112 protein-coding genes, 6 tRNA genes and 2 pseudogenes are annotated in these 112,410 nt (G+C 65.9%); 80 read left to right on the top strand and 40 right to left on the bottom strand.

Annotated elements, in window-relative coordinates:
* Positions 1 to 84: 84 nt before the first annotated feature.
* The 21 genes from V3B46_RS14905 to V3B46_RS14805 all read left to right on the top strand — a co-directional run bounded on the left by V3B46_RS14905 (position 85) and on the right by V3B46_RS14805 (position 12,305).
* Positions 85 to 2,520: a DNA-directed RNA polymerase gene (locus V3B46_RS14905; protein WP_005412423.1), complete on the top strand. Its 2,436-nt coding sequence runs from the start codon at positions 85 to 87 to the stop codon at positions 2,518 to 2,520.
* 44 nt (positions 2,521 to 2,564) lie between these two features.
* Positions 2,565 to 2,708 (top strand): hypothetical protein, encoded by a 144-nt coding sequence (locus tag V3B46_RS14900; protein ID WP_005412422.1) that lies wholly within the window; start codon positions 2,565 to 2,567, stop codon positions 2,706 to 2,708.
* Positions 2,701 to 2,985, top strand: coding sequence for a hypothetical protein (locus V3B46_RS14895; RefSeq protein ID WP_005412421.1), 285 nt, complete (start codon positions 2,701 to 2,703; stop codon positions 2,983 to 2,985). The genes V3B46_RS14900 and V3B46_RS14895 overlap by 8 nt, the downstream gene beginning before the upstream one ends.
* Entirely contained in the window at positions 2,985 to 3,143 is a 159-nt protein-coding gene (locus tag V3B46_RS14890) for a hypothetical protein (RefSeq protein ID WP_154267700.1), read from the top strand. Before V3B46_RS14895 ends, V3B46_RS14890 begins: the two co-directional genes overlap by 1 nt.
* The gene (locus V3B46_RS14885; RefSeq protein WP_004154595.1) at positions 3,143 to 3,808 is read left to right on the top strand and encodes a hypothetical protein; all 666 of its coding nucleotides are present in this window, start codon (positions 3,143 to 3,145) and stop codon (positions 3,806 to 3,808) included. Before V3B46_RS14890 ends, V3B46_RS14885 begins: the two co-directional genes overlap by 1 nt.
* Entirely contained in the window at positions 3,792 to 4,229 is a 438-nt protein-coding gene (locus tag V3B46_RS14880; RefSeq protein WP_157178715.1) for a RusA family crossover junction endodeoxyribonuclease, read from the top strand. Before V3B46_RS14885 ends, V3B46_RS14880 begins: the two co-directional genes overlap by 17 nt.
* Positions 4,230 to 4,592, top strand: a complete 363-nt coding sequence (locus V3B46_RS14875) for an N-acetylmuramoyl-L-alanine amidase (RefSeq protein WP_004154593.1) — start codon at positions 4,230 to 4,232, stop codon at positions 4,590 to 4,592. It begins immediately after the preceding gene.
* A gap of 11 nt (positions 4,593 to 4,603) precedes the next feature.
* Positions 4,604 to 4,990 (top strand): helix-turn-helix domain-containing protein, encoded by a 387-nt coding sequence (locus tag V3B46_RS14870; RefSeq protein WP_004154592.1) that lies wholly within the window; start codon positions 4,604 to 4,606, stop codon positions 4,988 to 4,990.
* Complete coding sequence (locus V3B46_RS14865; RefSeq protein ID WP_004154591.1) at positions 4,987 to 5,166, top strand: hypothetical protein; 180 nt, start codon at positions 4,987 to 4,989, stop codon at positions 5,164 to 5,166. The genes V3B46_RS14870 and V3B46_RS14865 overlap by 4 nt, the downstream gene beginning before the upstream one ends.
* Before the next feature lie 151 nt (positions 5,167 to 5,317).
* On the top strand, positions 5,318 to 6,784 hold the full coding sequence (locus V3B46_RS14860) for a toprim domain-containing protein (protein WP_005412418.1): 1,467 nt from the start codon (positions 5,318 to 5,320) through the stop codon (positions 6,782 to 6,784).
* 165 nt (positions 6,785 to 6,949) lie between these two features.
* Complete coding sequence (locus V3B46_RS14855; protein ID WP_005412417.1) at positions 6,950 to 7,198, top strand: hypothetical protein; 249 nt, start codon at positions 6,950 to 6,952, stop codon at positions 7,196 to 7,198.
* A 10-nt stretch (positions 7,199 to 7,208) separates the two neighbouring features.
* Complete coding sequence (locus V3B46_RS14850; RefSeq protein ID WP_005412416.1) at positions 7,209 to 7,859, top strand: Gabija anti-defense Gad2 family protein; 651 nt, start codon at positions 7,209 to 7,211, stop codon at positions 7,857 to 7,859.
* 12 nt (positions 7,860 to 7,871) lie between these two features.
* Complete coding sequence (locus V3B46_RS14845; RefSeq protein WP_049417451.1) at positions 7,872 to 9,746, top strand: DNA polymerase; 1,875 nt, start codon at positions 7,872 to 7,874, stop codon at positions 9,744 to 9,746.
* On the top strand, positions 9,728 to 10,066 hold the full coding sequence (locus V3B46_RS14840; protein ID WP_050483582.1) for a hypothetical protein: 339 nt from the start codon (positions 9,728 to 9,730) through the stop codon (positions 10,064 to 10,066). Before V3B46_RS14845 ends, V3B46_RS14840 begins: the two co-directional genes overlap by 19 nt.
* Positions 10,063 to 10,428 carry a hypothetical protein gene (locus V3B46_RS14835; protein WP_005412414.1) on the top strand — a complete coding sequence of 122 codons (366 nt, stop codon included), beginning with the start codon at positions 10,063 to 10,065 and terminating at the stop codon, positions 10,426 to 10,428. The genes V3B46_RS14840 and V3B46_RS14835 overlap by 4 nt, the downstream gene beginning before the upstream one ends.
* A 28-nt stretch (positions 10,429 to 10,456) precedes the next feature.
* Positions 10,457 to 10,582 (top strand): hypothetical protein, encoded by a 126-nt coding sequence (locus V3B46_RS14830; protein WP_005412413.1) that lies wholly within the window; start codon positions 10,457 to 10,459, stop codon positions 10,580 to 10,582.
* Positions 10,579 to 10,827, top strand: a complete 249-nt coding sequence (locus V3B46_RS14825) for a hypothetical protein (protein WP_005412412.1) — start codon at positions 10,579 to 10,581, stop codon at positions 10,825 to 10,827. The genes V3B46_RS14830 and V3B46_RS14825 overlap by 4 nt, the downstream gene beginning before the upstream one ends.
* Positions 10,824 to 11,135 (top strand): hypothetical protein, encoded by a 312-nt coding sequence (locus tag V3B46_RS14820; protein ID WP_005412411.1) that lies wholly within the window; start codon positions 10,824 to 10,826, stop codon positions 11,133 to 11,135. The genes V3B46_RS14825 and V3B46_RS14820 overlap by 4 nt, the downstream gene beginning before the upstream one ends.
* A complete protein-coding gene (locus V3B46_RS14815; RefSeq protein WP_005412410.1) occupies positions 11,132 to 11,281 on the top strand; it encodes a hypothetical protein in 150 nt (49 codons plus the stop codon). The genes V3B46_RS14820 and V3B46_RS14815 overlap by 4 nt, the downstream gene beginning before the upstream one ends.
* Positions 11,278 to 12,111, top strand: a complete 834-nt coding sequence (locus tag V3B46_RS14810; protein WP_004154583.1) for a hypothetical protein — start codon at positions 11,278 to 11,280, stop codon at positions 12,109 to 12,111. The genes V3B46_RS14815 and V3B46_RS14810 overlap by 4 nt, the downstream gene beginning before the upstream one ends.
* Positions 12,099 to 12,305, top strand: coding sequence for a hypothetical protein (locus V3B46_RS14805; protein WP_005412408.1), 207 nt, complete (start codon positions 12,099 to 12,101; stop codon positions 12,303 to 12,305). Before V3B46_RS14810 ends, V3B46_RS14805 begins: the two co-directional genes overlap by 13 nt.
* A 25-nt stretch (positions 12,306 to 12,330) precedes the next feature.
* Here the strand turns inward: V3B46_RS14805 and V3B46_RS14800 are convergent, their stop codons facing one another.
* On the bottom strand, positions 12,331 to 12,639 hold the full coding sequence (locus V3B46_RS14800; RefSeq protein ID WP_032961816.1) for a hypothetical protein: 309 nt from the start codon (positions 12,637 to 12,639) through the stop codon (positions 12,331 to 12,333).
* 68 nt (positions 12,640 to 12,707) lie between these two features.
* Here V3B46_RS14800 and V3B46_RS14795 point away from each other — a divergent pair, with 68 nt between their 5' ends.
* From V3B46_RS14795 to V3B46_RS14685, 23 genes are all read left to right on the top strand, one after another.
* A complete protein-coding gene (locus V3B46_RS14795) occupies positions 12,708 to 13,244 on the top strand; it encodes a deoxynucleotide monophosphate kinase family protein (RefSeq protein WP_004154581.1) in 537 nt (178 codons plus the stop codon).
* A gap of 64 nt (positions 13,245 to 13,308) precedes the next feature.
* Entirely contained in the window at positions 13,309 to 13,488 is a 180-nt protein-coding gene (locus tag V3B46_RS14790; RefSeq protein WP_005412407.1) for a hypothetical protein, read from the top strand.
* A gap of 20 nt (positions 13,489 to 13,508) precedes the next feature.
* Positions 13,509 to 13,661 carry a hypothetical protein gene (locus tag V3B46_RS14785; RefSeq protein WP_005412406.1) on the top strand — a complete coding sequence of 51 codons (153 nt, stop codon included), beginning with the start codon at positions 13,509 to 13,511 and terminating at the stop codon, positions 13,659 to 13,661.
* Positions 13,654 to 15,210 carry a portal protein gene (locus tag V3B46_RS14780; RefSeq protein ID WP_005412405.1) on the top strand — a complete coding sequence of 519 codons (1,557 nt, stop codon included), beginning with the start codon at positions 13,654 to 13,656 and terminating at the stop codon, positions 15,208 to 15,210. The genes V3B46_RS14785 and V3B46_RS14780 overlap by 8 nt, the downstream gene beginning before the upstream one ends.
* Before the next feature lie 16 nt (positions 15,211 to 15,226).
* On the top strand, positions 15,227 to 15,370 hold the full coding sequence (locus V3B46_RS14775; RefSeq protein WP_004154577.1) for a hypothetical protein: 144 nt from the start codon (positions 15,227 to 15,229) through the stop codon (positions 15,368 to 15,370).
* Positions 15,370 to 16,155 (top strand): capsid assembly protein, encoded by a 786-nt coding sequence (locus tag V3B46_RS14770; protein ID WP_005412404.1) that lies wholly within the window; start codon positions 15,370 to 15,372, stop codon positions 16,153 to 16,155. The genes V3B46_RS14775 and V3B46_RS14770 overlap by 1 nt, the downstream gene beginning before the upstream one ends.
* A 26-nt stretch (positions 16,156 to 16,181) precedes the next feature.
* Positions 16,182 to 17,135, top strand: a complete 954-nt coding sequence (locus V3B46_RS14765) for a major capsid protein (RefSeq protein ID WP_005412403.1) — start codon at positions 16,182 to 16,184, stop codon at positions 17,133 to 17,135.
* 99 nt (positions 17,136 to 17,234) lie between these two features.
* On the top strand, positions 17,235 to 17,825 hold the full coding sequence (locus V3B46_RS14760; RefSeq protein WP_005412402.1) for a hypothetical protein: 591 nt from the start codon (positions 17,235 to 17,237) through the stop codon (positions 17,823 to 17,825).
* Positions 17,825 to 19,957 (top strand): phage nozzle protein, encoded by a 2,133-nt coding sequence (locus V3B46_RS14755; RefSeq protein WP_005412401.1) that lies wholly within the window; start codon positions 17,825 to 17,827, stop codon positions 19,955 to 19,957. The genes V3B46_RS14760 and V3B46_RS14755 overlap by 1 nt, the downstream gene beginning before the upstream one ends.
* Positions 19,954 to 20,427, top strand: a complete 474-nt coding sequence (locus V3B46_RS14750) for a hypothetical protein (RefSeq protein WP_005412400.1) — start codon at positions 19,954 to 19,956, stop codon at positions 20,425 to 20,427. The genes V3B46_RS14755 and V3B46_RS14750 overlap by 4 nt, the downstream gene beginning before the upstream one ends.
* Before the next feature lie 32 nt (positions 20,428 to 20,459).
* Positions 20,460 to 20,858 carry a virion core protein, T7 gp14 family gene (locus tag V3B46_RS14745; protein ID WP_032961812.1) on the top strand — a complete coding sequence of 133 codons (399 nt, stop codon included), beginning with the start codon at positions 20,460 to 20,462 and terminating at the stop codon, positions 20,856 to 20,858.
* 3 nt (positions 20,859 to 20,861) lie between these two features.
* Positions 20,862 to 23,036: a hypothetical protein gene (locus tag V3B46_RS14740; protein WP_032961810.1), complete on the top strand. Its 2,175-nt coding sequence runs from the start codon at positions 20,862 to 20,864 to the stop codon at positions 23,034 to 23,036.
* A gap of 78 nt (positions 23,037 to 23,114) precedes the next feature.
* Positions 23,115 to 26,207 (top strand): hypothetical protein, encoded by a 3,093-nt coding sequence (locus tag V3B46_RS14735; protein ID WP_329892241.1) that lies wholly within the window; start codon positions 23,115 to 23,117, stop codon positions 26,205 to 26,207.
* 39 nt (positions 26,208 to 26,246) lie between these two features.
* The gene (locus V3B46_RS14730) at positions 26,247 to 28,784 is read left to right on the top strand and encodes a phage tail fiber domain-containing protein (RefSeq protein ID WP_005412396.1); all 2,538 of its coding nucleotides are present in this window, start codon (positions 26,247 to 26,249) and stop codon (positions 28,782 to 28,784) included.
* Between the two features lie 25 nt (positions 28,785 to 28,809).
* A complete protein-coding gene (locus V3B46_RS14725) occupies positions 28,810 to 31,614 on the top strand; it encodes a tail fiber domain-containing protein (RefSeq protein WP_005412395.1) in 2,805 nt (934 codons plus the stop codon).
* Complete coding sequence (locus V3B46_RS14720; RefSeq protein ID WP_126411773.1) at positions 31,614 to 32,099, top strand: hypothetical protein; 486 nt, start codon at positions 31,614 to 31,616, stop codon at positions 32,097 to 32,099. Before V3B46_RS14725 ends, V3B46_RS14720 begins: the two co-directional genes overlap by 1 nt.
* A gap of 26 nt (positions 32,100 to 32,125) precedes the next feature.
* Positions 32,126 to 32,395: a phage holin family protein gene (locus tag V3B46_RS14715; RefSeq protein ID WP_005412393.1), complete on the top strand. Its 270-nt coding sequence runs from the start codon at positions 32,126 to 32,128 to the stop codon at positions 32,393 to 32,395.
* Positions 32,392 to 32,637: a hypothetical protein gene (locus V3B46_RS14710; RefSeq protein WP_032961803.1), complete on the top strand. Its 246-nt coding sequence runs from the start codon at positions 32,392 to 32,394 to the stop codon at positions 32,635 to 32,637. The genes V3B46_RS14715 and V3B46_RS14710 overlap by 4 nt, the downstream gene beginning before the upstream one ends.
* Positions 32,638 to 32,645: 8 nt before the next feature.
* Complete coding sequence (terL, locus tag V3B46_RS14705; protein WP_032961836.1) at positions 32,646 to 34,310, top strand: phage terminase large subunit; 1,665 nt, start codon at positions 32,646 to 32,648, stop codon at positions 34,308 to 34,310.
* An 8-nt stretch (positions 34,311 to 34,318) separates the two neighbouring features.
* Positions 34,319 to 34,510, top strand: coding sequence for an LPXTG cell wall anchor domain-containing protein (locus V3B46_RS14700; protein WP_005412390.1), 192 nt, complete (start codon positions 34,319 to 34,321; stop codon positions 34,508 to 34,510).
* Positions 34,507 to 35,004, top strand: coding sequence for a hypothetical protein (locus tag V3B46_RS14695; protein ID WP_065426719.1), 498 nt, complete (start codon positions 34,507 to 34,509; stop codon positions 35,002 to 35,004). Before V3B46_RS14700 ends, V3B46_RS14695 begins: the two co-directional genes overlap by 4 nt.
* A gap of 9 nt (positions 35,005 to 35,013) precedes the next feature.
* Positions 35,014 to 35,322: a hypothetical protein gene (locus V3B46_RS14690; RefSeq protein WP_005412388.1), complete on the top strand. Its 309-nt coding sequence runs from the start codon at positions 35,014 to 35,016 to the stop codon at positions 35,320 to 35,322.
* Positions 35,319 to 35,771, top strand: coding sequence for a hypothetical protein (locus tag V3B46_RS14685; RefSeq protein WP_005412387.1), 453 nt, complete (start codon positions 35,319 to 35,321; stop codon positions 35,769 to 35,771). The genes V3B46_RS14690 and V3B46_RS14685 overlap by 4 nt, the downstream gene beginning before the upstream one ends.
* Positions 35,772 to 35,792: 21 nt before the next feature.
* Here the strand turns inward: V3B46_RS14685 and V3B46_RS14680 are convergent, their stop codons facing one another.
* The 3 genes from V3B46_RS14680 to V3B46_RS14670 all read right to left on the bottom strand — a co-directional run bounded on the left by V3B46_RS14680 (position 35,793) and on the right by V3B46_RS14670 (position 37,046).
* Complete coding sequence (locus tag V3B46_RS14680) at positions 35,793 to 36,131, bottom strand: DNA-binding transcriptional response regulator (protein ID WP_157173538.1); 339 nt, start codon at positions 36,129 to 36,131, stop codon at positions 35,793 to 35,795.
* Positions 36,132 to 36,282: 151 nt separating this feature from the next.
* The gene (locus V3B46_RS14675; protein WP_032961798.1) at positions 36,283 to 36,615 is read right to left on the bottom strand and encodes a hypothetical protein; all 333 of its coding nucleotides are present in this window, start codon (positions 36,613 to 36,615) and stop codon (positions 36,283 to 36,285) included.
* Positions 36,616 to 36,830: 215 nt separating this feature from the next.
* Complete coding sequence (locus V3B46_RS14670) at positions 36,831 to 37,046, bottom strand: hypothetical protein (protein ID WP_005412386.1); 216 nt, start codon at positions 37,044 to 37,046, stop codon at positions 36,831 to 36,833.
* Between the two features lie 1,189 nt (positions 37,047 to 38,235).
* Between V3B46_RS14670 and V3B46_RS14665 the strand changes: the two genes are divergently transcribed.
* The 11 genes from V3B46_RS14665 (at position 38,236) to V3B46_RS14615 (ending at position 44,043) form a co-directional block, all read left to right on the top strand.
* A complete protein-coding gene (locus V3B46_RS14665) occupies positions 38,236 to 38,397 on the top strand; it encodes a hypothetical protein (RefSeq protein ID WP_154267699.1) in 162 nt (53 codons plus the stop codon).
* Between the two features lie 68 nt (positions 38,398 to 38,465).
* Positions 38,466 to 38,636, top strand: coding sequence for a hypothetical protein (locus V3B46_RS14660; protein ID WP_004154558.1), 171 nt, complete (start codon positions 38,466 to 38,468; stop codon positions 38,634 to 38,636).
* A gap of 64 nt (positions 38,637 to 38,700) precedes the next feature.
* Complete coding sequence (locus V3B46_RS14655) at positions 38,701 to 39,300, top strand: DNA polymerase III subunit beta family protein (RefSeq protein WP_005412385.1); 600 nt, start codon at positions 38,701 to 38,703, stop codon at positions 39,298 to 39,300.
* A 52-nt stretch (positions 39,301 to 39,352) separates the two neighbouring features.
* The gene (locus V3B46_RS14650) at positions 39,353 to 39,676 is read left to right on the top strand and encodes a hypothetical protein (protein WP_005412384.1); all 324 of its coding nucleotides are present in this window, start codon (positions 39,353 to 39,355) and stop codon (positions 39,674 to 39,676) included.
* Positions 39,676 to 40,116, top strand: a complete 441-nt coding sequence (locus V3B46_RS14645; protein WP_005412383.1) for a hypothetical protein — start codon at positions 39,676 to 39,678, stop codon at positions 40,114 to 40,116. Before V3B46_RS14650 ends, V3B46_RS14645 begins: the two co-directional genes overlap by 1 nt.
* Positions 40,113 to 40,295, top strand: coding sequence for a hypothetical protein (locus V3B46_RS14640; RefSeq protein WP_032961794.1), 183 nt, complete (start codon positions 40,113 to 40,115; stop codon positions 40,293 to 40,295). The genes V3B46_RS14645 and V3B46_RS14640 overlap by 4 nt, the downstream gene beginning before the upstream one ends.
* Positions 40,292 to 40,552, top strand: coding sequence for a hypothetical protein (locus V3B46_RS14635; protein WP_032961791.1), 261 nt, complete (start codon positions 40,292 to 40,294; stop codon positions 40,550 to 40,552). The genes V3B46_RS14640 and V3B46_RS14635 overlap by 4 nt, the downstream gene beginning before the upstream one ends.
* Positions 40,553 to 40,615: 63 nt before the next feature.
* On the top strand, positions 40,616 to 41,236 hold the full coding sequence (locus V3B46_RS14630) for an antirestriction protein ArdA (protein ID WP_329892240.1): 621 nt from the start codon (positions 40,616 to 40,618) through the stop codon (positions 41,234 to 41,236).
* Positions 41,237 to 41,477: 241 nt separating this feature from the next.
* On the top strand, positions 41,478 to 41,618 hold the full coding sequence (locus V3B46_RS14625; protein ID WP_005412379.1) for a hypothetical protein: 141 nt from the start codon (positions 41,478 to 41,480) through the stop codon (positions 41,616 to 41,618).
* A gap of 739 nt (positions 41,619 to 42,357) precedes the next feature.
* A complete protein-coding gene (locus tag V3B46_RS14620) occupies positions 42,358 to 42,732 on the top strand; it encodes a helix-turn-helix domain-containing protein (RefSeq protein WP_005412378.1) in 375 nt (124 codons plus the stop codon).
* A gap of 66 nt (positions 42,733 to 42,798) precedes the next feature.
* On the top strand, positions 42,799 to 44,043 hold the full coding sequence (locus V3B46_RS14615; RefSeq protein WP_049417433.1) for a tyrosine-type recombinase/integrase: 1,245 nt from the start codon (positions 42,799 to 42,801) through the stop codon (positions 44,041 to 44,043).
* A gap of 59 nt (positions 44,044 to 44,102) precedes the next feature.
* Here V3B46_RS14615 and V3B46_RS14610 read toward each other — a convergent pair.
* From V3B46_RS14610 to V3B46_RS14585, 6 genes are all read right to left on the bottom strand, one after another.
* A tRNA-Leu gene (locus V3B46_RS14610) sits at positions 44,103 to 44,189 on the bottom strand.
* 139 nt (positions 44,190 to 44,328) lie between these two features.
* Entirely contained in the window at positions 44,329 to 44,694 is a 366-nt protein-coding gene (locus tag V3B46_RS14605; RefSeq protein WP_329892239.1) for a hypothetical protein, read from the bottom strand.
* A gap of 245 nt (positions 44,695 to 44,939) precedes the next feature.
* A tRNA-Lys gene (locus tag V3B46_RS14600) sits at positions 44,940 to 45,015 on the bottom strand.
* A 199-nt stretch (positions 45,016 to 45,214) separates the two neighbouring features.
* Positions 45,215 to 45,290 (bottom strand) — tRNA-Lys (locus V3B46_RS14595).
* A gap of 79 nt (positions 45,291 to 45,369) precedes the next feature.
* Positions 45,370 to 45,446, bottom strand: a tRNA-His gene (locus V3B46_RS14590).
* Between the two features lie 168 nt (positions 45,447 to 45,614).
* Complete coding sequence (locus tag V3B46_RS14585) at positions 45,615 to 45,746, bottom strand: hypothetical protein (protein WP_329892238.1); 132 nt, start codon at positions 45,744 to 45,746, stop codon at positions 45,615 to 45,617.
* Between the two features lie 527 nt (positions 45,747 to 46,273).
* Between V3B46_RS14585 and V3B46_RS14580 the strand changes: the two genes are divergently transcribed.
* Both V3B46_RS14580 and V3B46_RS14575 read left to right on the top strand, forming a co-directional pair.
* On the top strand, positions 46,274 to 47,194 hold the full coding sequence (locus tag V3B46_RS14580; RefSeq protein WP_329892237.1) for a hypothetical protein: 921 nt from the start codon (positions 46,274 to 46,276) through the stop codon (positions 47,192 to 47,194).
* Between the two features lie 9 nt (positions 47,195 to 47,203).
* Positions 47,204 to 47,704, top strand: a complete 501-nt coding sequence (locus V3B46_RS14575) for a hypothetical protein (protein WP_329892236.1) — start codon at positions 47,204 to 47,206, stop codon at positions 47,702 to 47,704.
* 317 nt (positions 47,705 to 48,021) lie between these two features.
* On the opposite strand, the gene V3B46_RS14570 is transcribed toward V3B46_RS14575, so the two are convergent.
* Both V3B46_RS14570 and V3B46_RS14565 read right to left on the bottom strand, forming a co-directional pair.
* A tRNA-Arg gene (locus V3B46_RS14570) sits at positions 48,022 to 48,098 on the bottom strand.
* Between the two features lie 39 nt (positions 48,099 to 48,137).
* Positions 48,138 to 48,214: transfer RNA gene (locus tag V3B46_RS14565), tRNA-Pro, on the bottom strand.
* A 180-nt stretch (positions 48,215 to 48,394) separates the two neighbouring features.
* On the opposite strand from V3B46_RS14565, the gene V3B46_RS14560 reads away from it, so the two are divergent.
* Positions 48,395 to 49,153, top strand: coding sequence for a Bax inhibitor-1/YccA family protein (locus tag V3B46_RS14560; RefSeq protein WP_329892235.1), 759 nt, complete (start codon positions 48,395 to 48,397; stop codon positions 49,151 to 49,153).
* Positions 49,154 to 49,214: 61 nt separating this feature from the next.
* Here V3B46_RS14560 and V3B46_RS14555 read toward each other — a convergent pair whose 3' ends face one another.
* From V3B46_RS14555 to grxC, 7 genes are all read right to left on the bottom strand, one after another.
* Positions 49,215 to 49,964 carry a sulfite exporter TauE/SafE family protein gene (locus tag V3B46_RS14555; RefSeq protein WP_329892234.1) on the bottom strand — a complete coding sequence of 250 codons (750 nt, stop codon included), beginning with the start codon at positions 49,962 to 49,964 and terminating at the stop codon, positions 49,215 to 49,217.
* 25 nt (positions 49,965 to 49,989) lie between these two features.
* Positions 49,990 to 50,898, bottom strand: coding sequence for a LysR family transcriptional regulator (locus tag V3B46_RS14550; protein ID WP_329892233.1), 909 nt, complete (start codon positions 50,896 to 50,898; stop codon positions 49,990 to 49,992).
* Between the two features lie 53 nt (positions 50,899 to 50,951).
* Positions 50,952 to 51,695, bottom strand: coding sequence for a cysteine hydrolase family protein (locus V3B46_RS14545; protein ID WP_329892232.1), 744 nt, complete (start codon positions 51,693 to 51,695; stop codon positions 50,952 to 50,954).
* 164 nt (positions 51,696 to 51,859) lie between these two features.
* Positions 51,860 to 52,267: a hypothetical protein gene (locus V3B46_RS14540; RefSeq protein WP_329892231.1), complete on the bottom strand. Its 408-nt coding sequence runs from the start codon at positions 52,265 to 52,267 to the stop codon at positions 51,860 to 51,862.
* Positions 52,268 to 52,398: 131 nt separating this feature from the next.
* A complete protein-coding gene (locus tag V3B46_RS14535) occupies positions 52,399 to 53,403 on the bottom strand; it encodes an isocitrate dehydrogenase (protein WP_329892230.1) in 1,005 nt (334 codons plus the stop codon).
* Between the two features lie 360 nt (positions 53,404 to 53,763).
* Positions 53,764 to 54,156 carry a carboxymuconolactone decarboxylase family protein gene (locus V3B46_RS14530; protein ID WP_046986956.1) on the bottom strand — a complete coding sequence of 131 codons (393 nt, stop codon included), beginning with the start codon at positions 54,154 to 54,156 and terminating at the stop codon, positions 53,764 to 53,766.
* Positions 54,153 to 54,443: a glutaredoxin 3 gene (gene grxC, locus V3B46_RS14525; protein WP_004154541.1), complete on the bottom strand. Its 291-nt coding sequence runs from the start codon at positions 54,441 to 54,443 to the stop codon at positions 54,153 to 54,155. Before grxC ends, V3B46_RS14530 begins: the two co-directional genes overlap by 4 nt.
* Positions 54,444 to 54,585: 142 nt before the next feature.
* Here grxC and V3B46_RS14520 point away from each other — a divergent pair, with 142 nt between their 5' ends.
* The 10 genes and pseudogenes from V3B46_RS14520 (at position 54,586) to lpxH (ending at position 71,017) form a co-directional block, all read left to right on the top strand.
* Entirely contained in the window at positions 54,586 to 56,232 is a 1,647-nt protein-coding gene (locus tag V3B46_RS14520; protein ID WP_489686294.1) for a M48 family metalloprotease, read from the top strand.
* Positions 56,233 to 56,348: 116 nt separating this feature from the next.
* Positions 56,349 to 57,038 (top strand): phosphate regulon transcriptional regulator PhoB, encoded by a 690-nt coding sequence (phoB, locus tag V3B46_RS14515; RefSeq protein WP_005408258.1) that lies wholly within the window; start codon positions 56,349 to 56,351, stop codon positions 57,036 to 57,038.
* Positions 57,039 to 57,144: 106 nt separating this feature from the next.
* Positions 57,145 to 58,476 (top strand): phosphate regulon sensor histidine kinase PhoR, encoded by a 1,332-nt coding sequence (gene phoR / locus V3B46_RS14510; protein ID WP_032129078.1) that lies wholly within the window; start codon positions 57,145 to 57,147, stop codon positions 58,474 to 58,476.
* A gap of 4 nt (positions 58,477 to 58,480) precedes the next feature.
* Positions 58,481 to 60,568 (top strand): polyphosphate kinase 1, encoded by a 2,088-nt coding sequence (gene ppk1, locus V3B46_RS14505; protein ID WP_154262478.1) that lies wholly within the window; start codon positions 58,481 to 58,483, stop codon positions 60,566 to 60,568.
* Positions 60,569 to 61,010: 442 nt separating this feature from the next.
* Positions 61,011 to 62,537: an exopolyphosphatase gene (ppx, locus tag V3B46_RS14500; RefSeq protein WP_010483920.1), complete on the top strand. Its 1,527-nt coding sequence runs from the start codon at positions 61,011 to 61,013 to the stop codon at positions 62,535 to 62,537.
* A gap of 307 nt (positions 62,538 to 62,844) precedes the next feature.
* Complete coding sequence (locus tag V3B46_RS14495) at positions 62,845 to 65,814, top strand: TonB-dependent receptor domain-containing protein (protein ID WP_329892228.1); 2,970 nt, start codon at positions 62,845 to 62,847, stop codon at positions 65,812 to 65,814.
* Between the two features lie 244 nt (positions 65,815 to 66,058).
* Positions 66,059 to 68,392, top strand: a pseudogene (locus V3B46_RS14490) (TonB-dependent receptor domain-containing protein); the annotation flags it as partial.
* Positions 68,393 to 68,537: 145 nt separating this feature from the next.
* Entirely contained in the window at positions 68,538 to 69,683 is a 1,146-nt protein-coding gene (locus V3B46_RS14485; RefSeq protein WP_329892227.1) for a glycosyltransferase family 4 protein, read from the top strand.
* Positions 69,664 to 70,203 carry a phosphatase PAP2 family protein gene (locus tag V3B46_RS14480; protein WP_154262474.1) on the top strand — a complete coding sequence of 180 codons (540 nt, stop codon included), beginning with the start codon at positions 69,664 to 69,666 and terminating at the stop codon, positions 70,201 to 70,203. The genes V3B46_RS14485 and V3B46_RS14480 overlap by 20 nt, the downstream gene beginning before the upstream one ends.
* A 67-nt stretch (positions 70,204 to 70,270) precedes the next feature.
* A complete protein-coding gene (lpxH, locus tag V3B46_RS14475; RefSeq protein WP_154262472.1) occupies positions 70,271 to 71,017 on the top strand; it encodes a UDP-2,3-diacylglucosamine diphosphatase in 747 nt (248 codons plus the stop codon).
* A gap of 87 nt (positions 71,018 to 71,104) precedes the next feature.
* On the opposite strand, the gene V3B46_RS14470 is transcribed toward lpxH, so the two are convergent.
* On the bottom strand, positions 71,105 to 72,358 hold the full coding sequence (locus V3B46_RS14470) for a zinc-dependent metalloprotease (protein ID WP_329892226.1): 1,254 nt from the start codon (positions 72,356 to 72,358) through the stop codon (positions 71,105 to 71,107).
* A 225-nt stretch (positions 72,359 to 72,583) separates the two neighbouring features.
* Between V3B46_RS14470 and V3B46_RS14465 the strand changes: the two genes are divergently transcribed.
* Positions 72,584 to 74,041, top strand: coding sequence for a T6SS phospholipase effector Tle1-like catalytic domain-containing protein (locus tag V3B46_RS14465; protein ID WP_329892225.1), 1,458 nt, complete (start codon positions 72,584 to 72,586; stop codon positions 74,039 to 74,041).
* Positions 74,042 to 74,107: 66 nt separating this feature from the next.
* On the opposite strand, the gene V3B46_RS14460 is transcribed toward V3B46_RS14465, so the two are convergent.
* The 7 genes from V3B46_RS14460 to V3B46_RS14430 form a co-directional block, all read right to left on the bottom strand.
* A complete protein-coding gene (locus V3B46_RS14460; RefSeq protein ID WP_329892224.1) occupies positions 74,108 to 74,932 on the bottom strand; it encodes a ferritin-like domain-containing protein in 825 nt (274 codons plus the stop codon).
* A gap of 9 nt (positions 74,933 to 74,941) precedes the next feature.
* A complete protein-coding gene (purF, locus tag V3B46_RS14455) occupies positions 74,942 to 76,408 on the bottom strand; it encodes an amidophosphoribosyltransferase (protein ID WP_154262466.1) in 1,467 nt (488 codons plus the stop codon).
* A 30-nt stretch (positions 76,409 to 76,438) separates the two neighbouring features.
* A complete protein-coding gene (locus V3B46_RS14450; protein ID WP_329892223.1) occupies positions 76,439 to 77,218 on the bottom strand; it encodes a CvpA family protein in 780 nt (259 codons plus the stop codon).
* 46 nt (positions 77,219 to 77,264) lie between these two features.
* Positions 77,265 to 78,293, bottom strand: a complete 1,029-nt coding sequence (locus tag V3B46_RS14445; protein ID WP_329892222.1) for an SPOR domain-containing protein — start codon at positions 78,291 to 78,293, stop codon at positions 77,265 to 77,267.
* A gap of 81 nt (positions 78,294 to 78,374) precedes the next feature.
* On the bottom strand, positions 78,375 to 79,646 hold the full coding sequence (gene folC / locus V3B46_RS14440) for a bifunctional tetrahydrofolate synthase/dihydrofolate synthase (RefSeq protein ID WP_329892221.1): 1,272 nt from the start codon (positions 79,644 to 79,646) through the stop codon (positions 78,375 to 78,377).
* Positions 79,647 to 79,687: 41 nt separating this feature from the next.
* Entirely contained in the window at positions 79,688 to 80,332 is a 645-nt protein-coding gene (locus V3B46_RS14435; RefSeq protein ID WP_329892220.1) for a histidine phosphatase family protein, read from the bottom strand.
* Between the two features lie 200 nt (positions 80,333 to 80,532).
* Complete coding sequence (locus tag V3B46_RS14430) at positions 80,533 to 82,695, bottom strand: S46 family peptidase (RefSeq protein WP_329892219.1); 2,163 nt, start codon at positions 82,693 to 82,695, stop codon at positions 80,533 to 80,535.
* Between the two features lie 291 nt (positions 82,696 to 82,986).
* On the opposite strand from V3B46_RS14430, the gene tdh reads away from it, so the two are divergent.
* A complete protein-coding gene (gene tdh / locus V3B46_RS14425) occupies positions 82,987 to 84,009 on the top strand; it encodes an L-threonine 3-dehydrogenase (RefSeq protein ID WP_010483949.1) in 1,023 nt (340 codons plus the stop codon).
* A gap of 160 nt (positions 84,010 to 84,169) precedes the next feature.
* Here the strand turns inward: tdh and V3B46_RS14420 are convergent, their stop codons facing one another.
* Complete coding sequence (locus V3B46_RS14420) at positions 84,170 to 84,865, bottom strand: TorF family putative porin (protein ID WP_154262459.1); 696 nt, start codon at positions 84,863 to 84,865, stop codon at positions 84,170 to 84,172.
* 204 nt (positions 84,866 to 85,069) lie between these two features.
* Between V3B46_RS14420 and kbl the strand changes: the two genes are divergently transcribed.
* Entirely contained in the window at positions 85,070 to 86,278 is a 1,209-nt protein-coding gene (gene kbl / locus V3B46_RS14415) for a glycine C-acetyltransferase (protein ID WP_262229084.1), read from the top strand.
* A gap of 84 nt (positions 86,279 to 86,362) precedes the next feature.
* Here the strand turns inward: kbl and V3B46_RS14410 are convergent, their stop codons facing one another.
* The 4 genes from V3B46_RS14410 to V3B46_RS14395 form a co-directional block, all read right to left on the bottom strand.
* Positions 86,363 to 86,698 (bottom strand): hypothetical protein, encoded by a 336-nt coding sequence (locus V3B46_RS14410; protein WP_005412356.1) that lies wholly within the window; start codon positions 86,696 to 86,698, stop codon positions 86,363 to 86,365.
* Between the two features lie 85 nt (positions 86,699 to 86,783).
* Positions 86,784 to 87,593, bottom strand: a complete 810-nt coding sequence (locus V3B46_RS14405; RefSeq protein ID WP_329892218.1) for a pseudouridine synthase — start codon at positions 87,591 to 87,593, stop codon at positions 86,784 to 86,786.
* A 20-nt stretch (positions 87,594 to 87,613) separates the two neighbouring features.
* A complete protein-coding gene (locus tag V3B46_RS14400) occupies positions 87,614 to 88,120 on the bottom strand; it encodes a hypothetical protein (RefSeq protein WP_154262454.1) in 507 nt (168 codons plus the stop codon).
* 220 nt (positions 88,121 to 88,340) lie between these two features.
* Entirely contained in the window at positions 88,341 to 89,432 is a 1,092-nt protein-coding gene (locus V3B46_RS14395; RefSeq protein ID WP_010483958.1) for an OmpA family protein, read from the bottom strand.
* A gap of 357 nt (positions 89,433 to 89,789) precedes the next feature.
* On the opposite strand from V3B46_RS14395, the gene V3B46_RS14390 reads away from it, so the two are divergent.
* The 5 genes and pseudogenes from V3B46_RS14390 to V3B46_RS14370 all read left to right on the top strand — a co-directional run bounded on the left by V3B46_RS14390 (position 89,790) and on the right by V3B46_RS14370 (position 95,545).
* Positions 89,790 to 90,809: a zinc-binding alcohol dehydrogenase family protein gene (locus V3B46_RS14390; RefSeq protein ID WP_329892217.1), complete on the top strand. Its 1,020-nt coding sequence runs from the start codon at positions 89,790 to 89,792 to the stop codon at positions 90,807 to 90,809.
* A 284-nt stretch (positions 90,810 to 91,093) separates the two neighbouring features.
* Positions 91,094 to 91,702 (top strand): annotated as a pseudogene (gene yczE, locus V3B46_RS14385) (membrane protein YczE); the annotation flags it as partial.
* A 359-nt stretch (positions 91,703 to 92,061) separates the two neighbouring features.
* On the top strand, positions 92,062 to 94,092 hold the full coding sequence (locus tag V3B46_RS14380) for an NADPH-dependent 2,4-dienoyl-CoA reductase (protein ID WP_329892216.1): 2,031 nt from the start codon (positions 92,062 to 92,064) through the stop codon (positions 94,090 to 94,092).
* A 298-nt stretch (positions 94,093 to 94,390) separates the two neighbouring features.
* Positions 94,391 to 94,849 (top strand): cell wall hydrolase, encoded by a 459-nt coding sequence (locus V3B46_RS14375; RefSeq protein WP_004154513.1) that lies wholly within the window; start codon positions 94,391 to 94,393, stop codon positions 94,847 to 94,849.
* Positions 94,850 to 94,933: 84 nt separating this feature from the next.
* The gene (locus V3B46_RS14370) at positions 94,934 to 95,545 is read left to right on the top strand and encodes a glutathione S-transferase N-terminal domain-containing protein (RefSeq protein WP_049434020.1); all 612 of its coding nucleotides are present in this window, start codon (positions 94,934 to 94,936) and stop codon (positions 95,543 to 95,545) included.
* A gap of 67 nt (positions 95,546 to 95,612) precedes the next feature.
* Here the strand turns inward: V3B46_RS14370 and V3B46_RS14365 are convergent, their stop codons facing one another.
* The 6 genes from V3B46_RS14365 to V3B46_RS14340 form a co-directional block, all read right to left on the bottom strand.
* The gene (locus V3B46_RS14365) at positions 95,613 to 96,668 is read right to left on the bottom strand and encodes a suppressor of fused domain protein (protein WP_329892215.1); all 1,056 of its coding nucleotides are present in this window, start codon (positions 96,666 to 96,668) and stop codon (positions 95,613 to 95,615) included.
* 46 nt (positions 96,669 to 96,714) lie between these two features.
* Positions 96,715 to 97,218 (bottom strand): hypothetical protein, encoded by a 504-nt coding sequence (locus V3B46_RS14360; protein ID WP_329892214.1) that lies wholly within the window; start codon positions 97,216 to 97,218, stop codon positions 96,715 to 96,717.
* Between the two features lie 307 nt (positions 97,219 to 97,525).
* Positions 97,526 to 99,406, bottom strand: coding sequence for a propionate--CoA ligase (prpE, locus tag V3B46_RS14355; RefSeq protein WP_329892213.1), 1,881 nt, complete (start codon positions 99,404 to 99,406; stop codon positions 97,526 to 97,528).
* A gap of 724 nt (positions 99,407 to 100,130) precedes the next feature.
* Complete coding sequence (locus V3B46_RS14350) at positions 100,131 to 100,745, bottom strand: RluA family pseudouridine synthase (RefSeq protein ID WP_329892212.1); 615 nt, start codon at positions 100,743 to 100,745, stop codon at positions 100,131 to 100,133.
* 122 nt (positions 100,746 to 100,867) lie between these two features.
* On the bottom strand, positions 100,868 to 101,854 hold the full coding sequence (locus tag V3B46_RS14345) for a malate dehydrogenase (RefSeq protein ID WP_329892211.1): 987 nt from the start codon (positions 101,852 to 101,854) through the stop codon (positions 100,868 to 100,870).
* Positions 101,855 to 101,972: 118 nt separating this feature from the next.
* Positions 101,973 to 102,464 carry a peptidylprolyl isomerase gene (locus V3B46_RS14340; RefSeq protein WP_004153629.1) on the bottom strand — a complete coding sequence of 164 codons (492 nt, stop codon included), beginning with the start codon at positions 102,462 to 102,464 and terminating at the stop codon, positions 101,973 to 101,975.
* 272 nt (positions 102,465 to 102,736) lie between these two features.
* Here V3B46_RS14340 and typA point away from each other — a divergent pair, with 272 nt between their 5' ends.
* The 3 genes from typA to V3B46_RS14325 are packed head-to-tail and all read left to right on the top strand — an operon-like array spanning position 102,737 to position 106,727.
* Entirely contained in the window at positions 102,737 to 104,584 is a 1,848-nt protein-coding gene (gene typA / locus V3B46_RS14335; RefSeq protein ID WP_010483969.1) for a translational GTPase TypA, read from the top strand.
* 11 nt (positions 104,585 to 104,595) lie between these two features.
* Complete coding sequence (locus V3B46_RS14330; protein ID WP_049432763.1) at positions 104,596 to 105,063, top strand: DUF2127 domain-containing protein; 468 nt, start codon at positions 104,596 to 104,598, stop codon at positions 105,061 to 105,063.
* 41 nt (positions 105,064 to 105,104) lie between these two features.
* Positions 105,105 to 106,727, top strand: a complete 1,623-nt coding sequence (locus V3B46_RS14325) for an amidase (protein WP_154262439.1) — start codon at positions 105,105 to 105,107, stop codon at positions 106,725 to 106,727.
* Positions 106,728 to 106,783: 56 nt separating this feature from the next.
* On the opposite strand, the gene V3B46_RS14320 is transcribed toward V3B46_RS14325, so the two are convergent.
* Complete coding sequence (locus V3B46_RS14320; RefSeq protein WP_329892210.1) at positions 106,784 to 107,971, bottom strand: mechanosensitive ion channel family protein; 1,188 nt, start codon at positions 107,969 to 107,971, stop codon at positions 106,784 to 106,786.
* Positions 107,972 to 108,569: 598 nt separating this feature from the next.
* Positions 108,570 to 109,964, bottom strand: coding sequence for a class II 3-deoxy-7-phosphoheptulonate synthase (locus V3B46_RS14315; RefSeq protein WP_329892209.1), 1,395 nt, complete (start codon positions 109,962 to 109,964; stop codon positions 108,570 to 108,572).
* Positions 109,965 to 110,185: 221 nt separating this feature from the next.
* On the opposite strand from V3B46_RS14315, the gene V3B46_RS14310 reads away from it, so the two are divergent.
* Positions 110,186 to 112,312 carry a TonB-dependent receptor gene (locus V3B46_RS14310; protein WP_329892208.1) on the top strand — a complete coding sequence of 709 codons (2,127 nt, stop codon included), beginning with the start codon at positions 110,186 to 110,188 and terminating at the stop codon, positions 112,310 to 112,312.
* Positions 112,313 to 112,410: the final 98 nt, after the last annotated feature.

Here is a 112,410-nt window from a genome sequence, read left to right as displayed (position 1 = left end):
AACAACCGAACCACTCAGGACCGTACCGGGCAGCCCCCGGTGCGGTCCTCCCGTTTTGACTTTTGCATCCCCCGAGGGCAAACGATGACGACTTGGCAAGAGAACGACCTGCACGCCGCCCAGCTCGAACTGGAGAAGGAAAGCACCAGCCTGGGCATTGCCCGCTACGAGAAGATCAGGGAGCAGCGCCAGGAGGCCGAGACCGGCCCCGGCCGCAAGCTGGTCATGGAGAGCATCGACGCCACCGCCGCCGCGATCATGGCGTTCGTGGCCGAAGCCGACACCGGCAAGCCGGGCAAGCGCCACGCCGCCCTCAAATTCATCCGCCACCTGAACCCCCACGCCCTCGCCTATCTGACCAGCTTCACCTGCGTCAACGCGCTGGTCGCCGATCACCGCAAGGCGGTGTCCGTGGCGATCACCCTGGGCCACGAGGTCGCCAACGAGATCAACTTCTCCCTGCTCCGCGAGAAGCACCCCGGCCTGTACCGGGTCGTCCAGGAGCAGCTCAAGAAGTCCACCTCGGCCCGGCACTCCACCGCCGTCATGCGGCACGTCATCGCCGACGCCGAGTTCGCCCCCGAGGACGACAAGCGCCTCTACCTGTCCGACAAGGACGCGCTGCTGGTGGGCATGAAGCTCATCGAGCTGTTCGTCGAGGCGACCGGGCTGGTCGAGCTGGTCACCGTCGCCGAGCGCGGCAAGCGCCACCTGCTCATCGCCGGGAATCAGAAGGTGCTCGACTGGCTGACCAAGGCCCACGACAGCGCCGCCCTGTACCAGCCGGTGCTGATGCCGATGGTCGTCCCGCCCCGTCCGTGGACCACGCCCCGCGACGGCGGCTACCTGACCGACATCGGCGGCCGGGCTGACCTCGTGCGTACCCGCAACCGCGCCTACAAGCGCGAGCTGGCGCTGGTCGATATGCCCAACGTCTACCAGGCCCTCAACGCCATCCAGGCAACCGCCTGGAAGGTGAACGTGCCCGTCCTAGAGGTCATGCGCGAGCTGTGGAACGCAGGCGGCGGTGTCGCCGGGCTGCCGGAGCGTGAACTGATGGACCTGCCGAGCCGCCCTGCCCTGCTGGAGACCGACCCGGACTACTTCAAGGAGCACCACGCCGACGAGTTCAAGGAATGGAAGCGCGACCGCGCCAAGGTCTACGAGGCCAACGCGCGCAGCGTGTCCACCCGCCTCGCCGCCGCGCAGAAGATCGCCTTGGCGGAGAAGTTCGCCGAGTACCCCGCGATCTACTTCCCTCACAACCTCGACTTCCGCGGCCGGTGCTACCCCCTGCCCCCGACGCTGACCCCGCAGGGTGATGATGCGGCCAAGGGCCTGCTGACGTTCGCCCAAGGCGTGCCGCTCGGCGAGGACGGTGCCTACTGGCTCGCCATCCACGTCGCCAACTGCTTCGGCGTGGACAAGGTGTCGTTCGAGGAGCGCGTGGCCTGGGTGCGCGAGCACGAGGAGCAGATTCTCGACAGCGCCCTCGATCCGCTGGACGGCCAACGCTTCTGGATGGACGCCGACAGCCCGTTCTGCGCGCTGGCAGCGTGCTTCGAGTGGCTCGGCTACAGCCTCAACGGCCGCGATCACGTCTCCCACCTGCCCATCGCGCTCGACGGCTCCTGTAACGGCCTCCAGAACTTCTCGGCCATGCTCCGCGACTCCGTGGGCGGTGCAGCCACCAACCTGATCCCGCAGCCGAAGCCCGCCGACATCTATTCGCGCGTGAAAGACGTGGCCCAGGAGAAGCTGCGCGCCCGTGCCGAGAGCGGCGACCCGCTGGCGATCAAGCTGGACGGCCAGCTCACCCGCGACATCGTGAAGCAGCCGGTGATGACGCTGCCCTACGGCGTCACGAAGTCGGGCATGCGCGCCCAGGTGCTCTCCAAGTTCAAGAAGCTGGGCATGGAGGACGATTGGGAGACCGCCGAGTACCTGGCGACCCTGCTGTGGGAGTGCATCGGCGAGGTCGTGATCGCAGCCCGCGCGGCGATGGACTGGCTGCGTGACGCCTCCAAGGTCGCCTCGTCGGCCGACCTGCCGGTGAGCTGGACGACCCCCGCTGGCTTCCCGGTCCTCCAGGAGTACCGCGAGGAGGAAGGCGTCCGCATCCGGCCGCACGTCGGAGGCCGCGAGGTGAATTTAGTGGTCAACATCGGCGGTACTAAGCTCGACCGTCGCAGGCAGACCCTCGGGATCAGTCCGAACTTCGTCCACTCCTGCGACGCCAGCCACATGATGCTGACCACCTGCCTCGCGGCAGAGAACGGCATCGAGTCGTTCGCCATGATCCACGACTCCTACGGTACGCACGCGGGCCAGGCAGCAATCCTCGCCGCCGCACTCCGGCAGGCGTTCGTCGATCAATACAGCGGCGACGTACTGGCCGACTTCCGACAGCAACTCGTCGAGCAGCTCCCGCCAGAAGCGGCAGAGAAACTCCCACCCCTCCCGCCGCATGGCGACCTGGACCTCAGCCTGGTGCTGGAGTCGCGCTATTTCTTTGCCTAGTCCATCCCCCTTTGGCAATTGATACCCCAAGCGAGAACATCAACATGAGCATCAACTACCAGCACGCACTGAACACCTACGTTGCCCAGGACCACTTCGGTGTGGTCCTCGGCATCTACAACCCGGCCGAACACGGCACGGTCGAGGAGTTCAAGCACCGCATGACGGAGCTGCACGCAGGTGCGTGATCGCGTCATCGACGGACTGCACTCACGTTCTGCCGAGAGCGCCGCACGCGGCGCTTTCGTAGTGATCGACAGCGTGCAGTCCCTCGGCCACCCGGCCGATCAGGTGATCGGCTTGGCGTGCGCCTTCAAGAACTTCTGCGAAGTGCTCGGCCTCGATCCGATGGAAGTGCTGCGGGTCGTCTCGCGCATGGAGCAGGACTGCCGCTACCGGCAGGTCAACACCCTCAACGCCGTGCGCCGCTACGCGGAGCGCGAGCTGAAACCGCACTACCCGTGATGCGTGACCCGATCACCGACGCCTTCATCGACGAGGCGCTCATCGGCTTCGACATCGACGAAGCCTTCGGCATTTCCGCCGACACCCCGTTGACCGCCGCCGCTGACCTGTGGCGCGCGGGCATCTATCTCCCGACCAACTACGAGACCGACAACTGATGGCAACCAAGAAGCGCGAACGATTCGTCTCCCCCAAGGGCACCGCCGTGTGGCCGCGCCTGAACGAACCGGACACCAAGTTCAAGCCGGAAGGCGAATACACCGTGAGCCTGGCGTTCGACCCGAACGACAAGGACTTCAAGGCGCTGGCGAAGAAGCTGGAAACCCGGCGCGACGAGCTGTTCCAGGAGTTCCTGAGCGAGAACCCGAAGAAGAAGAAGGGTGCCGAAGTGGCCCCGGTGTTCACCGAAGAAACCGACGAGAACGGCGATGACACCGGCCGCGTGCTGGTGAAGTTCAAGATGAAGGCCAGCGGCGTCAGCAAGCGCACCGGCAAGAAGTTCACCATGCGCCCGGACATCTTCGACGCCCGCGGCAAGAAGATCGACAACCCGCCGCAGATCGGCGGCGGCAGCGAACTCAAGGTCTCCTACGAGATCGGCGGCTCGTTCGTCGAATCGGCCAAGAAGTTCTACCTGACCTGCTACATGGTCGCCGTCCAGGTGATCGAGCTGGTCGAGTTCGGCCAGCGCAACGCCAAGGACTACGGCTTCGGCGAGGAGGACGGCTACGAGGCCGCCGACAGCGCGCCGTTCAGCGACAGCGATGACGACTCGGACGACGACAGCGACTCCGACGACGAGGGCGATGACGGCGACTACTGATCCGCTGTCGGTCATCGTGAACACCGCGAGGGGGGCCAAGCATTTGGCCTCCCTCACGTTCCCGTTTGACCCGGTGCCCGCCTCGCGCCCGAAGGTTTCGCGCTGGGGCGTCTACTACGGCAAGACCTACAAGACCTGGAAGGAAGCCGCAGAGAAGCATCTGCCAGCCGGTGATCTGGACCTGTCGCCGACCGATCCGGTTTTAGTGGTCATCATCGCGGTATGCAAACGCGCCAAGACCTCGAAGGCCGCGTTTCCCAAGGGCGACGTGGACAACCTCGCCAAGGGGCCGATGGACGTTGTGACCAAAGCCACCGGCTATTGGGCCGACGACAAGCAAGTCATGTGGCTGCTCTCCGGTAAGCGCTGGGCGCAGCCGGACGAAGAACCACGCACCGAAGTCCACCTCTACAAACTCTAAGTGCGCCTCAAACCTCTGGAATCGGTAGAGGCGCTGTTCGTCCTCGCCAGCATGACCCGCCCCGAGCAGGTCACGACCGGCGAAGAACTCGCACGCCTGCACCGCTCGCAGGGCTACTCGAAGATCGCCGTCCACTTCGTCATCGAACGTGACGGCTCGATCTACGACGGTCGCCCGCTGAATCAGCCCGGCGCTCTCGCCGGTAAGCACAACCAATCCGCATACCAAGTCTGCCTCCTGGGCGGCGTCAACGACGCCATGCAGCCCGAGGACAACTTCACCGAAGCCCAACACGCCGCGCTGCGACGCCTGCTCGCCGCCTACGGCAAGCCCGTCGTGTGGGCACCTGACTTCCCTCGATAGGAGAACCCAACGTGAAACCGCTGCCCCCGCAAACCCAGGTCGTCCTGGATCACCTGCGTCGCCACTCGCACCTGACCTCGTGGCAGGCCGAAGGCGTCTACCGCATCCGCCGCCTCGCCTCGCGCGTCGATGAGCTGCGCGCTGCTGGCTTCGAGATCGAAACGCAGACCTGCGAGGACGCCTCGGGGCAGCGGTACACGCGCTATCGCCTGTCGCGCCGTCAGCGCCGCAGCAAGGCTCCGCTCCTGGAAGCGCGCCGCGCTCCGAAGCAGTACCGCGTCGATGCGCTGCTCCAGCTGTATCGCAACTACTGCACCGACGAGCTGGGCCTCGACGCCAACGATGCGACCGAAGAAGTCGCCGCATTCACCAAGTTCCTGCTGGAGAAGAACGCATGACCAACACCGCTACCACCGTCATTCCGTCCGCGATGCGCCTGGCTTTCGAGCGCGCATGGGCGCGCGCCGACAAGCCGTTCCGCGGCCTGGGCCGCACCGTCAAGGGTGCGCTGAATCGTCGCCTCGGCATTTCCTACCGCAAGCGCATGTGGTCCGTGGAGCGTGCAAAGCGCTGACTCCGAATACCTCCACAAAGAGCCGTGCCCGAACTGCGGCAGCAAGGACAACCTTGCGCGCTACAGCGACGGGCACGGCTACTGCTTCGGCTGCGGTCACTACGAGCCAGCCGAAGGCGAGGAGGTCTCTCAACCCACCAGCAGGAAAACCATGAGCGACTTTGCGAAGGGTGAACCGCAAGCCCTGGCGAAGCGCGGTATCACTGAGGAAGCATGCCGTAAGTACGGCTACTGGATCGGCAAGGACAAGCACGGCAAGACCGTGCAGATCGCCAACTACAAGCGCGATGGCGGCATCGTCGCGCAGAAGCTCCGCTACCCCGACAAGAAGTTCTCATTCATCGGCGACTCGAAGGCGTGCGGGCTGTTCGGCCAGCACCTCTACGAACCGGGGCGACGCCTCGTCATCACCGAAGGCGAGATCGACGCGCTCTCCGTGGCGCAGGCACTCGGCCTCCGCTGGCCGGTGGTGTCCGTTCCGAACGGAGCGCAAGGCGCGGCCAAGTCCATCAAGCGCGAGCTGGAGTGGGTCAACGGCTTCGACGAGGTTGTGCTCATGTTCGACATGGACGAACCGGGCCAAGCCGCCGCGCAGGAAGTGGCGCTGCTGCTGACTCCCGGCAAGGCCAAGATCGCACAGCTCCCGGCGAAAGACCCGAACGAGCTGCTCCAGCGTGGCGATGCCGAGGCGATCACCCGCGCCATCTACGAAGCGCAGACCAAGCGCCCCGATGGAGTGGTGACGTTCGGCTCCCTCAAGGAGAAGGCACTCAAGCCGGTCTCGATGGGCATGCCTTGGCACGACCCGCGCCTCACCGCGCTGACCTACGGCAAGCGGTACGGCGAGGTCTACACCTTCGGCGCGGGCACCGGCATCGGCAAGACCGACTGGCTGATGGAGGAAGCAGCCTTCATCGCGCAGGAAACCGGCGACCGCGTTGGCCTGTTCTTCCTGGAGCAGCAGCCGGTCGAGACGGCGAAGCGCATGGCAGGCAAGGTTGCTGGCCGCCGCTTCCACGTCCCCGATGGGAGCTGGACGCAGGAGGAGCTGGAAGCCGCGTTCGAGATTCTCGACAAGGGCCAGGTGTTCATCTACGACCACTTCGGCTCGTCCGAGTGGGACGTGATCGAAGCCAAGATGGCCCACATGGTCGTCGCCGAGGGCGTCAAGCACATCGTCCTCGACAACCTCACGTCGTTTGCGGCCGGTGCCGAGGACGAGCGGAAGATGCTGGAGGACACGATGGCGAAGATCGCGCAGTTCGCGCAGCGCCACCTCATCTGCATCTACCTGGTCTCGCACCTCGCCACGCCGGAAGGCAAGCCACACGAGGAAGGCGGGCGCGTGATGCTCCGCCACTTCAAGGGCAGCCGCGCGATTGGCTTCTGGACGCACTTCGCGTTCGGCCTGGAGCGCAACACGCAGGCCGAGAACGAGGCCGAGCGCAACTGCACGACCTTCCGCGTCCTAAAGGATCGCTTCACCGGCCAGTCGAACGGCCAGGTTCTCTACTACAGCTACGACCACGCATCCGGCCGCCTGCTCAATGCAGATGCTCCGGGCGAATACGGCGACTTCGCCGACGAGTCATCCGATGTATCCACCTCCGACTACTGACGGCCGCTCGGTCGTCGGCTTCATCCCAGCTGATGCGCCGCTCTCCTTCGCTGAGAGCCTCGTTCTCCCCTACCAACTCCCGCGCTCCGACCAAGCCTGCCGTGTCATGTACGGCAAGCCTGGGCGGCGCGTGGTCATCCACATCAAAGCCGAGGAACTACCCCAATGAAAGAGATCGTCGCCATCGCAATCGACCTGCTGACCGCTCCGTTCCGCAAGGACACCGTGACCGACGTGGTGAAGGTGCTGGAGGGCCAGGTGGACAAGCTGTTCAAGATCAGCGCCGACCGCATCGCCACCGCATCGACGCTGCGCGACAAGGCCGATGTCCTGCACTCGCAGGCCGACGAGCACGAGGAAGAAGCCGAGCGCGCCCTGCGCGTCGCCGAGCGCTTCACCAACCTGATCCGCTAAGGGACCAACCATGACTGCCGAGCAACACGCTCGGTCCCTGTTCGACGTGTTGCCGGCCGAAGTCCGCCACCTGGTGATCCTGGGTGGCGGAAGCCTGCGCGCGTTCTACGACGGGACCGAAATCAAGGACATCGACTGCTTCTTCGTGTCACTGGCGAGCTACACCTACGTGGCCGCGTACCTGAGCGGCCGTAACGACTGGACCAGCGAGGCCGCTCCGAACGGCATCCGCAACTTCCGCTCGCCCGAGGGTCACCTCGTGAGCCTGATCGGCTTCGAGTTCGGTACGCCGCACGAGCACTGCGCCCGGTTCGATCTGCGGTGCTGCGCCCACGTCGCCATCTACGAACCCAGCACCGACGAGGTGGTGGTCGTATCCCTCGAAGGCGCGGTTGCCGACGCATCGGAGAAGCTGCTGTTCGTGCTGAACAACAACGGCACCGAGCGCACCATCCGCCGCATCACGCACTACGTCGAGGATTACGGCTACACGCTGCATCCCGACCAGCCCGAGCAGGACGAACTGTTCGAGGACGACGACTTCCCCGGCCACGCGCCGCAGGGCGTCCACACGCCGCCGAAGGCCCCCGAGCCGGAGTACATCCTCCGCGCCCGCCGCCGCGTCCGCGCAATCCCCGTAACCAACCACGGCTACCCGTAAGGAGGACCGCCGTTGATCCTCGTATTCGACTGCGAGACCAATGGCCTCCTCGACGAACTTGACACGATCCACTGCATTTCCCTCCAAGAGGTAGATGAGACCGGCGCACCGCGCGGTCCCATCCTGTCCGCCAACGATCACGGCACGGGCGAAATGACAGTCCGTCAGGCCGTCGAGAGGCTCAAGAAGGCCAAGCGCGTTGTCGGCCACAACATCGCCGGATTCGACATTCCGGCTATCGCCAAGGTGTTCCCGGACTTCAAGGTCCAGGCGTACTTCGACACGTTGCTGATGTCCACGCTGGTCTACCCGGACCTCAAGGACCGCGACTTCAAGGCCCGCAAGAAGCAGGGAGCGAACCCGGTGTTGCCGGGCAAGCTGATCGGCCGCCACGCCCTCGAAGCGTGGGGCTACCGCCTCGGTCGCTGGAAAGGCGACTACGCGGCGCAGATGGCCGCACGCGGCCTCGATCCCTGGGCACAGTGGTCTCAGGAAATGGACGACTACTGCGACCAGGACGTTGCGGTCACGCAAGCGCTGTTCGCGTTGCTGATGAGCAAGGGCCTCCCTACCGAGGCCATCGAGCTGGAGCAGGCCGTCGCGCCGATCCTCTCGCGTCAGCAGCGCTACGGCTACCTGTTCGATCAGGAGAAGGCGCGTGAGCTGGAGTGCATCCTCGTGTCCCGGCGCACTGCGCTGGAGGCCGAGCTGCGCAAGGTCATTCCGCCGTGGAAGGTGGTGAAGCGCAAGTTCGTACCGAAGCGCGACGACAAGCGCCGCGGTTACGTCAAGGGCGTGGAGGTCACGACCTACAAGGACGTGGTGTTCAACCCGGCAAGCCGCCAGCACATTGCTGACCGCTTGACTGCAATGTACGGCTGGCAGCCCCAGGAGTTCACCGAGAAGGGCCAGCCGAAGATCGACGAAGAAGTCCTGGGCGCGCTCAAGTTCCCGATCATCCCGCTCCTGCTGGAGCACTTCATCGTCAACAAGCGCCTCGGCCAGCTCGCCGAAGGCGACGAGGCGTGGCTCAAGGCCATCAAGAAGGACGGCCGCATCCACGGCAGCGTGAATCAGAACGCAGCGGTGACCGGCCGCATGACGCACTCGAAGCCGAACATCGCTCAGGTGCCGAAGGTCCAGCACTCGAAGGAGAAGGGAATCCTCAAGGGCCAGGAAGGCGGCTACGGATTCGAGTGCCGCTCGTTGTTCTGCGTCCCAACAGGGAAGCTCCAGGTCGGCGCGGACGCCTCGGGATTGGAGCTGCGCTGCCTGGCGCACTTCATGGCAAAGCACGACGGCGGCGAGTACGCCAAGGTCATCCTCGAAGGCGACATCCACTCCGTCAACCAATCGGCGGCAGGACTGCCAACCCGCGACAACGCCAAGACCTTCATCTACGCCTTCCTCTATGGGGCAGGCGACGCGAAGCTCGGCTCCATCGTTGGCAAGGGTCGCCAGGCCGGGGCGAAGCTCCGCTCGAAGTTCCTGGCCGGGCTGCCTGCGCTGGAGAAGCTGGTACGCGGGGTCAAGAAGCGCGCGGCCGAGAAGGGATACCTGATCGGTCTCGACGGCCGGAAGCTGCACATCCGCAGCGACCACGCCGCGCTCAATACCCTGCTCCAGTCGGCCGGTGCGCTGGTGATGAAGAAAGCCCTGGTGATCCTCGACGCCGACCTGCAAGCCGCAGGGTTGGTGCCGGGCGTCCACTACGAGTTCCTCGCCAACGTCCATGACGAGTGGCAAATCGAAGTGGACGAGGACAAGGCCGAGTTCGTGGGCAAGACCGCCCAGGCTGCCATCCGCAAGGCTGGCGATTACTTCGGCTTCCGCTGTCCGCTCGATGGCGAGTTCAAGATCGGAAGGAATTGGGCCGAGACGCACTGACCCGCGGCAAGCGGGACATTGCACTCGCCCTGGTGCGCCAAGCGAAACGCCGGGCAGCTAGGAAGGGACTGCCGTTCGACCTCACGTCGGACGACATCGTGGTCCCCGACTTCTGCCCGGCACTGGGCATCCCGCTGTACCGCGCTGTCGGGCGCAAGGCCCAAGGCCCCAACTCACCCACGCTCGACCGCATCGAACCTGACCTCGGCTACGTCCGGGGCAACGTGCGCGTGATCTCCGCACGCGCGAATCAGATCAAGTCCGACGCGACTCCCTCGGAGCTTCTGCGAGTCGCCTGTTACGTCCAAGAGAACCGATGAACCCAACCAACATCCTGCGCGCCCTCGCGGCGCTGCTGGTCGTTGCCGCGCTCGCGGCAGGCGGCTTCGCAGCCTGGAAGTACACCGCAATGGCCCAGCGCGTGACGGAGCTGGAGGAGTCGGCAAAGGAACTGGCCGACCTCAAGCAGACCGTCGAGACCCTCAACCGCGAAGCCGTGCGCCGCTCTGCCTTCGATGCAGCGCTGCGGAACGCCCGCGCCACCACCAACCGCTCTGTGGAGATTGCAGCAAATGCTGACCCGGAAACTGGCGATTACCTGTCTCGCCGCATTCCTGACGAGCTGCGCCGCGCACACCTCGAAAGTCGTGCCGGAGCAGTTCCTCCAGCCGACCGTCATTGAGGGCACGCACTCCTCACTCGACGCCGTGATGGCTGACCCGACCACCACCACCTACGACCTCTACCGCTTCGGCGGCAACGCCGAGGACGGCCTCCAGCGTTGCAACGCCGACAAGGCGAGCGCCCTGGAAGTCCTCAAGGAATCGAACCGATGAACGAGAACCGGCTTCGCGTGCATTTCATTGGCGGCCCCGCTGACGGCGATGTCCGCGTGATCGATCCGTGTACCACCTACCGCGTGGCTGTGCTCGAACACCAGCCCGAGGTTCATGCCTACAACGCCAAGTGCCCGTGCTGCACCGAGCGCATGCTGCGCCCCGTGGAGTGGAGCACCGCGACCTACTTCATCCGCCGCGTTAGCGAGAAGTGCTGGGTCGCCGTACACGAGAGCATGGTATGAAGCGCGCTCTCCTGATCCTGGCGCTGTGTGCTGGCCTCGCTGCGTGCGATATGAAGCCCTGGCCGCCGAGTGCGGACTATGGCTCGTGCCTGAAAGGGCACAGCGAGAACTCCTACATCATCATGTGGCAGTCGATGTGTACGGGGAACTCCTGCACGCAGATTCCGTACACCATCCCGACCACCGACTTCGTGTGCGACGAGCACGAGTACCCGCTCGGCGACGGCCCGGAGTACCAGGCCGGAATGAAGCGCTACGCCGCCGAGCTACAGGCGTGGTATGAGCGCTACCCGGAGAAGCGGCCATGACTTCCTACGTCACCTATCGGCCACCGCAGGCGGCCGGTTCCTGGGTCATTGGCGGCAACTTCTTCGTGCAGGTCCGGGAGCGTCCGAACTGGCTGCACCGCTGGTTCGCGCTGGCGTTCCTGGGATGGCAGTGGGTGGACGCATGAACAAGCGCGGCCCCCTGCTACTGATCGACGCCGATGTGCTGCGCTACCAGCTCGCGTTCTCGAACACCGCGAACATCGACTGGAACGGCGACGGCAACAAGGTCGAAGCGATCCAGCCCGAGCGCGCGAAGGCGAAGCTGGAGGACTACATCGACGAGATCGTCGAGAAGTTCGGCGCGCGTGATTACCTGCTGGCCCTGTCCTGCAAGAAGCACAACTTCCGCAAGGACATCGACCCAACCTACAAGCTCAACCGTGCCAGCAAGGACAAGCCTGCCCTGTGGTACGTGCTCGACGAGTTCGTCTACGACGAGTTCGGCGACAAGATCGTGGAGATCGAGAACCTGGAAGGTGACGACGTGCTGGGGCTGCTGGCCTCGCACCCGAATCCGAAGCGCGCGCCAGGCAGCCGCATCGTCGTGTCCATCGACAAGGACATGCAGACGATCCCCGGCATCCGTCTCTACAACCCCAACCGTCCCGACGTGGGCGTCCGGCCGATCTCGGCTCACGACGCTGACCTGTTCTGGATGAAGCAGGTGCTCACGGGCGACCAGGTGGATAACTACCCCGGCTTCCCCGGCATCGGCCACAAGGGCGCGGACGAGCTGCTCATGCCCATCCACGAGGCGTACCGCGATGCGTCCGTCGAGGAGCACCTCGGCGCGCTGTGGAACACCGTCGTCACCACCTACACCACCCGCATCCCCCGCGGCGGCACCGAGCCGCTGTCGAAGCACGATGCGATCCGCCAAGCACGCCTCGCGCGAATCCTGCGCTACGGCGACTACAACCCCAAGACCAAGGAAGTGAAGCTGTGGAAACCCTGATCCTGTTCATCACCATCGTCGCCGTGCTGGCCGTGCTGTTCGCCTTCGTCGCCTACGGCGCTGCCTGGCTGTGGTGGCGCAGCCTCAACACCCTCGAACGCACCCTGTACCGCTCGGCTGGCAGCGTCAAGCTGTGGCCGGCCGCTGTCGGCGTTGCTGGCGCGGCTTGGCTGATCGCCCGGTGTTTCGCCTGACGACAACCAAGCCACCTGATCCTGCTTACCGCAACTCGTCCACGTAGAACTGCTTCCAGTGTGCAATCTCTGACGGATTCCGACTTACGGGTTCTCGGCTATTGAAAACCCAAAGCTGGATCGCCTTCGGCGTAGTCAACGTTTCATACGTGCAGCTGAACTCAGTGAGCTTATCTGTGATGAGCTGCTTGGCCGCATCGTAGCGCTCTCGCTGAATTCCTTGTGCTTGCCCTGATGCCACGAGCGCATCCATCGCCTCCTGTAGGCCATAGAGCTTCTGTGCAAGCTCAGAGATTTCCGCTCCGTTTGTGTTACTCGGCGTAGAACTCGCCATACCTGTCTCCTTCCATAACGAACACGAATTGTACCCGGCTAAGGCCGGGTTTCTCTTTTGGAGTCCCCATGAAGATCATCGGAATCACCGGCCGCGCCCGCAGCGGCAAAGACACCCTGGCCGAGTTCCTGGTCAGCGACCACGGCTTCGTGAAGCTGTCCTTCGCGGCCCCGATCCGCGCCTTCGTGGCGGACATCACCGGCCTGCCGGTGTCCGCGATGGAGGACGGCCCGCTCAAGGAGGAGCCGCTCGACTGGCTCAACGGGCAGACCCCGCGCCGCCTGATGCAGACCGTGGGCACCGAGTGGGGCCGTGAAATGATCGACCGCGACCTGTGGGTCAAGGTGGTCGCGCAGAAGATCCGTCAGGCCCGCCGCGACGGCGCTGCTGGCGTCGTGGTGTCGGACGTTCGCTTCGACAACGAGGCGCAGTTCATCCGTGAGTGGGGCGGCCAGGTGGTCCAGGTGCTCCGCGACAGCGCGGCCCCGGTCTCGGCGCATGCCTCCGAGGCAGGCGTCCACGGCGACCTGATCGACACCGTGATCGACAACAACGGCCCGATCCACCGCCTGCGGATGGTCGCGGAATCGCTGGCCCGACTCTAAGGGTTTAGTGGTCATCATCGGGGGAAACGACAGTTTCCCCACCTATTCATAACCCAGGAGTTCTATGCAAATCCCTCTGCACTCCTACGACCTGATCGACCTCCTGGACGAACTGCACCCCGAAGTGATCTACGACCCCGCCAAGCCGAAGGAGGAGTTCCTGCTCCGGCAGGGCGAGCGCCGCCTGATCCTCCGGCTAAAGGCGCTGCGGAAGGTCGAGCAGATGGAGCACCGCGCCCGCTAATCATGTGCAGCAAGCCCAACATGCCGGACCAGCAGGAGAAAGACCCGATCCTGCTGACCCGCCAGGACACCCAGCCGACCGGCCACGCGGCCGATCAGCGGCGTAAGTCCAAGGTCCGACTGGACCTGAACAACGCAACGCAGTACCAAGGACTGACCATTCCGAATGGCTGACGCCAAGCAGACCTCGGCCGAGAAGCAGACGGCCGCGAAGCGCTACGGCGATCTCAAGTCCAACCGCAAAGAAGCCGAGACGCGCGCCAAGCGCTGCGCCAAGGTTACCCTGCCCCGCCTGTGGGTGGACGAGGGCGCGAAATCGCGTACCCCCGGTTCCGCCTACATCGACACCGGCCCGAAGTGCGTCAACGCCCTGGCCTCGAAGATCGTGCTGGCCTGGCTCCCGCCGAACGCCTCGGTGTTCAAGCTCGCGCCTGACCAGGCAGTCGCCGAGAACATCGCCGAGCAGGCTGGCGTGGAGACCTCCGAACTGGAGGCCGCGCTGGTGGACGTGGAGCGGGTCATCGTCAACGACCTGGAGACCAGCGGCGTCCGCCCGGTCCTCAGCGAGGCGGCCAAGCACGCCATCGTCCTCGGCAATTTCCTGCTCTACGACCCCGACGAGGGCAAGCCTAAGCTGTATCCGCTGACCTCCTACGTGACCGACCGCGACGGCCTGGGCAACGTGCTGGAGATCATCACGCTCGACAAGATCGCCCCGGCCATGCTGCCGGACTCGATCCGCGCGGCGGTGATGCAGAAGCTCGCCCAGGAACGCGACGAAAAGACCAAGAACGACGACGTGAACCTCTACACCTGGGTGCGTCGCTCGGAAGATGGCAAGGAGTGGGAAGTGGTCCAGGAGGTCGAGGGCGTCGAAGTCCCCGAGACCGTGGGCACCTACCCCATCGACGCCTGCCCGTGGATTCCCCTGTGCGCGCCGCCGTCCCTCGTGGACGACTACGGCGAGGGCTTGGTCTACGACTACGTGGGCGCGTTCGAGTCGCTGGAGGCGCTGCGCAAGGCGATCCGTAAGGGTGCCGCCGCGCTGGCGAAGATCATCATGTTCCTCAAGCCGACCTCGACGATCCGCGAGCGCCAGCTCACCGAGGCCGAGTCCGGCGCGGTGCTGCGTGGCGAGGCCAGCGACGTGACCACGCTCCAGCTCCAGAAAGCCTACGACCTGAACTTCGTGCGTCAGGAGGCCGAAGGGCTGGCGAACTCGCTGGAGCTGATCTTCGGCGTGAAGTCCGCCGTGCAGCGCCCCGGCGAGCGCGTGACCGCCTACGAAATCCGGGTGCTCACCCAGGAACTCGACGACGCCCTCAGCGGCTTCATGGCGATGTCGGGCGAGCAGCTCTTGCTGCCGCTGATCCGCCGCCGCCTGCACAAGCTCCAGAAGCAGGGTCGCCTGCCCGAGCTGCCGCAGGAACTCATCAAGCCGCGCATCACCGTTGGCATCGCCGCCCTCGGCCGCGGCCACGACCTGAACAAGCTGATCGAGTTCGGTCAGGCAGTGGATGCGCTTGTCGGCGCAGAGGAGAAGGCGCGCCGCCTCAACAGTGGCGAGGCGATCTCCCGACTGGCCGCCGCTTCCGACATTTCCACCAAGGGCCTGATCCGCTCCGACGACGAGCTTGCTGCCGAGCAGCAGGACGCCTCGGCGCAGGAGGCGATGGTCCGTGCCGCTCCGAATATCGCCTCAGCGATGACCCAAACCCCGTAACCCCGAGAAGGACGCAATGTCGAACGAAACCACCGAGAAGCCCGCCAAGCCGACCAAGGAAGCCCCGAAGGCTCCGAGCGTCGAGCGTAAGGGCAAGGCCGAGATCACCCGCAAGACGAACGGCCTGGTCATCGTCAACTACAAGCCCGAGGACAAGTAATGTCGCAGCCGGGCAAGTCCGAAGTGACCGTCAGCCTTGACGGCATCAACGGCCAGCCGACCCCAGGTCAGCAGCCGCCGCAGAACTCCCAGGACACCCAGCAGCCCGCACCGGGCGCGCAGGGTGGCACCGATGGCGAGCGCCTGTTCGGCGGCAAGTACAAGACCGTGGAGGAGCTGGAAGCCGCCTACGCACAACTGAGCACGCCAGCCGACGACAAGGGTGGCAAGGGCGGCCCCGCGACCATCGACGACGCCACCGCGGATGACGCGCGTGACGCCTTGGCGCGGGCTGGCCTGAACCTGGACGACTTCGCCACCGAGTTCAACTCGAACGGCTCGCTGTCCGAGGAGAGCTACAAGAAGCTCCAGGACGCGGGCTATCCGAAGGAGCTGGTGGACGTGTACGTCGATGGCCTGCGCGCTCGCGTGCAGACCTACGAGAACGCCGTCTACTCGCCCGCAGGTGGCAAGGCCGGTTACGACGGCCTGGTCCAGTGGGCTAAGACCAACCTGAGCGCCGAGCAGAAGCGGGCGTTCAACGAAGCGGTGCAGTCCGGCGACGCCGGCCGCGCAGCGCTGGCAGTCCAGGGCCTCGTCGCCCTCCGTGGCGGCAACGGCCGCCTTCTGAATGGCAAGACCGCATCGAACGCCGATGCAGGCCCCAAGCCGTTCCAGTCGCAGGCGCAGGTCGTCGAAGCGATGCGCGATGTGCGCTACCACCGTGATCCGGCTTACCGCGCGGAAGTCTCCGCCCGCCTGGCCGTGTCGCCGCTGTTCAAGTAATCCACTCAACCTCAAGCAAGGACTAAATGTCGGACGCAATCCCCTCCCGCCTGGGTCAAGCCCAGGCCAACGGCGACGCCTGGGCGCTGTTCAAGCAGAACTACACTGCTGAAACCATCACCAGCTTCGTCGAGAACTACAAGCTGGACGGCCGCGTGTCGGTGCGCAACATCGAGAGCGGCAAGTCCGCCTCGTTCCCGAACGTCGGCACCATCGGCTCCGAGTACCATGTGCCGGGCACCGAGATCAAGGGCCTGGTGGTCGAGCACAACGAGACCATCATCACCCTCGATCCGATGCTGATCTCGCACGCCTTCATCGCCAACATCGACGAGGCGATGAACCACTACGACGTGCGTTCCGAGTACACCCGTCAGCAGGGTGCGGAGCTGGCGCTCAAGCGCATGCAGAACGAGCTGCGCTGCGCGATCCTGGCCGCTCGTACCACCGAAGGCAAGGTCGAAGGCCAGCCGGGTGGTGCCATCATCAAGGCCGCCACGATGGCCTCCGATCCGACCGTGCTGGCCGATGCGTTCCGCAACGCCCGCATGCTGTTCGACGAGAAGCTGCTGCCGGACAACCCGCAGGAGTTCACTGGCGCACTGGCCCCGGCTCAGTGGTATCTGCTGACCGAGAACAAGGACTTGATCGACCGCGACATCAACGCGGAATCGAACGGCTCCTACGGCCAGGCGATCATTTCCTCGGTCGCCCGCATCCCGCTGGTGAAGATCAACGCGATGCCGCGTGTCGATGAGTCGGCCCTGGCCTCGATCCCGGCCAAGTACCGCGGCAACTTCGCGGACACCGTGGGCGTGATCTTCCACCGCTCGGCGGTCGGCACCCTCAAGCTGCTGGACCTGTCCCTGGAGGACGTGTACCAGGGCGAGAAGCAGGGCACCCTGATGCTGGCGAAGTACGCGCTGGGTCACGGCATCCTGGCTCCGCGCGGTGCCATCGAGCTGTCGAAGGCCCCGTAAGCAATACCGCGCCGTTGGGCAAATCCCGCGGCGCTTCAATCTCTCTCCATCTACGGGGGACATCCACATGGGTGTCCCCCGTTTTTTTGCCCCGAATCCATGAACCTCGAACTCACTCCGACCACGGAACTCGAAGCCGTCAATGTGCTGCTCGGTGCTATCGGCGAAGCGCCGATCAGCGACCTCGAAGCGCTCGGCAACCTGTACGCCTCGCAGGCGCGCGACACCCTCCGCGCGGTGAGCCGCGAGGTCCAAACCGCTGGCTGGTGGTTCAACACCAGCGAGTCGTTCACCTTCACGCTCAACGCGGAAGGCAAGGTGCTGCCGCCGCAGTCGATCCTCAAGCTCGTCCCCGCACGCGGAAGCGAGCCGCTGGTGATCCGAGGCACGCGCCTCATCAACCCGCTCACCCTCGCCGACACGTTCTCGTCGGCCCCCACCGCCGACTTCGTGACCTGGTTCCTCGCCTACGAGGAGCTGCCCGAGTCGGCCCGCCGCTACATCGCCGTGCGCGCTGCGCGTCTGTTCCAGACGAGCGTGCTGGGTAGCGACCAGCTCTACGTGTTCACCGAGAAGCACGAGGAGGAGGCATACCTCATCTTCGCGCAGGAGCACGCCGACTTCACCTACGCCCGCGGCCACAACTTCCTCAGTGGCTCGACGGACGTGTCTGATATTTGGGACCGCTGATGCCGCTAATCACGGGGGACTATCCCTCGTTCCTGGGAGGCGAGTCGCAGCAGGACGATACCGTCCGCTCGCCGAACCAGCTCACCAAGGCGATCAACGCCTGGCTGCATGCCGCAATGGGCGCTGGCAAGCGCCCGCCCGCCGAGTTCGTTGCTGGCCTTGGCGTCACCCTCGATCACGACTGTGCCTTCCACTCCATCGTCCGCGATGAGAACGAGCGCTACATCGTCGCCGTGGGTCACCGCAGCATCCGCGTGTTCGACCACGAGACCGGCAAGGAATACACCGTCAACGCCACGGGCGACGCGCTCAACTACCTGGACACCCAGGGACAGCGTGCGTGGTCGTGCTTCGCGCTGGCGACGTTCTCCGACACCACCTTCATCGTCAACCGGCTGGTAGACGTGAAGCAGAGCGATGAGCTGTCGCCCGGTTCGCTGTACGGATCGGCGCAAACGATGTCCGACCTGCCGAAGCCCGGCGACAAAGGCTCGGCCGTTGTGCCGACCGGCGCGATCTACAACATCATCGGCTCGTCCGAATCGCAATTCGACGACTACTACGTCCAGAAGCAGTCCTCCTCGGTCTACCTGGAGGTCGCCCGGCCGGGCATCAAGCACCGCTTCGATGCCAAGACGATGCCGCACATCCTCAAGCGCATCCCCGATCCAGTGCATGCGGACGGCTTTTGGTTCTCCTTCGGTGGACCGGAGTGGACCGCGCGCCTCGCGGGTGACGAGCAAAGCAACCCGTTCCCGTCCATCGACGGCCAGCGCATCCGCGAGGTGTTCAAGCACCGGGACCGCCTAGGCTTCCTGGCCGGGGAGAACGTGCTGATGTCCGAGGTCTCCGATCCGTTCAACCTCTGGCGCACTTCGGTGACCCAGGTGCTCGACGCCGACCCCATCGACGTGAGCGTCAGCGGGTCTAACGGCGTCACCACGCTCTACCACGCAGTCCCGTTCCAGTCGGCCCTGTTCCTTGCCGCTGCGGGCGGCCAGTTCCTCCTGACCGCCGAGCCGTACCTGGCCGCCAAGAACGTCAAGAGCGATCCGGTCAACAGCTACAGCAGCTCGCCGTACATCCGGCCGAAGCTGATGGGCGAGTCGCTGTACTTCACCGAGGACAGCGGCGCATACGCCAGCGTGCGCGAATACTTCATCGACGACCTGTCGGTGACCGGCGACGCCGCCGACGTGACGGCGCATGTGCCCAAGCTGATGCCGGGCCGCATGCGAGCGATGGCGAGCGCAAGTGGTGCCGACTGCGTGTTCTTCGCTCCTGACGAGCCGACCGACGCGCAGCTCTACGTCTACTTCGTCCGCTGGATCGGCGACGAGAAGCAGCAGTCCGCATGGACGCGCTGGTCAATCTCCGGCGTCGGTCGCATCGTCCACATGCACGCCATCAACGACGTGCTGTACGCCGTCGCGGAAGCCCCAGGCGGCGGCTGCGAGCTGCTCAAGTTCCGCATGGTGCTCAACCAGCACGACACGGATGCCACGGGCGACTACAACTTCCTGCTCGACCGCATGCTGGTGGTGCAGCCCACCTATCAGCAGTTCGGCAACGAGACCTGGATCGACCTGCCCTACATCGTGCCCGATGGCATGACGGTCACCGTCCTCAAGACGGACGACTGGCAAGACCCCGGCGCGTACCTGGACATCACCAAGGCGCGCTGGGACAACGCCCGCACCCGCCTTGCGCTCCCCGGTAACCACACCGAGGGCCGCGTGGTCGTCGGCATGGACTACGAGCACCGCCTCACCCTGACCAAGCCCATCGTTCGCGGTGGGCAGAACCAGGCCGTGCTGGTGGGCCGCACGCAGGTGCGTGACATCGAGGTCGCCTACAAGGATGGCGCGTACTTCGAGCTGGAGGTCGAGCAGCACGGCAATGGCCGCGTCGAGACCTACGTGGCGTCGCACTCCGGTGCGTACACCGCGCGCGTCCTCAACGACTCGGTGTTCCGCACCAGCGCCCCGACGTTCCACTCCGGCTCTCGCCGGTTCCCCGTGCTGGGCGACGCCAACAGCGTCCGCATGCACCTCGTCAACCGCCTGCCGTTCCAGTGCTGGTTCCAGTCAGCACAGTGGCGCGGCATGTTCGTCTCCCGCAGCCGAGTATGACCCTGACCTATCGAAGCCCCACCGCCAGCGACATCCTCCACGTCGCCGAGAACATGCGGCAGGAGGACATCCTGGAGGTGGCGGCTTCGCATGGTCACACCCCGCTCCAGGCGCTCGCATTTGCAGTGACCGCGAGCGACCGCAGTTTCGCCGCGATGCACGACGGTTCCCCCGTGTGCATCTTCGGCTTCAGCCAGCACGCCGAGGGTATCGCCTCGGTTTGGCTGCTGGGCACCGACGCCCTGGTGGCTCCCACGTTCTGCCGCACGTTCCTCCGAGAAGCTCGGCGGATCAGCGACGAGTGGTCGGCCACCTTCGGCACCATCTTCAACTTCGTCGATGTCCACGCCGTCACCACGCGGCGATGGCTCGGCTGGCTTGGCTTCCGCGAGAGCGGCGTCGAGTCCGCCTACGGCTTCGCCAAGACACCCTTCGTCCGAGTAACCAAGACCCCATGTGCAACCCCGTAGCAGTCCAGGTCGGTATCGCCGCAGTCAGCGCGATGGCGACCATGTACGGCCAGGATCAGAACAACAAGGCCATCGAGGAAGCCGCGGAGCGTCAGCAGGAGCAGATCAACGACCAGGCCGCCGAGCGCACCCAACAGCGCATGGAGGAGGCCCGCGCACTGCGATCCGCGATGCGCGCCTCCGCAGCAGAAGCGGCAGTGTCCGGCAACTCGGTCGAGCTGCTGGCGAACGACATCATGGCCCAGGCTGGCCGTGACGTGGCCCTCATCGAGAAGAACCGCAGGAACGGAGTCGTCGAAAGCGGCTCCGAAGCACGCGCTCGTATCCGCACCGGCAATGCCGAGGCGCTGGGCGGCGTGATGCAGTCAGGCGCGAATGCCTACAGCAACATCCAAACCTACAAGCGCTATTCCATTCCCGGAGACGAGTAACCCGTGGCTCGCACGAAACCCCAAGAGATCATCCGCCGCGCGCAGGTGCCGCAGCGTCTCGCCGAGCGCCCCGTTCTGGCGGTGCAGGCTGACCAAGCGTCCTCCGCTGGTGCCGGTGTCCTCTCTCGCACCGCCGCTGCGGTGCTGACGCGCGTCTCGGATTCCGTCAACTCGCAGATGATCTCAAACAGCCGCGAGCAGTACAGCGCCGCGGCGACCCAACGTATGCAGGAGGACGCCGAGGGTACGCCCCGGCAGGCCGAGGACTTCGTTGCCCAGCAGTCGGAGTCATGGCGTCGCGGCTACCTCAAGGCAGACGGCATCATCCGCGTCCGCGACTGGCAGATCGAAGCGGCCAAAGAGATCGCCAAGGCCGAACCCGGCACCGACATCGAGCCGCTCATCAAGGAGCGGATGGCTGCGCTGACGCAGAACCCCGAGTTCCAAGACCCGCAGGTCCGCAAGGCCCTGATGCCGGTCGCCATGCGCGCCGCGCAGCAGGTCCGCCAGCAGTGGCAGGCCGACTCGATGCGGGAAATGCTGGTCCGGCAGAAGGAGTCGCTGACCGCGATCATCCGCGACGGCATCAAGGGCGGCACGTTCCTCACTTCCGAGGGCATGAACGGCCTGTACGCGATGCTGGACCAGGAGGAGTACGCCTATCTCAACAAGCGCGACGTGGACGAACTCTACGTCGAGGCCGCCAAGGAGGAGCTGGCCGCAGGCAACCGCGATCCTCAGTCGATCCTGGCGTTCCTGGAGCAGGACCGCGGCGACGGCCAGCCCGGCTTGATGAACACCGAGCACGGCGACGAGCTGCGCGCGGCGGCTGCCGCTGGTGCCCGCGTGATCGCACACCGCGAGGACGAGGCACGCAAGCAGGCGATGGCCGAGGCAGAGTGGACGCTCCAGGGCCTCGCGGATCGCGGCCAGCTCACCCACAAGACCATCGACACCTGGGCCAGTAAATTCGGCCTGAGCGGTGGCGACCTCCAGTCCTTCAAGCGATACTGGAACAACCAGCAGGAGCAGACGCTTCGCCGCTGGGAGCAGGAAGCGAAGGAGCGCGCCCGAGAGGAGCGCATCCGCAAGCTGGTAGCCGGGGGCAATCCCTACGAGATCAGCGACGCCGACCTCAAGAAGCAGGCCGGTAAGGAGTGGGAGGAAACCCCGCAGGCCGCACGCGGCCAGGTGCTCCAGAAGTGGGCACGGCAGGGCATCGTCATCCCCCAGCTCGAACGCATCCTCAAGCGCGCTGACCCGGCGTTCCAGGAGAACTTCCAGAACGCCGCGACGCTGTACGAACAGCTCCGCAAGGTCTCGCCCAAGTACGCCGATACGGTCGCTGGCGGCGAGGCTGCCGCAATGCTGGACCAGTACCTCTACGACACCCGGCGCAGCGGTCAGTCTCACCAGGAGGCCGCTCGCGTCCTGACGCAACCGAAGCGGGAAGTCGAGGAGGCCCGCTCGGTCATCAACGACACCTGGAAGTCCGGCATCAAGGACTACCTGGAGATCGACGGCAAGCCGCGTGACCCGCGTGAGCTGCACCGCATCCGCCAGGAAGCCGAGCGCATCGCCTCGCGTGGCGGAGTGTCCGGCGAAGCTGCCATCCGTGCAGCGGTCGGTCAGATCGACGCCCAGCGCACGACCGTCAACGGCCGCCGCGTGCCAAACATCGGCATGCCGCAGGGTGCCGAGCCAGCGGTAGACGAGCTGATCCAGACGGTCGCGCGCAAGCTCGGCCGCGACCCGGATGAGCTGTCGGCCCTGCCCAATCCCCGCAATCCGGGGCAGTGGCAGATCGTCGGCCCCGACAACTGGCTGATCCCTGACCCGGACACCGGCCGCGCCATCGGTTTCGACCCGCGTGCCATCGCGGCACAGCACCAGCGCTGGAAGGGAGACCTTGCGGAATCCCAGGCGCGTCGTCGGGTCGAGCAGCGCACCACCTGGGCGGACCAGTCCCGGAACATCCGCGACCTGCGCTCGCAGTCGGCGACCACGGAAGTCCCTGCGGCCATCGCCAAGCGCGACGCCAGCGCCGCCGAGGCTCCCGCCTTCGAGCTGCCCAAGTTCGACCTCACCAAGCCGCTGGTTCCCAACGCGGGCACCAAGCAAACCACCACCACCCCGGCAGTCCCCGAGGACTTCCTGGAGTACCTGACGAGGAAGTAAGACCGCATGTTTGAATCCCTACCCGGCGCAGACGAGAACATCGTCAAGCCGGCAACCCAGCAGCCCATCGTGCAAGCCGTGCGCGAGCGCAAGGAGCAGCGAGAGGCCGCGGAGCGCCGGAAGGATCAGACGACCGTATGGGACGGATGGGGCGCTGCCCAGGCAAAGGGCGGCATCGGCTTCATCGACCGCTTCATCACCGAGCTGGGCTACGAGCCGCAGCAGGGCTATCGCATTCCCGCAGACGCGCGCAAGCGCTGGGAGTCGATGGGCCTGCGCCCGGAGCAGTGGGAGCTGTTCGGCCGGGCCACGTCCGACGAGCACCTCTCCTATCTGGAATCCGTGGCCTTTATGAATCAGATGGCGGACGACGACCTGGCGCAGTTCGGCCTGGGCGGACAGATCGCCCTCGGCTTCACCGACCCGGTGGCAACCGGCCTCGATCTCGCCACGGGCGGCCTGGGGTACGCAGCCAAGGCCGGACGCCTCGCCAACGCGGTGCGTTCCGGTCTACAGGCTGCGGGCACCTCCGCGCTGATGTCGGCCGCAACCTCCACCTACGACCCCGAGCAGACGCTCGCGGATGGCGTGCAGAGCGCCGCCCTGTCGTTCGCGTTCGGTGGTGCCCTCGGCGCTCGCCGGGGTGCCCTGTTCGACGGCGAGGTGAAGCCTGACGTGGTGAAGCGGCTGGCCGGTGACGACTCGCTGTCCGCCGCCCGCGTGGCAGGCACCGCCGCCAACGACCTCACGCCAGGCGTCCTCCCGCTGCGCAACGAGAGCGCATTCGAGCAGGAGTTCACCGACAAGGCGCTGGTCAACGCGCACATCACGCCCCACTTCGCCACCGTCCGCCGCGACCTTGCTGCCCGCATGGGTAGCGCCAAGTCGCCGCTGGTGCGCGAGGCGGGCCGCCTGCTGTTCCGCGATGGCGTCGGCTACACCGATCGCTCCGTCGCGGTCCAGGAGTCCACCAGCGAGTTCGCCAAGCGCCACCTGGCCGTCATGGAGACGGAATGGCGGAGCGGAGTGAACGCCGCATGGGACGCCTACAAGCAACGGACAGGCACCCATTGGTGGAACTTCTCCGAGCGCGCAAAGTTCAACGAGGAGGTCGGCCGTGCCGTGCGCGGTGCGCCTGACGTATCACCGGAAGCCGCCAAGGCGGCCGGCAGCGTCGCCAAGGCGATGCGCGATGCGCTCAAGCTGGCGCAGGACAGCAACCTCGACGGCTTCGCCAACGTGGCGCAGAACGGCAGCTACCTGCCGCGCTACTGGAGTGGCAAGGGCTTCAAGCGCCTGTTCGGCGAGATGCAGCTTCACCAGGACGACGTGATCGAGCAGCTCATCAAGCCCGCCATGCGTCGCGCCTGGGAGGCCACCACCGACGAAGGCGACGAGATCGACGACGAGCTGCTCGGGGCGGTTGCACGCTCCTACCTCAAGCGCGCCCAAGCGAACTTCGAGGGCGACGGGATGGACCTGCTGGTCCGCCCGCTGGACAGCGATTCGGTCGAGGAGATCGGCAACATGCTGACCGAGGCGGGCGTCTCGCCCGTGCGGTCGCAAGAGCTACTGTCCAAGCTGGAGCGCAAGACCTACGAGTCGGGCAAGCTCGACCGCGCGAAGAAGCGCATCGACCTCGACGAGACCTACTCCACCACCATCCGCAACGAGGCTGGCGAGGACGTGCAGGTCTCGATGGCCGACCTGTTCGACAACGACGTGGACTCGGTGATGACCCGCTACATGCGCGAGATCACCGGCTGGTCGGCGCTGTCGTCGAAGGCTGGCATCAAGAACCGCGCACAGCTCGACCGCTTCGTGTCGAAGCTCAAGAGCGACGCCCGCAAGTCCGGCGACGACGTGAAGGACATCGAGCGCCTGATCGACATCGGCCTCAAGTCCACCTTCGGCCGCAGCACCGAACTCGATCCCGCCAGCCGAGGCGCACGCTACGCGCGGTTCCTGCGCAACTGGAACTTCGCCCGCGTGATGAACCAGGTCGGCTTCTCGCTGTTCGCCGAGCTTGGCCCGACCATCGCGCATGCCGGTCTCCGCAACTTCTGGAACTCCGTGGGTGCCGCCCGCGACTTCCTGGTGCGCGGCGCTGACGGCAAGCTGTCCTCGCAGGAGGCGCGCGTCATGGAGCGGCTGTTCGCACCCGGCACCGACTGGCTGCGCAACCCGCCGTTCCTGCGCCTGGACGAGGATGCGCTAGTGCCGCAGACGTTCAACGTCAAGCACGGCGAGAAGATCGACAACGCGATGAACATGGCGACGCACGTCACCTCGGTCGCATCCGGCATGGCCCCGATCAACACGATGCTCCAACGCATCGCCGGTCGCGCCACGCTGCTGCGGCTGCTGGACATGGCGAACGCCAAGAAGCTGTCGGACGCCGAAGTGGCCCGCCTGCGCACCTGGGGCCTCGACGAGAAGGCCCAGGCCGACGTGTTCGGCTACCTCAAAGGCAAGCGGCAGATCGAGCAGATCGACCCGGACAAGCTGCCGTTCCAGACGCGCGAGCGCATGGCGGCCTTCCTGTTCCGCGTGACGCGACACCAGGTTCTCGAAGGTGACGCCTCGGACAGCATCGAGCTGATGCACTCCACCACCGGCCGCATCGTCACGCAGTTCCGCAGCTTCATGGTCAACAGCTACACCCGCCACTTCCTGAACTCCGTCCACCACTACGACGACTGGCGCACCTACGCGATGGTCGTGCTGTCCACTTCGGCAGCAGGCATGGGCTGGGCGGCTCGCACGTACATCAACACTGCGGGCAACCCCGAACAGCGGAAGAAGCAGCTGACGCAGGAGAACTTCTACAAGAACGCTGTCGCGCAATCGAGCTGGTCGAACGTGATCCCCGCGGTCACCGACGCCGTGTGGGCGGACGCCTTGGGTAACGACCCGGTGTTCGCCAACAACCGCTCGACCGGCCTGGAGAACGGCGTGATGGGCATCCCGTCCATCGACCTGTTCAACAAGGTCTACGGCAGCACGCGGATGATCGGTTCGGCCATCCGCGACGATGAGGAGATCACCGAGAAGCAGATGCGCGACTTCTGGAAGATTTGGTGGTTCAACAACATGACGGGCGTCCGCAACACCGCGGATCAAGCCCTACAGCAGTTCCCTGACCGCAAGGACGGGACTGATCGACCGTAACCAGGAGGCCCTTCGGGGCCTCCACCTTTTTGAGGACGCATGATCGAACTATCGCGCGGCCTTTCCTTCGTGCTCTACACCTACGAGGGAGGCCCTACGCGGTTCACCGTGCCGTTCCCGTACATCGCCCGCGAACACATCCGGGCGTTCGTCGGTGAACCGGACGCGGCCCGCGCTGTCTCCGTGTCGTGGGTGGACGCCAGCACCATCGAGATTCCGTCGCAGGATGGCGTGCTCGACGCACCCTACACTGTGACCATCCGGCGATTCACGCCGATTGACGCCCTCCTGGTCAACTACAAGGAAGGCGCAAACCTCCCGGCGCGCGACTTGTCCAAGTCGTTCCGCCAACTGCTGTACGCACACCAGGAACTCGCCGAGTTCGGTGGTGGCAGCGGCCTCCCCGGTGGCGGCCCCGGTAACCCCGGTGGCGACCCGGACCTCAACGCAATCATCGAGCAGCTCCTCCGCTCGCCAGCACTGCAAGACCTGCTGACCCGCATCGACCTTATCGACGTGAACGCCGAGGCGATCCTGGAGGAAATCATGCGCTCGCACGAGTTCTTCGACGTGCAGCGCGACTATGGCGACAAGATCAGCACGGCCACCCACGAGATCGGACTGCTGACCGAAGGCAACAAGGTCATCGCGCAGCAGATCATCGACCTGTTCGCGCGGGTGGACTACGGCGAGCAAAGTAGCCAGGCACGATTCCTGGAGGTCAATCGCGCCATCGCTGACGAGCGCTCCGCGCGCGTCGAGGCGATCACCGAGCTGCAAGGCCAGGTGGTCGAGAACGGCAAGACGATCTCCGCAGCGCTCAACCAGCGCATCGACGAGGTGGAGAGCACCACCGAAGCGGCGCGTGCGGCCACCGAGCAGCGCCTCGGCGCAGAGATCGAGGACAGCGCGGCGCAGGTCCGCACCGCGGTCATGGCCGAGGTTGACGCAACCAAGGCCCGCGTGTCCGACGTTGAGACGGCAGTAGTCCGCCACGGCGAGAACATCGCTGGCCTGGCCGAGACCACCGAAGCCCTGACGGACGCCGAGGGTGCCAACACGGCATTCCGACAGCAGATGGCGGCCAGCTACGGCGCGAACGTGCCGCAGGGGATTGCCAATGAGATCGACGGCCAGGTGTCGGCGGTTTCGGCCGCCTTCGAGCAGCGCATCGACACCGAAGCGTCCGCGCGCGAAGCCCTGGCTTCCCAGGTATCCACGCTGGAGACCAGCACCGCGCCGACGATCTTCTCGGACGCGCAGCCCTCCCCGCCCGCTGGCGGCTTCAAGGTTCCGACCTTTTGGGTCAAGACCGTGCAGACCGGCGCGTACCTGACGCAGATTTGGGATGGCACCGGCTGGCGCAAGGCCGACCTGGATGTCACCTCTCCGACCGGCGCGCTGGTGCAGCAGCTCAACACCACCAAGATCACCGCCGAGCAGGCACAGGCCATCGCGGCCACGCAGGTCCAGGCGTTCAAGGACGGCGACTTCGCCACCATCCGGCAGGAGTTCAACGTGGTCGCCGGGCAGCACTCCGGCATGTACGGTCAGTGGCAGGCCAACTACTCGGTCAAGATCAACGCGGGCACCATCAACGGCGTCCCCGTGGTCGCCGGTATCGCCCTCTCCGCCAACCCGCAGACCGGCAGCGACTTCATCGTCACCGCGGATCGCTTCGCCTTCGTCCACCCGCAGTACACCTCGGGCGGCACCTTGGCGAGCATCAAGTATCCGTTCGTGATCGGCACTGTCGGCGGCCAGTCCACCGTGGGCATCCAGGGTGCGCTGGTGGTGGACGGGACGATCACTGCGGACAAGATCAGGGTGAACTCCCTGGCCGCGCTCACGGCAAACGCAGGCACGATCAACGGCGGCACGTTCAAGACCCACACCCTCGACGGCAACGGCAACATCGTCAACGCTGCCGAGTTCCGCGTGGAAATCTCCAACCTCGGCGACTGGCCCCTGTGGGTCGGCTCCGGCGCGAAGAACGCCAACAACGCGGTGTTCTACGTGGACCGCAACGGCGGCGCGTTCTTCCGAGGCCGCGTCAATGCTCCCAACATCGTTGGGCAGTTCCAGTCGGCGACCGGCGTGTGGTGGACCGGGGCAACGAGCCTCTGCTACCAGGCGGGCAACAACTTCATCCCGCTCGGCGATTGGGTGGCGATCCACGAGTTCTGGCTCGGCGCTCCGGTGCTGGCTGGCGAGGGTCATACGCCCTCCGTGTCGGTGACCGTCACCGCGAACACGCGCGTCTACGGGCTGCACGTCATCTTGGAGGAGCTGCGCGACTCTGTGTGGGTCGTCATCGCCTCGCACGAGCCGCCGATGTACCGCGCGTTGATTCAGCAGATGGGCGGCGACGGCAACACCTTCACTGCGTCCAACTTCTACACCTACGAGCAGTCGGTGACGCTCTCGGCGTCCGGCGCATGGACAGGCGGTGCCCGCGCATTCCGCGTGCGGTGCCGCGCATCCAGCCCGCCTCCGCAGGTCCACGGCTACGACGCCCCGGCCTACCCGAACTACCTCATCACGTCGATTGGCGGCTTCGCCTTCGGCATCCGATAACCCTCAGAGAGAACCCAAGCACCGCATGAGCACTACCCCCGGCTACGTCTCCAACGCCGAGCTGGCCTCGCGCCTCTCGACGCTGGTAGACCGCTGGAACCGGCGCGAGAATCAGATGATCGCGCTGCTGACTCAGGAGGAAGGCACCGTCGTCGTGACGGACGGCCTGGGCAACAACCACACCCTCCCCTCGTTCCCGCAGCTCCAGAAGGACGTGGCCGGGCTGACCGACGAGCTGACCGGCTCGGTCGTGCAGGTGCGCGACCTGGTGTCCGTGGCAACCGGCATGGCGAACGCCGCGCAGGCGTCCGCAGATGACGCCTCTGGCTTCGCCGACGCTGCCGAAGCATCCGCCGTGCGCGCTGCGGAATCCGCCGCGAGCATCGACGACGACGTGCAGGCCACCGCCGACGCGGCGACCTTCGCTGCTGCCAAGGCGGCCGAGGCTTCCGACAGCGCGACCGAGGCGGCAAGCTCCGCAGTGGACGCCGCCGCTTCGGCGACGGCCTCGGCCACCTCGGCGCTGGCTTCGGCTGGCTCCGCAAGCCAGGCGGGCACGTCGGCCACCGCAGCGGGTCAGGCGCGTTCCGACGCGCAAGCAGCGGCGACTGCTGCCGCCACGTCACGGGATCAGGCGCAGACCATCCTGGGCTATGCGACCGACGCGGCCGACCGCGCGGAAGCTGACGCCACCGCTGCCGCAGCATCGGCTGCCGCAGCCGCCGACAGCGCGACCGCCGCAGCGACCTCGGTCACTCAGGCGACCACCCAGGCCAACCGGGCGGAAGCCCAGGCGTCCGCCGCGGCGACCAAGGCTGGCGAGGCTGCTGGCTCGGCGACCACCGCAGCCGGTCATGCCTCCGCTGCGTCCGGCTCGGCGTCTGCCGCCTCGATCTCGGCGCAGACCGCATCGTCGGCCAAGGCCGCTGCCGAGGCTGCCCGCGACAAGGCTGGCCTGTACGCGAACGCGCCGCAGGGCACCGAGGTCTCGCCGGGCGAGTTCTCGGCGAAGCATTGGGCCGCCCAGGCGCAGGCTGCCGTCACTGGCTCGCTGGTCTACATGGGATCGTGGGATGCCGGCACTGGTGCGTTCCCGGCCAACCCGGTGAAGGGTCACTTCTACAAGGTGGTCGGCGAAGGCACTGTGGGCGACATCCACTGGCGAGTCGGCGACCAGGCGCTCTACGGCGCTACCTGGGAGAAGATCGACAACACCGATCAGGTCACCAGCGTCGCCGGTAAGCAGGGCGACGTGACCCTCGTGGCTGGCGACATCGGCGGCCTGGGCGCGCTGGCGACCCGCGACGACGTGGACTTCAACACCCACGTCACCGGGAAGCCGACGACCTACCCGCCGAGCACCCACACGCACACCAAGGCGCAGGTCGGCCTCGACAAGGTGGACAATACCGCCGACCTCGACAAGCCGATCAGCACCGCGACGCAGACGGCGCTCGACGGCAAGGCGGCGGCGACGCACACGCACACCATCGCCAACGTGACCGGCCTCCAGTCCGCGCTCGACGGCAAAGCGGCGGCGTCCCACTCGCACACCATCGCAAACGTAACCGGGCTGCAAGCGGCGCTCGACGGGAAGTCGGCAATCGGCCACACGCATACCGCCGCCGAGATCGCCAACGTCGTCAACGTGACCGACGATCAGTCCATCGGTGGCGTCAAGACGTTCGCCTCCGGGCAGATTCGTGTGCAGGGATTTGGCGGCGAGGCCACGTCCGGCGTCATGTACCTGGGGTCGCTGGATCGCTATGTGTACGTGCCGCCAGCTGCGAACTCGCTGGAGTTCCGATTCGGCGATGGCACGGGTGGCGTCGCGTCCCTCAACGCTGGCGGCACCGTCTGGACCTCGGCGAACTTCAACCCGGCAGGAAAGGCCGACGCCGGTCACACGCACACCATCGCAAACGTCAGCGGCCTCCAGTCCGCACTGGACGGCAAGGCGAGCCTGGGTGGCGCAACCTTCACCGGGCAGGTCACTCTGGCCTATGGCGCGCCGCTGCGGTTGACCGGCATGGGTGCAGCGGGAACCGCGTACATCCACGGAACGAACGGCGCTGGCGATGACGTTTGCTCGATCACCCGCGTGAACACGAACAGCTGGTACAACCTGTACTGGAACGGTGCTGCGAACATTGCGGGCCGCCTGACGGTCGGCGATCAGATTTACCTCAACGCTGGCTGGTTCCGCTCCCAGCAGTCCGGCACCGGCTGGTACTCGGAAGCGCACGGCGGCGGCATCTGGATGCAGGACAGCACCTGGGTTCGCACCTACGGCGGCAAGGGATTCCTTATCGCTGGCCCAGGCGGTAGCGGTGGCGACCTCCGTTTGGAGAGCTACTCGCCAACCATCACCTGTTACGACTCCGACAACGGGACCACGCACTGGCTCCATTGCAACGACAACAACCACGGCTTCCTCGCCAGCAACGCCTTCTCGTGGTGCGCCTACCGCGACGGCAGCAACAATTGGGTCGCCACGGGCAACATCGTCGCCTATGCGTCCGATGCGCGTCTAAAGAAGAACATCGTGGACGCCTCGGCCTCCAAGGTGGCCGACTTCTTCGACCGCTTCCGTGTACGCGAGTTCGATTGGGATGCCAAGGCAATCGCCGAGCTGAATCCCACGTTCCACCCGAGCGCGGATCACGAGGTCGGCGGCATCGCGCAGGAGGCCGAGGAGGTCTACTCGTTGATGGTCGCCACGCACGCAAACGGCATCAAGACGATCCAGTGGGAGAAGGCTATTCCCTTCCTTATCGCTGAGGTGCAGGCGCTGCGTAAGCGCGTCGCGGACCTTGGGGGAGGTGCCTGATGGCCCTCCCCGGCTCCGGCCCTATCTCCTGGGAAATGATCCGCGCCGAGTTTGGCGGCGGCTACCCGATCTACGCGGACCAGTATTACCGAGGACGTGGATTGGTGCCCGACGTTCCGGCCAACTACGGCGTCCCCACGAGCGGCCCGATCTACGCCTCGCAGTTCTACAACGCGGTCAAGGCGACGCCGTTCCAAGCATCGCTGTCGCCGAGCTACCTGATGGGTAACTGGCCTCAGTCCACCAACGGCACGGTCAGCGAGTCGTTCAGCGTTTATTGCTCGGGCGGCACCGGCAACTACTCCGTGGTCTCCCGCTCCGTCACAGGCGGCGCGTCGATCTCCGGCAGCGGCCTCGGTGGCACTGTGACCGCCTCTGGGCGGAACACCTCCCGCATGGGGCAGTTCACAGTCGTCGTCACCGATGGCGTCACGCAGATCACCCTGACCGGCAACTACGAGTACAGCTTCGGTCGTCCGCTCTAACGCATCCACCACCTACAAGAGACCTAATGCACGATGAAGTGAAGCTGGTCGGCGCTCTCGCGGGCGTCGGCCTCATCGTGGGCATCGCAAAGATGCTCACGTCGAACGATCCGATCACCTGGAAGCAGGCGCTCGGCCGCGCAATCCTCTCTGGCGCTACCGGCCTTGCCGCTGGTGCCATCGTCATTTTCATCCCCGGCGTCTCCTTCGTCGCCCAGGTCGCGCTCGCGTGCATCCTGGCGTCGCTCGGCACGTCCGCGCTGGAGACCGTACTGAACCGCGTCGTCAACAAGTGACCGCCCCCAAGGATGCCTTGGAGCGACTGCACGCCGCAGTCGCTGACAAGCTCGCCGACACCATCGACTCGATGGAGTCGGACGCGAAGGGCCTGGCCTCGATCCTCAACGTGGCCCGGCAGTTTCTCAAGGACAACGGCATCGACGTTGCGGCCACGCCGCCCGGCTCACCGCTGGGCAAGCTGGCCGACAAGGTGTCCGAGTTCCCGTTCGATCCCGCTGAGGATGGGCGGCTGAACTGATGGAGGGCATGACGAGCCTCCACGTTCGTCACCCTTTCGAGGACTTCCGCAACTTCGCCTGGTACGTCTGGAAGGAGCTGGGGCTACCAAGCCCCACTCCGATCCAGTACGACATCTGCGAGTTCCTGAAAACCGGCCCGCGCCGTCGCGTCATCATGGCGTACCGCGGCGTCGGCAAGTCCTGGGTGACGGCCGCCTACGTCTGCTGGCTCCTCTGGAAAGACCCCCAGCACAAGATCATGGTGGTCTCGGCATCGAAGGAACGCGCCGATGCGTTCTCGGTGTTCGTCAAGCGCCTGATCGAAACCCTGCCTGAGCTGCAACACCTGCGCCCGCGTCCCGACCAGCGCAACTCGAACCTGGCGTTCGATGTCGGTCCCGCGCAGCCCGATCAGTCGCCCTCGGTGAAGTCGGTCGGCATCAACGGCCAGCTCACCGGCTCCCGCGCCGACACCATCATCGCGGACGACATCGAAGTCCCAAAGAACTCCATGACCGTCGTGCAGCGCGAGAAGCTCGCCGAGCTGGTCAAGGAGTTCGACGCGGTGCTCAAGCCTGGCGGCGAGATCATCTACCTCGGCACTCCGCAGACCGAGGAGTCGCTCTACAACAAGCTGCCCGAGCGCGGCTACGTCATCCGCATCTGGCCTGCGCGCTACCCGAAGGACACCAAGCACCGTCAGGTGTACGGCGACCGCCTCGCGCCGATGATCGCCGATGCGTTCGACGCGAACCCCAAGCTCGCCTGGAAGAACTGCGAGAGCGTCCGCTTCTCCGATGAGGACTTGATGGAGCGCGAGGCGTCCTACGGACGCTCCGGCTTCATGCTCCAGTTCATGCTCGATGCGTCGCTGTCCGACGCCGAGAAGTACCCGCTCAAGCTGTCCGACCTGATCGTGATGGACGTGGACCGCGAGGTCGCTCCGATCCGCGTGGTCTACAGCAGCGGCCCGGAGTACATCGTCAGCGACATCCCGTCCGTGGGCTTCACTGGCGACCGCCTGTACCGGCCCATGTACCTCGCCTCGGAAATGGAGGAGTTCACCGGCAAGGTACTCGCCATCGACCCCTCGGGCCGAGGTGGCGACGAAACCGGCTACGCGGTCGTCGGCATGCTTCGCGGCATGCTCTACGCGCGCCGCGCTGGTGCGACCAAGGGCGGCTACGACGACGACACGCTGGAGACCCTGGCGCACATCGCGCGCGCCGAGAAGGTCTCCGCAGTCCTCATTGAGGCGAACTTCGGTGACGGCATGTTCGCCAAGATGCTCTCCGGCGTCCTGGCGCGCGTGTACCCGTGCTCCATCGAGGAGGTGAAGCACTACGGCACCTCGAAGGAGAACCGAATCATCGACGTGCTGGAGCCGGTGCTGAACCAGCACCGCCTGGTGGTCGATGCCTCGATCATCCGCGCCGATCAGAAGTCCGAACAGAAGTACCAGCTGTGCTACCAGCTGACGCGCATCACGCGCGACCGCGGCGCACTGCGCCACGACGACCGCCTCGAAGCGCTGGCGATGGCCGTGAAGTATTGGGCCGACCAGCTCTCCCGAGACGTGTCCAAGGAGGAGCAGCGCTACCTGGAGGAGCTGCTCGACCGCGAGTACGCCTCCTTCATCCAGTCCGTGACCGGCCGCATGCCGTCACCCGACAACTACCTCGACATCCTGTAGGAGACCCAATGTCCAACACGCTCGCTGCGTGGCTGATGGCGCTCGCCGCCGCTGGCCTGCTGTACCTGTTCCTGCGCCGCAAGAACGACGACGACAACGACGGCCCGAGCGCACCCGCGCCGGTAACGCCGTGCGACTGCAACCACGCTCCCTGCTGCCACACCCAGGGCGGCCAGTCGAACCCCTACGCGCCGGTATGACCGACGCAAAGCTGCCGAGCCTCGTGGAGGTCAGGGACAACCTGATCCCCGCGGCGGCCCGGCTGCTCCCCGGCGTGGCCTTCACTCCCGAAGCGAAGGTCATGCTGCTCGCCATTGGTCTCCAGGAATCTCGCTTCGAGCACCGCAGGCAGATCAAAGGCCCCGCACGCGGCTTCTGGCAGTTCGAGGCGGGCGGCGGCACCGCAGGTGTACTCCGTCACCCGGCGACCTCCGCACGCGCCTCACAGCTCGTCTCCGCGCGTCTGGAGCGTCCCTCGACCGCTGCGGTCAACGAGGCGCTCGCCTCCGACGACGTGCTCGCCTGTGCGTTCGCTCGCCTGCTGCTGTTCACCGATCCGCGTCCGCTGCCCGCCCTGGGTAACCCCCAGGCCGCATGGGACTACTACGTCCGCAACTGGCGGCCGGGCAAGCCGCACCGTGACACCTGGGACGCGCTCTACGCGAAGGCCCTGGCAACCATCCGCAACACCTAACCGGAACCCATGAACTTCAAGACCATCTACAACCGCGCCAGCGAGCGCCTGGTGCGCGCCTACGAGCGCGCTAAGGGGTACGTAGCGCTACGCATTGCCCTCGCCTCGCAGTGGCTCCTGGAGCGCCTGCGCGAGACCTCCCGTCGCACCTACACCGGCTGGCTGTTCGTCGTCGTGTTCCTGGCGCTGCCCTACGTCGTCCTCGGCGGCCTGTGGGAGCACCTGCGGAATGCCGCGGAGCGCCTGTGGGATGACGTGAACGACATCGAGTGGGCTGCGTTCACCCCGAGCTACTGGCGGGAGCACATCAAGCAGTGACCACGCTGGCCTTTGACGGCCGGCTCGTTGCTATCGACTCGCAGGTCACCGCTGGTGATCTGCGGTACGAGGAGGAGAAGTTCTACCGCACCACCGACACCACCGGGCGCGACCTGGTGGTGTTCGGCGCGGGCACCACTTCCCACATCCAGCGAGCCGTGCGCGAGCTGTCGGAGGGATTCGACGAACTGACCAAGGGCGAGTACACGATCCTCGTGGTCGGCCTGCGGGACAACCCGGTGGCCTTCTACCACGACGGTCTCCCTCTCGACCTCCGGCGCGACTTCCTCGTCGCCGGTAGTGGTGGTGCGATTGCCCTGGCCGCCATGAAGGCAGGCCACAACGCGACCGAAGCAGTCCTCATGGCCTGCTCGACGGACCTCTACAGCGGTCCTCCGGTGCAGACCTACGACACGGTTACAAAGCGTTTCCTAAAACGCCGGACCTGAACTACTGGCGCATGGACGCGCCTAAACAGGAATGCCGATTTGGCGAGTCCTATCAAGGGCGCTCATGAGTTCTTTGATGCGGTACGGCTTCGGGAGAAAGGTCGCCCACTGGTGAGCGTCAGGGAGCTGCGGGTTCGGCACCCCGGACGCGAACATGTAGGGAATTCGGTGCGACAGCAGGTAATCGGCGACGGACATTGATGCTCCGTCCTGCGTCTGGATGTCTAAGATCGCCGCGTGAAATGCTTTCGCCTCTATGCGGTCGAATGCATCGGCAGCGGAGGCGACCACATCGACCTCGTAACCCTGCATCGCCAGGATTTCCTTCAACATCCCTGAGAGGTCAGGATCATCTTCCATGACCAACAACGAGCCGAGCCGACCCTGGCTGTATGCATCCGTAGCCATCGCGCGTTCTCCCACGCCTACGTTCCCCAAACGGTTCGTACCGTACACGACGGCCAGTTAAAAGACAGGAAACGACTCTACCTGAAAGTGAACAGTTCAGCTATCACGCCAATTCTTCATCCTTGAACCACCACATTACAGCCAAGACGACAAACCAAACGATCAGCGGGACGCCAATCGTGAATTCCACGAGTAGGCCTCTCATGTGCTCGTGCTGCGCGGCCTCAGTCAGTGCAGAATCCAGAATTGGCACCGCATCGGCCACCACGCTGTACGCGGTCGTGTCATCGTTTATGACCTCGCGGGTACGTTCGACCAGCTCCCGTGCTGCTCGAAGCTTCGCGTGCTGATATGCGGCGGGCACTCCAGCACAGACCAGCGAGAGGACAGTGACCAGCGCCGCCAAGCGAATGAGGAGGGTATTGAGCGATGCCATAGATGCTCGTTGTAATGTCTATGCCAACCGCTAAGTTTATTCGACCACGGAGCACTGGGAGGGCTTGACAAGGGTGCTATCATAGTAAGACCTAAGTATTACTCTAGCAGGACTATAGAGTTCTATTCATTGGTATTCACCATCAAGTAGAGCTACAGTTCTCCTATGCACTCCTGGGGTGTTCCTCTGTCCTCCTTGGGTGCCACTGCGGCGGACTAGACCTCCGTCCCATCCTTGATGACCCATAGCACCACGCCCGCACCAATCCAAGCGAGCGCCGGGATGCCCAAAGCGAGCTGGAGAAACAGGTTGCGGGAATTGCGGTTGCTGATGAGGTCATTCGTCGCGGCGTCAAACGTCCGCACCGCCTCATCAACCAACACCTGCGGCGAGGCGTCGTTCTCGATGATCTGCTCGTTCCAGGAACGCAACTCCTCAGCGCTCCTTACGCCGGTCTGAAAGTACGCGGCAGGGAGTCCTGCGAGCACTAAGGCCAGGACGGTGATCGCGGTAGCGGTTCTTATCGTGTATCGGCGGGCGTACATAACGTCTCCTCGAAGTGACAGAGGTGGTCGAAAGGTTTGCGGCAAATTTCCGAAGGAGTATCCAACTACTTGGAACGGCGCGATCACCCCCCGTAGGGGGTCGCCCCCTGTAGCGTAAGGCACGATGCGCCCCCTTCGCGTCACCTGCGGCGTCACCACCTCGGCTAACCTACTGATTCCAAAGGTGAACCACCGGATTAGGTATCCAGTGCCTAGGCAATCCCATGCGATACCTGGGCAACCTGCGGACATCCGCGCTCAAACGTTCGCGCCCCTGTCTGTCCCTATCTGTCTTTTTGCCCTGACCGCCACGCGCCCACCTCGGCACCACCTCGGCACACCTGCCGACCACCTCGGCACACCCTGCCCGGCCTATGCCCACCTGCCGCCCACCACGGCCAGCCAATGCGCCACCACGGCCCACGCAAGGCCCGCCACGGGCACCCCTACCGCCCCGCCTATAGAAGCTCCCCACGCGCGCGCTAGGCGCTCCCTGCGACCATCCAAAATCGTTGCCATCGGGGTATTGACAGCCATGCGGGGATTGATCTAATCTATACCCGTCGCCAGCAACACGGCGGCAGCGGAAAAGGCGGCGACAGACGTGCGACCGATGGATCGACAGCACCTAGAGCTTATCCCGCCAGCACTGAGGACTAGCCCCAAAGGCCCCTAAGCGCACCGCAGGTAACGTCCGGCTCAACCATCCCCCTACCGGGAGTGATTGACAAACCGGGAGCAAAAGGGCATAATGCCCACCATCGAACAACGGCCGCAGGGTGCGGTCGGGACAGTAGGAAAGGGGCAGGCAGGAGCGCCGCCCACGGCAGAACGCGGGGAGCTGGGAACACTAGCCGCGCCGGGAAGTGTAAGGGCCGATGAAGGCCGCCACGGATACCGGGTCACCGCCAGAAAGAGCGGGGCCATCTGTACGGGATTCCTAGGCGAGCTGGAGGCGCTCCCGGAAGCTGGCGACGGTCAGATTCCATGCCTTACGAGCATGAGTCTGACCGCCAAAGCGCCCCTACCGTTGTGATGGGGCGTTTTGGTGGTCCGATTCACTGGAGAGCAACCCATGACGATGATCCCGTTTGATATGACCGCCCGCGACTACTACGTGGCCGGTTGCATCCGCCGCGGCATCCGCGAGCACCGCGCCCGACTCAACGAGCGGGAGCGCCAGGCACACAAGAACCGCACCCAAGTTGCGCCTTGTCCATCCCCCGTTGTCATCTGATCCCCTTTCGTCAACCCGGTTTTCCACACCCCGCCGACGTGTGACGGCGGGTCTTTTTTGGAGCTACCATGAGCACCAATGGACCACTGGAGGACTTGCAAGTGCGCAAGCTCACCGCTGAGATTCGCAAGATCAACCGCGAGAGCGACAAGCTGATGATGGAGACCCGGTGGTATCCGCTGGTGGTCGCCACGGCCTTTGTGGCTGGCATCGTCACGCTGACCAAGCTGTTCCTCTAACAGCGCCCTACCCCAATCCCCCGAAGCCGCCGCAAGGCGGCTTTTTTGTTGCCCGGAGAAAGCTATGAACAAAATTCCTTCCGCCCTGATCGCCGCCGCTCTGCATGTGGCCCCCAAGAATGACGTTCGCTTCTACTTGAATGGCGTGCTGATTGAGTCGCACGCCGATGGTGCGATCATCGTTGCTACAGACGGCCACCGCATGCTTGTGGTGCGTACCAGCCTGCCGTGGGACATTGGCAAGATCATCGTGCCGCGCAATGCGTGCGAGCTGGTCGCCAAGATGAAGGGCGATGTCTATTTCAGCGCCGTGGGCGATGCCAGCCGGTTCAAGGCGGAGCGCGGAGGCCAGGCCATTGAGTTTGCTGCCGTTGATGGAACCTACCCGGACTGGCGTGCTGCGGTGTCCAAGCCGAACGAACTCAAGCTGTCCGGATTCGCGCCTGCCGTCCTCGAAGGCGTAGTGAAGGCGGCCGGTGTAATTTGCAAGGCATTCGGCGGCAAGGCCACTTCACTGATTCCGGTGACTGGCGGCGACGTGGCGGCCATGTTCGGTATTGGCGGCATCACCGATCCGAGCATCAGGTGCGCGTCTTTGATCGTCATGCCAATGCGCGACTCGTCATACCCGGAAGCCCTGTGCAGCGACGCGCTCCGCGCTTAACCCGAACCCATCAGCCGCCGCAAGGCGGCTTTTTTGTTGCCCGGAGAAAGCCATGAACCTCGACAACTACGCCCCCGAGAGCGCGAAGCGCATAGCCGTGGCGCTGGTGGATGCCGCCCTCGCCGCTGGTTACTCGCTCGGCGTCTACGACGGCGAAGAAACCACGGTGCGGCACAGCCGCGACCGGCAAGAAGTGTTGGAGGCCCTCGCCTCTACCGACCACGATCACCTGCGGTTCTACCGCCCGGACGCAACAAAGGCGGGGTTTGTGCTCCTGATTTGGGAGAACGGGGACGACGCCGCGAGCGACTGGAGCGACAACGACGAGACCAACGCGCTGGTGATGCCGGTGCTGCGCGGGCTGGGGGTGCTGTGATGGAACTGCGCACCTACGGAACCCGCAACGTGTTCCTGGCACAGCCGGGGCGCTATCACGAACAACTGGCGGCGACCGCGATGACGCCGCAGCAAGCCGAGGAGTTCGCCACCGTGGTCAACCGCGCAATCAGGGATACCGACTTCGACCCCATCGACCTCGCGCAGCTGGCGAGCGGGTGGACGTGGCCCGAGCCGATGAGCACCGCGCCGCTGGGCATTGAGGACTCCGAATTTCTTGTCGAGGTGGCGCGCATGCTGCACCGCCTCTGGCAGGAGGTCGGCGAGCAGTGGAGCGGCGTTTGGGCCTACGACATCGCCGACCCGCTGGGCGGGTGGCTGTCGAGGAACGGCATCAACCACGAGACCGCCGATGGCGTGGCCCGCGCCGAGCAGCAGGCCCGCGCATGGATCGCCGAGGGCATGGGAGCCGCGCGATGAGCTACCGCGAGGAGGACATCTTGTTCGAGACCGAAAAGGCATGGGTGCTGCGCAAGGGGCCGAACCATTTTGAGGTCTACAAAATCGGCCTCACCCACTCGACACGCCACGGCATTTTTCACAACATCCCCGGCGCACTGGATCGCGCCATCGAACACGCAAAGGGCCTGTCGCAATGAGCAATGACAACGAGCTGGCTGTACCTGCCGGTGACAAGCTGGTCACCCTGGGCGACCGATCGGTCTCCTACGGTCCCCGCCAAGAGTTCGACGGGAGCGTCGAGCCTTGCGCACCGATGGCCGCGCAGTTTTGGGGCGTCTACCGCTGGGCCGGTAAGGACCGCTGGTGGTGGATTGCCGACGTGGCCGACGAGGACACCGCCCGCGCAGTGGCCGCCGCCTACCTGCTGAACGTCAAGCCCGATTGGGCGCACTGACCGATAACCACCCCTGATCCCGAGGCCCGCCTAGTGCGGGCCTTCGCATTTCTGGAGCACACCATGCAAATCTACGTTGCCTGCCTTGCCTCATATAACGCTGGCGTCCTGCACGGCGAGTGGATCGACTTGGAGGGACGCGACGCCGACGACGTGCGCGATGAGATTGCCCGCATCCTGCGCGAGTCGCCGCACCCGAACGTGACCGTTGATTGCCCGGATTGCGGCGGTACTGGAACCACATACGTCCCCCGAGTATTCGGCGGGGCGGAATGCACGGCGTGTGGCGGAAGCGGCAAGGTCGCCAGCGCCGAGGAGTGGGCCGTCCACGACTACGACGACGTGTTCGGGGATACCTGGGGCGAGCACCCCGACCTGGACAAGCTGTGCGCATTGCAAGAGCGGCTGGACGAGTTGCACAACGACACCGAACGCGCTGCCTACACGGCCTTCTGCGACCACGAGGGCCTCGACGATGTGACCGTGGAGCAGTTCCACGAAGCCTACGTGGGCCAGTTCGATAGCTGGGCCGACTTTGCCGAGAACTATGTGGACGAATCGGGGCTTCTCCACGGCGTGCCCGACGCCCTCTCCCGCTACTTCGACTACGAGAGCTATGGCCGCGACATGCGGCTCAACGGTGACGCGTTTGAGGTGAGCGGCTTCTACTTCTGGAGCCGCTAACGCCGCTTCCGCAAGACCCTGCGCCAATACAGGTATGTGCGATGCGCCGGCACCGAGCTAGTCCACACCCATACGACTAGGTGAAGGGCCGTAATGGCGACTTCTACGCGGGGGTCAATCATCGAACGGTCCTTGGGGTCGGGAGTGGCGATCACGCCCTTCAGCCCTAATCATAAGGCCAATCTCGATATTTGGCACTCATTGTTCCATTTGTAGCACTTGCATAACAGGAGACTTACATATGCGTAACGCAGATTTCACCGCAAACTCGACCCTGGTGATCGTCAACGTGGCCCTCCGCGTCCACCAGTTCGGCCCGTTCTTGGTATTCGAGCGGGAGGTTTTGGTCCTGCATGAACGGACCTACGAGGTGCCCGAATGATTCGGACCATCAATTTCGACCATAACGAGAAGCGCGGCGCTCTCCGCGCGATGCTCGGCCTACTCAACGAGCGCGTCCAGTTCTCGGTCGTCCCCGAGGACTGTGGCTGGCGGGTGTCGTATCCGGTCCCACCCGCGGCCCCAACGGAGACCCCGCGGCCATGACTTCACTGCACCAGTCGGGATCAATCTCTCCCGTGGTACTTGATTCCTACGGACGCGCCATCATTGTGGCCTGTAGTCTGCCCGACGGCAGCGTCATGCTGTCGGGCTGCGCATCCGCAGACGACCAGGGGGGCGTTCTCAGTCTATGAGTACGGTGAGACGGACAATAGCCAGCGCGGTAGTCCGCGTAGGGCAAGGACTGTTTTTTGCATCCGTGGTCGGGGCCATTGTGACCCTGGCGGCGATGCTGGCACTACCGTTCTTAAAACACTGAAACGTAAGACCTTTTTGTGGAGCGCAGCCGGGGGTGGCGGCGCATTACAACGCCGTGAGCAGGGGACAGGACGGCCCCTTCGCAGGGCAGAAGTACCTGGACCTGTTCGTGAAAGCCTTTGGATATGAGATCGGAATCGACCCCTCCCCCACGCCTTGGCAGCGTGGTTTCTGGATGGACAAAATTGGCAAGAATGCCATCAACATTGGCTTGGGCCTTGTAATCCTTACATTGCGGCTCCAAGATAGACCCTGATGGTTTCCCAAGGGGGAACCATCCCCTTACGGAAAATGAGCGCACCATGAATCTCTCGCAGAAAGAACTGACGGCCATTCTCACAACCGCACTGTCAGCCTTCCGGGAAGAGATCGACGAGGACATCACCGCCACCCGCATCCTCACCCTACTCGCCGTTGTGGACGAGCCGGGCATTCAGCAGGTGGACCTTGAGCGCGTCCTCGGCGGACTCTCTCCCTCCGCAGTGAGCCGCAATGTGCTCGACCTGTCGTCTATCAAGCGTAACCGCGAGCCGGGGCCTGACTTCCTAGAGCAGCGCCCTGATCCCGCCTACCGCAAGCGCAACCTGATCTTCCCGACGACCAAGGCGCTGCACTGGCTGGCTTCGCTCGCAGAACGTGTCAACCGCAAGGTGACGGCGCGCGTCGCAGCCGCCTAACCCCCAACACCCCGTTGTGCCCCGAGGCCCGCCTAGTGCGGGCCTTTTTCATTTCTGGAGATACACATGGCCCTTCGCCTCAAAGGGACCGCGCCCAAGCCGGGTGCGCCCGATAAGCGCTACTACATGCTCGACGTGCAGGAGGGATACCGGCGCGTGCGCTTGTCCACCGGCACCCGCGACCGCGTGGCAGCCGAGCGCAAGGAGCAGGCGGTCCTCGACGCCCTGCGCGACGACCCCGAGATTGCAGAGGACGCGCTGCGGGAGCTGATTCGGGGCAAGTCCCGGTCGGTGCAGATGGCCGTGGCGAAGGCCAAGGTCCGCCAGCGCACCCTCAAGGACGCGATGGACGACGCGCTGGACGACCGCAACTTTTGGGGCAAGCTCCGGTCCATCGACACCGTGCGTACCAACTGCAAGGTGGTCCAGAGCTACCTGGGCGAGGAAACGCCCATCAACGACATCACGCAGGCCGCGGTCAACGACATGGCGCAGCGCATGCTCGCCGACAAGGCGGCTCCCGCCACCGTGAACCGCAAGATGCAGTGCCTCCTTGCCCTACTGAAACGCGAGAGGAAGGCCGGCCGGTTCTTGGGAGAGCTGCCCGAGTACAGCTTGGCCGACGAGAGGGACAACGCACGCACGTTCGTCCTGAACGTTGAGGACGAGGAATTGATCCTGGCGCGGCTGCTGGAGTGGGACACGCTCCCGAACGGCCCTGCCGGAGGGCACCCACGGGTGCGCGACGGGGCGGACTACCGCGACCTGTTCGTGTGCCTCGCCGACCTGGGCTGCCGCATGAGCCAGGCCATCGGCATCCGGTGGTCCGAAGTAGTCGATCAGGGCGGAAGGCTCCACGTCCGCTTCTGGCGGCACGCTACGCTCAAGAAGGGGCGTCCCCGCACCCTACCCTGCACCGCCCGTGTCGCCGAGGTTCTACAGCGGCGCAAGGACGCCCTGGCGGCCACATCGGACGGCCCCTTCACGATGCTCAATCGCACGCGCGCCGACCGGCTGTGGCAATGGGCCATCAAGGGGACACATCTCGCTTCCGAGAAGGAGTGCGTACCGCATGCGCTCCGCCATACGTGCGCCACTCGGCTGCTGCTGGCGACCGGCAACATCAAGCTCGTGCAGGAGTGGCTCGGACACCGCGACATCCAGACCACCTCAGCGGTCTACGCGAAGGTACTGGCCGAGCAATCGCTCCAAGGCATGTCTGCACTGGAGCAGTTCCGCCTCCCAGCCGCCTCGAACGGAACAGGTGACGTTCCGAGACAGGGATCAATTGCCAAAGCGGGAATCCAATAGGACAACTGACCGTCGCCAGCTTATTTTTCAATCACTTAGGCAATCTGTGCTCGGCCAGATGGTGCGAAAGGCGGGACTCGAACCCGCACGAGGTCACCCTCACTGGAACCTAAATCCAGGGCGTCTACCAATTCCGCCACTTTCGCGTGGCCGGCTCAGGCGTTCATTGTCGCAGGCGGGGGCTGGAAGCGGAAGGCCTGCACAAAACTGAATCTGCCGCGATGCGCGCGGCCCCTGCATCGCTGCCGCCCCGGCGGGCGCACCGTCCGCCAGGACGACTGCGGCTTACTGCTGCGGTACAGCGCGCGCCGGTGCCATGCCTGCTTGTTCGGCGGCCGCATCGCCCTTGCGGATCTCCACGCCCCCGTCGTCGGTACGGCGCAGGGCCACCGACTCCGGCACGACCTTGCGCACATCCACCGAACCGTCCGCATTGCGCTGCACGTCCACCGCGTCGGGCAGGACCTCCCCTTCCGCAGGCTGAGCCGGCTGCATCTGCATGGCGTCACCCACCGGGCGCGCCGGAGTGCTCTCCGTGCCCGCATCGCGTTCGACGGTCTTCGCGGGATCATTGGCCGGCGCGCAGGCAGCCAGCGCCATCAACGCGAAGGGAACCCACAGCGTGCGGTGCAATCGATTGATATCAGCCATCAACATCTTCCTTCGTGCATGCGCCTTCGGCGCGGAAGATCCATTGGGTGCGATGGAGGAAGGATGCGGTGAGAAGCAGCGCACAGCATTGAAAACACTGATGACGCGTATGACCCTGATTTCAGCATCGCTTCAGTAGATCCACGCCATGCGCCGTTTCAGCAGATCCACACCATGCGTGGATGAAGCGCAACCCGGCGCGCAGACAAGAAAAAAGCCACTTGGATGACCAAGTGGCTTTCGTCTGGTGGGCTGTCAAGGATTCGAACCTTGGACCTATTGATTAAGAGTCAACTGCTCTACCAACTGAGCTAACAGCCCGAAATCGGGGCGCGAATTATGACCCGATCCGCCCGGTGGGTGCAAGCACTTTTTTCAACATCGTTGAAACCAGCACTGCGGTCCCGCTGCGTTGCAGCTCCACAGCCAGGCGGGGCTCTGCAACCTGTGATCCATCGGAACGATGGGAGTCACACCTATTAAGAAAAAAGCCACCTGGGGTACCAGGTGGCTTCCGTCTTGGTGGGCCGTCAAGGATTCGAACCTTGGACCTATTGATTAAGAGTCAACTGCTCTACCAACTGAGCTAACGGCCCGTGAAACTCAGACGCACATTGTAACGTGCTTTCTGTTTATTGCAATACCGTTTCGGCTGCGCCGATGCGGTTGAATCAGTGGGGTGGCTGAGGGGATTCGAACCCCCGACCACCGGAATCACAATCCGGTACTCTAACCAACTGAGCTACAGCCACCACTGAAACTTTCGCTCCACCGCCGATGAGGCTGACGTTGGAACTTGATGCTTTGCTACCGGGCGGAACCAGAAGTCCGTCCCCCGAAGCGAGTCCGGCATTTTCCGGGAGTCGCGAAGGAATTGCAAGCACTTCTTCACATTGATGTGCAGGGGCCGGAACAGGAGATCAGAGCTGCTCCGCCGAGATCACACGCACGGCGTCCCCATGCTCGTCCAGGAATGACAGCGTGGCCTCCCCCTTCAGCGTGACCTGCAACTGCTGGCGCGGCTGGCTCGCTCCGTCGAGCAGCTGAAACATCGCATTGTGCGACTGCGTCCTGCCAGGAAACACACGACGCGTAATGGCTTGCACACCTGCGCGTGCAAGCGCTCATCTTCGGCCGAGAACATCGGCCGCCGCTGTCCATCGGCAACATCGTTTCGATCACGTCGATCGACGCACTGCGTTGGTCCGTCGCCCCGTCAGCAGGCCAGTCAACGCCAGCGAGGTGACACCGCCGCAGTACAGGGTAAGCCGCCGTTGGCAACTGCGCAGACGATGCACTTCGGCCAGCACCTGCTCTACCTCTCCCGCGCCTTTCCAAACTGCATCTCATGCCGAGCGCCAGAAGGTGCGTGCCGCCTGCGCCGAAGGTCAGGCGCAGGCAAACAGCTCGCCATGGTCGGACGCACTCCCTACGGCGTGAACGATTGGTGAACGAATCGTGAATGAATCTCAAACGGGAATGGGGGAGATCCATTCATACAACGTTAGCTGCAGGACATGGAACGCGAGGCGCACGTTTGCAACCATGCCGGTTCCTGCAATGAAGGTGAGATCAATAGATGAGCAAGCGGCTAATCGGATTCGTCACGCTGGCAGCGGTGCTGGCAGTGGCAGCCGTTGCAATGTACGGCTACCGGCAGCAGCCAGCTGCCGATGCCACGGCAGAGGAATCCGGGAACAGTGGCAGCCCTGATGAAAGGCCCGACCAGGGAAGGCAGCCTCCGGCGTCAGGTGCGGCGGCCGCGCAGAGGCTGGAGCGGGACAACAAGATCCCGCCGGGCTCGTACAAGGCGGTGGGCCCCAAAGCCTACGAGATCGTAAGAGGCAATGAGTTCCGGCCTCCCGGTGACGCGCTCGCCCACGTCAAGCAACTGATGCTGCGCTCCGAATCCGGAGATGCCACGGCAACCTACGAAATCTATCGAACCATCGAGCAGTGCCAGACCTTCATCTCGGATCGCGCTGACAAGCTGGCGGATTCAGCCACCACGGTCGGGTCCGGCAACTGGTTCCTGGAGCGATCGGAACGAATCCTCAAAGAGTGCGAGTCGCTGGCTCTGGATCAGGACATCTATCACGCCGATTGGCTTTCGAAGGCCGCCGCCATGGGCTCGCAGGAAGCGATGCGCGCTTACTCGCGATCGCCGGAGAAAGTCATCGGTTCGCTTGATGACGCAATCCGTGATCCCGCGGCGCTCGAGGCGTGGAAGGACACCGCCACCGGATATCTGCGCGAACTGGAATCACAAGGGAACGTCAATGTCATCAGCGACATGGCGATGGCCTACACCTATGGCGGCATCGTTCCTGCGGATCCCGTTGCGGCCCTAGCGTACACCCGCGTCCTCAACCGGCTGGACCCACGTTTTGCCACCACCACTGACATTGCCAACCATGAGAAAAACCTGAGCAGCCAAGAGAAAGAGAAAGCCCGCATTTCATCGAACGAAATCTTCAAGAACTGTTGCATCCCACGATAAGGACCTATTGTGAAAGCTAGACTGATTGGGATTATCCCTTCGCTTGGTAGAAACTCCATTCCCGCCATTGCAGGCGTGCTGCTGTTCATGGCGGCCGGGAGCCTTCAAGCGAAAAAGCTTCCTGGCGTCATCAACTGCACCGCCGGATGCACGCTGACAACCCCGTATCCCGATCCGGTGACCAACCAGCAGCTTTCCCAAGAGGTCCAGAAGCTCAATGACGGCCGGACCACGGTCTGGACAGCCCAGACACGCGTCCAGACCGGCGATGTCCTGACCGTCTGCAACGGTATTTCCTGCGTCAACTACACGTGGCGAGGTGCAGGTTTCGACTCCGGCGAAGTGATTTCGACCGTCCTCCCGCCCAACTCCCGCGGTGGCGGCGGCGGTGGCGGCGGCGGCGGCGGCGGCGGCGGTGGTGGCGGCGGCAGCGGCCCGATCAGCGGCGGCTGCCATGGCAACTGCGGCGGTGGCGGCAAGGTGCGGGTGGGCGAACTGGAACAGATGTGATCCATCCGGGGTGCACTCGACCAGAGTGCACCCATCGCGACATGGAAAAGGCCAGCGCATAGCGCTGGCCTTTTTTCGTTGCCGGGCGCATTGCCCCATCCCAGGCAGCGCTGCTCAAGCACCTGCGGAGTGAGCCGATCGTCGCCAGATGCCGGTCAACCGCAACCTGCATGACATCACGCCGTGCGACGGCACCCCATACAAAGGGCATCTTTCATCGGAAAAGAGGAAGGTGGAATGCTCGCCACCCAGGATTGCGCAACCATCGAATGGGAACCGGTGTTCACGGACGTGAGCGCATAAATCACTGACTCCAATGGCGCGCCCGACAGGAATCGAACCTGTAACCGCCGGCTTAGAAGGCCGGTGCTCTATCCAGTTGAGCTACGGGCGCCCGAACCGGAACGGTGTCCAATCCGACGTGATGTGGGATTGGTCGGGGTAGAGGGATTCGAACCCCCGACATCCTGCTCCCAAAGCAGGCGCGCTACCAGACTGCGCTATACCCCGGTCTTGCGATCCCCTCGGGCCATGCCCGGGGAGCTGGTCATTGTCGCCAAGCGCATTGGGAACTGTCAACGCAGGATGCGTAGATCCGGCGCCTGCCACAACGCCGAAAGCGGTCATCGGCTATGCTCACACCCATCGGCCGGATGGCCGTCCTGAACCTCATTCGCACGGAGAACGCGTATGCGCAGCGGCAACCCGGCTCTTTCCGAGTCCACCTTCCTCGACCTCGCCAGCGGCTCGGTGGTGACCAGCCCCGACCAGGCCATGACCCTCAACGGCACCGTCAACAAGACCGGTTTCCTGCTGCTGTTGACCGTACTGACGGCCGCTTTCGCCTGGAACCAGACCATCGATGACTACGGTCAGGTCTTGCCCGGTGCCAGGCTGTATGCCATGGGCGGCGCCATCGGCGGCCTGGTGCTGGCGCTCATCACCGTCTTCAAGAAGGAATGGTCGCCGGTCACCGCGCCGATGTATGCGCTGGTGGAAGGCCTGTTCCTGGGCGCCATCTCGGCCGTGTTCAACGCCAAGTTCCCGGGCATCGTGTTCCAGGCGGTGCTGCTGACCTTCGGCACCCTGTTCGCGCTGCTGTTCGCGTACCGCAGCGGCCTGATCAAGGCCACCGAGAACTTCAAGATGGGCGTGGTTGCAGCCACCGGCGGCATCGCCCTGCTCTATCTGGCATCGTTCGTGCTGGGCTTCTTCAACATCAACGTGCCGGTGATCCACGACTCCGGCTGGCTGGGCATTGCTTTCAGCCTGTTCGTGGTGGTCGTGGCCGCGCTGAACCTGGTCCTGGATTTCGACTTCATCGAAACCGGTGTCGCCCAGCGTGCACCGAAGTACATGGAGTGGTATGGCGCATTCGGCCTGATGGTGACCCTGGTCTGGCTGTACGTTGAATTCCTGCGCCTGCTGTCGAAGATCCAGCAGCGCTGAACCGAAACATGTCATAGACGACAAAGGGCGCCCTTCGTGGCGCCCTTTTTTCGTTCTTCCCTCAGCGCGCCAGCAGTACCGGCAGCGACGACGCCAGCAACGCGATGCCTGACGCGGTCAGCAGGCCCAGCACGACCTGCCGGAAGCGTGCCTCGCTGATGCCGATATAGACCCGCGCGCCCAGCAGGGTCGGCACCAGCATGGCCGGTGCCACGATGGCGAAGTACGGCAACATCTGCCGGCTCACGAGGCCGCTGCCGACATAGGTGGCCATGGTCACCGCCAGCATCGCCAGGTTGAAGTTCTGGATGACCGCGCGTTGTTCGTCCTTGCCGAAGCCTCGCAGGGTGCTCCACAACGTCGGCACCGGCCCGGCAAAGCCGCCGATGCCACTGAGTACGCCACCGGCCATGCCAGCGATCGCGTCACCGAGACGACCGCCGACGCGGACCGGAGGCAACGAGCGCGCCATCAGCATCACCGGGCACCACAGCGCCAGGAAGCCGCCCAGCAGCGCCTTGAACCAGTCCATGTCCAGCTGCGGCAACACCATCACGCCCAGCGGAATGCCCGCCAGCCCGCCCAGCACGAACGGCAGCAGCAGGCGAAGGTTGAAACCGCGGCGCACGGTGAACACCGCGACCAGCTGCCCGACCAGCGCACCAAACACCGACAGCGTCGCCGCCAGCCGTGGCTCCAGTCCCCATGCCCAGAACGACATCGCCACCATGCCAAAGGCGAAGCCGGACAGGCCCTGCACGAATCCGGCGACGATCGCGCCCAGCGCGACCAGCAGATACACCGACTCCATCACCACCTCGGTTGCTGTCGCGCGGCTACCCTGCCGCGCCCACCTGCGCAGCGTAGTGCGCCGCAAGGTGCTCGACCAGCGCGCGCACCTTCGGCGCCAATGCCCGCGCATGCGGATACAGCGCGAAGTAGCTTCGCTGCCCGGCATGCCAGGCGGGCAGCACGCGGATCAATCGACCGGCACGCAGGTCCTCCTGCACGGTCAGCGCAGTAAACAGGCTGATGCCCATGCCAGCCAGCGCGGCGGCGTACAACGCTGGCGTCGCATCCACCCGCAGGCGTTGCCCGGCCTCGACGCTCGCACTGGCACCGTGCGGCCCCTGCAGCTGCCAGGGCAGCATTGAAGGCGTGGGACTGAAGCCCAGCAGCGTGTGCTGCGCGAGATCCGATGCCTGACGCGGCAGGCCATGACGCGCCAGGTAGGCCGGCGCCGCGACCAGGATGCGTGGACAGCTGGCCAGCTCGCGCGCGACCAGCTGGCTGTCCGGCAAGGAAGGCGCGATGCGCAGCGCCAGGTCGAAGCCGCCACCGACGACATCGACCAGTTGATCATCCGCCGACAGGTCAAGCGCGACCTGCGGGTAGCGCTGCAGGAACGACGGCAGCCAATGCGGCAACTCCTGGCTGGCCACGACCTGCGGCACGCTGATGCGTACGATGCCACTGGGCTGCGCCTGCCCGGCACGCACGCGATCATCTGCTTCCTGCAGGCGATCCAGCAGCGCTCCCGCCTCGCGGTAGTAGTCGCGACCGGCTTCGGTCAGTGACAGCCGGCGGCTGTTGCGATCGAGCAGTCGCACCTGCAGGTGCTCTTCCAGCTGCCGCAGTTGCCGTGACATCGCCGAGTGGGTAGTCCCCAGGCGTTCGGCAGCCGCAGTGAAGCTGCCTGCGTCGACGATGGCGCGCAGCGCACGCAGGGCGGCGAAGTGATCCATCGGCAACTGGCTCCACGTGGCGGGGCCCGCGGCATACGGGCCCCGCCAGCTTATCAAGCGCCGTCGCTGGCCTTGCGCACCGGCAGCGCCAGGATCGCGTCGGTGCTCATGACATCACCGAAGGCGTCTACGATCTGCGCCAGCGATGCGTCATGCAGCGCGCGATGATCGATGCGCTGGCCACCGGCCAGGTCCAGGTCGCGGCTGGCGCTGGCATCGGATGATACGATCACCCGGTAGCCGCGCGGAGCCGCCGCCGCGTCGCGCGCAGCACCGGCCACGCAGGCATGGGTCTGCAGGCCGGTGACGATCAGGGTGTCGATGCCGGCATCCTTCAGCACCTGGTCGAGCACTGCGGCCGAGTCACCGGCGAACACGCTGACGTTGTCCTTCTGCACCACGGTCTCGCCCTTGCGCGGCTGCAGGTCGCGATGGAAGGCGGCATTGACGCTGCCCTGCGCGAAAAGCGGCGCACCAGGCGGCAACACGTGCTGTACATGGATCACGCGGATGCCGTGGGCATCGGCGAACTCGACCACCCGCTTCGCCTGCCGCAGTGCGGCCACGCCATCGGGGATGACCATGCGGCCACCGGCGAAGCCCGGCGCAGCGCTGCCGTCGAAGTATTCGTTCTGGAAGTCGATCACCAGCACGGCGGTCTTCGCCGCATCCAGCGAGGTCGCGACCGGCGCGCCCGCCATATGGCGGATGGTGGGATGGGCCGGCTCGGCAGCAGCGACCGGCGTAGTGGCGGCCATGCCGATCAGGCTGGCCAGACCGAAGGCGGTGAGATTCATGGGGCAACTCCTGTGCAATGGAAGTGGGCACAGGATGCGGAGCGGATGGCGCACGAACCAGCCATTCACAAGCACATCATCTGTGCGAATTCTGCACAGACCGCTTTATGTAGAGTCGAGCCTTGCTCGACTACGCAGGAGCAGTCGAGCATGGCTCGACTCTACTAGGCCAACGTGACCCCATTGAGCCGCACGACCATCGCGTGGTCGTGCCCCAGCACCACTTCAGCAGTATTGCTGCCCGCGCGCACGGCACGTGCAAGGCCCGCCGGATACTTCACCGGGACGCCGGCCAGCGTCTGCACATGCTGGGCCGGAGAGATCCTGCTCCTGATCACGAACTCGGCGCAGCTGCCTTCAAGCAGATACACAGGCAATCCTGCCGGAAATTCGATCAACCGCAGAATGCGCGCCTCGCTCTCCCGCATGCTGCGCAGGGGCGCCCCGTGCGTTCGCAGGCGGTGCAGCGCGCGCTGGGCGCGGGACCACGGCCAGTAGAAGATGGCGTAGATGGCCACGCCGAAAACATAGACGGCAACGGCCGCCACGACCCACACGGCCGCCTCAGGCATCTTAAAAAATCCTGTCGGTGAAAAGCCGCAGTTGAAAACGCAGACGGGCCGTACAAGGACGGCCCGTCTTCAACGCTTGCAGGCCCGGAGTGGACATCGCTGAGACGATCTCCGGCCGGAACGCCGGCCGCTTACAGGCGGCTGGCGATGGCCTGGGCAAAGCTCATGGTGGTGCCGGTGCCGCCCAGATCGCCGGTCAGCGAATCCTTGGCTTCCATGGTGGCCACGATGGCCTTGCGCAGGCGCTCGGCGTTTTCCGGCTGGCCGACATGGTCCAGCATCTGCGCGGCGGCCAGCAGCAGCGCGCACGGATTGGCCTTGCCCAGGCCGGCGATGTCCGGCGCGGTGCCGTGCACGGCTTCGAAGATCGCCGCATCCTTGCCGATGTTGGCGCCCGGGGCCAGGCCCAGGCCGCCAACCAGACCGGCGCACAGGTCGGAGATGATGTCGCCGAACAGGTTGGTGGTGACGATCACATCGAACTGTTCCGGACGCATCACCAGCTGCATGCAGCAGTTGTCGACGATCATTTCCTGGAACTCGATGTCCGGGTACTGCGCGGCCACTTCACGGGCGACGTTCAGGAACAGGCCCGAGGTCGACTTGATGATGTTGGCCTTGTGCACGGCGGTGACCTTCTTGCGGCCGGTGCTCTTGGCCAGCTCGAAGGCGTAGCGCACGATGCGCTCGGAGCCCTTGCGGGTGATGCGGGTGCCGGAGAACGCGGTCTCGCCGTCGGCCGACACTTCCTGGCCTTCGGCCAGGTAGGCGCCTTCGGTGTTCTCACGAACGGTGATCAGGTCGACGTTGTTGAAACGCGACTTGGTGTTCGGGAAGGTGTGGGCCGGACGCACGTTGGCGTACAGGTCGAAGTGGCGGCGCAGGCTGACGTTGATCGAGGTGAAGCCACCACCGACCGGGGTGGTCAGCGGGCTCTTCAGCGCGACCTTGTTGCGCGCGATCGATTCCAGGGTCACCGCCGGCATCAGGTCGCCGTGCTTCTCCAGGGCCACCAGGCCGGCGTCGGCGTCTTCGTACTCCAGGCCAGTCTTGAGCTGGTCGAGCACGAACAGGGTGGCGTCCATGATTTCCGGGCCAATGCCGTCGCCGCGGATGACCGTAATTTTCTGCGTCATTGATCGATGTTCCGAACAGGGGGAAAAACGCCGTCCGGACGTGCCCGGAAACGCCGGCGCAAAGGAAGTTTCACCGGCAATTATGCCTTAGCCGGGGCCGGCTACCCAAGTAGACCATGGTCCTGACCCCGGCAAAGGCATAATTGCCCGCGCATTCTTCCTCTACCCCCGCCTGTCGGCGCGCCCCTGCAAACCGCTCTGCGGTTTGCCCGCGCATCCCGCCTTATCCCCGCGCCTGTCGGCGCGCCCCCTTGAACAACAAGGGGGCTCCTGGGCTGGGGGATCGCGGGAAAGGCCTCTCCCCGCGCACGCCCGGCGGCTTTTCGTTCAGGTACCCGCCGGGCATGGCCCGGCGCTACCTCAGTGCTCGTGCGCTTCCGGGGCGGCGGCGCCGCCTTCGAGCTGGTCGAGGAAGTCGACCGCGCGGCGCAGGTGCGGGATCACGATCGAGCCGCCCACCACCAGGCCGACCGAGAAGGTCTCGAAGAACTCTTCTCGGGTCACGCCGGCGTCCTTGCACTGGGCCACGTGGTAGCTGATGCAGTCGTCGCAGCGCAGCACCATGGAGGCCACCAGGCCCAGCAGTTCCTTGGTCTTCACGTCCAGCGCGCCGGCCTGGTAGGTCTGCGTGTCCAGCGCGAAGAAGCGGCGCACCACCTGGTTCGGTTCGCCCAGGATGCGTTCGTTCATGCGCTTGCGGAAGTCGGTGAACTCGGCGATGCGGTCCTTGCTGCCGTCGTCGGCCGCGCTCATGCCTGGCCCTGCCCGGCCAGCAGCGGCTCGAGCTTGCCTTCACGGTGCAAGGCCATCATGTCGTCGTAGCCCCCCACGTGGACGTCGCCGACGAAGATCTGCGGCACGCTTGTACGGCGGGTCAGTGCCATCATCTTCTCGCGCTCGGCCGGGTCCAGGTCGATGCGGACCTCGGTCCACTGCTGGCCCTTGCTCTTCAGGAAGTTCTTGGCGGCCACGCAGTACGGGCAGACGGCGGTGGAATAGATGGTGATGGCGGGGGCACCGCCGGCGGTCTGGGCTGTCACGGGAAACTCCACGATGGATCGACGGTCTACATATGGTACCGGTGCGCTGGAATTTCCACGCCACGGCCGCAACACTGTGGATTAACGAATGGTTGCCCCCCACCCTGCCACGCTTGGCGCGCCCTGCCCGAGGACCCTCTGCTTGCGAGCCCTGCTGCTGACTACCGCCGTCACCCTGGCCCTGGCCATGCCGCTCGCCCAGGCCCAGGAGAAGCTGCCCGACATCGGCTCCTCGGCCGGCGAGCTGCTGACCCCGGCCCGCCAGGCCGAGTACGGTGCGATGATGCTGCGCGAGCTGCGCAACTATGGCTACCTGCTGGACGATCCGCTGGTCAACGACTGGCTGCAGACCATGGGTACCCGGCTCGGCTCCAACAGCGACCAGCCTCGCCAGCCCTACACGTTCTTCGTGATGAAGGACCGCCAGATCAACGCCTTCGCCACGCTGGGCGGCTACATCGGGGTCAATGCCGGCCTGGTGCTGACCGCCGAGCGCGAGGACGAGGTGGCTGCGGTGCTGTCGCACGAAATCGCCCACGTCACCCAGCAGCACGTGCTGCGCGGGGTCGAGCGTGCCCAGCGCGACCAGATCCCGATCCTGCTCGGCATGCTGGCGGCGGTGGTAGCCGCACAGGCCAGCAACAGCACCTCCTCGGGCAACGCGACGATGGCCGCGATCAGTTCCGGCATGGGCCTGATGCAGCAGCGCCAGATCAACTACACCCGCTCCAACGAATCCGAGGCCGACCGCCTCGGCATCCGCACCCTGTCGCGCAGCGGTTACGACGTGGACGCCATGGCCGGCTTCTTCGAGCGGATGGCATCGGCGATGCGCGGCAACGAGGGTGGCTACAGCGTGCCCGAGTTCCTGCGCACCCATCCGGTCAACATCACCCGCATCAGCGAGGCGAAGGCCCGCGCCGACCAGATGAAGAAGGACACGGTGCTGCTGACCACCAGCACCCCCAGCGGCGAGCGAAGGGAGCGCGTGGACCCGGCCGATCCCAGCCTGGCCGAACCCCTGTTGCGCGGAACCAACCCGCTGCTGCCCAGCAGCGTGCTGCGCATCCCGATGGGCCAGCTGAGCCGTGGCGCCAGTGGCGACTTCGACTGGGCCCGCGAGCGCCTGCGCGTGCTCAGCGCGGATTCCCCCCCCGAGCTGGAACGCGAGTATGCCGATCTGGCCAAGCGCCAGAAGGACGGCCTCAACGATGCCCAGCGCTATGGCCAGGCGCTGGCGGTGATGCGCAGCGGTCGCGCCGGCGCCACCCAGGCCCGGCAGACCCTGGCAGGCCTGCTGCAGACCCGCCCGGACAACCTGTGGCTGGCTCTGGGGCTGGGCGAGGCCGAATCGCGTGCAGGCCAGACCGCCCAGGCCAACAGCCGCTTCGAGCAGCTGCTGCGCCAGCACCCCAACAGCCGTCCGGTGGCGCTGACCTATGCCGAGATCCTGAACGAACAGGGCAGCCGCGAGGCGGGCCAGCGCGCGCAGGCCATGCTGCGGCCCCTGCTGTCGCAAAGCGGTAACGATCCGGTCTTCCAGCAGCGCTACGCCCGCGCCAGCGAATTGGCCGGCGACAGCGTGCGTGCCAGCGAGGCCTACGCCGAGGCGGCCTTCCTCAGCGGCCGGCCGGAACAGTCGCTGATGCAGCTGCAGGCGCTCAAGCGCAATCCGGCGCTGGACTACGTAGGCCGGGCACGGGTGGATGCACGCATCGAGGCGATCACCCCCACCGTGCTGGAGCTGCGCCGGCAGGGCGTGCAGGACCCGGACCTGGACCGCCGCTGAGCGCTGCATGACCGGCCGATGGCAATCCCGACCGGTTCCGGCCAGGTAGTCACAAACATGTCATCAAACCGTAGTCTACTGGCACCACTCCAGTAACCGAGCCCTACGGTGTCCTCGTGCAGAAACGCATCCTGATCGTCGATGACGAGCCCGCGATCCGTGAAATGGTCGCCTTCGCCCTGCGCAAGGGCGATTACGAACCGGTCCACGCCGGCGACGCCCGTGAGGCCCAGACCGCCATCGCCGACCGCGTCCCCGACCTGATCCTGCTGGACTGGATGCTGCCCGGCACCAGCGGCCTGGATCTGGCCCGCCGCTGGCGCAAGGAAACCCTGACCCGCGAAGTGCCGATCATCATGCTGACCGCCCGCGGCGAAGAAAACGACCGCGTCGGTGGCCTTGAAGCCGGCGTCGACGACTATGTGGTGAAGCCGTTCTCGGCGCGCGAACTGCTGGCCCGCATCCGTGCGGTGATGCGCCGTGCCCGCGAGGACGACGAGGACGGCAGCGTGGCGGTCGGCCCGATCCGCATCGACGGCGCCGCCCATCGCGTGTTCGCCAACGACCAGCCGGTGCCGATCGGCCCGACCGAATACCGCCTGCTGCACTTCTTCATGACCCACCCGGAGCGCGTCTATACCCGCGCCCAGCTGCTGGACCATGTGTGGGGCGGCAGCGTGTACGTGGAGGAGCGCACCATCGACGTGCACATCCGCCGCCTGCGCAAGACGCTGGAACCGTTCAATGCCGAAAACATGGTGCAGACCGTGCGCGGCGCCGGCTACCGCTTTTCCACTGCTACCTGAGCCTCGTCGTGCCGGCGCCACGCACCTGCGGGTGCCGGCGCCGGCAACTCTGCTATAACCCTCGGTTCACCCCAGTGAACCGCCGCACCTCAACGACGAGATCGCAATGCCCCGCCACATCCGCTCTGCCTGGTTGAAGACCCTGGCCACCGTTGCCGCGGTACTGCTGTTCGCCGGACTGGTGGGGTGGTTCACGGGCCATCTGTGGTTGTGCATCGCACTGGGCGCACTGGCCACGCTGGCATGGCATTACTGGCGCCTGCGCAGCGTGCTGCGGCGCCTGACCGCGCGCCAGCGCTGGGATACCGCCGAAGAAGGCACCGGCGTCTGGAACGAGCTGGACCGCCTGCTGTACCGCAACCAGGTGGAAATGCGCGTGCGCAAGCGGCGCCTGCTGGACATGCTGCGCAGCTATCGCGCTGCAGCCGCCGCATTGCCCGATGCGGTGGTGGTGCTGGACCGCAACAGCCAGCGCGTGCAGTGGTTCAACGAAGCGGCCACCGCCCTGCTCGGCCTGCATCACCCCGGCGACCTCGGCGAAGCCCTGGTCGAACGCCTGCAGCCGATGCCGCTGGCGCACTGGCTGGCCGGCGGCCGCAACGCCGAACCGATCCTCGACGTGCCTTCGCCGGTCGATCCGGCGATCCGCCTGAACCTGCGCCTGATTCCCTATTCGTCGGACTACTGGCTGCTGATCGCCCGCGACGTCAGCAAGCTGCTGCGCCTGGAACAGGTGCGCCGCGATTTCGTGGCCAACGTTTCACACGAACTGCGCACGCCGCTCACCGTCGTGCACGGCTATCTGGACATGATGGACCCGGAGGATTTCCCGGGAACCGGACCGATGCTGGAAGAAATGCGCAAGCAGAGCCAGCGCATGGCCCAGCTGGTGGAAGACCTGCTGACCCTGTCGCGCCTCGAATCGCAGGAACACAGCGAGGAAGAGACCGTGGCCATGCAGCCGATGCTGGCGACCCTGCGCCGCGAAGCCGAAGCGCACAGCCAGGGCCGCCACCAGATCAGCATCGACGACCTGGCCGGCGTTGACCTGCAGGGCTCGACCAAGGAACTGCACAGCGCCTTCTCCAACCTAGTCACCAATGCGGTGCGCTATACGCCGGCCGGTGGCCGCATCGCCGTGGAGTTCCGCCGCGAAGGCGACGGTGCCGTGCTGGCGGTGCGCGATTCCGGCTACGGCATCCCGGCCTCCCACCTGCCGCGCCTGACCGAACGTTTCTACCGTGTCTCCAGCAGCCGCTCCCGCGAAAGCGGCGGTACCGGCCTGGGCCTGTCCATCGTCAAGCACATCCTCGGCCTGCACCACGCACGGCTGGAGATTGAAAGCGAAGTCGGCAAGGGCTCGGTGTTCTCCTGCCATTTCGATGCCGACCACGTGCGCCCGCGCGAGTCCGCCCCCCTGACCTCCATCGAAGAATGACGCCATGAGCAGCCTCGGATCCCTCCCCCTCCCCGTGAGCCCGGACAACGATCCGTTGCGCGACCCGGCGCTCTACATCAACCGCGAGCTGTCGCAGCTGGATTTCAACTTCCGCGTGCTGGCGCAGGCGATGGACCCGCAGGTGCCGCTGCTGGAGCGCCTGCGCTTCATGTGCATCTCCTGCACCAACCTCGACGAGTTCTTCGAGATCCGCGCCGCCGCCGTACGCCACGCACAGGAATTCGGCCTGCCGCCGGCACCGGACGGGATGAGCCCGCAGGCCATCCTCAACGCCATCCATGACCGCGCCGCGGAACTGGTGGACCAGCAGTACCGCTGCTGGAACGAGACGCTGCGCCCGGCGCTGATGGAAGCCGGCATCGGCGTGCTCGGCCGCCATTCCTGGACCGATCGCCAGAAGCGCTGGCTGCGTGCGTACTTCCGCAACGAGATCATGCCGGTGCTGTCGCCGCTGGGCCTGGACCCGGTGCACCCGTTCCCGAAGATCCTCAACAAGTCGCTGAACATCGTGGTGGTGCTGAAGGGCACCGACGCGTTCGGCCGCGCCGGCCACCTGGCCATCGTGCGTGCGCCGCGCTCGCTGCCGCGCATCATCCAGCTGCCGGAGAAACTCGGCGGTCCGCAGAACTTCGTGTTCCTGTCCTCGGTACTGTCCACCTTCGTCGATGAGCTGTTCCCGGGCATGGAAGTCCAGGGCGCCTACCAGTTCCGCGTTACCCGCAACTCCGAGCTGGTGGTGGACGAGGAGGAAGTGGAGAACCTGGCGCTGGCACTGCGAGACGAACTGGTCGACCGCGGCTACCGGCCGGCGGTGCGCCTGGAAATCGCGCAGGACATGCCGCGCGACATCGTGCGCACCCTGCTGCAGAACTTCGGCCTGACCGAGAACGCGGTGTACCGCATCGACGGCCCGGTCAACCTCAACCGCATCATCCAGCTGTACGACCTGATCGCGCAGCCGGACCTGAAGTACCCGCCGATGACGGCGCGCACACTGCGCGACAGCGACGGCATCTTCGAGACCACGGCCCGCCAGGACCTGCTGCTGCACCATCCATTTGATGCCTTCACCGCGGTGCTGGACCTGATCCGGCAGGCGGCGATCGACCCGAACGTGCTGGCGATCAAGCAGACCCTGTACCGCACCGGCAAGGACTCGCTGATCGTCGACGCACTGATCCAGGCCGCACGCAACGGCAAGGATGTGACCGTGGTGGTCGAACTGCGTGCGCGCTTCGACGAGGAAGCCAACCTCGGCCTGGCCGATCGCCTGCAGGAAGCCGGCGTGCAGGTGGTGTATGGCGTGGTCGGTTACAAGACCCACGCCAAGATGCTGCTGATCGTGCGCCGCGAGGGCCGCAAGCTGCGCCGCTACGTGCACCTCGGTACCGGCAACTACCACAGCGGCACCGCCCGCGCGTACACCGACATCAGCCTGATCACCGCCGATGCGGACATCGGCAACGATGTGCACCTGCTGTTCCAGCAGCTGTCCGGGCTGGCCTCGAAGATGAAGCTCAAGCGCCTGCTGCAGTCGCCCTTCACCCTGCACACCGGCATCCTCGGCCGCATCGAGCGCGAGACGCGCATCGCCGCCGCCGGCCGCCCGGCGCGGATCATCGCCAAGATGAACGCCCTGAACGAACCGCAGGTGGTGCGCGCGCTGTATGCCGCGTCGCAGGCCGGCGTGCAGATCGACCTGATCATCCGCGGCGCCTGCACCCTGCGCCCGGGTGTGCCGGGCATCTCGGACAACATCCGCGTGCGCTCGATCGTCGGTCGCTTCCTGGAGCACAGCCGCGTCTACTGGTTCGGCAACGACGGCGCACCGGAGATGTACTGCGCCAGCGCCGACTGGCTGGAACGCAACCTGCTGCGCCGGGTCGAGACCTGCTTCCCGATCCTCGACCCGGAGCTGGCCAAGCGGGTCTACCGCGAGGTCCTGCAGAACTACCTGGACGACAACCTCAACGCCTGGGAACTGGATGCCGACGGCATCTACCACAAGCGTGCCCCGGCGCACGACGAAGCCCCGCATTCTGCGCAGATGGCATTGATGCAGGGTCTGTAACCCGGTGTGTCGACCAAGGTCGACACCTACCAAGAGCGGTAGGCACCGATTTTGGTCGGGATTGGATCAGTGCCGACCAACGGTCGGCACCTACCATCAGATCGCAGAGAACTGTCGAAGGCGGGGTGGGTCCAGTTGCGGGGGCGTGAGCGCCATGGATGGCGCGACCGAGCTTACATGGGTGAGGGCGCTTTGCTTGCGAAGCACTGCTTCGCAAGCGCCCGAACGCTCAGCCGCTAGCGGCTGGGCCGGGCCCCGGAGGGGGACTTGCGCCGTCCCCCGCAACCGGACCCACCCCGCCATCCCACGGATAGCCTGCTGTTGCTGTTCCTGTTGCTGTTGATTCGGCAGGTGCAGGGCGCAGCCCTGCCGCACTCCCCTCTTCCAAAATGTGAAGGCCGCGCGGTGACGAGCACACCGCCCCTTCGGCTAACATTCGTCCATGCCGCACACCACCACGACTCCGCCCGCATTGCAGGATGGCGACCTGCTGGCCGCCATCGACCTTGGCTCCAATAGTTTCCACATGGTCATCGCGCGCTACACGCTCGGCCAGCTGCGGGTGATCGACCGCCTGCGCGAGACCGTGCGCATGGCCGACGGCCTGGACGGCAAAGGCGGGCTCTCCTCCGCTGCCCGGCAGCGCGCGCTGGAATGCCTGGCCCGCTTCGGCCAGCGCATCCGCAACGTACCGCCGCACCGGGTGCGCGCACTGGCCACCAACACCGTGCGCCAGCTGCGTTCACCGCAGTCGTTCCTGGTTCCCGCCGAAACCGCGCTCGGACATGCCATCGAAGTGGTCAGCGGCCGCGAAGAAGCGCGCCTGATCTACCTGGGAGTGGCCCATGCGCAACCGCCCAAGCCCGGCCAGCGCCGGCTGGTGATCGACATCGGCGGCGGCTCCACCGAATTCATCATCGGCATGGGCATGCAGACCCTGGAGCGCGAAAGCCTGCAGGCCGGCTGCATTGCCAGCACCCGGCGTTTCTTCCCCGGCGGCAAGCTGAGCAAGAAGCGCTGGAAGGACGCGCTGGCCGAGATCGGTCGCGAGTTCCAGCCCTTCGCCAGCAAGTACCGCGCGCTGGGCTGGCAGGAAGCGCTGGGTTCTTCAGGCACGCACAAGGCGATCAGCGAGATCTGCGCGACGATGAAGCTGAGCAAGGGCGCGATTACCGCCGAGGCCCTGCCGCAACTGCGCGACGAACTGCTGAAGGCCAAGAAGATCGACGACATCCAGTTGCCAGGCCTGTCCAGCGACCGCCGCCCGATCATTGCCGGCGGCATCCTGGTGCTGGAGGCCGCCTTCCAGGCGCTGGGCCTGCAGAAGCTGCTGGTCAGCAAGGCCGCGATGCGCGAAGGCATCCTTTACGACATCGTCGGCCGCGCTGGCGAGAACGACCTGCGCGATGAATCGGTGTCCGCGCTCAGCCAGCGCTACGGCATCGATACCGTGCAGGCCGACCGTGTGCAGGACACCGCGCTGTCACTGCTGGAACAGGTGCAGGAACGCTGGCGGCTCGATGCCGACGACGCGCGCATGCTCGGCTGGGCCGCGCGCCTGCACGAGCTGGGCCTGATGATCGCGCACAGCGGCTACCACGTGCATGGCAGCTACGTGCTGGAACACTCGGATATCGCCGGCTTCTCGCGGCAGGAGCAGCAGATGCTGGCCGCGCTGGTGCGCAGCCATCGCCGCAGCGTGACCAAGACCGCCTTCGACGCCCTGCCCGAGCGCCTGCTGCTGACCGCTCGCCGGCTGGCCGCCCTGCTGCGCCTGGCGGTGCTGCTCAATCGTGCCCATGAGGACGATCCACTGCCGGCGTTGGAACTGACCGCCGACGACAACCGCCTGTCGTTGATCGTGCCGCAGGCCTTCATCGATGCCCGGCCACTGCTGCGCGCCGATCTGATCGGCGAGACCGACGGCATCGCCGGGCTGGGCATCCAGTTCCGGCCCTTCGTGGCCTGAGGCTCACGCTTTCCCGCGAGGGGAAAGAAGGTCACACACCGTTACGGTTCGCGCATGCGCCCCCGGTTGACCTGCTGCGACGCAGCAGATCAAGTCGTGGGAGCGCATTCAGCGTTACAGCTAAGCGACTGCTTTTGTTGGGCTTTCGTGAAACCTGACGATGAAGCCCGGTACAAATCGACACAGCCTCTTTACAGAGCATTAACCAACGAGACTACTATCGGGTCATCGGTCCGCTTGTGGGCGGCCGATTTCTTCGACGCCCCTTTTGGCGTCCCTGCACGACCTGAGAGAGAGAGAGCTCGTCATGACTTCACGTACCACCCCCCTGGGGCAGGCCATCCGCTACGCCCTGGCAACCACTGCGACGCTGGCCGCCCTGCCTGCGTTCGCCCAGAGTGGCAGCACCGCCGCGCCGACCACCCTGGATCGCATCGAGATCACTGGCTCGCGCATCCGCCAGGTGGACGTGGAGACCGCTCAGCCGGTCCTGGCACTGAGCCGGTTGGACATCGAGCGCCAGGGCTTCAGCTCGGTGGCCGACATCCTGCAGAACGTGACCGCCATGGGCAGCCCGGCGATCAGCCGTGCAAACGCACTGAGCTCGGGTGAAAACACCGGCGGCACCTACATCGACATGCGCAACCTGGGCGCGCAGCGCACCCTGGTGCTGGTCAACGGCAAGCGCCTGGGCATCAGCACCTCGGGCCTGCAGGACGTGTCCTCGCTGCCGGTGTCGGCGGTGGAGCGCATCGAAGTGCTGAAGGATGGCGCGTCGGCCATCTACGGTTCCGATGCGATGGCCGGCGTGGTCAACATCATCACCCGTTCCAACGTCAACGGTGTGACCGCCAACGTCTACCACGGCCAGTACAGCGAAGGTGACGGCGCGCGCGACCGCTTCGACGTGGTGGGTGGCTGGAGCAATGACCGCGTGTCGCTGACCCTGGCACTGGAGCACTCCGAAGAAAAGAGCGTCTGGGCCAAGGACCGCTGGTTCAGCAAGTACGGCGTGAGCGACCGCCACCCGAATGATGCCTCCAACTGGACCACGCTGAGCCAGTGGGGTCAGGTCACCGGCCTGAAGGGCGGCCCGGGCTGCACCAACACCAAGGACGGCTGCGGCTACTCGCTCAACCGTGGTGCTGACCCGACCAACCCGGCCAACTACCACCTGACAGATGCGACCCCGTTCACCGGCGACGTCAGCAACGCCAACGAACAGATGCACGTCATGTATCCGCTCAAGCGTGATTCGGTGTACTTCGACGGTCGCTTCAAGATCACCGACCAGGTCAACCTGCGCACCGAATTCGGCTACAACAAGCGTTCGGCCGAGCGTCAGATTGCGGGCTACCCCCTGCAGTCCAGCTCGGTGTCCATCTCGGGCGACCCGACCGCTACCGGCCTGATGTCCAAGGACAGCTACTTCAATCCGTTCGGCAACCAGCACGGCTATGCCAAGCCAACCGACGTGGCCTGGAACCGCCGCACCTGGGAAATCCCGCGTGTGAGCACCAGCGAACTGAAGACCTACCGTGCGGTAGTGTCGCTGGATGGCAGCTTCGAGATCGGCCAGCGCTACTTCGACTGGGACGTGGGCTACCAGTACAACCGCAACGAGCTGACCGCTACCGCCACCGGCAACCTGCACAAGAAGCGCGTGCGTGACGCCGTGGGTCCGTCGTTCCTGGATCCGGCCACCGGCAAGGTGATGTGTGGCCGTCCGGGCGCGGTGATCAGCGGCTGCACGCCGTGGAACCCGCTGGTGCCCTACGGCAAGAACGATCCGAACGGACTGACCGGCAATGAAGAACTGATGGCCTGGCTGTTCCCGGCGGAGCACACCACCGGCCGGACCACCACCAAGAACGCGTTCGCCAACCTGTCCGGCAGCATCGTGACCCTGCCGGCCGGCGACCTGGGCTTCGCTTTCGGCGTGGAAAGCCGCAAGGAAGATGGCCGCTACACCCCCGATGCCCTGGCCCAGACCGGCGCTACCACCAACCTGGCCGCAGGCCCGACCGGTGGCAGCTACAACGTGAAGGAAGCCTATCTGGAGCTCAGCGTGCCGGTGCTGGCCGACCTGCCTGGTGCGCGTGAGCTGAGCTTCAGTGCCGCCACCCGCTACTCCAAGTACAACACCTTCGGCAACACGCTCAACAGCAAGTTCGGTTTCAAGTGGAAGCCGATCGACCAGCTGCTGGTCCGTGGTACCTGGGCCGAAGGATTCCGCGCACCGACCATCAACGATCTGTACGGTGGCGGTTCGGAAACCTTCGCGCAGTTCAGCGACCCGTGCGACACCGTGTTCGGCTCGGCCAAGGGCAGTGCTGAAGTCCGCTCGCGCTGCGCACGTGACATCGCCGATGCCGCCAACTTCCGCCAGCTGAAGCAGGGCAACACGCCGGTAACCACGGCACAGGATGCGACCCCGACGCCGTTCGTTTCCGGTTCCAACCCACTGCTGGTTCCGGAAACCTCGACCAGCAAGACGCTGGGCCTGGTGTGGAGCCCGACCTTCGTCAGCAACCTCAACGTGGCGCTGGACTGGTGGAAGATCCGCATCGACAACACCATCGTCGGTGATAGCCCGAACCAGATCCTGAAGGACTGCTATGAGCAGGGCATCGAATCGCGCTGCAGCCGCTTCACCCGCGACCCGTCCAACGGCATCGTCACCGGCCTGAAGTTCGGCAACCGCAACGCCGGCTTCGCCGAGACCGAAGGCTATGACCTGGATGTCAGCTACCGCGTCGACACCGGCTACGGCAAGCTGAGCGCAGGCTGGACCAGCACCTATGTGAGCAAGAACGTCTACCGCTCCACCAATGATGTCCGTGATGCGATCACGCCGATCAACGGCGTGGCCAACACCATCGGCACCGCCACCAGTCTTGCCTTCCGCGTGCGCTCGAACCTGGTGCTGGGCTGGGATGTGGGTGACTTCGGCGTCAGCTGGACGGCACGCTACTACTCCGGTGTGAAGGAGCGCTGCCTCAACGCCTCGCGGTATCCGGACGAATGCTCCGATCCGACCTTCCTGGCTCCGTGGCTGAAGTCGCCGACCGCGTACAACGAGCGCGGTGCAGTGACCTTCCACGACGTGCAGTTCCGCTACAACCTGCCGTGGGATGCCACCGTTTCGGTGGGCGCGAACAATGTGTTCGGCAAGGAAGCGCCGGTGATGTACAGCAAGCCGAACTCGTCGTTCTCCTACTACGGTGGCTACGACATCGGTCGCTTCATGTACATGAAGTACCAGCAGCGCTTCTGATCCATCCGCGCTGTTGAAGCTCGATGACCACGGCCCTTCGGGGCCGTGGTTTTTTTCTGCCTCCGCGCAGGCTGTCGCTTTCCACATTGACCGTGATGCGTTCAATCAGGGACACGGTCCTCTGCGCTGCGTTCGCCGCGATGCCACAGGTTGGAGCAATCGATTGATCTGCTTCCGCTTTGTGCAGAAGCGTCACGGCCGTCTGCAGCGCTTTCGTCGCTTCCCCATACGTCTCCCCATCCATCAGTACGACGTGGTTGCCGGCTGGTCGAATGACCGCGCCTCGATCAGCGTCGCGGCCGAGCATGTCGAAGAGAAGGGGGTGTGGGCCAAGGATCGCGGCTTCAGTGCCTACCTATACCGACCGTCATCCGGATGATGGCTGGACCACGGTCGGACAGTGGGGCGCATCGTCGGCTTCAATGGCCCAGGCTGCAGCAACAGCCGTGGCTGCAGCTATTCGCTGGATCGCGGCAGCCAGCCGGGCGGGCCGGACAGCTTCCACCTCAGTGACAACACGCCGTTCACCGGTGATGTCAGCAACAGCAACGAGCAGATGCACCTGCAGACGCCGATCAAGCGCGATTCGATCTTCGTCGACGCGCGCGTGGATCTGAACGAGCAGGTCCGCTTCAATACCCAGCTGTCCTACAACCGGCGCACCACCACCCGCCAGATTGCCGGCTATCCGTTCCAGTCCGGCGCAGGCGGCATCACGCCGATGTCCGCCGACAGCTGGTTCAACCCGTTCGGCAGCCACCACGGTTACGAAACGCCCAGCGATGTGCACTGGAACCGCCGTACGTGGGAGGTTCCGCGGGTCAGCAGCAGCGAACTGACCACCTGGCAGGGCGTTGCCGCCTTTGAAGGCAGCTTCGAATTCGGCGGCCGGGATTTCGACTGGGAAGCCGGCTACCAGTACAACCGCAGCGAACTGACCCAGCGTGCCACCGGCAACCTGCACAAGCAGCGCGTGGCCGATGCCACCGGCCCTTCGTTCTTCAACCCGGAAACCGGCAAGGTTGAATGCGGCACCCCGGGGGCACCGATTGCCGGTTGCAAACCGTGGAATCCGCTCGTGCCGTATGGCCAGGATGATCCCTATGGCCTGACCGGCAACAAGGAACTGCATGACTGGTTGTTCCCCGAAGAACTCACTCGTGGCCGCACCACCACCCGCAACCTGTTCGCCAGCCTCAGTGGAAGCCTCGCGACACTGCCCGCGGGCGAACTGGGCATTGCCTTGGGCGCCGAGAGCCGCCGCGAGGACGGTCGCTTCATTCCCGACGCGCTGGCGCAGACCGGGGCCACCACCAACCTCGCCGCAGGCCCTACCGGCGGTGGCTACCGCGTCGACGAGGCCTATCTGGAGCTGAGCGTGCCGGTGCTGCGCGACCTCCCCGGTGCGCGCGAGCTGACGCTCAATGCAGCGACGCGCTACTCGGACTACTCCACCTTCGGCGGAACCCTCAACAGCAAGTTCGGCTTCAGCTGGAAGCCGATCGATCAGCTGCTGGTCCGTGGCACCTGGGCGCAGGGCTTCCGTGCACTGACCATCTCCAACCTCTACGGCGGCGGCTCGCAGACCTTCACCACCGGTTTCCGTGATCCCTGCGATACCGTCTATGGCGCCGCCGCCAGCAGCCCGGAGGTTCGTGCGCGCTGCGCCGCCGACATCGCCAACGCGGACAGCTACCGCCAGCTCGGCCAGGGCAACCAGCCGATCACCGGCAGCAGCGGGCAGTCCCCCCTGCCCTTCACCAGTGGCTCCAATCCGGATCTGCAGCCGGAAACCTCCATCAGCCGCACCCTGGGCCTGGTCTGGAGCCCGACGTTCGCTGAAGGGCTGCACATCGCACTGGACTGGTGGAAGATCCGCATCGACAACACCATCGTCCCCGACCACCCCAACGACATCCTCCGTGACTGCTATGAGCTGGGCATTGCCGAGCGCTGCGGCAGCTTCACCCGCGACCCGGAGCTGGGCATCGTCGACACGCTCAACTATGGCAGCCGCAACAGCGGCTTCCGCCAGGCCGAAGGCTATGACCTGGAGGTCGGCCACAAGATCGAAACGTCTTGGGGCACGCTGAGCGCCGACTGGAAAACCACCTATGTCGTTGCCGCGGTGGAGCGCACCACCAACGAGGCGGATGTGCCGCCGATTCCCAGCAATGGCATCGCCACTGACGGCGGCATCGGCTTCCGCGTGCGCTCCAACGCATCGCTGGGCTGGGAGCGCGGCAATCTCGGCCTCACCTGGGGCCTGCGCTACTTCTCTGCGGTCAAGGAGCGCTGCCTGGGCGTTGATGAGTATCCGAACGAGTGTTCGCACCCCGACCAGCGCGCACCGTGGTTCAGCGGCACGCGCGACTACAACCGTCGCGGGTCGGTCACCTTCCACGACGTGCAGGCGCGTTACAGCCTGCCGTGGGATGCGACCGTCTCGATCGGCGCCAACAACGTATTCGGTCGCCAGGGACCGATCATGTACAGCCAGCCGAGCGCCAACTTCTCTTACTACGGCGGCTTCGACATCGGTCGTTTCATCTACATGAAATACCAGCAGCGCTTCTGATCCACCGCGCCCCCTGCACGACCGCCACGGCCCTTCGGGGCCGTGGCTTCGTACAGGGACCTGACCACCGTCATCCCGTGGTCGCAAAGCGGTCATATCGGCTACATCGCCAGGCCCGAGCATGCCGGAAACCCGGAGGCCCGCCATGCGCTATGCCATCGTCACCGAGACCTACCCGCCGGAAGTGAACGGCGTTGCCCTGACCGTGCAGGGGCTGGAACAGGGACTGCGCAACGCCGGCCACGAGATCGACCTGATCCGCCCGCGACAGGCCAGTGAAGCGCTGGACTCCGCAGCGGGCACCCTGTTGGTTCCTGGCGCCGGCCTGCCGCGTTACCCTGGTCTGCGCTTTGGCCTGCCGGCCCCGATCCGGCTCGGGCGCCATTGGCAGCAGCAACGCCCGGATGCCGTGTATGTCGCCACCGAAGGCCCGCTGGGCTGGTCGGCCGTGCGCACTGCACGGCGCCTCGGCATCCCGGTGGCCAGTGGCTTCCACACCCGCTTCGACGAGTACCTGCCCGACTACGGCGTGGCCTGGCTGCAGGCGGCCGCGATGCGCTGGATGCGTCGCTTCCACAACCAGGCCGATGCGACGCTGGTACCCACCCGCGAACTGCAGCAGTTCCTCGGCGAACAGGGCTTCGAACGGGTGCGCCTGCTGGCACGCGCTGTCGATAGCCAGCAGTTCGATCCGGGCCGGCGTGATCCTGCGCTACGCGAAGAATGGGGCGTGGACGGCAATGGCCTGGTCGCGATCCATGTCGGCCGCATCGCTGCGGAAAAAAACCTTGGCCTGGCGGTGAAAGCCTTCCGCCGGCTGCAGCAGATCCGGCCCAAAGCCCGCTTCGTCTGGGTGGGTGATGGTCCGGCCCGCGAAAAACTGGCACATGAAAACCCCGATTTCATTTTCTGCGGCATCCAGCGCGGCGAAGCCCTGGCACGGCATTTCGCCAGCGGCGACCTGTTCCTGTTCCCCAGCCGCAGCGAGACCTTTGGCAACGTGACCCTGGAAAGCATGGCCAGCGGCCTGGCCACCGTCGCTTTCGACTACGGTGCGGCCCGCGAATACCTGCGTGATGGCGAGAACGGTGCGGCCGTGGAAAACGATGAGCAGTTCATCGAGGCAGCGGTGCAGCTGGCCGCCGATGATGCACGGCGCCGCGAATTCGGCAGCAGCGCCGCACGTGCGATGAAGCGCCTGCATCCACAGCAGGTCGTTGCCGAATTCGATGCCCTGCTGGCTGAGCTGGCCCAGTCGCGGAGGAGCGGCCATGCGCACCACGCCGCTTGAGCTGCTGGCCGGCCGCGAGGCGCGGCTCTGCCGCCGGGCCAACCACTACTGCCGGCGCCGCCGCGTGCGTCGCCTGTTCTCGGTCATCAGCCGGCTCGGCGATGGCGTGTTCTGGTACGTGCTGATGGGCGCGCTGGTGGCACTGGACGGCTTCGACGGACTGCGTGCATCGGTGCACATGGCCGCCACCGGCCTGGCCGCACTGCTGCTCTACAAGGGCCTCAAGCGCTGGACCCGGCGTCCCCGCCCGTATGCGGCCGATCTGCGCATCCGCGCCTGGGTGGCGCCGCTGGACGAGTTCAGCTTCCCCTCCGGGCACACCCTGCACGCGGTGTCGTTCACCATCGTCGCGCTGGCCTACTACCCGTGGCTGGCGCCGCTGCTGGTGCCGTTCACCTTCGGCGTCGCGTTGTCGCGGGTGGTGCTGGGCCTGCACTATCCCAGCGATGTATTGGCAGCGACGGGCATCGCGGTGCTGCTGGCGTCGGCCAGCCTGGCCTGGTTGCCGCTGCCGGTGTAGCCCCCTGGGGCAGATCCCTTCGGTAGCGCCGGGACATGCCCGGCGGTGGATGCCCTAGAATGCCCGCATGACCACGTTGTTCATTTCCGACCTGCACCTGGACCCCAGCCGTCCGGAGATCACCGACCTGTTCCTGCGCTTCCTGCGCGAGCAGGCGCCCGGCGCCGATGCGCTGTACATCCTCGGCGACCTGTTCGAAGCCTGGATCGGCGACGACACGCCCTCGCCCGCTGCCGATGCGGTGGCCGACGCGCTGAAGGTACTTTCCGACAGCGGCGTGCCGGTGTACTTCATCCGCGGCAACCGCGATTTCCTGCTCGGCGAGGACTACGCGCGCCGTGCCGGCCTGCGCATCCTGCCCGACCCGTGCGTGATCGAGCTGTACGGCCGCCCGGTGCTGCTGCAGCACGGCGACCTGCTGTGCACGGACGACATCCCCTACCAGCAGTTCCGCGCACAGACGCGCGACCCGGTCTTCCAGGCGCAGTTCCTGTCGCAGCCGCTGGCCGCGCGCATTGCCTTCGCACAGAAGGCACGTGAAGCGAGCCAGGCCCGCCAGTCGGAAATGAAGCAGGGTGATCGCGCGCAGTTCGAGACCGTCACCGACGTGGCGCCGGCCGAAGTCGATGCCACCTTCGTGCGCCATGGCGTGGACACCATGATCCACGGCCACACCCATCGCCCGGCGGTGCACACGCTGCAGGCCGGTGGCCGCGCCTGCAACCGCATCGTGCTGGGTGACTGGTACGAACAGGGATCGGTGCTGCGCGTGGATGCCGGCGGCTGGTCGCTGGATACACTCGCGCGCGAATGATGGATCGCGGGGTACCAACCAAGGTTGGCATCTACCAGGGCAGGTGAACGCACCCGGGTAGACGCCGACCCCGGTCGGCGGTTGGCCTCAGCGGAAGGCCGCGATGGTGGCCTTGGTATTGACCAGCACGCGCTGGTTGTCGGCGGTGCTGGCATTGCCCATCGGGATGCCGTTGTAGCTGATGTTCGGGTTGGACCAGTAGTTCAGGCGCGGGCAGCCGGCCGAGCAGTCATAAGCCATGATCGTGCGCCAGCGCGAACCGGAGGACGGCTCGTAGCGATAGCCGTGCCCATAGGCATAGGGCGACGTGCTGGGATCACTGGCGATATCGTGCCGCGCACTCTGCAGGTGGCCGATCTCATGCGCGAAGGAGTAATAGCCGGTCGCGCAATCCCAGTACACCGCCGCGAACGCCGTCGATGCCGTCGAACCGATGCCCGACGCCAACCCGCAGTAGCTCGTGTTGTTGATCAGCAGCACGCCGACATCGGCCGCAGTGGTGTTGCGGCTGGTGTGGATGCTGTCCATGTAGCCGTCGCTGGTGTTGCGGAAGCGGGTCAGGTCGGTGGTGAAGTTGCCGGATTCGGTGTAGCTGGTGGTTTCATAGCCGGCCAGCTGCAGGGTGATGCCCACGTTGCTGTTGACGTAGCCCTGGTTGGATTCGGCCACCGCCAGCTGCACCAGCGACTGCATGTTGCCGCCATAGGCCGTTACCGCTGCATTGGTTGCCACCACCAGCACGCGGATGGTGGCCGGGGTACCGGACGAGGCCTGCGCGATGCCGATGCGGTCATTGTTGCCCATCGGGATTTTCGGCAGCTGGTTGTAGTCGGCCGGATGATCGGCCGGCATCCGCGATTCATCCACTTCCACCAGTACATGGCGGTTGCCCAGCGGGCGCAGGCGATACAGCTTGCCGTCCTTGCGGATCGAACCGGTGAGGGTGTTGCCCGAACGCACCAGGATCACTGAATTACCAGGATCATCCTGGCCGTTCGAAGCGGTGGCAGTCAGCCGATCGGACGGCGAGCGCAACTGGCCGTACCAGATGCTGCCGCCATCGGGCAGGGCTTCCACCTTGCTGCGCACCGCCTGCACGCGCTGGCCAAGCAGTTCGAACTCCAGCTGCGGCTGCACAGTGGCAGCAGCGTCGACACGCACTTCCTGTACCGTCGCGGTGGACGGGGTGGCCAGCAGCTTGCCCAGCGCGGGCTCACTGTTTGCCGATGCGCGGCTGATGACCGTCACCGGCTCGAACAACGGTGCCGCATGCGCGGCCGCTGCCACCGACAAACCCAACACCAGGCCACCTGCCGCTTTGCCAATCGATCTGGACAACATTGCGTCGCTCCTTGAATGATGTGAACAGCGTTGATGCAGCACGCCCGGGTTTGCCGGGTCTGGCCATCTGGCCTGCGCGGGTCGTGTGAATTCAATAGAAGATGGGAATGAAAATCAGGAACTGTGATCAACCGCATCTGCGTTAAGTAAGGTCAAAAGCGTCACTACACTTCGCCAATACACCGCTTTCGCGCTACCGTGACGCAGCCACGACGGGGAATGCACATGGCACCATCGCAGGACACGGACGAAGATGTCGGCTTGCTGCGGATCGGCCTGTTCTTCGATGGCACCCGCAACAACGCACACAACCTGGCACGCGGTCGCCCACAGGTTCCGCAGCCACGCCCGGCGCAGCTACGCGCGGATGATGATTCGACCTACCAGAGCCGGCTGACCAGCAGCTACGACAACGGCCTGACCAACATCGCGCGCCTGCAGCAGCTGTATCCGGACAGCCGCCGCGATGCGATGGCCGCGCCTTCGCTGTCGATCTATGTCGAGGGCGTGGGGACCCGCGATGATGCCGATGACGATCTGATCGGACTGGCCTTCGGCATCGGTGCCAGTGGCGTTCGCGCGAAAGTGCAGCGCGCGCTGCAGGTGCTGCTGCCGGCGGCACTGGCCGAGCTGTCCGCGCGCTGGCAGCGACCGCTGCGTGGCGTGCAGCTGGATCTGTTCGGCTATTCGCGCGGTGCTGCCGCGGCACGTGATATCGCCAACCAGCTGCAGGCCTGGGACAGCGCGCGCTGGCGCCAGCTGCTGCAGGGCGCCAGCCTGCCCTGCACTGCGGACTTCGCCGCCGTCACGCGGGTGCTGCGCTTCATCGGGCTGTTCGACACCGTGGTTGCAGTCAATGGTGGCCGCGCCGATGAACACCCGCAGCTCGCCCTGCGCAGTGGCATCGCTGCACACGTCGTGCAACTGGCCGCGCGTGACGAGCATCGCCAACACTATCCACTGACCAGCGTCGCGCCAACGTTCACCGAGATCGCCCTGCCCGGCGTGCACGCCAACATCGGCGGTGGCTACAACCAGTTGGAAGAAGGGCCCAAGCTGCTCAGCCGTCCGCGCCGGCAGCAGCTGCGCCGCCCAGCGGTTTCCGACTACCAGGTCCCTCCACTGGCGTTGCTGCAGGCCACCACGGCCTACGCCAAAACGCAGGCCGACGCCGAACGCTGGCGGCAGCAGCTGGGCGTGGGTGAAAAGGAGGTCTGGGTGGATGTCTGGCACCAGTGGCAGCAGCAGCGTCGCGCCGGCAGCCGCAGCGTGCTGCTCTCCCCGGTGCTGTATGTGACCGCCGCGGTGGTGCTGCGTCGGCGCATCGACTGGCGTTACCAGCTGATCGCACTGCAGGTGATGCAGCAGCACGCCATCGATGCTGGCGTGCGATGGACCGCCAATGCCGCTGGAGTTCCCGGCTGGGAGCTGCCGTCTGCCCTGCAGCCGATCGCACGCCGACTGGTGGCCGGACAGGCGCTGACGCAGACACAGGAGGCGCTGCTGCGACGGCGTTACCTGATGCAGTCGGCGCATTGGAACTTTGATGCACTGGGCGACACCGCACTGACCTACGCCGCCGATGCCGGCGTCAGCGAGCTGCCGTACCGGCCGGGTCCCGGCCTGTTCTACATCAACCGGCCGACGGTGGATGGCAAGCGCGTGGTGTTGCCGAACGCATGAAAAAAGGGACGGAGGGGATTAAGTCGTTTATGCATAAACGACTTAATCCCCTCCGTCCCCTTTTCTTCAACCGGCCTGTTCAATCAGGTTGGCCAGCTCATCCGCATCGAACCCGGCCAGCAGGCGCGCTTCGATGTTGAACGGCCCATGCAGGTAGCCGCCGGCGTACTCCACCAGCAGTTCCTTGAAACGTGCGCGCGGCTCGACGCCGGCGAGATCGCAGTACCAGCGGTACCAGCGCGAACCGGCAGCGACATGCGCCACTTCCTCGCGCAGGATCACTTCCAGTACGTCGGCGGTCTCGTCATCGCCGACATTGCGCAGCTTCCCGATCATGCCCGGTGTCACGTCCAGGCCGCGCGCTTCCAGTACGCGTGGCACCAGCGCCATGCGTGCCAGGCCATCGTGCGCGGTCTTTTCGCACATTTCCCACAGGCCGTTGTGCGCAGGGAAATCGGCATAGTCGTGGCCATGCACCTGCAGGCGTTCGCGCAACAGCATGAAGTGCCGCGATTCGTCGTCGGCACAGCTGACCCAGTCGGCATGGAACGCCGACGGCAGGCCACGGAAGCGGTATACCGCATCCCAGGCCAGGTCGATCGCGTTGAGTTCGATATGGGCGATGGCGTGGATGAAGGCGGCACGCCCTTCCACACCGCCCAGTCCACGCCGCGGCACTTCACGCGGATGCACCAGCACCAGCTGCGCCGGCCGGCCAGGCATGCGGATCGGCTCCGGCGGCGGTGCATCGGCCGCCACCTTCAGGCGGCCAGCACGGAACGCGGCGGCATAGGCCTGGGTCAGCGCCACCTTGCGCAGCGGGTCGGCTTCGGCCAGGCACTGCTGCGCAGCGCGCAGCAGGTCGCCACCAATGTCGGGTACATCGACCACGCCTGGACCTCAGGCGCGGCGCTTGTGCTTGGCGTCGTCCGAACGCAGCTGCTGGATGCGCTCGAAGTACCCCGGCTCGATACCCGTCGGGTAGTGGCCGTTGAAGCAGGACGAATCGAAGTTGCGCAGCGCCGGGTTGCCCTCGCTCACCGCCGCTTCCATGTCTTCCAGGTCCTGATAGATCAGCCAGTCGCAGCCCAGGTGGGCTTCGATCTCTTCCACGGTGCGGTTGTGCGCGACCAGCTCTTCGGCCGCCGGCATGTCGATGCCGTAGATGTTCGGGAAACGCACCGGCGGCGCGGCGCTGGCCAGGTACACCTTGCGCGCGCCCGCGTCACGGGCCATCTGCACGATCTGCTGGCTGGTGGTGCCGCGCACGATCGAGTCGTCCACCAGCAGCACCACGCGGTTGCGGAACTCCAGATGGATCGGGTTGAGCTTGCGGCGAACCGACTTCACGCGCTCGCCCTGCCCCGGCATGATGAAGGTGCGGCCGATGTAGCGGTTCTTGATGAAGCCTTCGCGGTACTTCACCCCCAGCACGTTGGAGATTTCCAGCGCAGCGTCGCGCGAGGTATCCGGGATCGGGATGATGGTGTCGATGTCGTGGTCCGGGCGCAGGCGCAGGATCTTCTCGCCCAGCTTGATGCCCATGCGCATGCGCGCCTTGTGCACCGAGACGTTGTCGATCATGGAATCCGGGCGCGCGAAGTACACGTATTCGAAGATGCACGGGGTGTGCTCGGCCGGCTCGGCGCAGATTTCCGAGAACAGCTCGCCACGCGCGGTGATCACCAGCGCTTCGCCCGGCTGCACGTCGCGCACGCGCTGGAAGCCCAGCACGTCCAGCGCGGCCGACTCGGAGGCCACGATGTACTCATCGCCCTCGGCGTGGCTGCGCTTGCCCAGTACCAGCGGCCGGATGCCATGCGGATCGCGGAACGCCACCAGGCCCAGGCCCAGCACCACGCTGACCACCGCATAGCCGCCCTTGCATCGGCGGTGCACGCCGGCCACCGCGCGGATCGCGGCTTCCGGGCTGAGCTGGCGCTGCTGCTCCAGTTCATAGGCGAACACGTTCAGCAGCACTTCGCTGTCCGAATCGGTGTTGACGTTGCGGCGGTCCTGCTCGAACACCTGCTGGCGCAGCGCTTCGGTGTTGATCAGGTTGCCGTTGTGGGCCAGCGCGATGCCGTACGGCGAATTGACGTAGAACGGCTGTGCCTCGTCCATGCCTTCCGAACCGGCGGTCGGGTAGCGCACATGGGCGATGCCGACGCTGCCTTCCAGGGTGGACATGGTGCGGGCATCGAACACGTCGCGGACCAGGCCGGTGGCCTTCTGCACGCGCAGGCGGCTGCCGCTGGCGGTGGCGATGCCCGCCGCATCCTGGCCACGGTGCTGGAGAACGGTCAAGCCGTCATACAACTGCCCGGCGACGTTCTGGTTGCCGACGATTCCGACGATGCCACACATGGTGCGAGGTCTCCGCTGGGCTGTGCCCAGTTACAAGGAAGGTGGCCGTACCTGGCCGCGGTGGTCGCCGCGCGCGCGGTCGACGTTGGCCGGATCGCCCGGCTCGATACTGTCCGGCAGTGCAGGAGCGTCCGGGCGCACTTCGGCCGGATCGTAGGAATCGCCCTGTTCCGCTTTCGCAGGCCGCAGCCATCCGCTGCCTGCCACTACCTGGTTGAGGATGCCATTATCGCCTGCCGCGCCCGGCTTTCCCAACCCGGCACCTGCGTTCTTGCCCAAGTCCATCAATGCAGATGGGGACAGCGCGTCGGCCGGCAAGGCCTTGGGCAGCAGATCGGCCCCGGGAACCTCCCAGTGCGGCAGTTTGCTGTTCATCCAGGCCACCGTCGGGTTCAGCAACGGACGCACCGCCGAGCGCTGCCAGGAGGGTTCGGCGGTCAACGGGGTGAAGCTGCCCAGCAACAGCAGGACCGCGGCGATCAGGCCGCCTCGCACCGCGCCCAGCACCCCGCCCAGCAGGCGGTCCAGGCTGGTCAGCATGCTGCGATGGACCAGGGCCTTGATGACCATGCCGATGACCGCGACCGCGATCATCACGCCGATGCCGACCCCCAGGTAGCCACCGACGAAGTGTTCGCCACCGGGGGCCGCCGGAGCGGCCCACCAGTGAGCGGCATCATTGCCGAAGGCGAAGGCCGCCCACGCGGCCAGCAGCCACGACAGGGTGCCGATGACGATTCCCACGAAGCCGCGCAGCATCCCCAGCAGGGTCGAGGCGGCGATCACGATCAGCAGCACCACGTCGATCATGGCGCCCCGCTCCTTCGGCGGCGCTGGCAACGGGGCTGCGCGTGGGTCATGGGTGCGGTCGGACCATGCCCGCCACGCCGACCTTGGCGGCGACCTGCGCCTTCAGCTGCTCGGCGTCAGCGCGGTTGGCCACCGGCCCGACGCGGACGCGATGCAGGGTGCCCTTGTCCGTGCGCACCTGCTCGACGAAAGCGCTGAAACCGGCGGCACGAACCTTGTCGCGCAGGGCATTGGCATCGTTGGCCTGACCGAACGCGCCCAGCTGCACGGCAAAGCCGACGCCGCTGGCAGCCGGTGCTGCCGGTGTGGTCGGCGCCGTCGCCGGCTTGCTGGCGGTGGCCTCCGGCTTCGGTTCGGGCTTCGGCGCCGGCTTCTGCGGTTCGGGCTTGGCGGCCGGGGGCGCTGTCGCGGCCGGCGTGCTCGGCGGCAGGCTTTCGCTGCGGACCGGGTTGCCGCTGGCCGAGGGCGCAACAGCTGCTGACGGGGTGCTGGCGCTCGGCGCAGCCGGTGCCGGGGTGGCCGCAACCGGGGCACGGCTGCCGGCCGCCGCGTCCAGGGTGATCACTTCGGCCTTCACATCCGCACGGATCTTCACCGCCTGCAGGCGGGCCGCTTCTGCCTGGGCACGGTCGGCGTAAGGTCCAACGCGCACGCGCCATGCCTGGCGGCCGTTGATGGTGGCCGTTTCGGCGAAGCCCGGCAGCTGCGAGCGCTTCAGGTAGGCGATCACCGCATCGGCGTCGGCCTTGCTGCCGTAGGCACCGAAGGTGACCGCATAGTTGCCGGCGGCGACTGCCGGCGAGGTGTCCACGGTCGGCGGCGTAGCCGGCGTGGCAGCCTCCTGCAGCGGCTTGGCCTGCCCGGTCTGCAGGCCGGTGGCACCACCGGCCGGGGCGACCAGCGGCAGCTCACGGGTTTCGAACTGGCCATCGGCCGGCGCATCCGGTGCGGCGATCGGCACATTGGCGACACCGCTGTCGGGTGCGGGTCCCTTGACCAGCATCGGCAGGAAAATCACGGCCAGTGCCACCAGCACGATGGCACCAATCAGACGCTGTTTCAGAGGCGTATCCACGTGAGGCAGGCAACTGTCCGGAGATTGCCGTCGATTATACGGGTGCCGGACCGGCCGGCGTCGGCGTTGGCTGAACGCGGATCAGGCCGGGTCCTGCAGCCACTGCAGGGCCGCAGCGGCGGTATGGAAGGAGCCGAACACCAGCACACGGTCCCCCCGCTCGGCCTGGGCCAGCACCTGCGCCAGTGCCTGTTCAACGCTATCGGCCAGCGGCGCCTTGGCCGCCGCCGTGCCGGCCAGGCGCGCCTGCAGCTGGGCGGCGCTCTGCCCACGCGGACCGTCCAGCCCGGCCAGGGTCCACTCGCCCACCACGTCCTGCAGGGCCTGCACCACACCCGCCGCGTCCTTGTCCTGCAACGCGGCGTACACCGCCAGGGTGCGGCCGGCTGACACTTCGGCCTTCAGCGCACGCGCCAGCTGGCCCGCCGCCTGTGGGTTGTGGCCCACGTCCACGCGAATCTGCACGCCGTCGCGCTCGAATGCCTGCATGCGGCCGGAGATGCGCGCGGCCGCGATACCCGCGGCCCACGCCGCGCGCGGCACCGGCTTGTCCAGCGCGCGCAGGGCGGCGATGGCAGCACCGGCATTGGCCAGCTGGATCGGGCCGGCCAGCGCCGGGGTCGGCAGCTCCATGCGCAGGCCGACGTCGCGCCAGCGCCAGCGCTGGGCGTCGATCGGCTCGTAGAAGTAATCGCTGCCGCCGCGGATCGCGTTGGCACCGACCAGATAGGCACGCGCCAGCACGCTGGACGGCGGATCGGTCTCGCCCAGGATCACCGGCTTCCAGCCGCGGATGATGCCGGCCTTCTCGGCGCCGATCGCTTCGCGGTCCTCGCCCAGCCACTCGGCATGGTCGATGTCCACGGTGGTGATCACCGCCACGTCGGCGTCGACGATGTTGACCGCATCGAGACGGCCGCCCAGGCCCACTTCCAGCACCGCCAGGTCCAGCCCGGCGTCGGCGAACAGCTGCAAAGCAGCGAGCGTGCCGTATTCGAAATAGGTCAGCGTGGTGTCGCCGCGTGCCGCTTCGACGGCATTGAACGCTGCGACCAGCGCCGCATCGTCCACGTCCTGCCCGTCGATGCGCACGCGCTCGTTGTAGCGCAGCAGGTGCGGCGAGGTGTAGGCACCCACCTTCCAACCGGCGGCACGGCCGATGGCCTCGATGAAGGCCACGGTGGAGCCTTTGCCGTTGGTGCCACCGACCACGATGGTGCGCCCGGCCGGCGCGCCAAGACCCATCGCTGTGGCCACAGCACGCACGCGTTCCAGGCCCATGTCGATGCTCGCCGGATGCTGGCGTTCAATGTAGTCCAGCCAATCGGCCAGGGTGGTCGGGGTGTTCGTCACGGCAAGGGTTCCAGCAGCAGCAGGTGGTTCGTTGGAAGGGTTTACAGCGCGCGGTGCTTGGCTTCGCCGAAGAACGGCGTGTGGTGGGCGCAATCGTTCAGGCGCACCACTTCCAGGCTGTCCAGGTCTGCGCCTTCGAGCAGGTTCAGGGTGGTCGGCGCCTGGCGGAAGGTCCACAGGCGGGAAATCGGCAGGCCCAGCACCTTGCACAGGATCACCCGGTTCACCGCGTCGTGGGCGACCACCAGCAGGGTGTCGTGCTCGCCAAGGCCTTCAGCGGCACGGGCCAGGCCGCGCCAGCTGCGCTCCAGCACCAGGCGCAGCGATTCGCCGCCCGGCATCAGCACGGTATCGGGTTCTTCACGCCAGGCCTTCAGGCGCGACGGGTCTTTTTCGTTGATCTCGCTGGCGAGCAGGCCTTCCCACTCACCGTGGGCGATTTCCTGCAGCTCCGGCTCGGTCAGCAGCATGTCGGCACGCGCGGCGCCAAGCGCCAGCTGTGCGGTGCGCTGGGCGCGCGACAGCGGCGAGGCCACCGCACGGGTGATGTCGACCGAAGCCAGGCGGGCACCGAGGGCCTGGGCCTGGGCTTCGCCGATCGGCGAAAGCGGGATGTCGATCTGGCCCTGGTAGCGGCCTTCGGCGTTCCACGGCGTTTCGCCGTGGCGGGCAAGCAGGATGCGCATGCGTGCAAGGGGTCCTGGGGGGAGGAGGTTTCCGCGTTTCGTTCACATCCTGTGAAGTACGCGGAACAGGGATGATACCTGTTCGGCGCACCGGGCCGGGCCGGGCATGAAAAAACCCCGCGACGTGGGTCGCGGGGTTTCGGAAACTCCGGCTGTCTGGTCGAGGTTGCCGGCCAGCGGCCGGCACTACCGCAACCGGGTTACTTGGCCAGGTTCAGTTCCTTCAGCAGCTCCGGTGCCGGCGCCACTTCCTGCATGATCCACTGCATGTAGCGGCTGTCGACGGCGATCATGCGGGTCATCACCGGGTCGAACACCCAGTTGGAGCTGACCGATTCCCAGTTGCCATCGAAGGCCAGGCCAACCAGCTTGCCGTTGGCGTCCAGCACCGGCGAACCGGAGTTGCCACCGGTGATGTCCAGGTTGGACAGGAAGTTCACCGGCACTGAACCAAGGCGCTTGTCTTCCAGGCCGCCGTAACGCTTGGCCTTGACCGCATCGAGCAACGCCTTCGGCGAATCGAACGGATCTTCACCGGTTTCCTTCGCCGCCACGCCTTCCAGGGTGGTGAACGGGGTGTACTTCACACCGTCCTTGCCATAGCCCATGACGTTGCCGAAGGTGATGCGCAGCGACAGGTTGGCATCCGGATAGACGAACTCGCCCTGGCTCTTCTTGTAGTCGGCCACCGCCTGCAGGTACAGCGGACGTGCGGTCAGCGATTCGCCTTCGCGGACCTTCTTCTGCTCTTCCTGCTTCAGCAGCGCCGGCATGGCCGCAACGGCGTACTGGATGGCCGGATCGCTGCTGGCTTCGAACGCGGCACGGTCGGCCTTGAACCACTTCAGGCGCGCGTCCAGGCTGCCCAGCTCGGTGCCTGACAGCTTGCCCACCAGCGACTTCACCGCAGCGGCATCGCTGCCGTCCAGCCACTTGTTCAGCACGTCGTTGTCGCGCTGCGCGGCCGGCAGGGCCACGTACTGCTCCAGCCAGTAGGCCTGCAGCTGCTGGTCCATCTTCGCCACATAGCGACGGTCCATCTGCTTCAGGCCGCCTTCGATGGTGGTCAGGTCGCGTTCCTGGTAACCGGCTTCGCGCTCGGCATCCGGCTTGCTGCGTTCGATCGACAGGCGGTACAGGGTGATCGCTGCGCCAACGGCCGAGGTGTTGTTGAACTGGCCCACGAACAGGTCGCGTTCGCGGGTCGACTTGCTGGTATCCAGATGCTTGAGCAGCTGCGCGTGGGCGGCCAGGGCCGGCTTGCCGGCAGCGCCCTGCTTCTTCAGCCAGGCCAGCACGGCGGCTTCTTCAGCCTGCTTCTGGCCAGCGGCGTCGATGCGCTTGAAGCCTTCCAGCTGGCCCAGGTAGTTCTTGGCCACGTTGTTCATGCTGGCGGAGGTGGCGGCGTACTTCACCTTCACGTCCGGGTCGGCCTTGCCGGCGTCGGCGATCATCTTCAGCACCGCGTTGTAGTGGGCGGCGATGGTCGGGTAGGTGAAGCTGGCGGTTTCGTTGAACTCGCCCGCCAGCGCGTAGCGGTTGGTGCGGCCCGGGTAGCCGGCCACCATCACGAAGTCGTCGGCGCCCAGCGGCTGGTCGGCGAACTTCAGGAAGTGCTTGGGCTGGTACGGCACGTTGTCGGCCGAGAACGCGGCCGGCTTGCCATCCTTGCCGACATAGGCGCGGTAGAACGAGAAATCGCCGGTGTGGCGCGGCCACATCCAGTTGTCGACGTCGCCGCCGAACTTGCCGACGCTGCCCGGGGGCGCGTAGACCAGGCGCACGTCCTTGATTTCCATGTTGCGGAACAGGCGGTAGGTGTTGCCGCCGGAGAACGAGTACAGGCGGCAGCGGAAGCCGGCGTCGGCTTCGCAGGCGGCCACCTGGGCCTTGTCGAAGGCATCCAGCGCGCGGCTGCGGGCCAGCGCATCCTTGCCGGCGGCGGCGATGGCAGCCTTGGCCTGGGCAGTGACGTCGGTGATCTGGTCGAGCACGAACACGCGGGCGTTCGGGCCGGCACTCAGTTCGTCCTTCAGGGTCGGCGCGTTGAAGCCGTCCTTGATCAGGTTCTTCTGCGCGGTCGAATTCAGCTGGATGGCGCCGTAGGCGCAGTGGTGGTTGGTGACCACCAGACCCTGCGGCGAGACGAAGCTGGCAGTGCAGCCGCCGAGGGCGACGACCGCGCCCATCGGGTCGCCGGTCAGGTTGGACAGCTGCTGCGGGGACAGCTTCAGGCCGGCCTTCTGCAGCGGGCCGGCGATTTCCGGCAGCTGCTGCGGCACCCACATGCCTTCGGCGGCATGGGCGACCTGGACCAGCCCGAGGCTGGCGACGATGGAGAATGCAAGCAGGTTCGAGCGCATGGAGCGGCCCCTGGTAGTGGAACCTTCGATTGTAGCCCGCCGCCCTGCCCCGGCCCGAACCCCGGAAGTCATGCAATCAGATGCTTCCACCGTTCAGCGTCTCCACTGCAATCGGACGGAGGCGGGAGGCCAGGCCAAGCCCGGCGAGCGCGGCGGCGCCGTTCGAAACGCCCGCCGGCACACGCCTTTCGTTCCGCCACTGCACCCGCAGCGCAACATGGGAAATCCGCGCGGCACCCTATAATCCGCGCTTTCCCCCTGATGAGTTCCACCCCGATGGCGCAGCAAACGATGAAGGCCCTGGTCAAGCGCGAAGCGGCCAAGGGCATCTGGCTGGAAGAAGTTCCGGTGCCGACCCCGGGCCCGAACGAGGTCCTGATCAAGCTCGAGAAGACCGCGATCTGCGGCACCGACCTGCACATCTACCTGTGGGACGAGTGGAGCCAGCGCACCATCAAGCCGGGCCTGACCATCGGCCACGAATTCGTCGGTCGCGTCGCCGCACTCGGCTCGGCCGTGACCGGCTATGAAATCGGCCAGCGCGTCTCGGCCGAAGGCCACATCGTCTGCGGCCACTGCCGCAACTGCCGTGGCGGCCGCCCGCACCTGTGCCCGAACACCGTCGGCATCGGCGTCAACGTCAATGGCGCGTTCGCCGAGTACATGGTGATGCCGGCCAGCAACCTGTGGCCGATCCCGGACCAGATTCCGTCCGAGCTGGCCGCGTTCTTCGATCCGTACGGCAACGCCGCACACTGCGCGCTGGAGTTCAACGTGATCGGTGAAGACGTTCTGATCACCGGTGCCGGCCCGATCGGCATCATCGCCGCCGGCATCTGCAAGCACATCGGTGCGCGCAACGTGGTGGTGACCGACGTCAACGACTTCCGCCTGAAGCTGGCCGCCGACATGGGTGCCACCCGCGTGGTCAACGTGGCCAACCAGTCGCTGAAGGACGTGATGAAGGAGCTGCACATGGAGGGCTTCGACGTGGGCCTGGAAATGAGCGGCAACCCGCGTGCGTTCAACGACATGCTCGACTGCATGTACCACGGCGGCAAGATCGCCATGCTCGGCATCATGCCCAAGGGCGCCGGCTGCGACTGGGACAAGATCATCTTCAAGGGCCTGACCGTGCAGGGCATCTACGGCCGCAAGATGTACGAGACCTGGTACAAGATGACCCAGCTGGTGCTGTCCGGTTTCCCGCTCGGCAAGGTGATGACCCACCAGCTGCCGATCGACGACTTCCAGAAGGGCTTCGACCTGATGGAAGAAGGCAAGGCCGGCAAGGTTGTTTTGAGCTGGAATTGACCCTTCGGGTCAATTCCCCCGCAGGTTTCCTTATCCCCCCGCCGTCGGCGCGCCCCCTTGAACAACAAGGGGGCTTTCCCCCAGCCGGGGTAAGGCATGCTGCTGGAATTGAAAAAGGCGCCCATTGGGCGCCTTTCTCGTGGACATCAGCGAAGGCGCATCAGTTACCGATCGCGACGCTCAGCATCACGCGGCTGTGGGCCAGCTTGCCGGAGTTGTCGCGGCCGTTGCCGTCGGTGCCGTAGTAGCCCAGGCCGACCTTGGCCATCCCGAACTGGCGCTCAACGCCGACATTCCAGTCGGTGTAATCCTTGGCGATGCCGTCTTCAAACGTGCTGCGGCCGACATTGGCATTCAGGGTGAAGTCCTTCGGCAGGCCCCAGCTGCCGCCCAAGCCGAAGTACCAGCCATCGGTGCTGCTGTTCCATACATCGTTGGTGTAGGCCACCGTCAGCTTGTAGGTGTCATCCAGCGTGGTGGTGGTGATCAGCTCGTTGTAGTTCTGGTGGCTGGACTTCAGGTAGGTGTAGCGGTTCAGCAGCACGTCGAAGTTGACGCGCTCGGTGACGTCCACGCCGTAGCCGATCAGGTAGTCGACCTCGGTCTTCGGATCACCTGCACCGAAGTCCACGCCCGAACCCCACACGCCGGCATACAGGCCGACCGGGCTGGTGTAGGTGAAACCGGCCTGCAGGGTCGGATCCTCATCGGTCTGCGACACACCACGGAACAGGTAATCGGAAACGGCGGTGACATTCCAGCTGTACGGCGATTCGTCCTCCTGGGCGCTGGCGGCGAACGGGGCGGCCAGGGTCAGGGCAGCGGCAATGGCGAGGCAGGCACGGGCGTGCTTCATGGGCGTCTCCGGTGGGGGCGGTGGCGTGGAAGGCGGGAGCGGGCGTAGCGGCCGGAGCGGGACAGCTCCGGTTCACGAATTTTTAACCAGTTTGCTATTGCGATGCAACATGTGCCGGCCGTGGCGATGCCCCATCCGGGCCGTCGGCAAGCGGCGATGCCCGGTAGAATCAGCGGTTTCCCCGTTCAGAGCCGTGCCCACGCCATGACCGACGCCTCCTCCGCCCTGACCCGCCACTATGCCGAGGAACTGGACGCCATCCGCGCCCAGGGCCTGTTCAAGTCCGAGCGGATCATCACCAGCCCGCAGTCGGCCGAGATCACCCTCGAGGACGGCCGCAAGGTGCTGAACTTCTGTGCCAACAACTACCTGGGCCTGGCCGACCATCCGGACCTGATCCAAGCCGCCAAGGATGCGCTGGATACCCACGGTTTCGGCATGGCCTCGGTGCGCTTCATCTGCGGTACCCAGGACCTGCACAAGCAGCTGGAGAAACAGATCGCCGACTTCTTCGGCAAGCAGGACACCATCCTGTACGCGGCCTGCTTCGATGCCAACGGCGGCCTGTTCGAGCCGCTGCTCGGCGAGAACGACGCGATCATTTCCGATGCGCTGAACCACGCTTCGATCATTGACGGCGTGCGCCTGTGCAAGGCCAAGCGCTTCCGCTATGCCAACTGCGACATGGCCGACCTGGAAGCCCAGCTGCAGGCCGCCGATGCCGCCGGCTGCAAGACCAAGCTGATCACCACCGACGGCGTGTTCTCGATGGACGGCTTCATTGCGCCGCTGGACGAGATCACCGCGCTGGCGAAAAAGTACAACGCGCTGGTGCACATCGACGAATGCCACGCTACCGGCTTCCTCGGTGCCAGCGGCCGCGGCTCGGCCGAAGTGAAGGGCGTGCTGGAAAAGATCGACATCATCACCGGCACCCTGGGCAAGGCCATGGGCGGCGCACTGGGCGGCTTCACCTGCGCCAGCGCCGAGGTGATCGAGCTGCTGCGCCAGCGTTCGCGCCCGTACCTGTTCTCCAACTCGCTGCCGCCGCACGTGGTTGCCGCCGGCATCAAGGCATTCGAGATGCTGGCCGCCGCCGACGACCTGCGTGGCACCCTGGTGGAGAACACCCGTTACTTCCGCGAAAAGATGGTCGCAGCCGGTTTCGACGTGAAGCCGGGCGTGCACCCGATCAGCCCGGTGATGCTGTACGACGCACCGCTCGCGCAGAAGTTCGCCGAGCGCCTGCTCGAAGAAGGCATCTACGCGATCGGCTTCTTCTTTCCGGTGGTGCCCAAGGGCCAGGCGCGCATCCGCACCCAGATCAGCGCTGCGCACAGCCGCGAGCATCTGGACCGCGCGATCGATGCGTTCACCCGCATCGGTGTCGAGCTGGGCGTGATCAAGGGTTGATCCCCACCGGTCAAAGCGTGCCGACCAAGGTCGGCACCTACCGGGCGTGAGGGCGTGCCGACCGAGGTCGGCACCTGCCCGTCATCACTTCTTTTTCTTCTTGCCCTTCGGCTCGTCCTTGCTGGCCACCACCACCGGCTTGGCGGCGGCATCCTGGCCGTTGCCCTTGGCAACGCGGATGCCATTGGCCTTCATCCAGGCGTCGAACTCATCGGCGGTCATCTTCTTGTCGCCGTTGCTCATCAGGAAGCGGTAGCTGCCGCGACCATCCAGCTCCGGGGTCTTCACTTCCACCACCGGGGTTTCGGCCGGCGTTTCCGCCTTGGCCACCTTCTTGTGGCCGCCACACGCGGTCAACAGCACCATCGGCAACAGCAGGCCTGCGCAGCGCAGGGTTTGATTGAGGGTCGGGTGGTACATGGGCAGGCTCCGTTCGGGAAATTCAGCAGCCAGGCGCCCCCTACGCCTGGAACGGTGGCCGGCAACCGCCGGCCGCGGGCGATGATCAACCCGGTGCAGCGGCCCCCAGCCGCTGCTGGTCGCTGACCTCCAGCACCCGCCACTGGCCCTTGCCGAGATCGCCGAGCTGCAGCCCGCCGATCGCAACCCGGACCAGGCGCAGCACCTGCAGGTCGAAGGCCGCCAACAGGCGGCGGATGTGGCGGTTGCGGCCCTCGTCGAGGACCACCTCCAGCCACGCGGTCTTGTCGCCGCTGCGCAGCACGCGCACGGCCTGGGCGATGAGGAACTCGCCCTCGTCCTCCACGCCGGCCTGCAGGGCCGCCAGCGTGGCGTCATCGGGCAGGCGGTCGACCTGCACGTGGTAGGTCTTGTCCGGCCCGGTCTGCGGGTCGGTCAGGCGCGCCGCCCACTGCGGATCGTTGCTGAACAACAGCAGGCCTTCACTGGCCTTGTCCAGGCGCCCGACCGGCGCGATCCACGGCAGGCCGGCACCATCGAAGCAGCGGTACACGGTGTCGCGGCCACGCTCATCCTGCGCGGTGGTCACCACCCCGCGCGGCTTGTTGAGCATCAGGTACAGGCGCTGCGGCGCGCCCATCGGCTGGCCATCGACCTCGATCGGCGGCGCCGGCTGCCCAATCGGGAATTCGGGATCCCGCACGATGCGACCGGAGACGCGTACGCGGCCATCGGCGATCCAGCGCGCGGCCTCGCTGCGCGAACACACGCCGGCCTTGGACAGCACGCGCGCCAGGCCATGACGGACACCGGCGGCTGTGGCAGCGGGAGTCGCACGCCCACGCGGTGCGTGGGAGCGGGCGGCGGGGGCGGCAGGTGGGCGGCGCGTGCGCAAGCCTCTGCTCCCCGCGGCGCTTACTTCTTGTCGACCGGCTTGGTCTCAGCCGGTGCTTCGGCCGGGGCCGGAGTGGCGGCCGGAGCCGGACGCGCCTTGACCACACGCACGCCACGCGCCTTCATCCAGGCGTCGAACTCTTCGGCGGTCATGCGCTTGCCGTTCTGGCTCATGTCGAAGCGCCAGGGCGTGTTGTCGAATTCGGTCTGCGGCTTGTAGGCCGCCGGATCGTTCGGCTTCACTGCCGGGGCGCTCGGAATGGCCTTGGCGATGTTCTGGCAACCATCGATGCGCAGGCGCTGCAGCACCTGGTCCAGCGACTGCGACGGATCGTAGTTGCTGCTCAGCACGCCGGCCGGCATGCCCAGCTGGTTGCCACGGATGTAGAGCTCGTCGGCCACCGGCGCGACGGTCGTGGCCGGCAACGGCAGCGGCGAGGCGCTGGTGTTGACCGAGCAATCGACCGCAGCGTGGGCGGCGGGAACCAGGGCCAGCGCCAGGAAGGCGGCCGATGCAGAGCGAAGCATGAAGGGCATCCAGGAAAGGAAGTGACGCGGCGAGTTTAGCAATGCCGCGACAGCTTTCAAGCGCCACTTTCAATGAATACGGCAACTCATTGGTTTTACGAATAAAAACCCGACGAACGGTCGTTCCCGGACCGACGGACACGCGGATTCCGGGCCGCAGAAACAACAAGACCCGGCCGAAGCCGGGTCCTGCTGTGTCCTACTGGCGGAGCGTCAGAACTTAGTTCTGGACGTTCAGCTCGGTACGACGGTTCTTGGCGCGACCTTCCGGGTTGTCCGAACCATCCGGGTTGGTGTTCGGAGCAATCGGACGGCTCTCGCCGTAGCCGATCGGGCCGACCAGGCGACCGGCGTCAACGCCGTTCTTGGTCAGGTAGTTGTACACGGCGGTAGCACGACGCTCCGACAGCTTCTGGTTGTAAGCGTCGGTACCCTTCGAGTCGGTGTGACCGGCAACTTCAACGCGCAGATCCGGGTAACGCTTCAGGATCTCGGTGGCTTCGCTCAGGATCGCCACGGCGTCCGGACGCAAGTTCGACTTGTCGAAGTCGAAGTTGACGCCCTTCAGGTCGATGGAGACCGGCACCGGGCAACCGTCCGGACCGATGGTCTGACCCGGCTGCGAGTTCGGGCACTTGTCGTCGCAGTTGTTGACGCCGTCACCGTCGTCATCCAGGTCGGCGCAGCTCGGGGCAACCGGAGCCGGAGCCGGAGCAGCCGCGACCGGAGCCGGGCCCAGCGGGATCACGACGCCGACCGAGGCCAGCACGTCACCGAACCAGTCTTCCTTCGGAGCGGCAACGCTCTGGTCGTCGAAGTCAGCGCGGTAGGCCACTTCGGCGCGGACAGCAACGCGCTTTTCGAAGGTGGTCTGCAGGCCGACGCCCAGCTTGGCGGCAACGTTGCCGTCCTTACGCTGGCGCGGACCATTGGCATTCAGCGCCGGATACTCTTCTTCCGACTTCTGGTAGCCCAGGCCACCGACGATGTACGGGTTCCAGCCGCGGCCTTCCTTGATGAAGTGGCGACGCAGGTCCAGCGAGACGCCGTACTGCGACCAGTTCAGGTCCTTGTTCGAATCGAAGTTCGGGTTCTGATAGTTCAGCTCACCGTCCAGCGACCAGTTCGGGCTGATGAACTTGCCCAGGCCCAGGGTCACGAACGGAGCGTCATTGGTCAGACGGTCGCTGTCCTGGAAGTTGAAGCCGGCCGAACCGGTCAGGTACCAGCGGTCATCGAACTCCTGCGCCGAAGCTGCCTGGGCAAAAGCCAGGCCGCCCAGCAGCGCGGCAGTAAGGATCTTCTTGTTCATTGAGTACAGCTCCTATTTCGGGGGTATGAAACCGGTAGAGGCATGGGCCAGCACAAGTGCGTCGATGTACGACAGCCGATTCAGCACGCCACCGCCGCGAACATTATGCTCAGGCGGGTGAAGGCCATGTTAACAGTCCCGTAACATGTGAAGTGTTGCGCCCGACCGTCCGCCGGTCCGACGTTGAAACCCTATACAGGATGATGAAAATCCGCAAGACCCTCACGCTGCAAGGGTTTGACGGGGTTTAGGCGGGGAAAACGACATATTGCGCGGCGCGCTGCATCAAACCGTTCAGCGCGTCTGCGGAAACGTGAGGAACCTTATGATGGAGCCACGAACCCAGCCGGAGCCGTGATGAAAGCCGTCGCCCTGAGTCGTGAATCCGCCCCTGCCCTGTGCGATATCCACCTGCCTCCGCCGCTGCCTCCCCTGGGGCGTGACCTGCTGGTCCGGGTCGAGGCGGTTTCAGTCAACCCCGTCGATGGCAAGCAGCGTGCCAGCATGGATCCGGCCACGCTCCAGGCACCCCGCGTGCTGGGTTGGGACGCCGCCGGCGTGGTCGAGGCGATCGGCGACGAGGCGAGCCTGTTTGCCTCCGGTGACGAGGTTTATTACGCAGGCGATGTCACCCGCCCCGGCTGCAATGCGCAGTACCACTGGGTGGATGAACGCCTGGTCGCGCGCAAGCCAACCACGCTGGATTTCGCTGAAGCCGCAGCGCTGCCGCTGACCACGCTCACCGCCTGGGAGCTGCTGTTCGAGCGCATGCCGCTGCGGCTGGACGATCGCCGCCACGCCGGCCAGCACCTGCTGGTGATCGGAGGTGCGGGCGGGGTCGGCTCGATGGCAATCCAGCTGGCCCGCCATGCGGGTTTCGAGGTCATCGCCACGGCGTCGCGCGAGGCCTCGGCCGACTGGTGCCGGCAGATGGGTGCCCGGCACGTGATCGACCACCGGCAACCACTTCAGGCCCAGCTGCAGGCGCTGGGCATCGACACGGTGCAGGTCGCACTCAACCTGGCCGACACCGATCACTACTGGGACGAGCTGGGCCTGCTGCTGGCGCCGCAGGGACATGTGGGCCTGATCGTCGAGCCGCGTGGGCCGCTGCGCATCGGCGATCCCTACAAAGCCAAGTGCATCGGCATCCACTGGGAGTTCATGTTCGCGCGCTCGCGCTTTGCCACTGCCGACTGCATCGAGCAGCACCGCATCCTCAGCCGCACGGCCAGCATGATCGATGCCGGCCAGCTGCGCGGCACCCTCAGTGAAAGCCTGGGCCCGATCAATGCGGCAAATCTGGACATCGCGCATCGGCGCCTGGCCAGCGGACGCACGGTGGGAAAGCTGGCGCTGGTGGGCTGGGGCGACTGAGCCAGGCTGGAACGCCGATGTAAAGCCGAGCCCATGCCCGGTCGTGCGGTCTGATCGTAGAGTCGAGGGGGGGGGGGGGGGGGGGGGGGGACAAAAGCACACACACAAACCCCAGCTTGGGGCGTGGTGCGTCAGCTTAGAGTGCTCGTGGCGCGAGTATTCCAACAGGAACAGTCGAGCAAGCTCGACGCTACTGTGGCGGCGGATTGGTCGGCATCTGTATCTATGGAAGTGACTGAATCGGGATTACGGTGGAAACAGATTCCCCTCCCCCCGAGACCGCCATGCCCACCGCCCTGCCTCTGCGCCTGCTGCAACTGATCACCGGCCTGTTCCTGTACGGCTTCGGCGCATCGCTGATGATCCGTGCGGCCATCGGCGTGGCGCCCTGGGACGTGCTGTCGCAAGGCATCGCCGCGCAGACGCCGCTGTCGTTCGGGCTGGCCACCAACGTGATCGGTGCGCTGGTGTTGCTGCTGTGGTGGCCGCTGCGGCAGAAACCGGGTATCGGCACCGTGCTCAACGTGATGCTGATCGGCCCCTCCGCGCAGTTCGGGCTATGGCTGCTGCCGCCGGCAGTCGGCCTTGGCTGGCAACTGGCGATGTTCTGCGCCGGCATGCTGCTGGTTGCGCTCGCCACCGGCCTGTACATCGGCGCCAGGCTTGGCCCTGGCCCGCGCGACGGCCTGATGACCGGCCTGCACGCCCGCACCGGCTGGCCGATCTGGAAGGTGCGCAGCCTGATCGAGGGCAGCGTGCTGCTGCTGGGCTGGTGGCTGGGCGGCAATGTTGGGCTCGGCACCCTCGCCTTCGCCCTGCTGATCGGTCCGCTGTGTGGTGTCACGCTGGGCTGGTTCGGGATCGGTCGCACCCCGGTAGTGGGGGGGGCGGGGGGGGGCGCCCCCCCCACCAGAAGGCGCCCGGCGGCCGGCGCCCGGGCCCCGCGCCCCCCCCCCCCCCCCCCACCCCCCCCCCCCCCCCCCCCCCCCCCCCCCCCCCCCCCCCCCCCCCCACTACCCCCCGGAGTTCGGGGGCAGCGCCGCAGGCGCGGGGGCGTGGAGGCCGGTAAGTGGGGCCCGCGGTTCGCACAGCGAATTGCGGGAGCGACAGCACGCATGTGCCGAGCGTACCCGGCCAGCGGCCGGCACTACCAAACCGTCAGACAGCGGCCAGCCCCTCCCAGCGAAGCGGCCCTTGCCCCGGCCGCCGTTTCGCGGCACGCTTCGCGCTTCCGTACGCAAGCGTATCGACCATGTCGCCAGCCAACGAAAGCGCCTACCCCCACCTGTTCGCCCCGCTGGACCTGGGCTTCACCCAGCTGCGCAACCGCGTATTGATGGGTTCGATGCACACCGGCCTGGAGGATCGCGCCCGCGACTTCCCGCGGCTGGCGGCCTACTTCGCCGAACGCGCCGAGGGCGGTGTCGGCCTGATCGTCACCGGCGGCTTCGCGCCGAACGTGGTGGGCTGGCTGAAGCCGTTCGGCGGCAAGCTGTCCTGGCCCTGGGAAGTACGCCCGCACCGGCAGCTCACCGCCGCCGCGCACCAGCACGGCGCGAAGATCTGCCTGCAGCTGCTGCATGCCGGCCGCTATGCCTACCACCCTTTGTCGGTGGCGCCGTCGAAGCTGAAGGCACCGATCAACCCGTTCACCCCGCGTGCGTTGTCGGCCAGCGGCGTCGAGCGCCATATCGCCGACTACGCACGCAGCGCGAAGCTGGCCCGCGAGGCTGGCTACGACGGTGTGGAAGTGATGGGCTCGGAGGGCTACCTCATCAACGAATTCATCGCCCCGCGCACCAACACCCGCAGCGACCGCTGGGGCGGTGATGCCAGCCAGCGCATGCGCTTTGCGGTGGAAATCGTGCGCCGCATCCGCGAGGCCTGCGGGCCGGATTTCATCATCATCTACCGCTTGTCGCTGGTGGACCTGGTGGACAACGGCAGCAACTGGGAAGAGATCGTGCAGCAGGCCCAGGCCATCGAGGCCGCCGGCGCGACGATCATCAATTCCGGCATCGGCTGGCATGAGGCGCGCATTCCCACCATCGCCACCTCGGTGCCGCGCGCGGCGTTCGCCGGCGTCACCGCCAAGCTGAAGCCGCACGTGAAGGTGCCGCTGGTGGCCACCAACCGCATCAACATGCCCGACGTCGCCGAGCGCATCCTGGCCAGTGGCGGCGCCGACATGGTGTCGCTGGCACGCCCGCTGCTGGCCGACCCGGAGTGGACGAACAAGGCCCGCGCCGGCCGCCCCGAGGCCATCAACACCTGCATCGCCTGCAACCAGGCCTGCCTGGACCATGTGTTCGAGAACAAGCTGGCCAGTTGCCTGGTCAATCCGCGCGCCGCGCACGAAACCGAACTGGTCTACCGCCCCACCGCCACGCCGAAGAAAGTTGCCGTGGTCGGTGCTGGCCCGGCAGGCCTGGCGTGTGCCACCGTCGCTGCCCAGCGCGGCCACCAGGTCACCCTGTTCGATGCCAACGAAGAGATCGGCGGCCAGTTCAACGTGGCCAAGCGCATCCCCGGCAAGGAAGAGTTCCACGAGACCCTGCGCTACTTCCGCCACACGCTGGCCGAAACCGGCGTGCAGCTGCGTCTCGGCACCCGCGCCGATGCCGCCACCCTGGCAGGCTTCGACGAGGTGGTGCTGGCCACCGGCATCACCCCGCGCAAGGTCGACTTCCCCGGCGCCGACCACGCCAAGGTGGTCAGCTACCTGGACGTGCTGCTGGGCCGGGTTGAAGTGGGCACCAATGCGGCGATCATCGGCGCCGGCGGCATCGGCTTCGATGTCGGCGAGTTCCTCAGCCATACCGGCGAGTCGCCCTCGCTGGACCCGCAGCGCTGGATGGCCGAATGGGGCGTGGACAGCACCTTCGAGGCCCGCGGCTCGCTGGGCCGGCCCGAGGTCGAGGCGTCACCGCGTCGGCTGTGGCTGCTGCAGCGCAGCCCGGGCAAGCCCGGCGCGCGACTGGGCAAGACCACTGGCTGGATCCACCGCGCCACACTGAAGGCCAAGGGCGTGCGCATGCTCGGTGGCGTCGAGTACCTGGGCGTCGATGACGAAGGCCTGCGCATCCGCGTGGAAGGCAGCGAACAACTGCTGCCAGTGGACCATGTGGTGATCTGCGCCGGGCAGGAACCGAACCGTGCATTGCAGGCCGAACTGCAGGCCGCCGGCATCAACGCGCAGCTGATCGGGGGTGCCGATGTAGCCGCCGAACTGGACGCCAAGCGGGCCATCGACCAGGGCAGCCGGGTCGCCGCCGCGCTCTGATGAGCCCCTGAATGGGGGGCGGAATGTGATTTCCGTCACCCCTGCCGAACCTGAATGTCAAGCCGGGCGGTTCACGATGCGTTCGGCTATACCCCCCTACCTTGCGCCATCTTTCCGCTCACCAGCCAGTTTCCGGTGAGCAGGCGCAGCCCCCTCGATCGGTACTGATCGTTTCTTTTGGGGCTGCCCACGGGGCGGCCCCGATGGCCGCCTCCCCATGACGCCAAGTCGTACCCCGCCTCCTGTCGCCCCCGCGGCCGGAACCGGAGGGTGCGGCCCACACGGAGCAAGGAGTTATATGAAACTGGCCTGGATTCTCTGGCTGTCGCAGTTGTTGCCGCAGCCGGCCGCTGATTCATTGTGTTTGAGCACCACCGTTTACCTGGAAGCCCGCGACCAGACCCTGCGTGGCCAGCAGGCCGTCGCCGAGGTCGCCCTGCGCCGCCTCGACAGTGGCCTGTGGGGCGACTCCATGTGCCAGGTGGTCACCGCACGCAAGCAGTTCGCGCCGACCATCGTCTCCCCCGGCACCCAGCTGGGCAACGACGCGGCCTGGAGCGAGGCGATGAACGTGGCCTTCGACGCCGAGCGCAACTGGGCGCTGCCGGCCGGCGAGCGCCGCGAGATCGTGCCCGGCGCCAGCCACTTCGCCGCGCTGTCCATTGCCAGCCCGAACTGGCGCAATGCCTACCAGGTGGCCACCATCGGCGATCACACCTTCTATAAGGTGCAGAACCTCAAGCCGCGACAGTCGTAACGATCCGTGCTGGCGGCAGCGTTGCCGCCCGCTGGCAAGCTCTGGGATAGTGGGGGTTTCCCGCCCGCATCACCTGGAGTTCCCATGAAGCTGTACAGCAAGCCTGGTGCCTGTTCCACCGCCGACCACATCGCCCTGCAGTGGACCGGCCAGCCGTTCGAGGTTGAACTGCTGAACAAGGACACCCTGAAGGGCCCGGAATTCCTCAAGATCAATCCGGCCGGTGCCGTCCCCGCACTGGTCGACGGCGACTTCGTGCTGCTGCAGAACGCCGCGATCATGGGCTATATCGCCGACAGCTTCCCGCAGGCCGGCCTCGGCGGCGACGGCAGCCCGCGCCAGCGCGCCGAAGCCACCCGCTGGCTGGCCTTCGTCAATTCCGATGTGCATCCGGCCTTCTCGCCGCTGTTCGCGCCGGGCAAGTTCATTGCCGACGAGAGCCAGTTCGATGCGATCCGCGCCGCCGCGCACAAGCGCCTGCGCGGCCTGTTCGAAACCGCCGACAAGCAGCTGGCCGACAAGCCGTGGCTGGCCGGCTTCCGCAGCTTCGCAGATCCGTACTTCTACATCACCCTGCGCTGGGCCGCCGGCACCAAGGTCGACCTGTCCGGCCTGGACAACCTGGCCGCCTACAAGGCGCGCATGGATGCCGATGCCGGCGTGCAGGCCGCGCTGAAGGCCGAAGGCCTGGCCTGATCCAGACCATGGGGCAGAGCCGTCTGCGCAGCAGGCGGCTCTGCCCCCATCGGTGCAATCGCCGCACTCAGCCGATCTGGCGGATCACTTCGCCCTTGGCATCGCGCAGGTAGGTCGGCACCACTTCGATGCGCAGCGCCGCCGCCACCGGGTAGATGCCGCGCTCGGCCCGCACGCCTGCCAGCGCCTGCAGTCCCGACTCGTCCAGTGCCCAGCGCGCGCTGTCGGCGGATACGTCACCCACTTCACCGCGCCCGGCCGGAATGAATTCCCACTGCCGCTCGCGGCTGACCAGTTCCAGCGATTTGCCGTGGCGCAGGCGCAATGGCAGCAGCTCGCACACGCTGGCCACCTGGCCCGCACCGAGCACCAGGGTGGTGACGCCCGCCTCCTGGCGCCAGTCCAGCGTCTCGATGAACAGCATGCCGGTGCTGGAGCCCTCGCGCTCGCTCCCGGCCTGCACCTGTGCAGCCAGTGCCGGATCCTCCAGCAGGTTGCCGCGATGCAGATCGCTGATCCACAGCGGCATCGCCGGTTGCAGCGCCTGCAGCACGCCGCGCGTCGACCAGCGCTTGACCGCTTCCATCTCCTCATCGGTCAGCCCGACCAGCTGCAGGAACTGCAGGTGGCCATTGGCGGTGTCACGTGCGGGCAACTGCGGATCAGCGACGAAGGCCAGATGGCACAAGCGCGTGCCGGTCTCCAGCGCGATCGGGCCGTTGGCATTGAGGTGGTGGCCATCCTCGAACCCGTTGCCACTGCCGAACACATAGCGCGCCAGGTTCTGCAGCAGGTTCATCGGCCACACCGGCGGCGTGCTGCCGGCGTTCTCTCCGGCGTCGGCAGCGAGGCGGAAGGTCAGCTCGAAACCATAGCCACTGGCGGTGGCATCACTGCTCTCCTTGGCGTACAGCTCGGAGAAGCCGTAGGTGATGTAATGCCAATGTGGTACCGGCGCATCCGCCCAGTACACGCTGATGCCATCCAGCGGATCCTGGCCACCGAGCGTGTACGGAAGCGCGGTGCCGAAGTGACGCGGTTCCTGCCCGGCATACAGCGGCGCCAGCGCCGCATTGATCGCGTCCCAGCCGGGGGTATCGGTGTCGTCGTGGTCGTCCTGCACGCGGAACTCCTTGTGGGGAAGTGAACCGATCACTTTACGCGGTGCCTCAGGCCTGCACGACCTCGCCGCCGCCATTGACCACGGCCGCCTGGGTCTCCTGCCACCAACGCTGCGCCAGCGCCGGACTGCGCGCCTTGCCCACCGCCGCCAGCAATTCCGGGCACAGCCGTTCCAGTGCCAGCGCATCGGTGCAGCGTTCGATCTTCAACTGCATGAAGTAGCCCTTCAGGCCCAGATGCCGGCGCACGGCCTCACTCATCGCGTCGTACAGCTGCTGGTACAGCGCCGGGTCCTGTTCGCGGCCGGCGCTGATACTGCGCGTCGGTGCGGCTTCGGCACTTCCGCCGACCACTTCGATCAGGCCCTGTGCTGACAATTGCTCCAGTGCGTCCGGTGGCGCGCGCAGGCCTTCGAGCAGGCCGCGCAGTTCAGTGTCATCGCGATGGCCGTCGACCATCAGCAGGATCGAACGCAGTGCCGCCGGCAGGCGCCGGCCACGATCTTCGATTTCCTGACGGCCAGCAGCCGTCTTGGCGTGCAGCAAAGCCATTGCCTCCCCCCCAATCCTCGATGCGCAATGCCAGCGCGCCCGTGCCGGGCACGCCCCCTGGTTGCCACCGTCGAAGCCTGCGCAGCTTCCCCGAAGCGCAGGCTCTGTTGCAGGCCGATGACAGGGCGAGCTTAGCGCAAGTCCTGGCAAGCTTGGGTAGTGGCGGGGGGGGGGGGGGGGGCGCCCGGGCGAGAGAGCGGGCCCGCCCCCCGGCCGGCGCCCCCGGGCGCCTGGGGGGGGCGCCCGCGCCGCGCCCCCCCACCCCGCCGCCCGCGCGGCCCCCCGCCCCGCGCCCGCCACTACCGGGTCAGCGTCCCAGCGCCCGGCGGATCTCCTCCAGCGCACCGGGGTCGTCCAGCGTCGACAGGTCACCCGGGTCGCGCTGCTCGGCCAACGCCTGCAGCGAGCGCCGCAGCAGCTTGCCAGAGCGGGTCTTGGGCAACGCATTGACCACGTGCACATGCGCCGGGCGCGCAACCGCGCCAAGCGACGTCGTCACCGTCGCCATCATCTCGGCCACCACCGGCGCCGGATCCTCGCCATCTAGCCCCTGCTTGAGAGTGACGAACACCAGCGGCACCTGCCCCTTCAGTTCGTCCTTGACCCCGATCACCGCCGCCTCGGCCACGCGCGGATGGCTGGAGATGGCCTCCTCGATCTCGCGCGTGCCCAGGCGGTGCCCGGCCACGTTGATCACATCGTCGGTACGGCCGAGGATGAAGGTGTAGCCATCGTCGTCGCGGATCGCCCAGTCCAGCGAGCTGTACAGCAGCTCCTTGAAGTGGCTGAAGTAGCTCTGCAGGAAACGGCTGTCGTCGTTCCACACCGTGCTCATGCAGCCCGGCGGCAGCGGCGGCGACACCACCAGCACGCCCTTCTGCCCCGGTGCCACTTCCTCGCCGGTGTTCTCGTCGATCACCTTCATCCGGTAGCCGAGATTGGGGAACCCGGGCGAGCCGAAACGCACCGGCTTCATCTCCAGGCCCGGCAGCAGGGTCAATGCCGGCCAGCCGGTTTCGGTCTGCCAGTAGTTGTCGATGATCGGCTTGCCGAGCGCTTCGCTGATCCAGTGCGCGGTCGGTTCGTCCAGCGGCTCGCCGGCCAGGAACAGGTACTTCAGCGCGCCCAGGTCGTGGCGATGGATGAAATCCGCGTCGTGCTTCTTCAGCACGCGGATGGCGGTGGGCGACGAGAACATCGTGCGCACGTTGTACTGCTCGCACAGCGCCCACCAGATGCCCGGGTCCGGGTTGGTCGGCAGCCCTTCGTAGAGCAGCGAGGTGCAGCCGCCGATCAGCGGGCCGTACACGTTGTAGGAATGGCCGACCGCCCAGCCGACGTCGGAGGTGGAGAACATCACCTGGCCCGGCCTGCAGTCGAACACCGTTACCATCGACTGTGCCATCGCCACCGCATAGCCCCCCACATCGCGCTGCACGCCCTTCGGCTTGCCGGTGGTGCCGGAGGTATACAGCAGATAGCTCGGCTCGCTCGCTTCCAGCCACTGCACCGGCACGTCGACTTCACCGATCTGCGCACGCAGCTCGGCGTAGTCCACATCGCGGCCCGGCACGCGTGGTTCGGCGGCATCCAGCCCACGCGACACGATCAGCACGTGCGGCGGTGGCGACGTGGCTTCGGCGCAGGCTGCATCAACCATCGGCTTGTACGGAATCAGCTTGCCACCGCGCATGCCGGCATCGGCGGCGATCAGCAGCTTCGGCTTGGCATCGTCGATGCGCAGCGCCAGGTTGTGCGCGGCGAAGCCACCGAACACCACCGAGTGCACCGCACCGATGCGCGCGCAGGCCAGCATCGCGAACATGGCTTCGGCCATGTTCGGCATGTAGATCACCACGCGGTCACCGTGACCGACACCGAGGTGCTTGAGCACGGCGGCGAAGTCGTTCACTTCGCGATACAGCTGGCGATAGGTGATTTCGCGGGTGCTGTTGGTTTCGGTGGAGATGGCGACCAGCGCGAGCTGGTCGGCGCGCTCGGCCAGGTGGCGGTCGACGGCGTTGTAGCAGAGATTGGTTTCACCGCCAACGAACCAGCGCCGGAACGGCGGGTTGCTGTAGTCGAGCACCTGCTGCGGCGGTTTGTGCCAATGGATGCGCTTGGCTTCCTCGCCCCAGAAGGCCTCCGGCTCGTCGATCGAGCGACGGTAGGTTTCCTCGTAGTTCATGACGCAGCCCTCCCAGACAAAGTCATGGGTTCGAGGATAGTCCGGCGCTGGCGCGCGGGCCGCCCTACCTTGGTAGGGGGTGGGGTTTTTCATGCAGGGCTGCGCCCTGCACCTGCAGAGGCAGAAGCAACGGCAGAAGCTGGCTTACTGAGGGATGGCGGGGCGGGTCCGGTTGCGGGAGACGCCGTAAACCCGTCCGTGGGGGCTTGGCCGCGGCTTGCTCGTGTGCGCTGTCCTGCGCACACGGCAAGACCGGGGTTGGGCGTCCTGCCCAACCCGCCCGAAGCATGCCTCGGGCCCATGCCGCGGACACTCCCGCAACCGGACCCACCCCGCCTTCGACAGTTTCCTGCGATCTGTCGGAACGGCGTATTGCTCTGGTAGGTGTCGACCTTGGTCGACACGGTAGATCCACGCCATGCGTGGATGATTCATTCGATATCTGACAGAAAAATCGTGTCGACCAAGGTCGACACCTACCAACAGCCGCGCGGAACAACTGCCACAGTTACCAACAGCCGAGTGAACCTGTCGAAGGTGGGGCACTGTGGGTTTGCGGGGTGTGAGCGGCATGGATGCCGCGACCAAGCCCCCATGGACGGGTTTACGGCGTCCCCGCACACCCACAGTGCCCCGCCCTCCCACGGAATGCCGCTTTGGTTTTTGACGTTGCCGTTGCTTGAAAGCTTCTGCGGGTGCAGGGCTGCAAGTCCTGCCGCCCCACCTAGAACGGAGCCGCAGACTCGAACGCGAGCGCTTCGCCCGTCACCGGATGGGTGAACCGCAGGCTGCACGCGTGCAGATGCACACGCTGCGCCGGTGCTGCGCCATACAGCACGTCACCGACGATGGGATGACCGAGGCTGGCCATGTGCAGGCGCAGCTGATGGCTGCGGCCAGTGATCGGTTCCAATGCCACGCGGGTGCGCTGCGCTTCAACATCACGCGCCATTACGTGCCAACGTGTCAGCGCCGGTTTGCCGCGTTCGTGATCGATCATCTGCTTCGGCCGGTTCGGCCAGTCCACGATCAGCGGCAGGTCCACTTCGCCGGCATCGCCTTCGAGCAGCCCCTGCACCACCGCTTCATACCGCTTGCCAACCTGGCGCTGCTCGAACTGCATCGACAACGCCGCCTGCATCGCCTTGCCGCGCGCATGCAGCAGCAGGCCCGACGTCACCTGGTCCAGCCGGTGCACCGTCAGTGCATCCGGGCATACCGCCTGCAGGCGTGTGACCACGCAGTCCTGGTTTTCCTCGCTGCGGCCCGGCACGGACAGCAGGCCGGCCGGCTTCTCGGCCACCAGCAGCGCGTCGTCGATGTAATGCAGGTGGATCATGCGGTTCCAGGAACTCCAAATGAAAACGGGGAAGCCGAAGCCTCCCCGTTTTCTGCGTACCGACCAACGGTCGGTACCTACCTTGATGGAAGACGTACCGGCCAGAGCCGGTACCGCCTGCATCAGCCCAGCAGGTGGGCGACGCCGGCGCGCTCTTCTTCCAGCTCGGCCAGGGTCTTGTCGATGTACTTCTGGCTGAAGTCGTCGATCGGCAGATCCTTGACCAGGGTGTACTTGCCGTTCTCGGTGGTCACGGCGAAGCCGAAGATCACGCCTTCCGGAATGCCGTAGGAGCCGTCGGACGGCACGCCCATGGTGACCCACTTGCCGTTGCTGCCCAGCACCCAGTCACGCACGTGGTCGATGGCGGCGTTGGCGGCCGAAGCAGCCGAGGACGAGCCACGGGCTTCGATGATCGCCGCGCCGCGCTTGCCGACGGTCGGGATGAAGGTGTTGGCGTTCCACTCCTGGTCGTTGATCGCATCGGCGATCGACGCGCCATCGGCGGTGGCGAAACGGTAGTCCGGGTACATGGTCGGGCTGTGGTTGCCCCACACGACCAGCTTCTCCATGCCACCGACCGGCTTGCCAAGCTTGGTCGACAGCTGGCTCAGCGCGCGGTTGTGGTCCAGGCGCAGCATGGCGGTGAAGTTCTCCGGCTTCAGGTCCGGGGCCGACTTCATCGCGATGTAGGCGTTGGTGTTGGCCGGGTTGCCGACCACCAGCACCTTGACGTCACGCTTGGCGACCTTGTTCAGCGCGGCGCCCTGGGCGGTGAAGATCTTGGCGTTTTCCAGCAGCAGGTCCTTGCGCTCCATGCCCGGGCCACGCGGACGCGCGCCGACCAGCAGAGCGATGTCGGCGTCCTTGAACGCGACTTCGGCGTCATCGGTGCCGACCATGCCGGCCAGCAGCGGGAAGGCGCAGTCTTCCAGCTCCATCATCACGCCCTTCAGGGCGGCCTGGGCCTTGTCGACCGGCAGTTCCAGCAGCTGCAGGATGACCGGCTGGTCCTTGCCCAGCATTTCGCCGGAGGCGATGCGGAACAGCAGGGCATAACCGATCTGGCCGGCGGCGCCGGTCACGGCAACACGAACGGGTGCTTTCATGGGGGTTTCCTCTTGCTTGCAAGCGTTTGATGGGACGCCGCGGGCGTGGCCACGCGGGCCTGGCGGGCGGCGGGGAACAGGGAAACGGCCACCCGAGGGTGGCCGTTTCGAAGGGGGATCAGGCGGCGAGGTGCTTGTTCCACTCCGCGACGCGCTCGGCCTGGGCGGCCAGCACGGCGTCGACGTCGCCTTCCAGGGTGATCGAATGGATCACGTCGCCCTGCTTGACCGAATCGACGATGGCCTGGCCTTCCAGGACCTTGCCGAAGACGGTGTGGCGGCCGTCCAGCCAGTCGGTCTTGATGTGGGTGATGAAGAACTGGCTGCCGTTGGTGTTCGGGCCGGCGTTGGCCATCGACAGCGAGCCGACCTCGTGCTTCACGCCATTCTTCTCGTCTTCGAACTTGTAGCCCGGGCCGCCGGTGCCACGACCCTGCGGGCAGCCGCCCTGGATCATGAAGTCGGCGATCACGCGGTGGAAGATCAGGCCGTCATAGAAACCGTGCTTGACCAGGTTCACGAAGTTGGCCACGGTCAGCGGCGCCTTGTCGGCGAACAGCTCGACCTTGATCGGGCCCTGGGTGGTGTCGAAAGTGGCGATGAGGGACATGAAGATCCTTGATGCAGAGGGGAACGCGTCTAGCCACCTAGTTTACACCTGCCTCGTGGCGGCGGCGGCTTCGACCATCGGCGGAGAGCCCGGCTTCAGCCGCCGGACGGGTGCCCCGCGGTGCAGGCCAGGCGGCCTCGACCGGCGCCGCGGACAGCCAGCTGAATGGGTCCCATGACGGGTGTGAAATCCACCTTTTCGCGAATCGTCAAGTTCGACGTATAATGTTGGACTTCTTTTTCCAAATCCGGCGCCGACTGGGCCCCTTTCGTATGTCCATCGAAAATCTTCGCAACATCGCCATCGTCGCCCACGTCGACCATGGCAAGACCACCCTGGTCGACCAGCTGCTGAAGCAGTCCGGCACCCTGTCCGAGCGCACCGTCCTCGCCGAGCGCGTGATGGACAGCAACGACCAGGAAAAGGAACGCGGCATCACCATCCTGGCCAAGAACACCGCCATCACCTGGGAAGACAAGAAGACCGGCATCAAGAACCGGATCAACATCGTCGACACCCCCGGCCACGCCGACTTCGGTGGTGAGGTCGAGCGCGTGCTGTCGATGGTCGACACCGTGCTGATCCTGGTCGATGCGATGGACGGCCCGATGCCGCAGACCCGCTTCGTGACCCAGAAGGCCTTCGCGATGGGCTTCAAGCCGATCGTCGTGGTCAACAAGGTCGACCGTCCGGGCGCCCGTCCGGAATGGGTGATCGACCAGGTCTTCGACCTGTTCGACAAGCTCGGCGCCACCAACGAGCAGCTGGACTTCCCGATCGTCTACGCCTCCGGCCTGAACGGCTATGCCGGCCTGGAAGACACCGTGCGCGACGGCGACATGACCCCGCTGTACGAAGCGATCATGCAGCACGCGCCGCGTCCGGAAGTGGACCCGGAAGGCCCGTTCCAGATGCGCATCAGCCAGCTGGACTACAACAACTTCGTGGGCGTGATCGGCATCGGCCGCATCCAGCGCGGCACCCTGAAGAAGAACATGCAGGTCGCGGTCATCGACCGTGAAGGCAAGAAGCGCAATGGCAAGGTGCTGCAGGTGCTGGGCTTCATGGGCCTGGAACGCATCGAGCAGGATTCGGCCGAAGCCGGCGACATCGTGGCCATCTCCGGCATCCAGGAGCTGACCATCTCCGACACCATCTGCGCACCGGACTTCCCGGAAGCGCTGCCGGCGTTGACCGTCGACGAGCCGACCATCTCGATGACCTTCCAGGTCAACAACTCGCCGTTCGCCGGCAACAAGGACCTGTCCGGTGGCAAGTTCCTGACCAGCCGCCAGATCAAGGATCGCCTGGACCGTGAAAAGGTCCACAACGTGGCCCTGAAGGTCGAGCAGCTGGAAGACGCCGACAAGTTCCTGGTCTCCGGCCGTGGCGAACTGCATCTGTCGGTGCTGATCGAGAACATGCGCCGCGAGGGTTACGAGCTGGCCGTGTCGCGTCCGGAAGTGATCATCAAGGAAATCGACGGCCAGATGATGGAGCCGATCGAGCAGCTGGTGGTGGACATCGAAGAAATCCACCAGGGCGGCGTGATGGAAAAGCTGGGCACCCGCAAGGGCCAGCTGAAGAACATGGAATCGGACGGCAAGGGCCGCGTGCGCCTGGAATATTCGATCCCGGCCCGTGGCCTGATCGGCTTCCAGAACGAGTTCAAGACCCTGACCCAGGGTTCGGGCCTGCTGTTCCACGTGTTCGACCACTACGGTCCGAAGGAACAGGGCGCGATTGCCAAGCGCATCAACGGCGTGATGATCGCCAATGCGCCGGGCACCACGCCGGCCTACTCGCTGGGCCCGCTGCAGGAACGCGGCAAGCTGTTCGCTGCTGAAGGCGACAACGTGTATGAAGGTCAGCTGGTCGGCATCCACTCCAAGGACAACGACCTGACCGTCAACGCGATCAAGACCAAGCCGCTGACCAACATGCGCGCTTCGGGCAAGGACGATGCGATCCAGCTGACCCCGGCGATCAAGTACTCGCTTGAACAGGCCCTGGACTTCATCGAAGACGACGAGCTGGTCGAGATCACCCCGAAGGAGATCCGCCTGCGCAAGAAGTTCCTGACCGAAAGCGACCGCAAGAAGGCTTCGCGCGGCGGCTGAGCCAGCACCCCGTGAACCAGAGCGGCTACAACCCGGATCCACACCGGCATCCGGGGCTCCACGTCATCGCCCTGCTCGAAGCGAGCAAGGCGATGCTGGCGCTGTTGGCCGCCACCGGGCTGGAAGTGCTCGGACCGCAGCCGCTACGGCACGGCATCATGGCCCTGATCCGGCGTTTCAGCCTGGATCCGGACCATGGCACCCTGCCCTCGCTGCTGCACATGATCAGCCCCGACGCGGTCCACCTGGCCGCGGCGGGGATGATCGGCTACGGCCTGCTGCACCTGGTCGAAGCCTGGGGCCTGTGGCGGGCCAAAGCCTGGGCGTCCTGGCTGGGCTGCCTGACCGCCTCGCTATACCTGCCTTTCGACATCTTCGCGATCATCCGCCATCCCGGCTGGCCGTCGTGGACGATCCTGGCGATCAACCTGATCGTGGTCTACGTCCTCGCCCGCGACCTGCGCAAGCGCCACCGCTGAGCACCGGCTACACTGGGGATTGGAGCCGACCAAGCCGCCCCATGCGCCCGTCCTTGCCGCCTCTGCTGACCTGCCTGCTCGCCGCGCTGCCGGCGCTGCTTTCGGCTGGCTGCAGCCCGGCTACGCCCAGCGCGCATGCGGCCGAACCTGCGAGCCGCAACGTGCCGTTCCCGTACGCCGAAACCGATGTCGCCGACCTGCAGGCGCGGATGACCGCCGGGGAACTGGACAGCACCACCCTGACCCAGGCCTACCTGCAGCGCATCGCCAGCCTCGACCGCACCGGGCCACGCCTGCGCGCGGTGATCGAGCTCAACCCCGATGCCCTGAAGGAAGCCGCCGCGCGCGACCGCGAACGCCGTGACGGCCGCCTGCGCGGCCCGCTGCATGGCATCCCGCTGCTGTTGAAGGACAACATCAACGCCGCGCCGATGGCCACCAGTGCCGGCTCGCTGGCGCTGCAGGGCTTCCGCCCGGACGACGCCTACCTGGTGCGCCGGCTGCGCGATGCCGGGGCGGTGGTGCTGGGCAAGACCAACCTCAGCGAATGGGCCAACTTCCGCGGCAATGATTCAATCTCAGGCTGGAGCGCGCGCGGCGGCCAGACCCGCAATCCCTATCGGCTGAGCCATTCGCCGTGTGGTTCCAGCAGCGGCAGCGCAGTGGCCGTGGCCGCCAACCTCGCCAGCGTAGCGATCGGTACCGAAACCGATGGCAGCATCGTCTGCCCGGCGGCGATCAACGGCGTGGTCGGGCTCAAGCCGACCGTCGGCCTGGTCAGCCGCGACGGCATCATCCCGATCTCCTTCAGCCAGGACACTGCCGGGCCGATGGCACGCAGCGTCGCCGACGCTGCAGCCGTGCTGACCGCGATCGCCGGCCGCGATGATGCCGACCCGGCCACCGCGACCATGCCCGGCCGTGCGGTCTACGACTACACCGCGCGACTGGACCCGCAGGGCCTGCGCGGCAAGCGCATCGGCCTGCTGCAGACGCCCCTGCTGAAGTACCGTGGCATGCCGCCACTGATCGAACAGGCGGCGACCGAGCTGCGCCGCGCCGGCGCCGTGGTGGTGCCGGTGGAGCTGCCCAATCAGGGCGCCTGGGCCGAGGCCGAGCGCACGCTGCTGCTGTACGAATTCAAGGCCGGGCTGGAGCGCTATTTCAGCACCCACCGCGCACCATTGCGCAGCCTGGCCGAACTGATTGCCTTCAACCAGGCGCACAGCAAGCAGGAACTGGGCCTGTTCGGCCAGGAGCTGCTGGTGGAAGCCGACGCCACCGCCGGCCTGGCCGACCCCGTCTACATCCGCGCCCGCAGCGATGCGCGCCGCCTGGCCGGCCCGGAAGGCATCGATGCCGCCCTCGCCGCCCACCAGCTTGATGCACTGGTGGCGCCCACCACCGGTATGGCGTGGCCCATCCGCAGCGAAGGCGACGACTTCCCCGGCGAGAGCTACAGCGCCGCCGCCGTGGCCGGTTATCCCAGCCTCACCGTGCCGATGGGCCAGATCGATGGCCTGCCGGTCGGCCTGCTGTTCATGGGCACCGCCTGGAGCGAGCCGAAGCTGATCGAGATGGCCTACGCCTACGAACAGCGCACGCGCGCGCGGCGCCCACCACACTTCGATACCGACGCACTGATCGACGCTGGCGAGCCGTGATCCGGTAGTGCCGGCCGCTGGCCGGCAGATCCCAGGTCGCCTGCCAGCGGCCGGCGCTACCGTTCGGGTTCCGGCTCCACCGGTACGATCGCCGCCTCGCCATCTTCCGCACCCGGCGAACGCACATCTGCCGTGCGTGCACGTGGACCGCGCGGCATGTCCAATTCGTCTGCATGCTGCAGCCGCGCACGCACCTGCGGCAGCGACTGCGGATGCTCGCGCGCGAGGAAATCGAGCATGCGTTCGCGCACCAGGCAACGCAGGTCGAAGGCATCGCCGGAGCTGCGCGCGCTGACCAGCAGGCGCACCTGGATCGCACGCTCGCTGGTCTCGGTCACCTGGGTCACGCAGACCCGGCCATCCCACAATGCTTCGCCGCGACAGATGCGCTCCAGCTCAGCACGGATCGCCGCAATCGGCGCACGGTAGTCCAACCACAGGAACGCGGTGCCGAGCAGGTCGGCGCTGCGCCGCGTCCAGTTCTGGAACGGGTTTTCGATGAACCAGGTCAGCGGCACCACCATCCGCCGCTCATCCCAGATACGCACCACCACATAGCTGCTGCCGATCTCCTCGATGCGGCCCCACTCGCCCTCGACGATCACCACGTCATCCAGCCGGATCGGCTGCGTCACCGCGATCTGCAGGCCGGCGATCAGATTGCCGAACACCGGCTTGGCGGCGATACCGGCCACCAGGCCGATCAGGCCTGCCGACGCCAGCAGCGCGGTACCGATCTTCTGCACCATCGGGAACGTCAGCAGTACCAGCGACGCGCCCAGCACGATGATGCCGCCCATCAGCACACGGCTGAGCACCCGCGTCTGGGTCTGGATGCGGCGCGCTTCCAGGTTGTCGGCGACATCGATGGGATGGCTGCGCAGGATCGCGCGCTCGCCCGCCGCCACCGCGCGTACCAGCAACCAGATGAAGCACGCGGTCAGCGCGATGTGCAGCACATGCTGCAGGTTGCCCAGCACCGGATCCTGCAGCGGCGTGGCCTGCAATGCGGGAATCAACAACAGCAGCGGCCATGCGGTGGCCAGTGGCAACCCGAGCACACGTCCGATGCGTGCACGCCGGCGATCACGCCCTTTCAATCGATGGTAGATCCAGAGGATCAGCCACGCGCCGATGCCACCCACTACTGCTGCCAATCCCAACGGCCATGCGTAGGCCTGTGCGCTTTGCCAGTGCACCGTTGCCACCTCCACTCGAACAGCCAAGCGGACAGCCTCGCGCATGACGCATGAGCGTCACGTCAGTCGTTCGTAACAAGGGTGTTGGTCGGCAGGGCTTGCAGCCCTGCACCTGCTGCGAGCCGAAGCAACAGCAACAGCCGAAGCAGAAGCGGGTTTCCTGTGGGATGGCGGGGTGGGTCCGGTTGCGGGAGACGCCGTAAACCCGTCCATGGGGGCTTGGCCGCGGCATCCATGCCGCGGACACTCCCGCAACCGGACCCACCCCGCCTTTGACAGATTTCCGCGATCTGTTCGCTCTTCTGTAGGGCCGAGCCATGCTCGGCTCAAATCTCACAGATATCGAAATATTCGATTTCCATAGTGATTCATCCACGCATGGCGTGGATCTACCGCAGGTCGCAGAGATCTGTCAGAGGCCGGTCGATGACAACTGTCCGCGGGGGGGCGGGGGGGGCTGGCGGGACCGTTGGCGCCATGGATGGCGCCATCGAGCCCCCATGGATGGGTTTACGGCGTGTCCTGCCTACCCACACCGCCCCGCCATCCCACGGAATACCCGCTTCTGCCGTTGCTTTTGAGGTTGCCGGCCAGCGGCCGGCACTACCGCAGGTGCAGGGCTGCAAGCCCTGCCGAAAACCCCTTACCGCACTTGCTCCTGCTTGCGCACGATCGCCATCGCGATCTCCAGCGACTGCTCGTAGTTCAACCGCGGGTCCACCGTCGAACGGTAGGCGCGTTCCAGGTCACGCTCGGTCAGTTCGCGCGCGCCACCGGTGCACTCGGTCACGTCTTCGCCGGTCAACTCCAGGTGCACACCACCCAGGCGCGTGCCTGCGGCCGCATGCAGATCGAACGACATCTCCACTTCGCCGCGAACGTTGTCGAAGCGGCGCGTCTTGAAACCATTGGCGGTGCTTTCGGTGTTGCCATGCATCGCGTCGCACACCCACAGCACGCGGCGGCCATCGCGCTTGACCGCATCCAACAGCGGCGGCAGCTTCTCGGCGATCTGCGCCGCCCCCATGCGGTGGATGAAGCTCAGACGGCCCGGTTCGTCATGCGGATTGAGCACGTCGATCAGGCGCAGCAGCTGGTCCGGCGTCACCGACGGACCGACCTTGATCGCAATCGGGTTGCGCACGCCACGCAGATACTCCACGTGCGCGCCATCGAGCGCGGCCGTGCGCATGCCGATCCACGGGTAGTGCGTGCTCAGATTCAACCAGCCCTGCTGGCGCGGCACCTGCCGGGTCAGCGCCTGTTCGTAGGGCAGCAGCAGCGCTTCGTGCGAGGTGTAGAAGTCGATGCGGTTGAGGTTGTGCACGCGGGCCCCGGCCAGGGTCTCCATGAAGTGCACCGCATCGCCGATCGACGCCACCATCTTCTGGTACTCGGCAGCCAGCGGCGAATGCCGCACCCACTCCAGGTTCCAGTACTCGGGGTGGTGCAGGTCGGCGAAACCACCGTCGATCAGCGCCCGCACGAAGTTCATGGTCATCGCCGAATGGGCGTGTGCCTGCAGCATCCGCTTCGGATCCGGCAAACGCGCGACTTCAGTGAACGCCGGGGCATTGATCACGTCACCGCGGTAGCTGGGCAGGGTCACGCCGTCGCGGGTCTCGGTATCGGCCGAGCGTGGCTTGGCGTACTGGCCGGCAAAGCGCCCAACACGGATCACCGGCTGGCGCAGGCCGTGCACCAGCACCAGGCTCATCTGCAGCAGCACCTTCAGCCGGTTGGAGATGGTGCCCGACTCGCAGTCGCTGAAATTCTCTGCGCAGTCGCCGCCCTGCAACAGGAAGCGCTTGCCTTCCTGCGCATCGGCCAGCTGCTGCTTCAGCGCCAGGATCTCCCAGGAGGTGACCAGCGGCGGCAGCCGCTTCAGTTCGTGCAGAGCGGCGTCCAGCGCCACCGGGTCCGGGTAGGTCGGCATCTGCAGCGCGGTCTTGCCACGCCAGCTCTCCGGCGACCAGGCGGCGCCAGCGGCGGCGGCGGCGGCGGGGTCGGGCACGGGCGGAACGGCGGACAGGCTCATTGCAGACTTCCGGGATGGGGGGCGGTCATGGTCGCAGAGCCGGCCGCTGGAGCAAAGGGCCGACCTGCTCGGCCAGGCCGCCTGAACGGCAGGGAAAGGCCGATGCGAGCAGCCAGATCCAGCATGGTCAGCCGCTCAAGGCAGGCGCATGATCTGTTACGGAGTAACACTTCCACGTCATGGACCGGCCCCTTCCACGCGCTGCCATCACTCTTCCCATCATGAAGCCCTCGCCCCTCGCTACCGGCATCACCTTCGCCCTGGCCCTGGCCAGCCTGCCCGCCTTCGCGGCCGCCGCCGATGGCGCCGGGCCTGCGGTCAAGGACCTGGACACGGTCACCATCAGCGCCCAGCTCGACCAGGCCCGCAATGCGCTGTCGCCGGACATCGGCAGCAGCCAGTACCAGATCACCGCCGAAGACATCCAGAAACAGCCGCTGGGCGCCTCCGCGCCGCTCAGCCAGGTGCTGCTGCAGGCACCCGGCGTGGTCCAGGATTCCTATGGCGGCGTACACGTGCGCGGCGACCACGCCAACCTGCAGTACCGGATCAACGGCGTACTGCTGCCCGAGTCGATTTCCGGCTTCGGCCAGACCCTGGATGCGCGCACCATCAAGAGCATCCGCCTGATGGACGGCGCGTTGCCGGCGCAGTTCGGCGAGCGCACCGCGGCGGTGGTCGACATCACCACCCGCAATGGCGCCGAGCTGGGCAACGGTGGCAGCGCAGGACTGACCACCGGCTCGTACGGCAAGATCAACCCGAATGCATCCTGGTGGGGCAACCAGGGGCGCTGGAGCTGGTTCCTGACCGGCAATTACGATCAGAACGAGGTCGGCCTGGAGAACCCCACGAACTCGCGCAAGCCGCTCCACGACGATACCCACCAGGGCAAGGCCTTCGCCGACCTGACCTACCTGGTCAACGAGAACACCCGCCTGAGTGTGTTCGCCGGCTTCGCCAACAACCGCTTCCAGATTCCGGCCAACCCAGGGCAGACGCCGCAGTTCGGTTACCTGGACACCACCACCTTCGACTCCAGCCAGCTGGATGAGACCCAGCGTGAGACCACCCGCTTCGGCATGCTGGTACTGCAGGGCACGCTGGGCAGCACCGCCTACCAGCTGTCTGCCGGGCAGCGCTACAGCGATGTAGCGTTCAAGCCGGATGTCATCGGCGATCTGGTGTTCAGTGGCGTCGCCTCGCAGGTGCAGCGCAGCAACCGTGCCAACACCCTGCAGGCCGACTTCTCCACACCACTGGGCAACGACCACACGCTGCGCTATGGCTTGTACGGCAACTACGAGAACGCACGGGCCAGCAGCAACAGCTGGGTGTTCCCGGTTGATGACGGCGGCCAGCAGTCCAGCACCACGCCGCTGCTGATTCCTGACCGCAGCGCCTTTCATGCCAGCACGTTGGCCTTGTACGTACAGGATGAGTGGAAAATCGGCGACGACTGGACCGTCAACTACGGTCTGCGCGGTGACCGCTACAAGGCCTTCGGCCGCACCGAGGGCCAGCTCAGCCCGCGCGTGGGCGTGGTCTGGAATGCCAGCGACAGCACCACCGTGCATGCCGGCTATTCGCGCTATTTCACGCCACCGGCCAGTGAGCTGATCGCCAGCAGCGATATCGCCCTGTACGACGGCACCACCAACCAGCAGCCCGGCGGCGGCAACAACACGCCGCTGGCCGAGCGCAGCGACTACTACGACATCGGCGTCTCGCAGCAGCTGGGCGAACACCTGACCCTTGGACTGGATGCGTACGACCGCCGCGTCGCCCGCCTGCAGGACGAAGGCCAGTTCGGCGCCGCCTACATCTACTCGACCTTCAACTACCGCCGCGGACACATCCGTGGCCTGGAGTTCAGTGCCGACTACAGCAACGGTCCGTTCAGTGCCTACTTCAATGCGGCGCTGAACAAAGCCATCGGTACGGATGTCATCACCAGCCAGTACAACCTCGATCCCGAGGCGCTGGCCTATGTGGCCCACCACTGGATCCACCTTGACCACGACCAGAAGCTGACCTCGTCGGGTGGCCTCAACTATGCCTTCGCCGGGCACAACCGGATCGGGGCCAACTACGTGTTCGGTAGTGGCCTGCGTTCGGACATCGAGGGCGTGCCCAACGGCGGCGAGCTGCCGTCGTACCTGCAGGTGAACCTCAGCGCCGGGCACGACTTCAACGTCGACAGCGGCCATCCACTGCATGTGCAGCTGGCGGTGATCAACGCTTTGGACCGCAGTTACCAGCTGCGCGATGGCGGTGGAGTCGGCGTGTTCGCCCCGCAGTGGGGACCGCGCCGCGGCGCCTACCTGAGCCTGCAGCAGGACTTCTGAGGTAGTGCCGGCCGCTGGCCGGCATTCCCGCGGTGTGGCGGGCCGGGGGCGGGCCCACCCACCGGGACCGCGAGTGCCTGCGGCGCCGCCGCCCCCCC

This window comes from Stenotrophomonas sp. SMYL11 (assembly GCF_036320005.1).
Classification (GTDB): Bacteria; Pseudomonadota; Gammaproteobacteria; order Xanthomonadales; family Xanthomonadaceae; genus Stenotrophomonas; species Stenotrophomonas maltophilia_A.
This window is presented reverse-complemented; position numbering and strand designations above follow the sequence as displayed.

Excerpts from the sequence above, each read along its gene's own strand:
- V3B46_RS14905 (WP_005412423.1), top strand. The coding sequence starts at position 85 with ATGACGACTTGGCAAGAGAACGACCTGCACGCCGCCCAGCTCGAACTG.
- V3B46_RS14900 (WP_005412422.1), top strand. The coding sequence starts at position 2,565 with ATGAGCATCAACTACCAGCACGCACTGAACACCTACGTTGCCCAGGAC.
- V3B46_RS14890 (WP_154267700.1), top strand. The coding sequence starts at position 2,985 with ATGCGTGACCCGATCACCGACGCCTTCATCGACGAGGCGCTCATCGGC.
- V3B46_RS14885 (WP_004154595.1), top strand. The coding sequence starts at position 3,143 with ATGGCAACCAAGAAGCGCGAACGATTCGTCTCCCCCAAGGGCACCGCC.
- V3B46_RS14880 (WP_157178715.1), top strand. The coding sequence starts at position 3,792 with ATGACGGCGACTACTGATCCGCTGTCGGTCATCGTGAACACCGCGAGG.
- V3B46_RS14865 (WP_004154591.1), top strand. The coding sequence starts at position 4,987 with ATGACCAACACCGCTACCACCGTCATTCCGTCCGCGATGCGCCTGGCT.
- V3B46_RS14860 (WP_005412418.1), top strand. The coding sequence starts at position 5,318 with ATGAGCGACTTTGCGAAGGGTGAACCGCAAGCCCTGGCGAAGCGCGGT.
- V3B46_RS14855 (WP_005412417.1), top strand. The coding sequence starts at position 6,950 with ATGAAAGAGATCGTCGCCATCGCAATCGACCTGCTGACCGCTCCGTTC.
- V3B46_RS14850 (WP_005412416.1), top strand. The coding sequence starts at position 7,209 with ATGACTGCCGAGCAACACGCTCGGTCCCTGTTCGACGTGTTGCCGGCC.
- V3B46_RS14835 (WP_005412414.1), top strand. The coding sequence starts at position 10,063 with ATGAACCCAACCAACATCCTGCGCGCCCTCGCGGCGCTGCTGGTCGTT.
- V3B46_RS14830 (WP_005412413.1), top strand. The coding sequence starts at position 10,457 with ATGGCTGACCCGACCACCACCACCTACGACCTCTACCGCTTCGGCGGC.
- V3B46_RS14825 (WP_005412412.1), top strand. The coding sequence starts at position 10,579 with ATGAACGAGAACCGGCTTCGCGTGCATTTCATTGGCGGCCCCGCTGAC.
- V3B46_RS14820 (WP_005412411.1), top strand. The coding sequence starts at position 10,824 with ATGAAGCGCGCTCTCCTGATCCTGGCGCTGTGTGCTGGCCTCGCTGCG.
- V3B46_RS14815 (WP_005412410.1), top strand. The coding sequence starts at position 11,132 with ATGACTTCCTACGTCACCTATCGGCCACCGCAGGCGGCCGGTTCCTGG.
- V3B46_RS14810 (WP_004154583.1), top strand. The coding sequence starts at position 11,278 with ATGAACAAGCGCGGCCCCCTGCTACTGATCGACGCCGATGTGCTGCGC.
- V3B46_RS14800 (WP_032961816.1), bottom strand. The coding sequence starts at position 12,639 with ATGGCGAGTTCTACGCCGAGTAACACAAACGGAGCGGAAATCTCTGAG.
- V3B46_RS14795 (WP_004154581.1), top strand. The coding sequence starts at position 12,708 with ATGAAGATCATCGGAATCACCGGCCGCGCCCGCAGCGGCAAAGACACC.
- V3B46_RS14790 (WP_005412407.1), top strand. The coding sequence starts at position 13,309 with ATGCAAATCCCTCTGCACTCCTACGACCTGATCGACCTCCTGGACGAA.
- V3B46_RS14785 (WP_005412406.1), top strand. The coding sequence starts at position 13,509 with ATGCCGGACCAGCAGGAGAAAGACCCGATCCTGCTGACCCGCCAGGAC.
- V3B46_RS14780 (WP_005412405.1), top strand. The coding sequence starts at position 13,654 with ATGGCTGACGCCAAGCAGACCTCGGCCGAGAAGCAGACGGCCGCGAAG.
- V3B46_RS14775 (WP_004154577.1), top strand. The coding sequence starts at position 15,227 with ATGTCGAACGAAACCACCGAGAAGCCCGCCAAGCCGACCAAGGAAGCC.
- V3B46_RS14770 (WP_005412404.1), top strand. The coding sequence starts at position 15,370 with ATGTCGCAGCCGGGCAAGTCCGAAGTGACCGTCAGCCTTGACGGCATC.
- V3B46_RS14765 (WP_005412403.1), top strand. The coding sequence starts at position 16,182 with ATGTCGGACGCAATCCCCTCCCGCCTGGGTCAAGCCCAGGCCAACGGC.
- V3B46_RS14760 (WP_005412402.1), top strand. The coding sequence starts at position 17,235 with ATGAACCTCGAACTCACTCCGACCACGGAACTCGAAGCCGTCAATGTG.
- V3B46_RS14755 (WP_005412401.1), top strand. The coding sequence starts at position 17,825 with ATGCCGCTAATCACGGGGGACTATCCCTCGTTCCTGGGAGGCGAGTCG.
- V3B46_RS14750 (WP_005412400.1), top strand. The coding sequence starts at position 19,954 with ATGACCCTGACCTATCGAAGCCCCACCGCCAGCGACATCCTCCACGTC.
- V3B46_RS14745 (WP_032961812.1), top strand. The coding sequence starts at position 20,460 with ATGGCGACCATGTACGGCCAGGATCAGAACAACAAGGCCATCGAGGAA.
- V3B46_RS14730 (WP_005412396.1), top strand. The coding sequence starts at position 26,247 with ATGATCGAACTATCGCGCGGCCTTTCCTTCGTGCTCTACACCTACGAG.
- V3B46_RS14725 (WP_005412395.1), top strand. The coding sequence starts at position 28,810 with ATGAGCACTACCCCCGGCTACGTCTCCAACGCCGAGCTGGCCTCGCGC.
- V3B46_RS14720 (WP_126411773.1), top strand. The coding sequence starts at position 31,614 with ATGGCCCTCCCCGGCTCCGGCCCTATCTCCTGGGAAATGATCCGCGCC.
- V3B46_RS14715 (WP_005412393.1), top strand. The coding sequence starts at position 32,126 with ATGCACGATGAAGTGAAGCTGGTCGGCGCTCTCGCGGGCGTCGGCCTC.
- terL (WP_032961836.1), top strand. The coding sequence starts at position 32,646 with ATGACGAGCCTCCACGTTCGTCACCCTTTCGAGGACTTCCGCAACTTC.
- V3B46_RS14700 (WP_005412390.1), top strand. The coding sequence starts at position 34,319 with ATGTCCAACACGCTCGCTGCGTGGCTGATGGCGCTCGCCGCCGCTGGC.
- V3B46_RS14695 (WP_065426719.1), top strand. The coding sequence starts at position 34,507 with ATGACCGACGCAAAGCTGCCGAGCCTCGTGGAGGTCAGGGACAACCTG.
- V3B46_RS14690 (WP_005412388.1), top strand. The coding sequence starts at position 35,014 with ATGAACTTCAAGACCATCTACAACCGCGCCAGCGAGCGCCTGGTGCGC.
- V3B46_RS14680 (WP_157173538.1), bottom strand. The coding sequence starts at position 36,131 with ATGGAAGATGATCCTGACCTCTCAGGGATGTTGAAGGAAATCCTGGCG.
- V3B46_RS14675 (WP_032961798.1), bottom strand. The coding sequence starts at position 36,615 with ATGGCATCGCTCAATACCCTCCTCATTCGCTTGGCGGCGCTGGTCACT.
- V3B46_RS14665 (WP_154267699.1), top strand. The coding sequence starts at position 38,236 with ATGACGATGATCCCGTTTGATATGACCGCCCGCGACTACTACGTGGCC.
- V3B46_RS14660 (WP_004154558.1), top strand. The coding sequence starts at position 38,466 with ATGAGCACCAATGGACCACTGGAGGACTTGCAAGTGCGCAAGCTCACC.
- V3B46_RS14655 (WP_005412385.1), top strand. The coding sequence starts at position 38,701 with ATGAACAAAATTCCTTCCGCCCTGATCGCCGCCGCTCTGCATGTGGCC.
- V3B46_RS14650 (WP_005412384.1), top strand. The coding sequence starts at position 39,353 with ATGAACCTCGACAACTACGCCCCCGAGAGCGCGAAGCGCATAGCCGTG.
- V3B46_RS14645 (WP_005412383.1), top strand. The coding sequence starts at position 39,676 with ATGGAACTGCGCACCTACGGAACCCGCAACGTGTTCCTGGCACAGCCG.
- V3B46_RS14640 (WP_032961794.1), top strand. The coding sequence starts at position 40,113 with ATGAGCTACCGCGAGGAGGACATCTTGTTCGAGACCGAAAAGGCATGG.
- V3B46_RS14635 (WP_032961791.1), top strand. The coding sequence starts at position 40,292 with ATGAGCAATGACAACGAGCTGGCTGTACCTGCCGGTGACAAGCTGGTC.
- V3B46_RS14630 (WP_329892240.1), top strand. The coding sequence starts at position 40,616 with ATGCAAATCTACGTTGCCTGCCTTGCCTCATATAACGCTGGCGTCCTG.
- V3B46_RS14625 (WP_005412379.1), top strand. The coding sequence starts at position 41,478 with ATGCGTAACGCAGATTTCACCGCAAACTCGACCCTGGTGATCGTCAAC.
- V3B46_RS14620 (WP_005412378.1), top strand. The coding sequence starts at position 42,358 with ATGAATCTCTCGCAGAAAGAACTGACGGCCATTCTCACAACCGCACTG.
- V3B46_RS14615 (WP_049417433.1), top strand. The coding sequence starts at position 42,799 with ATGGCCCTTCGCCTCAAAGGGACCGCGCCCAAGCCGGGTGCGCCCGAT.
- V3B46_RS14605 (WP_329892239.1), bottom strand. The coding sequence starts at position 44,694 with ATGGCTGATATCAATCGATTGCACCGCACGCTGTGGGTTCCCTTCGCG.
- V3B46_RS14585 (WP_329892238.1), bottom strand. The coding sequence starts at position 45,746 with ATGTTTCAGCTGCTCGACGGAGCGAGCCAGCCGCGCCAGCAGTTGCAG.
- V3B46_RS14580 (WP_329892237.1), top strand. The coding sequence starts at position 46,274 with ATGAGCAAGCGGCTAATCGGATTCGTCACGCTGGCAGCGGTGCTGGCA.
- V3B46_RS14560 (WP_329892235.1), top strand. The coding sequence starts at position 48,395 with ATGCGCAGCGGCAACCCGGCTCTTTCCGAGTCCACCTTCCTCGACCTC.
- V3B46_RS14555 (WP_329892234.1), bottom strand. The coding sequence starts at position 49,964 with ATGGAGTCGGTGTATCTGCTGGTCGCGCTGGGCGCGATCGTCGCCGGA.
- V3B46_RS14550 (WP_329892233.1), bottom strand. The coding sequence starts at position 50,898 with ATGGATCACTTCGCCGCCCTGCGTGCGCTGCGCGCCATCGTCGACGCA.
- V3B46_RS14545 (WP_329892232.1), bottom strand. The coding sequence starts at position 51,695 with ATGAATCTCACCGCCTTCGGTCTGGCCAGCCTGATCGGCATGGCCGCC.
- V3B46_RS14540 (WP_329892231.1), bottom strand. The coding sequence starts at position 52,267 with ATGCCTGAGGCGGCCGTGTGGGTCGTGGCGGCCGTTGCCGTCTATGTT.
- V3B46_RS14535 (WP_329892230.1), bottom strand. The coding sequence starts at position 53,403 with ATGACGCAGAAAATTACGGTCATCCGCGGCGACGGCATTGGCCCGGAA.
- V3B46_RS14530 (WP_046986956.1), bottom strand. The coding sequence starts at position 54,156 with ATGAGCGCGGCCGACGACGGCAGCAAGGACCGCATCGCCGAGTTCACC.
- phoR (WP_032129078.1), top strand. The coding sequence starts at position 57,145 with ATGCCCCGCCACATCCGCTCTGCCTGGTTGAAGACCCTGGCCACCGTT.
- ppk1 (WP_154262478.1), top strand. The coding sequence starts at position 58,481 with ATGAGCAGCCTCGGATCCCTCCCCCTCCCCGTGAGCCCGGACAACGAT.
- ppx (WP_010483920.1), top strand. The coding sequence starts at position 61,011 with ATGCCGCACACCACCACGACTCCGCCCGCATTGCAGGATGGCGACCTG.
- V3B46_RS14495 (WP_329892228.1), top strand. The coding sequence starts at position 62,845 with ATGACTTCACGTACCACCCCCCTGGGGCAGGCCATCCGCTACGCCCTG.
- V3B46_RS14485 (WP_329892227.1), top strand. The coding sequence starts at position 68,538 with ATGCGCTATGCCATCGTCACCGAGACCTACCCGCCGGAAGTGAACGGC.
- V3B46_RS14480 (WP_154262474.1), top strand. The coding sequence starts at position 69,664 with ATGCGCACCACGCCGCTTGAGCTGCTGGCCGGCCGCGAGGCGCGGCTC.
- lpxH (WP_154262472.1), top strand. The coding sequence starts at position 70,271 with ATGACCACGTTGTTCATTTCCGACCTGCACCTGGACCCCAGCCGTCCG.
- V3B46_RS14470 (WP_329892226.1), bottom strand. The coding sequence starts at position 72,358 with ATGTTGTCCAGATCGATTGGCAAAGCGGCAGGTGGCCTGGTGTTGGGT.
- V3B46_RS14465 (WP_329892225.1), top strand. The coding sequence starts at position 72,584 with ATGGCACCATCGCAGGACACGGACGAAGATGTCGGCTTGCTGCGGATC.
- purF (WP_154262466.1), bottom strand. The coding sequence starts at position 76,408 with ATGTGTGGCATCGTCGGAATCGTCGGCAACCAGAACGTCGCCGGGCAG.
- V3B46_RS14450 (WP_329892223.1), bottom strand. The coding sequence starts at position 77,218 with ATGATCGACGTGGTGCTGCTGATCGTGATCGCCGCCTCGACCCTGCTG.
- V3B46_RS14435 (WP_329892220.1), bottom strand. The coding sequence starts at position 80,332 with ATGCGCATCCTGCTTGCCCGCCACGGCGAAACGCCGTGGAACGCCGAA.
- V3B46_RS14430 (WP_329892219.1), bottom strand. The coding sequence starts at position 82,695 with ATGCGCTCGAACCTGCTTGCATTCTCCATCGTCGCCAGCCTCGGGCTG.
- tdh (WP_010483949.1), top strand. The coding sequence starts at position 82,987 with ATGAAGGCCCTGGTCAAGCGCGAAGCGGCCAAGGGCATCTGGCTGGAA.
- V3B46_RS14420 (WP_154262459.1), bottom strand. The coding sequence starts at position 84,865 with ATGAAGCACGCCCGTGCCTGCCTCGCCATTGCCGCTGCCCTGACCCTG.
- kbl (WP_262229084.1), top strand. The coding sequence starts at position 85,070 with ATGACCGACGCCTCCTCCGCCCTGACCCGCCACTATGCCGAGGAACTG.
- V3B46_RS14410 (WP_005412356.1), bottom strand. The coding sequence starts at position 86,698 with ATGTACCACCCGACCCTCAATCAAACCCTGCGCTGCGCAGGCCTGCTG.
- V3B46_RS14400 (WP_154262454.1), bottom strand. The coding sequence starts at position 88,120 with ATGCTTCGCTCTGCATCGGCCGCCTTCCTGGCGCTGGCCCTGGTTCCC.
- V3B46_RS14395 (WP_010483958.1), bottom strand. The coding sequence starts at position 89,432 with ATGAACAAGAAGATCCTTACTGCCGCGCTGCTGGGCGGCCTGGCTTTT.
- V3B46_RS14390 (WP_329892217.1), top strand. The coding sequence starts at position 89,790 with ATGAAAGCCGTCGCCCTGAGTCGTGAATCCGCCCCTGCCCTGTGCGAT.
- V3B46_RS14380 (WP_329892216.1), top strand. The coding sequence starts at position 92,062 with ATGTCGCCAGCCAACGAAAGCGCCTACCCCCACCTGTTCGCCCCGCTG.
- V3B46_RS14375 (WP_004154513.1), top strand. The coding sequence starts at position 94,391 with ATGAAACTGGCCTGGATTCTCTGGCTGTCGCAGTTGTTGCCGCAGCCG.
- V3B46_RS14370 (WP_049434020.1), top strand. The coding sequence starts at position 94,934 with ATGAAGCTGTACAGCAAGCCTGGTGCCTGTTCCACCGCCGACCACATC.
- V3B46_RS14360 (WP_329892214.1), bottom strand. The coding sequence starts at position 97,218 with ATGGCTTTGCTGCACGCCAAGACGGCTGCTGGCCGTCAGGAAATCGAA.
- prpE (WP_329892213.1), bottom strand. The coding sequence starts at position 99,406 with ATGAACTACGAGGAAACCTACCGTCGCTCGATCGACGAGCCGGAGGCC.
- V3B46_RS14350 (WP_329892212.1), bottom strand. The coding sequence starts at position 100,745 with ATGATCCACCTGCATTACATCGACGACGCGCTGCTGGTGGCCGAGAAG.
- V3B46_RS14345 (WP_329892211.1), bottom strand. The coding sequence starts at position 101,854 with ATGAAAGCACCCGTTCGTGTTGCCGTGACCGGCGCCGCCGGCCAGATC.
- V3B46_RS14340 (WP_004153629.1), bottom strand. The coding sequence starts at position 102,464 with ATGTCCCTCATCGCCACTTTCGACACCACCCAGGGCCCGATCAAGGTC.
- typA (WP_010483969.1), top strand. The coding sequence starts at position 102,737 with ATGTCCATCGAAAATCTTCGCAACATCGCCATCGTCGCCCACGTCGAC.
- V3B46_RS14325 (WP_154262439.1), top strand. The coding sequence starts at position 105,105 with ATGCGCCCGTCCTTGCCGCCTCTGCTGACCTGCCTGCTCGCCGCGCTG.
- V3B46_RS14320 (WP_329892210.1), bottom strand. The coding sequence starts at position 107,971 with ATGCGCGAGGCTGTCCGCTTGGCTGTTCGAGTGGAGGTGGCAACGGTG.
- V3B46_RS14315 (WP_329892209.1), bottom strand. The coding sequence starts at position 109,964 with ATGAGCCTGTCCGCCGTTCCGCCCGTGCCCGACCCCGCCGCCGCCGCC.
- V3B46_RS14310 (WP_329892208.1), top strand. The coding sequence starts at position 110,186 with ATGAAGCCCTCGCCCCTCGCTACCGGCATCACCTTCGCCCTGGCCCTG.